Here is a 94,057-nt window from a genome sequence, read left to right on the forward strand (position 1 = left end):
GCTGCGATCTTTTGATCTTATTCCATGGTGGTCTTGACCATCGCCAGCTCTGGGTGGCTGACCAGTTTATCGATGTGCAAATCCGGGTCGTCGAACCAGACTTCGGTCAACACCCGGTAATGCTCCATGTCACGGCAGCGCATGCGCAGGCTGTAGTCGAACGCGCCGCTGATCAGGCGACATTCCAGCACCTGCGGGCAGGCGCGGACTTTGGCTTCGAAGGCCTTTTGCGCCGCGCGTCCGCTCTGGTTCGACAACGCCACCAGCACCAGCAATGACAAGCCCGGCGTCAGTTTCTTCTCATCGAGAATCGCACCATAGCCGCGAATGACCCCAAGCTGTTCCAGCTTGCGCACTCGTTCCAGACACGGCCTGGGGGTCAGGTGCACGCGCTCGGACAGCTTTTGATAGGTGATGCGCCCTTCGTGGCGCAACACTTCAATGATTGCCTGATCGATACGATCAAGCACGATCGACAGATCGCGGATATCCGCCATGTACGCCTTGCCTCACTTCAAACGACCCGATAGAAATTGCTGCAAACGTTCACTTTTCGGCCGGTCGAGTATCGTAGCATCACCCTGCTCCTCGACCCGCCCCTGATGCAAGAACAACACCTGGCTCGATACCTGCCGGGCAAAGCCCATTTCGTGGGTCACCATCAACATGGTCCGGCCCTCTTCGGCCAGCGCCTGAATCACCTTCAGCACTTCACCCACCAGTTCCGGATCGAGCGCTGAAGTGGGCTCGTCGAACAACAGGATTTCCGGTTCCACCGCCAGGGCCCGGGCGATCGCCACCCGTTGTTGCTGCCCGCCCGACAGAAACGCCGGGTACTGATCGGCCACCCGTTGCGGCAAGCCGACTTTGTCCAGATACGCCCGAGCGCTCTCCTCCGCGGCCTTGCGACTCATGCCCAGGACGCGACACGGCGCCAGCACGATGTTCTCCAGCACGGTCAGGTGACTCCACAGGTTGAAATGCTGGAACACCATCGCCAGTCGCGTGCGCAAACGCTGCAACTGCTTGGGGTTGGCGACACGCATGCCACCGACACCCTGGCGGGTGAGGACTCGCTCGCCATCCAGGGCAATGGCGCCTTCGTCCGCCCGTTCCAGAAAGTTGATGCAGCGCAGCATGGTGCTTTTTCCCGAACCGCTGGCGCCGATCATGCTCACCACGTCCCCTGCCCTCGCGTTCAACGAGACGCCCTTGAGTACTTCGTTGTCACCAAAACGTTTATACAGATTTTCAACGGTGAGTTTGTACATGCGAATACTCCTGCAGCGGCACACCTGTCGGCGCCGCTCTGGATAAAGAATGGAAGTCAGTGCGCCGGACCGAGGAAGCTCAGCCAGCGCTTCTCCGCCAGGCGGAACGCGCCGACCAGCCCGAACGACAGCACGAGGTACAGCAGGCCGGCGATACCAAAAGCCTGAAAGGTCATGAATGTCGCGGCGTTGGCGTCCCGGGCGATTTTCAGGATGTCCGGGATCGTTGCGGTGAACGCCACCGAAGTCGCGTGCAACATCAGGATCACTTCATTGCTGTAGTACGGCAGCGCGCGGCGCAGCGCCGAAGGCAGGATCAGTTGCAGATACAGGCGCCAGCCACTGAGACCATAGGCCTGCGCCGCTTCGATTTCACCGTAGGGAATGCTGCGGATCGCTCCGGCGAAAATTTCCACGGTGTAGGCGCAGGTGTTGAGGGTGAACGCCAGCAAGGTGCAATTCATCGCATCGCGAAAAAACGCTTCCAGCAATGGCTGTGAACGAACCACGGCAATGCCGTAGATGCCGCTGTAGCAAATCAACAACTGGATATACAACGGCGTGCCGCGAAAAATGTAGGTAAACAGCTGAACCGGCCAACGCAAGACGCCCCAGCGCGAGACGCGCAAGATCGCCAGGGGCAACGACAGGAAAAAGCCCATGGCAATGCTCGCCACCAGCAGCCACAGGGTCATGGCCAACCCGGTGAGGGTTTCGCCGTCGCTGAACAGAAAGGGTTTCCAGTATTCGGCAATCAACTCGATCATCGCGCCATCCCCCGTACACCCTGGTTGTAGCGCCGTTCCAGCACGCGCAAGACATAGTTCGAAGCGCTGGTGATCAGCAGGTAAAGCGCGGCGGCCAACAGCAGGAAATCAAGCATGTTGAAGGTGCTTTTGCCGGCCTCCTGCGCGACTTTGACCAGGTCCGACAAACCGATGATCGACACCAGCGCCGTGGCCTTGAGCAGCACCAGCCAGTTGTTGCCAAGGCTCGGCAAGGCGAAACGCATCATTTGCGGGAACACCACGAAACGAAAACGCTGCCAACGGCTCAGGCCAAAGCACGCGGCGGCTTCCTGCTGGCCGCGCGGCACACTGAGAATCGCCCCGCGAAAGGTCTCGGTGAAATACGCACCGTAGATAAAACCCAGGGTGATGATGCCGGCCACGAATGGATCGATTTCCATGTAGGGCCAGCCCATGGCCTCGGTCAGGGCGCTGAGCCAGCCTTGCAGGCTGTAGAAGATCAGCAGCATCAACACCAGGTCGGGCACGCCACGGATCAGTGTCGTGTAAAAAGTCGCCGGCAGATTCAACAGCTTCAGCGGCGACAGCTTGGCCGCCGCGCCGAGCAGTCCCAGCGCCATGCTCACCACAAGTGCGAGCGCCGACAGTTTGAGGGTGACCCAGGTGCCGTGCAGCAACAAAGGGCCATAGCCTTGCAGGGCCGAAAGATCGACCCCGATCAGATTCAGGAAGGAGTTCACGCCAGTCACCTGTCTTGAGGCGCCCCGGTCGCTGCAACACAGCGACCGGGGCGCAGGGATCAGTTGTTGTAGAGGTCCAGGTCACCGAAGTGTTTCTGCTGGATCTGCGCGTAGATGCCCTTGTCGTGCAGGGCCTTGATGGCGGCATTGAGCATGCCCTTGAGCTCTTCGTTGTCCTTGCGCACACCAATGGCGATTTCCGACGGCACCAACGGGTCGCTGATGCCTTCACTGTTTTGGAAGTCCGCCCCTTGTGGCGAGGTCAGGAAACTCATCTGCGCTTGCAGCTTGTCCTGGATCGACGCATCGAGACGGCCAAATACCAGGTCGGCATAGACCTGATCCTGATTCTGATAGGCCCGCAGTTTCACCCCGCCCGGCGCCAGTTTGGCCTTGGCGTAGGTTTCCTGAATCGTGCCCTGCATGTAACCGATGGTTTTGCCGCGCAGCGACTCCGCGGTCGGCAGCAGACCGGAATCCTTGCGGGTAACGATGGCGGTCGGTCCGGCGTACAGGCGATCGGTAAAGTCGATCTGTTTTCTGCGCGCGTCGGTCACGGTCATCGAAGATTCGATGGCATCGAACTTGCCGGCCTTGAGCCCCGGAATCAGCCCGTCGAAATCATTGCTGACCCACACGCAGGTGAGCTTCAGCTCGGCACAGATTGCATTGCCCAGATCCACGCCAAAACCCTGTACACCGCCATCGGCCGTGGTGGATTCAAAGGGTGGGTAGCTTGGGTTGACGCCAAATCGCAGCTCCTTCCATTCCTTGGCACTGGCGCCCGTGGTGCAGCACAGCAACGCGAGTGCCGGCAAAGTCAGCCATTTGATGTTCATGTTCTTGAGTCCCGGATTATTTGGATTTATCGCGATCCGGCGCCTGCGTCGGACCACACTTTTTGACAGGGGCAGAGAGTCTTTGCGGTCTTCACCGCAGCCGTTTTTGTTGTTGTTATCGACTGCAAGCAGCCAGTCGTCGCAGTTGCACGCCATCTCAAGCGGCGAACGACAAGTGCTTGAAACGGACCGCCAGAATGCCAATTGCCGGGAGTGTGCTGGTGTCGTAACCCCCTGTTCAAACAGCGTGCCTGTGCTGAACGAAGGGGTTTCACAGCCGATTCTGTCGTCTGCTGCAAGTGGCTGTTTCTCCGCTTGATGGGCGCGCTACAACCAATGCGATTGCCGTTGAGGCTGACTGATCCGCATAAGGATGAGCAGTAGCGGGTGCCTGGCCGATTCCGCTGTGCACGCTCTGTTTTTCGACTTCTCTGGCTGTATCCAGGGTCGGTATTGGCCGAAATCTTCTCGCCATTGCCTCGACAATAAGTGCGTTGCAACCAAACGGACCACCTCATCGCGAACGCGACAGGTCGTCCGGACCGGCACACTAAAAGACGCGCAAAGGAACCCCATATGACCCGTTACATTGACGTAAATGATCTGAGCCTCCTCGTCCGGGAAAAAGGCTTACCCAAATGCCTGATCGAAATGGCCGAATACATCCGTCAAGACTACGTACGCTGGCCGGATTTCGAAAAATGCGCGCGCCTGGCGAACCATTCACCCGAGGGCGTCATCGAGCTGATGCCCGTGTCTGATGCGGCGCTCTATGCCTTCAAGTATGTCAATGGACATCCGAAGAACACCCACAACGGCATGCTGACGGTCATGGCGTTCGGGGCACTGGGAGACGTTGATACCGGCAAGCCTGTGTTACTGAGTGAAATGACGCTGACGACCGCCATTCGCACCGCTGCCACCTCTGCGCTAGCGGCCCGCTACCTCGCCCGACCGGACAGTCGCCGAATGGCGCTGATCGGCAACGGCTCACAGAGCGAATTCCAGGCCCTGGCATTCCATACATTGCTCGGCATTACTGAAATCAGTCTCTACGACATCGATCCAGCGGCGACAGCGAAACTGGTCGCCAACCTGCGGGCCTACCCTGCCATACAGGTGACCGTTGCCAAAACCGTCGCGCAAGCGGTGCGTGGTGCCGACATCGTCACCACGGTCACGGCCGACAAGGCCTACGCAACCATTTTAACGCCAGAGATGATCGAGCCCGGGATGCACCTCAACGCCGTGGGCGGCGATTGCCCCGGCAAGACTGAACTGCACAGGGACATCGTGGAACGTGCGCGAGTCATGGTTGAGTACGAACCGCAAAGCCGAATTGAAGGAGAAATTCAGCAGATGCCCGCCGACTCTCCGGTTATCGAGTTCTGGAAAGTTGTCACTGGTCAGACCCCGGGTCGCCAGCATGCCGAGCAAGTCACCTTGTTCGACTCGGTCGGCTTCGCCATCGAGGATTACTCCGCCTTGCGCTATGTGCTGGATGTTGCAAAAACGCTCAACATTGGCAGCGATATTCAGCTGGTACCAGAGTTGCAGGATCCGAAGAACCTGTTTTCGCTGCTACAGCCTTCAGCAACTAACGATGTAAGGCTACGGGCTTAATACAGTACGACGCTTCAAAGCATTCACCTGGCGGCCCCTTAGGCTGCCAGGCGCAACCCTGAACAATCCCTCGGTCGTTTCAGCCTCTTCTACAGCGTCATCCGCTGCGCAAGCCGCCCGGTTCCACATAAACAAACGAGGCCTTTGCATAAGAATTCCATGGCTGTTCGCCCCATGCCTGATGGACCTGGCTGATGTCAGCTTCACGCCAGCACGGGGCCTTTCCTCATCCACTATGGAAGACTCGATATGCCACGTTTCATGCTCAGCACGCTGACGCTCGCCCTGGCCTTGACGGCAATGATGCCGGTGGTCAATGCCGCCCCTTTACTCGATCCAACACCTGAACATCCTCGCGCCGACAATCAATCTGGTCAGGCCAATACCTGGCTGGAGATTGATCAGGCCGCCTTCGAAGCAAACATCACCAGGCTTCAGCAACGGCTGGCGGGTAAAAGCCAGATGTGTGCCGTGATGAAAGCCGACGCTTATGGAAATGGCATTGGTCTACTGATCCCTTCCGCCATCCGGATGGGAATCACCTGTGTCGGCGTGGCGAGTAATGAGGAGGCGCGTGTTGCACGGGAAAAAGGCTTCAAGGGGCGCCTGATGCGTTTGCGCAGCGCTACTGTTGAAGAAGTCGAAAATGCACTGCGCTACAACATCGAAGAACTGGTCGGCAACCTGGAGGTTGCACGTCAGCTCAATGAACTGGCCACCCGAAAAGGAGTGAAGCTGCCGGTTCACCTGGCGCTGAATTCGGCCGGCATGAGCCGTAACGGTCTTGAAATGAGCACTGCTGAAGGGCAACAACAGGCGGTGGATCTGACCCGGCTGGATCACCTGAACATCGTCGCAATCATGACCCACTTCCCGGTCGAAGAACGAGAAGATGTGCTTCAAGGACTCGCCAAATTCAAGGAGCAGTCCGGCTGGCTGATCGAACACGCCAAACTGGACCGCAGTCGGATCACCCTGCACTGCGCCAATACCTTCACCACCCTTGAGGTGCCGGAAGGCTGGCTGGACATGGTTCGTCCAGGGGCTGCGCTCTATGGCTACCCAGTGGGTGGGCATAATGAATTTCAACGGGTGATGCAGTTCAAATCGCGGGTCGCGGCGGTCAACGCCTACCCGGCGGGCAGTACGATCAGCTACGACCGCACCTTTACCCTGAGCAAAGACTCGTTGATCGCCAACATCCCGGCCGGCTACTCCGACGGGTATCGACGAGCATTCTCCAACAAGGCTTCAGTGCTGATCCGCGGCCAACGCGCGCCGGTGATCGGCAAGGTCACCATGAACACCCTGATGGTTGACGTCAGTGGCATCAAGGGCGTGCAGGCGGGAGACGAAGTCGTGCTGTACGGCAAGCAAGGTGATGAAGAGATTACCCAAACAGAACTTGAGGCCATCAACGGCGCGTTGTTGGCCGACTTGTACACGATTTGGGGCAACTCTAATCCGAAAGTCTTGAGGTCCAGATAAGGGAGAAGAAAGAAGGTGCGCAGGCACCTTCCATACACAGTCGCCACATGGATTGGACCAGTAGAATTGCGAGGTCCATTTTTGCCCAAACGCTGAATAGTCGTTCTGCCCCTGTCCTCTCAATCCTTGCTCAACTTGGGAATCGCAATTCGACTACTGGTCTTGACCTCGCGCAAAGCCAGGCTGGACTGAATTGACGCAATTCCCACCTGACGCCTCAGCACCTGCTCGATAAAGTCACTGTAGCTATCAAGATCCTCTGCCAGCACTTGCAGCACGTAATCGGAATCACCGGTGATCTTGTGACAGGACAGCACTTCGGGCAGTTGCGCGATCACGGCTTCGAAGGCGTCCGGAGCGTGATCGGCGTGGGTGGAAAAACGGATGTGCACGAACGCCATGATGTCCAGTCCCAGCATGCGTCGATCGAGGTTGGCCTGATAGCCCTTGATGACACCCGCTTCCTCCATTCTTTTACGCCGTCGCCAGCAAGGTGTCAGGCTCAACGACAAGCGCTCGCTGAGCTCGGCGTTGGAAATGCTCGCATCTTCCTGCAACAACGTGAGTATCGCCAGGTCGGTCTCGTCGAGACTGATGCGTTTGGATGATTTTTTCTGCATTACGCCATTCCTGAGTAAAAACGCCCGAATAATCTGCAGAACCGAGAAAACAAAGCAAAGAAATCGCACCCCGGCCAGAACAGAATATTTGCACTGGTTAACAATAACGGATGCGCAGAATGTTTACAGTTTTCAGTGATTCTCACCGCCTGCACCACGGCACCGAATTGAAAGATGGCGTGCTCAAGCCGTCCTTCGAACAGCCCAGCCGAGCCGACACCGTCCATAGTCGAGTCAAGCAGGTCGGCCTTGGCCAGATCGTCGAACCGCGTGTGTTTGACCGCTCGTGTTACGTCAACGCACACAGCGAGCGCTACGTCAGCTTTCTGGAAAGCGCCTGGACAGAATGGTGTGCCACCGGACGTACTCATGATGCCCTGCCACTGGTATGGCCGGTGCGGGATCTGGCCAGCGAACAAGTGCCGACCTTCATCGACGGCAAGCTCGGTTTCTATGCCATGGACGCCGGTTCGCCCATTACCGCCACGACCTGGCAAGCGGTCAAAACCAGTGCCGATATCGCCCTCACCGGCCTCGCGCTGATCGATGAAGGCCACGACAGTGCTTTCGCCCTGTGCCGCCCGCCCGGCCATCACGCAGCGCGTGAGTACATGGGTGGCTACTGCTATCTGAACAACGCCGCCATTGCCGCACAGCAGGCCATTACCCAGGGCGCCCGGCGTGTAGCGGTACTGGACGTCGATTTTCATCACGGCAACGGCACGCAGAACATTTTCTACGGGCGCAGCGACGTCATGTTTGTCTCGCTGCACGGCGAACCTGCGGTGTCCTATCCGTACTACTCGGGCTACAGCCACGAAGTCGGCGCGGGGCACGGCGAAGGTTACAACCTGAACTATCCGCTGCCGAAGAACACCACCTGGGAAAGCTACCGCAACGCCCTGCTCCACGCCTGCAGGAAGCTCCAGCAGTTCGCCCCTGAAGTGCTGGTCATTTCACTGGGCGTCGACACGTTCAAGGACGACCCCATCAGCCACTTCCTGCTGGAAAGCGAAGACTTCATCGGCATCGGCGAGCTGATAGCGGGTGTGGGCTGCCCGACCCTGTTCGTGATGGAGGGCGGCTACATGGTCGATGAAATCGGCATCAATGCGGTCAACGTGCTGCATGGTTACGAGAGCAAGCGCGCCTGAGTCATCCCCTGCCCCACAACGTTGCCATTACTGAATCGGAGAATAACAACATGACTCTTTTTATAGACGTCGATCATGCCGCACGCTTGTTCGCCAGCGTGGGAATCCGTCGGGCAATCCGCGAGATGGCCGTCTACATCGAAGCTGACTATTCACGCTGGGCGCAGTTTGACAAGTCGCCGCGCACCGCCAATCACTCGGCCGACGGTGTGATCGAGTTGATGCCGACCGATGATGGCCAACAGTACTCGTTCAAATACGTCAATGGTCACCCGGACAACGGTCAAAGCAACTTGCTCACGGTCATGGCCTTCGGTGTCCTGGCCGATGTCCACAGTGGCTATCCAACCTTGCTCAGTGAACTGACGCTGACCACAGCAGTGCGCACCGCCGCTACCTCTGCCCTGGTCGCGAAGTCCCTGGCGCGCCCGGATGCAAGCATCATGGCAATCATCGGCAATGGCGCCCAGAGCGAATTTCAGGCCCTCGCCTTCCATGAAATGCTGTCCATCAAGGAACTGCGCATATTCGATATCGACCGTGACGCCTCGCTCAAGTTGAAACACAACCTGTCCGCATTCCCGGATATCGAGGTGATCCTGGCCAGTTCGGTGCAGGAAGCGGTCAAGGGCGCGCATATCGTCACCACCGTCACCGCAGACAAAGCCTACGCAACGATCCTGACGCCCGAGATGATCGAGCCCGGCATGCATATCAATGCCGTCGGCGGTGACTGCCCGGGGAAAACCGAACTGCACGCCGACATCCTGCGCAATGCCCGGGTCATCGTTGAGTTTGAACCTCAGACCCGGATTGAAGGCGATATTCAACAACTGGAGGCCGACTTTCCCGTCGTCGAGTTCTTCCGGATTGTTCTGGGCGAAGTACCGGGGCGCGAGAGCGACGCACAGGTCACCGTTTTCGATTCGGTGGGTTTTGCCCTGGAAGACTTTTCGTCACTGCGCTACGTGCACGACCTGGCGCGCGAGCATGCCATCGGCGAGCGCATCCACCTCGTGCCGACACCGTCCAACATAAAAAATCTCTACCAGTTGCTCGATCAGTCGCCGGCCATCGCACCTTCGCGGCTGCGCACAGTCCGCTGATAACCCAAAGGGGGTGCCCCTGTGCAAGTAGCCCGGAGGCTCGCCCCCTGCCCACCCTGCCACCCGCAAACCAGCACCGTCACTAGCCGTTGCATCCCAAACAAGAACCCTCGACACCCACTTTTCTGCCAAAACTCAAAAACATAAAATCAAGAGGTTTTGTAATGAAATCGATTCCGTCCGGGCTGCCTGAACAGCCCGCGCTGCAGCGCACCCTCAGCAACCGTCACATTCAGTTAATGGCCATGGGAGGCGCCATCGGGACAGGCCTGTTCATGGGCTCCGGGAAGATCATCGCCCTCTCCGGCACGTCGATCATCCTCATCTACATGATCATCGGCCTGTTCGTTTACTTCGTCATGCGCGCCATGGGCGAACTGTTGCTCTCCAACTTGAACTTCAAAAGCTTCGCGGACTTTGCCGGTGCCTACCTTGGTCCGCGAGCGGCGTTCTTCCTCGGCTGGTCATACTGGCTGAGCTGGAGCGTCGCGGTGGTGGGCGACGCCGTCGTGGTCGGCGGATTCTTTCAGTACTGGTTCCCCGATGTACCCGCCTGGATACCGGCCATCGGCATGCTACTGACGCTGTTCACCTTGAACGTGCTGACCGTCAGGCTTTTCGGTGAAGTGGAGTTCTGGTTCGCGATCATCAAGATTATTGCTGTCGTCACCCTGATCGGCGTCAGCATGGTGATGATTGCCAGTTCCTTTGTCTCACCCAATGGCGTCACTGCATCCCTGAACCACCTGCTGGATAAACAGGCAGCCTTCCCCAACGGCCTGTTAGGTTTCTTCGCCGGTTTCCAGATGGCAATCTTCTCATTTGCCGGCACCGAGCTGATCGGCACTGCCGCCGCCGAAACCCGTTCCCCCGAGAAGACCCTGCCTAAAGCCATCAACTCGATTCCGCTGAGAATCATCCTGTTTTATGTACTGGCGCTGGCCTGCATCATTGCAGTGACTTCCTGGCAACAGGTTTCGCCCAACAAGAGCCCCTTCGTCGAACTGTTTCTGGTTGCAGGGTTTCCCGCGGCAGCAGGTATCGTCAACTTTGTGGTGCTGACGTCTGCGGCCTCATCGGCCAACAGTGGCGTGTTTTCATCCAGCCGCATGCTGTTCGGGCTGGCCAGTCACGACAATGCGCCTGGGATTTTTCGACGGTTGTCGGGCAATAGCGTGCCGCTGCTGAGCCTGGCGTTCACCACACTGTTGATGCTGGTGGGTGTGCTGTTGCTGTTCATCGTTCCGCAAGTCATGACCGCGTTTACGATCGTCTCTACCGTGTCGGCGATCCTGGTGATTTTCACCTGGTCAACCATCCTTGCATCGTACATTGCCTATCGCAAAAGCCGTCCCGACTTGCATGCGCAATCGACCTACAAGATGCCTGGCGGCGTACCGATGGCCTGGTTCTCCCTGGCGTTCCTGGGCTTTGTTCTTTGCCTGCTGGCACTCAGACCTGACACCCGTATCGCTTTAATGGTCATGCCCGGGTGGTTCATCTGGTTGGCAATTGCCTACCGTTTGACCCATTCCAGGAAGCGCAAACTGTCTGCTGGTTCGGCAAGTCAATACAGTTGATGTTCAGCAGGCGCTGACGTGCCAGTGCAATGAAACGCTTTTGACCCAGGTGGCATTGGTGGAGCACCTGCAGTCAGAGAAATGCAAGCGCAGGCCGTCAAGTAACACTGACGGCCTGCTCTGCGGGAGCTTTAGGCAAGTCGTGCCTGCTCTCCGACGTCACAGCTCAAAATGATGTGAATCGCGCACCAGGTAATTGGCTGCTACGAAGACATGTACAACTAAAAAATTAGTTGCTCCGGTATCACGGTGCAGGATTGTGCAAAAAGCTCACAGGAACCGAATAACGTAAAAAACAGCGGCACCGTAGTCTGGACACAGGCAGAGAGAACACCTCGCCTGCAACCGGAACTCAGTGCAAAAACGTTGCCCTGACCTACCGGTACCAGACACTCAAATTACCGGAGTCATTGCCATGAAAACCTCAAAAAAAATCTTCGCTTTCGCGACCCTCACAGCGCTTAGCCTGAGCGTATTTGCGCTGGAAAGCACGACCGCCAGGCCGCCACTGAACGAAGCTCAACAATGCAAAGAGGCAATGCGACCCTTCGTTGCTCAGGATGGTTCTGATCGCACTCCAGGAATGCGCGTTGCCGAAGGCGGCTCGGATCGCACCCCTGGGATGCGTGTTGCTGAAGGCGGAGCTGATCGCACTCCAGGAATGCGTGTTGCTGAAGGCGGATCCGACCGCACACCAGGAATGCAACAAGTTGGCTAACTCAGAATCAAAACCGTCAAAAAGCCCGGCAATAGCTGGGCTTTTTGATATTTAATAAAGCTGTACTGCCGGAAAAACGCCCCGACTCTCGCCACGTGTGATCAACTCTTGAGGAGGTTCCCTTGATCCAGTCCGATGCCGAAATTACGCAACGTCGAACCGAGCTGGCGTCCATCATTCAGCGTTTTGCGCCCGAGTATGGTGTATTCGAGACGGCAGTGCCCCCGCTTCACTTCATCAGAAGTGATGCCCCTACAGATGCGATTCACACAATTCATAAACCAGGTCTGTGTATTGTCGTTCAAGGTCGTAAAGAGGTGCGACTGCATGATGAAGGCTACGTCTATGATCCGCTGAACTATCTCGTCGTTTCCGTGACGCTGCCTTTAGCGGGGCAAGTGATTCAAGCTTCTCCCGAGGAGCCATACCTATGCATCCGCCTGGATATTGATCCCTGCGAAATTACGCAGCTGATCGCCGACGCAAGTCCGATCGGCGTACCCAGTGGTGCGCAAAACCGAGGCCTTTTCCTCGACAAAATAGACACATCGTTACTCGATGCAATGCTCCGCCTCGTGAGACTGCTGGAAAGCCCGGAGGATATTCCCACCCTGGCGCCATTAGCCATTCGAGAAATATTCTATCGACTCTTGCGTGGCGAACAGGGCCAGAGGCTGCACGAGATTGCGATCGTCGACAGCCAGGCGCATCGCGTAACACGAGCAATTGAGTGGCTTAACGGAAACTACTCAAAACCCCTTCAAATCGATTCGCTAGCGAAACTCGTCAATCTGAGCACCTCGACGCTCCACCACAGGTTCAAATCCATAACGGCCATGAGCCCTCTGCAATATCAGAAGCAACTTCGTCTACACGAAGCGCGACGCCTCATGATCGCTGAAGGCCTTGACGTCGCAGCCGCTGGATTTCAAGTCGGATATGAAAGCCCATCGCAGTTCAGTCGCGAATATAGTCGTCAATTCGGCTCATCACCGACGCGAGATTTAGCAAAACTGCGGAGTTTTGCTTGATCGTTGGCGTGCAATCCACATGTTGCTGGCGCAGGCGTTGTTGAGTGCCGTTGCCAGCAAGCTGGGCGAGGCGTCCGTTTCAGCGTTGAAACATCGTGAAAGCCTGATCGACGAACTCAACGCTTCGCTGTAAGGCCGGGCCTGGAGGTCCGAGTACGATATGCACCGCTACAGCCGATTCAAATACCCCACGGCGGTGCAGGAACAAACCTTGATTCGATCCATTGTTTGAAGGCAACCACCACGGCCGTGGGGAATTTGGCCGATGGCCTGACCAGATAGACCCCACCGGCAGTGTCCAATTGCCAATCCGCAAGGACACGCAACAACCTTCCGGCCGCGATATCACGACTCATCAACCAGTCACCGGCCCCTAGTATTCCCGCATCAGCACGGGCGGCCGCCAGCAAGGATTCACTGTCATTGGCTGTCAGGTTGCCTTTCGGTGTAATCGTCTGAAGTTCGTTGCCGCGATGGAGTCGCCACTGCGGAAAAGACGCAAGGCCACTGAAGCGCAGGCAATTGTGCTTGATCAGATCCTGTGGCGTTTGGGGCATTCCGTGCTTTCGGATGTAAGCCGGCGAAGCGCAGAGAATCCGGCGATGGTCGCTCAGCTTTTTGGCGATCAATCGGCTGTCTTCCAACTCGCCGATCCGTATGGCAGCGTCAAAACCCTCATCAATGATGTCCACCAGACGCTCACTGTAATCTGCGAGGATCGAGACATGAGGATAAAGCTCGAGAAACTCCGGCAGCATCGGACCTAGCCAACGCCGTCCCATCGCTGCCGGTAATGCAAGGCGCAAAGTACCTCGAACTTCGCTGGCGCCCTTCGCCGCTTGCTGCTGCGCTTCATTCATCAGCTCGATGGCAGAGCGAAGGCGTTGCTCCAGTTGGGCACCGGCTTCAGTGATTCGCACCTGCCGGGTTGAGCGCTCCACGAGCCGAACGCCGAGGCGCTTTTCCATGGCGGCGAGTCGTTTCGAGACGACAGTCGGGTGTCGCTGTAATAGCCGACCCGCCCCGACAAACGAGCCTTGCGAGGCAACGGCCAGGAACGCAGCGATCTCGTCACTGGACTGACTGGTCAGAACATCAATATTCATGGCTTTAGAATGATCGCTCCCGATGAACGCCCCGACTCCAGGTCAGCATGTGCCAGCGCTGCGTCAGCCAGCGAGTAGCTTGCCCAGATCCGGGGCTTGATGATACCCGCACCTATGGCGGCCAACACATCCTGTGCGCGCTCCTGGTACTCAGAGGCACTCGCCGTATGGGCGGCCAACGAAGGACGTGTCAGGAACAGCGAGCCTTTGGCGTTGAGCGTGGACAGCTCCACGGCTGAAGGCGCCCCGGAGGAAGCGCCAAACGACACCATCAGCCCCCGTGGTCGCAGACAGTCCAGAGAAGCCTGGAAGGAAACGCGCCCTATGGGGTCATAGACAACGTCGACCTTTCTACCCTCGGTGAAACGAGCGACCTGCGATGCCAGGTTGTCAGCGTCAAACACCAGGACTTCATCGCAGCCCAACGCTTGAGCTTTTTCGACACTGGCCGGCTTTGATACGACGCCGATTACAGTCGCACCCAAGTGCTTGGCCCACGGCACCATGATTTCCCCCAGCCCACCCGCTACACCGTAGAGAAGTATGGTTGTGCCCTGCCCCACGGGATAGGTGGCCTTCAACAGGTACTGCGCAGTGATACCCTTGAACATGACGGCTGCAGCATCAGCAAACGACAATGCATCCGGAATCCTGACCAGCCGCTCAGCCGGAAAAAGCCGGGCCGAAGCATAGGAGCCAACAGGACCGGTGGCATAAGCGACGCGATCTCCAACTCGCACGTTGCTGACACCCGCACCCACAACGGCAACACGCCCAGCGCCCTCCAACCCCAGTCCGGATGGCAACGCAACGGACACCGCGCCCTTGCGTTGGGTCACGTCGAGGAAGTTGACCCCAATGGCTGCCTGCTCAAGCCAGACTTCGCCGGGTCCTGGCGATTGCTCGCTCAATGTCTCCAGGTTCAGTACTTCAGGATTGCCAAACTGGTTGAATCGAATCACAGAGACCATGGTCATTTCCCCTTCAATCGGAAGCTGCCTTCACACAAGTGCTGCCAGTGTGAGTACTGATCTCCTGACGAACAAGGTAGGTTGATTGCAGATCATTAATGCACAGGTTGCAGCAATAACGTCACAGATACTACGCGTTACTGCGAGGTGTCCGGTTTCATCAGACCGCTCTACCTTTTGCACCCGCCCCTACAGTGAATCACCTCTGCTATCTGCAATGCTCAAATCGCCCTTTCTTGCAGACTGCACGCCCCAGTGGAAGAACACGGATCGCAAGTCCTTGTTTACCGGCGTATTGGCTGGCCGATGCCCTTGGCACAGGAAATGCGATAGCTATCGGCACGCCTCAATGCCATACCCCGTTGAGGCTCAATTCCACGCTAGCTGAGGCAGCCAACATGAACGCGATTGACCTTCTGAAAGCCGATCATCAAACCGTGAAAGCCATTCTTGCTCAATTGAGCGAGTCGACTGATAAAGCGATCAAGAAACGCACTGACCTCTTGGACAAGCTGGAGATGGAGATTTCCATCCATACCAAACTGGAAGAAGAAATCCTCTATCCAGCCTTCAAGGCGGCAGGGACCAAGGAGCAGGACGTCATGTACTTCGAAGCGAAGGAAGAACATCGCACCGTCGACTCGCTGGTATTGCCGGATCTGAAGCAGACTGATCCGGGTACACCGGAATTTGCCGGGCGGGTGAAGGTCGTCAAAGAGCTGCTGGAGCACCACATTGAAGAGGAGGAAACCGAAATGTTTCCTCAGGCGAAAAAACTATTGGGAAAATCCAGGCTGGACGACCTCGGCGAGCAAATGGAAGCGATGAAAGCCAGTTGCAAAAAGCAATGGGCCGCAACCCATATGGCGGCCTGAGGCGTACCGGGTCGTAAAGTACGGTCTACAAAGAGATGGAGCGAACAATAAGCAACCTGTGGCGAGGGAGCTTGCTCCCGCTGGGGCGCGAAGCGGCCCCTCCTTTCCCTAAAGAGCAGGGGACTGCTGCGCAGTCCAGCGGGAGCAAGCTCCCTCGCCACGGATACAGTGGAGATCCTCAATGAACAATCGCCGTTCACTCCCCCCCTCACGGAACTTGCACGACAGCCACTGGAACGCGTTGCCTGTCACTGACCAGGCAAGCAACCAGCGCCGCCACGCCAATGGCAAACAGATAAAGGGCTTGCCGTCCCAAGTGCTCCATCAATGCGCCTGCCACCAATGGCCCGATGGTTGCGCCGATACCGAACGTCACCAATAACACCCCCGCCACCGATACACGCAGTTGGGGCTCCAGATTGTCATTGGCATGAACAACGCCCAATGGGTACAGGCAGAACTGCAGGAAACCTATCACGGCGCCCGCCAGCATGACCCAGCCCTGTCCCGGGGCCTGCAAAAAGGCCAACGGCAGGTAAGCGACACAAAGCAGAACGGCGGTCAGGCGAATCAGGCCTACGCGGGAAAAACGGTCCGACAGCTTGCCCAGCGGCAATTGCGCAAACAGTCCGGCCGCAATGCTCAGGGCCATGAACTGGCCAACCTGTGCGGGGGTGAAACCCGATTGCGCCGCGAAGATCGGGGTCAATCCATAGAAACAGCCATTGAGCAATCCCGACGCCAGGACAGTGCCCAACGACTGCGGCAGACGACGGACATAGCGCATGAAGCTGACCCGATCCTGGCTGATCGGGCTGGGCTGCATACCCCGGTGCATGGCCATCGGCACCAGGCCTATGGCAAAGGCGATGGCCACACCGGACAACACCAGGGTGTCGAGCCCATTGCCCAGGCCCAGCAGCAGTTGTCCCAGCATCATCCCCACGTAGCTGGCCACCATGTACAGCGACATGGCGCCGCCACGACGATCACCCGGCGCACAGTCGTTGAGCCAGCTTTCGATGACCATCAGTTGGCACATCATCGCTACACCGACCACGAACCTCAACGCCAACCATAGCGTCAGCGAGTCGCTCAATTGGTGACTCAGTACCGCCGTGACAATCACCCCCGCACTGACCACGAAGGCCCGCACATGCGAGATCCAGCCAATCAGCCAGTACCCGATCCGCCCTCCGAGCACCATTCCCAGCGCATTGGCCGCCATGAGCGCACCGCCCCAGAACTCTGCGACACCGGCAGCGTCCAGGCGCAAGGCCAGATACGTCATCAGCAGGCTGGAACCCAACTGCATCAGCAGAGCTGCAGCGTATATCGTTGAAAAAACCTTAGTGAGCGCAAACATGCTCAGTTTTCCCGATCAGACGAGGCCGTGACGTTGCTTCCAGTCACCGGGATGCACGACATAGCCAAACAGGGCGTGTCCGCCATAGATGAGCTCGGTACCTTCGGGTATCCAGAGCAATTGCCCTGGCGTTACCCGGTACAGTTCACCGTTCGCTCTCAGTTCGAAACAGCCTTCAATGACGAAAATGACCTCGTCATAAAGCAGCGTCCACGCGACCTCCGCGCCCTCCCACCGCGCAAAGCCAATCCCCAGATGAGGCGACACGTCATTGCTCAGGGCTCGGGCAACGCTGGCGCCCCCCGGGGGGCCACCGCGATGCACAAAGTCCAGGTCCCGGTGGTCGACCAGCATCACCGGCTTTCTGTCAGCAGGCGCCTGGTTCATAGTTCGCGCCTGCTGTTCCACGCCGCCCAGCGGATACGTGAACGCACGCCCAGCCCCAGGAACGGTTCCGGCGGATTGCGCGAAGGCATGCCTGTCACGGACTGGATGTCATCCAGACGCTGAGAATCGGCGCCCACCACTTTATCCGCCAGCAATGTCCCGGAGATGGTGCCCCATGCAGCACCAACCCCGTTGTCACAAGCCGTCGCGAAAACGCCATCGTCGAGCTTGCCGAAGAAGTTGGTGAAGTTGCGCGAGATCGCGTAGACCCCGCCCCAGGTGTGTGTGAAGGGAACATGGGCAAGTTGCGGATAACGGGCGTGAAAAGCCGCGCAATGATCCTCGCGGACTTTCAGGCGGATCGAATCATTGATGCTGCGCCCGTAGCGTGGAACGTGCTTGTAGGTATTGCGGATGATGAGACGACGATCCTGGGTCATCCTCACCGTGGTGCCGGCGTGGTCGGCCGGTGTCAGCCCCCAGTCGGCCTGAACGCCAACAGAGGCCATCTCAGCGTCGGTGAGCGGACGCGTCCAACTGGCAAACGTCATCACCGGCAGCAGCCGATTGCGCAAGTAACCAAACTCCTGGGTAAAGATGCTGGTACCCAGCAGCACTTTCGGCGTGCGGATCAAACCCTCTTTACCGACCAGGATCCAGTTCCCGCCGGCGTCCTTCTCCAGGCGCTGGATGGGTGATTCCTCAAGGACTTCAACGTTCTGTGGCAGTGACGCGCCCAGGCCGCGCACCAGTGCCGCCGGCTGCATGAGATAGCAACCGGGGGTGAAAATGGCGCGGCTGTAGTAGTCGGTCCCGAGTACGCCGGCCAGTTCCTGGCGTTCCACCCGGCGATAAGGCTCACCCAGGTCGGCCAGCAGTTTCTCGAAATGGTCGAGGTAGGCCAGGCCACGCTCGCCCACCGCCCCCTGGTACTTGCCGGCATGGGACCATTGACAATTGATGGCGTGGCGACCGATCAGGGTTTGCAGTTGATCGATGGCTGCGCGGTTAAGCCCCAGCAGGCGTTGCTTGTGCTGTGGGTCAGGATGCTCCAGGGCAAACTTGTGCGGCAGATCGATGACGAAACCGGAGTTACGCCCTGATGCCCCATAACCGACACGCTGGGCATCGACCAGGAGAATGCGCGACTGTGGCATGTGCTCAGCCAACCGGCGTGCAGCGGCGAGACCGGCGAAGCCGGCACCGATCACCACGTAATCGGCCTTTTGTTCACCGGTCAGGCGCTTGGCCGGACGCGGTTCGGGCAGTGCGGCGTACCAGCCACAACTGTGGTCATCATGAGGCAGGTTAACGATACTGTTCATTGGTCAATTCTCAAGCCACATGCTGTGGGGTGTCCTGGCAGTTCTGCAGCCAGGCATTGCGTTTTTGTTGGGCCTGCCGCCCGAGCAGGACGAAGCCGCGCAAGGCGCCATCGTTGTCGCGAAAGGCTGCGCTGAGTCCGTCCCCGGTCGCGTCGCAGTGCCATTGCCCGGCACAATCGACGGGTGGCGGGAGCAAACACAAAGGGGCCGCCGGTGTCTTCACCGTCACAGGCGCAAGTGGATAGCTCACTGGCGTCGGCTGCCCGGACAAAGTCCTGGCCAGGGCGCGTATGCCCTCATTGATCGGCGCGAGGTAAGGCAGCAGTTGCCCATTCACCTCGATGCAATCGCCCAAGGCATAGATACCGCTTTGCGAAGTCTGCAGGTGCGCATCCACCTTGATGCCTCGCCCGCACTCAAGGCCCGCGGCTTGCGCCAGCTCCACGTTAGGCCGCAGGCCGACTGCCGACACCACCAGATCCGCATCGAAGTGCTGACCATCGGCCAGTTCCAGCCGATAGCCGTTCGCGCCCTGTTCGATACGTTGCAAGGTCGTGCGCAAATGCCAATGCACGCCGAGACCTGACAACGCCTGTTGCAGTTGCAGGCCCGCCGGTTCCGGCAACAGGCGCTCCATCGGCCATTTGCCCAGACCGATGACCCGAACCTGATAGCCGCTGCTCGCCAGGTCGTTGGCGAACTCACAGCCAATCAAACCGTCCCCCAGCACCGCAACGCTGCGCACACCGTCGAGGCGCTCACGGAACGCGCGGTAATCCTGCAGGTTGTTGACGCTCAGCAATGCATCGGCACAACCTTCGATGGGCAGGCGCAGCGGCGAAGCCCCGCTGGCCAATACCAACTGGCCGTACTGCATCTCGCCCAGATTGGTATGAAGTCGTCGCGCGACAACGTCGATTCGCTCCACCCGGCAGTGGCTATGAATCCGGATGCCCAATCGCTGTTCCAGCGCCATCGGGCTTTCCGTCGCCATGGCCGCGGCGCTGCGACCTTGGGCCAGTGCGATGGACAACGCCGGCTTGGAATAGAGATGCCCACAGTCCTGGGTCAGTACCCGGACATCGAGTTGCGGGTTGGCCTTGCGCAGCGCCTGAGCCAGGCCGTAGCCGGCATGTCCGCTGCCGATGATGACCACTGGCTGGGCCGGTGAAACGTCAACCATGGCCTGCTTCACAACAACCGGGGCAACGGCCGCGACCTTGACCGGCTCGCTGATTTCGATCATCTCGAAATCGGACTTGCCGACCTTGCACTCGGGGCACAGCCAGTCTGGCGGCACATCTTCCCAGCGGGTCCCGGCAGCGATGCCGTCGTCGGGCCAACCCAGAGCTTCGTCATAAATCAGGCCACAGATAATGCAGAGCCACTTTTTCATGCTGATGCCTCCTCACTCGCCCGAGATGCGCACGGCCAGGTTCTTGGTCCTGACGTAGCTGTAGAGCGCTTCCTGGCCCTTCTCCCGACCGAAACCGGAGAGGCCTACGCCGCCAAACGGCGTTTCGATGCCGCCGGCGTACCACTCGTTGATGAACACCTGACCCGCACACAGTCGCCGCGCACAACGCAGGGCGCGATTGAGGTCTTGAGTGAACACACCGGCGACCAGGCCAAATTCAGTGCCATTGGCAATGCGAATGGCCTCCTCCTCGGTATCGAAGGCAATGACCGCCAGGACCGGGCCGAAGACTTCGGTCTGGGCAATATCCATGTGCGCGGTAACGTCTCGGAACACCGTCGGCGCCATGAAATGCCCCCGCAGCCCGCTGATCGCCTCACCGCCGGTGGCGACCACGGCCCCCTCCTCCTCGGCACGCCGGCAGATGGCCTCGATGCCCTGAAGCTGACTGGCGCAAATCACCGGCGTCAGGTCCGGATTGTCCTGGCCAAGGCCGATGCTCAGGCTCTCGGCCATCGCCACCACATCAGCGACCACCTCGTCATACAGCGAACGATGCACCAGCAGGCGCGACATCGCCGAGCACACCTGACCGGCATTGAAGAAGATGCCGTTGCGCACGCTGGCCAGCAGTTGCTCACGATCGGCATCGGGGAACACCAGCGCGGCAGACTTGCCACCCAGTTCCATGACGCTGGGAGTCGCGTGCTCGGCGGCGGCCCGCAGGATGCTCTGCCCCGTGGCGACAGAGCCGGTGAAGACAATCTGGTCGACCTCACGATGCCCGGCCATGTAAGCCCCCACTTCCCGGCCGCGGCCACAGATCAGATTGACCGCCCCCCGTGGCAAGCCCGCACGTTCGATGGCCTGCAACAGCACACACAGTCCCAGCGGCGAAATCTCCGGCGACTTGATCACCACCGCGTTACCGGCCGCCAGGGCCGGCGCCAGCGAACGGGCGCAGATGGACACCGGAAAATTCCACGGCACGATCTGCAGCGAAACACCCATCGGGTCGTAGACCGTGAAGTCCATGTAGCCGTTGCCCAGGGGAATGGATGTGCCTTCGATCTTGTCGGCCATGCCGGCGTAATACTCGAAGTAACGCGCGGCCTCGACGAATTCGTCACGGGCATCGCGCAGGCTCTTTCCATTTTCCTGACACAGGACCCACGCGCCCTCTTCAGTCACCGCGCGAATTTGCGCGGCGATTTCCAGCAGCCAGGTCACCCGTTGCGCAGGGCGCGCGCGGGTCAGCTCACCACTGTCGGCACAGCGTCGCGCCGCTTGCAGCGCGCGCTCTGCGTCGGCCACTCCAGCCTGGGCGATAGTGGCGACAGGTTCCGCCGTACCGGGGTTGTTGACGGTAATGTGCTGCTTACTGTCGGTCCAGGTGCCGTCGATGAAATTCAGCCAGTGCGGTTGGATCGCATGCATGCTCATCTCCTCACACGCTCTCGGCGCAATCGAGCAGCTGACGCGCCGCCCACTGGTGGAAGAAATGCGTCGGCAAATCCATTTCCGGGGAGAATGCACCACCGCCATAGCCGGGAGAGTGACGGCCCTTCTGCATGCCTTCGACAGAAGCGATGTCCTCGGCAAACACCACGCGCCAGGACTGCATCACAGCGTCACGCGCCGCTTCGAAACGGTCATCGAGGGCCTCGTCGCCGACGTAGAAAAGACGCAGGTGTTCGACGGTTTTTCCGGGGGCAATCGGCTCCAGCATCATGGCGAAAGCATGGTCGGCCTGAATGCCCAGCAAGACGTTGGGGAAGAACGCTACGTATTCTGCGGTGCGCAGGCGATCCCGTGGCCAGGACGGGAACATGGGCAAGTGAGTGCCGGCGACGTCGGACAGGTTATAGGCATGGCTGCCCTGGCCGGCGAACTGATCGAAGATGATGTTGTAGTGGTCTTCCAGGCGCGAATAGCTGTTCAGGCTCGGGTGCACCCATGGCAAGTGGTAAGCCTCGCAGTAGTTTTCCACCGCCAGTTTCCAGTTGCAGTTGACCTCGATGCTGACCGCACCACTGTTGGGCTCGCGGCGCAGCAGGTCCATGCCGTCGGTGCCGAGGAATTGGGTCCAGCGCTCGGTGAGCGGCGCGAGCTGGTCTTGCAGGTCCGGCGCGTCAGCCGACAGGTTGATGAACACCATGTCCATCCAGATCGCGCTGCGCAAGGCCTTCAGGCCATGCTTCTCGCAGGCGAAGCGCTCGTCCTTGTGCTGATTGATGCCGCCGACATGGGGCGTGCCTTTGAGGCCACCGTTCAGGTCGTAGGTCCAGGAGTGGTAGGGGCAACGAATCACGCCCTGCACTTCACCCGCCTGCTGCACCAGCTTCACGCCACGGTGACTGCACACGTTGTGGAACACCTGGACCAGGCCTTCGCGGTTACGCATCAGCAACAGGGGCAACCCCATGAAGTCCACCGGCTTGACGTAGCTGTTGCCCGGCAGGTCGCTGGCGAAACCGACGCACGCCCAGTTGCGACCGAGCACGTGATCGCGCTCCAGGTCGAAATAACGTTGCTCGGTATAAAACTCATTGGTCAGGCCATGGGCCTCGTGGATCGGAGCCAGGACAGTCTCAAGGGTGTGTGTCGGGATGAGGCGGGTCGCGGTCGTGGAAGTCATTATTGTTTTCTCTTGCTGGCACGAAAGGAAATGCACGGCAGGTCTGGCCTGCTGCATGACGGCGAGTTTCGGCAAGAAGAGGAAGCCTCGACAAACGATTTTTGTTGCACGCATTAATGACTATTGATCATTAATACGCTCGGCATGCTTTGCTGATACGGTTCAGTAAAGGATGGGGTTTTTAGCGTTTTGACGCGCTTCGGCATTAATGATCAAAAATCATATATTGATGAGGATAAATGGGTTGTCGGCGACCCGTGTCTCCACCATTTTGTTGCCACATCCCGAGCCTGCCTCGAGATCACCCTGAGGAGTTGATGACCGGCCGTTGGCATCCGCCAATGACCGCCCTTCCCCTCACCCGGCGAAACCCTCAACCCTTGAACAATAATAAAAGGGGAAAAAAATGCGTGCAGAATCGGGCCTTCTCAAAGGTCTCAACCCGAATGTAACCTTGGCTTCGATCACAACCGTGGTCCTGTTTGTGCTGTTCTGTGCGTTCATGAACGAGCAGGCGGCCAAAGCGTTTGAAACCGCGTCGACCTTCATCCTGACCAACTTCAAATGGTACTACCTGGCACTGCTGAGCGCTGTGCTGTGCCTGCTGCTGTACATTTCCGTCTGCCGGTTCGGCACCCTGAAACTGGGCGCCCACGACGACCAGCCGGAGTTCAGTTTTGGTTCCTGGATCGCCATGCTGTTCAGTGCGGGCATGGGCATCGGCCTGATTTTCTGGTCGGTCGCCGAACCCATGCTGCACTACGCCGACAACCCGTTCTCCAAGGGGCTGACGGATGAGGCCGCGAGCATGGCCATGCGTATCACCCTGTTCCACTGGGGCCTGCATCCATGGGCAATCTTCACCTTGATCGGCCTGAGCCTGGCGTACTTCGCCTATCGCAAGGGTCTGCCCCTGGCGCTTCGGTCCCTGCTCTACCCACTGATTGGTGACCGGATCTACGGCTGGATCGGGCATGTCGTGGATATCATGGGCGTGGCGATTACCGCCTTCGGCGTGTCCCAATCCCTCGGCCTGGGCGTTGCGCAAATCAACACCGGCCTGCACCAGGTGTTTGGCGTGCCGGTCAGTATCGGCCTGCAGCTTTCGATCATCCTGGTGGTCACGATCATCGCCTCCATCTCACTCCTGGCAGGCCTGTCCAAGGGAATGAAACGGATTTCGACACTCAACATGTACATGTCGATCCTGTTGATGCTGATTGTCCTGGTGATCGGGCCGACCCGTTACATCCTTAACCTCATGTTCGAATCCACCGGGGACTATGTGCAGAACCTGGTCGGTTTGAGCCTTTGGATGGACACGCAGAAAGACACCCAATGGCAAAACTGGTGGACCGCCTTCTATTGGCCATGGTGGATGACCTGGGGGCCATTCGTGGGGCTGTTCATCGCACGGATTTCCAAGGGGCGGACCATTCGCGAGCTCATCGTCGGTGCTTTGGTGGTGCCTACCCTGGTCACCATCCTGTGGATGTCCGTCTTCGGTGGCGCCGCGTTGAAGAGCGAGCAAACCGAACGCCAGCAGTTCCAGAAAGCAGCGACAAGCACCGAGCAGGTGCAGGAACAGGCCACCTTCGAAGGCGGCACGATTCTGCTGGCGACCAAGAAGGAACCCACGGCGGCCATGTTTACCCTGCTCGGAAAACTGGACGGTCCCGTGATCGGTGGCGCGCTCTCCATCTTCGTTTGCCTGCTGCTCGCCGTGCACTTCGTGACCACGGCCGATGCAGGAACCCAGGTCCTCTGTACGCTGAACGCGATGGGAAGCACCAATCCACCCAACTGGATCAGGTTGCTCTGGTGTGTGCTGGAAGGTGGTGTCGCGGCGGGACTGCTGCTGGCGGGAGGGCTCAAGGCCATTCAGATGGCGAGTATCGCCGCAGGCCTGCCCATTGCAATCCTGATGATGGTCATGAGCTACACACTGATTCGCAGCCTGCGGGCGGAACCCTTCAGCGACCTGCCCCACTTGCCTCCCGCTCGCCTGCCCATTCCGGAGCACGCCCGGGAAGCGCTCTCGCAACGTGGCGGCCCCTTGCCGGACGGTCCCGGGGAATCCTTGCTGACCGCCAGAAAAGCCGGCTGAAACCAGCGCTGTGGCCTGTGGAGACAGGTCACAGAGACTACTGAATGAAAAACGCCGCCAGCCAACCGCTGACGGCGTTTTTCTTTTTCTGGACCTTGCCTTATCCCTGGACGGAAGGAAGTCCCATCAGCCAGTCGCGAAACAGCTTCACGCTGTGTCGTGGGCCGCGGGTACTGAGAGGTTCCAGCAAACAAAACTGGGCGTCTGTCTGCAGCACCAGATCGTTTGGTCGAACCAGCGCGCCCGTGCCCAGTGGCTCGTCGACCAGATTATTCCAGGCCAGAGCCACACCCTGCCCGCTGATCGCCGACTGGATCAGCATGCTGTAGCTATTGATGTTGATCCGGTGTTTCGGGGCAACGGGAGCACGCTCCAGGCGCTTGAACCATTCCTGCCAGCCGATCCAGTCCCGCTGGGAATCCTCAAGCCATAGCCAGGTGCAGGAAGTCAGCCCTTCAATCGAAGACAGTTGGGGATGCTTGGCCAGGTACGACGGACTGCACACCATGAAAATCTCTTCCGAGAACAGCGGCGTAACGTCCAGGCCTTTCGGTGAGGCACTGCAGTAATACATCGCCAGATCGCAATCGAGCTTGGCGTAGTCCTTCACATGATCGATCGCAATGATCCGTAGATCGATCTCTTCATGCTGGCGTTGAAACTCGGCAACCTTGGGTAAAAGCCAGAGCGATGCCATGGCCGTGCTGGTGGCAACGGTCACCTGCTGATCCCCGCGCCATTGCCGGATTTCCCCCGTAGACCGAGCCAGACTCTGCAGACAGTCGCGAACCGTCTCGTGGTACTGGGCACCGGTCGGTGTGAGGTTGATGGTACGGGTTGTCCTTTCGAACAATGTCTTGCCCAGATAATCCTCCAGCAACCGAACCTGCCGACTGATCGCGCCCTGCGTGACATTCAGCTCTTTGGCAGCGAACGTAAAACTCAAGTGGCGGGCTGCAGCCTCAAAGGCAATCAAGCTGTTGAGGGGCGGAAGAGGCTGAATTTTCAAGGCGTTTACACCCACATATTCTTGTTTTTACCGAATCGCCATTCTAGTGATTCGCACGCGGTCAGGCGCAGGTTTTATGCGTAGCCCGCTATATTTATGCCGTGTTTTTTCGCTTCGTAGAGGTCGGGGGGGATTTGTACCTTCGATTGAGCAAAGACGACCCAAGGGGCACATGACATGCACAGCTTGTTTTATGCAACAGCCCAGTTGACCAGAGTGCGCGTACGCCCTGTTGATTGGCTGGAGCCCCCTCGTGCTGCACAGGCATCCCCCCTCGAACGCCAGGCAGGCATTTGCGGAGGGCTTTTGCTTTTCGCGATGGGCGTTTCATTCTTGCTGTGGTTACTCGGCAGCTAGACCCGCCCCCGCAAAGCACAGCAAGCAATGGTTGCCCCATGACTGCCACGCTTTGCGGCGTGCCAGCTTAGTGCCCGTTTTTGATCATGTCCGCGGCCTTTTCGCCGATCATGATGCACACCGAGTTAGGGTTCCCCGAGATCAGCGTTGGCATGACCGATGCGTCGGCAACGCGCAACCCTTCCATACCATGCACCCGGAGATCCGGGCCCACTACCGAAAGCTCATCCACTCCCATGCGGCAAGTGCCGGATGGGTGCAGCGCGGCGTGCGCTTGTTCGTGACAGAATTTTTTCATCTCTTCCCGGGACCGGACCGCCACGTCCGGCACATGCCGCCTGGCAATGAAGGGTTTGAAGGCGGCCTGGGACATGATTTGCTCACCCACCAGGCAACCATCCACCAGGCTTTCAATATCGTAAGGGTCGGAGAAATAGTTAGGCACGATCCGCGGAGGTGACATCGGGTCGGCTGAATAGAGCTCGACATAGCCTCTGGACCGTGGACGTATCTGCCCCAGGTTCAGCGTGCATCCATTGCCACCGGGAACAGAGTCAACGCCCTCCTCGATGCCTGCACCCACCACCATGAAGTACTGGATATCGGGATGGGTTGCCGCCTTGTCACCCCACCAGAAGGCCCCGCCTTCGATCAGGTTTGACGCCGCCGGACCTTGTCTGAACAACGCGTATTGCAAACCGGCCATCATTTTCCAAAGCGGCTTCTTGTACTTGTCGTAGCTATGCGGGCCCGTCAGTTCATACACCAGAGACACTTCAATATGGTCCTGAAGGTTCTGGCCGACACCGGGCAAGTCTTTGATCACTTTGATGCCATGTTTATCCAACTGTGCGGCCGGACCAATACCGGACAACATCAACAGTCGCGGCGAGTTGATGGCGCCGGACGATAAAATGATTTCCTTGTCGGCGTGCATTACATGGCGCACGCCCTTTTCTATGTATTCAACACCAATGGCTTTGCTGCCTTGCGTCAAGATACGGATGACGCGACACCCCGTCTTCACCGTCAGGTTCTTGCGCGATTTGGCGGGTGCCAGGTACGCCACTGCGGCACTGCTGCGAAAGCCGTTTTTGGCGGTGATTTGATACAGCCCGCACCCCTCGGGCTTGCCCGAATTGAAATCTTCGTTGTACGGCAATCCGTGCTGCTGGCAAGCGCGAAGCCATACTTTGGTCAATGGATGGACATTGATCGGATCGGAAACGCCCAGCGGCCCGCCAACGCCGTGGGCCTCATTGCAGAAGCGCTCGTTGTCTTCGGCCTTTTTGAAGTATGGGAGTACATCATTGTAGGACCAGCCGGTGGCGCCCTGCTCCGCCCAACCATCGTAGTCGGCCGGAACACCGCGGATGTAGATCATCGCATTGACCGAACTTCCGCCGCCCAGCACGCTGGCCTGGACCATCGTCGGTGTCTCGGTCCGGCGTTGATCTTCGGTAGGCTCCCATGCATAGCGTTTGAGCAGCGGACCTTGCGCAGTCTTGTAGTAGGCGCCGGGAATATGGATATAGGGGTTGCGATCGCGAGGCCCCTCTTCGAAAAGGACGACGGATGCTGTTGCGTCTTCGCTCAGCCTCGAAGCCACGGTGCAACCTGTCGATCCGCCTCCGATTACGATAAAATCCACCATTACGACCTCAGATCTTTTTAGTATTGAGAACAAGGCTGCCGGGAGCAGTGGCAACCAATAGAGACTGGCAAGCGTTGACTTGCCCCTGCTCAATGACGAGCAGGCCGAAATCAAACTTGAAAAAGTATTTTTGGATCTTGTCGAAAAAGTTGTTTATCGACCCACAAGCCGGGTCAATAGTGACTTCAACTCTTTGGCGACTTCGTAGCTGTTCTGTTGTTGCTGCTTCTTGCAAAACAACTCACAACTCCACCAGCCCTGGTACCCGGTTGCCTTCACTGCGGCCGTCCACTCGGCAAGGTTCAAGACCCCGCTTCCCGTCGGCACATCCCTGAGGATTGCTTCGTTCGCAATGCCACCTTCGAACGGCAGCGAATCACAAACATGCACGCCATAGATCACGTCTTTGTTCATCCTGGCAATGTCTTGCGGCTTCACGCCGGAGGTAAAGCAATGCCAGTAGTCGATGACCATCTTGACGTTATCGCGCTCGGTGCGATCAATCAGCTGAAGTTGATGGTCCAGGCTGTTCAAGGGGGTCCAGGACAGCGCTTCAAGATAAAGAAGCACGTCATACTGCTTTGCCAGGTCAGCCAGCAAGGCGAGGTTCCTGGCGGTCAAGTCATACTGAGTCGCTTCATCAAAACCCAGCAAACCGGAGTAATACGTGCTCTTGCCATGATGCTGAAAATCGATCACGGCCTGAACATTGATTGGCCCGGTGAGCACCTGCACACCTTTTGCACCTGCCAGGTTGGCCAATTGGAAAAGTCGCTCAGCCTCTTTCAGCAAGTCATCGCGTTCGGCTCCCTGGCGCTCGATATCCCTCAGGTAACCAATGCCTGTGACAGGCACGTCCTTGAGCAGGCTTTTCAGTTCCGCTTCGGTGTAACCGGCCTGCAGCCAGGCTTCCAGTTTTGCGCTGTTGATCTCCAGCGCATCGAAACCCACGGTCTTTGCGATGTCGATATCCATCGCCAGGGTCGAGTGCTTTGCAACTGTGGAATGCAGGGCCAGGATATTGTTTTGGGTTTGCATATGACGCTCCTACCGTTGTCATTCATTGTAGAGCGATCGGATTCAGGTAGAGATTTCGCAGCCACGCTAAATGCGGCGCAAACTGACGCAGTCAATGCGTCAGGTTCCGATTGTCGACCACTCAAGTGTTTGAAAGCCGGTTGGCCAAGGCCGATACCGCCAAGGCAGCGGTGTCCAGTCGCTCCTGAGGCAAGGCCCCACACGCGACGGCTGCGACAATCGCACGAGCAATCTGCGCAACCTCGGGCATCGCCTTTGCCGATATCAGCAGCAGATCGGCCCCTGCATTCAGCGCCGCAACCGCCACGTCGCCGAGCGATAACGAGCCGATGATGGAGCGGTGGTCCAGGTCAATAGTCATGACCAGCCCCTTGAACCCCAGCTCACGTCGCAGCAACCCGATCAGTTGGGGGGAAATGGATGCGGCCATCGCAGGCTCGCAGGCAGCAAAAATCGCCGGCCCCATCATGACCGCGTCCGCGCCGGCATCCACGCCGGCCTGGAACGGTGACCAGTACGCACGGAGTTGATCCAGTGACTCAGTCACGACCGCCACCTCCGTCGCCGGAGGGTGCAACAAGACCGGATGCCCCGGAAAGTGCTTCAAGGTACTCCCCACCCCGGCCCGTCGCACACCCCGGACATACGCCTCGACCATGTTGGCAGCCTGGTCCGCATCATCGGACAGCGTGCGCCCCTGCAACCAGACATTGGTGCCGCCCAAGACATCGGCAGTCGGCGATAACAGCAGGTTCACCCCGGCATCTCGCACGGCCGTTGCCACCTGAAAACACGCTTGTTCCAGATCTGCGAGCACCATGCTCCTGGCCAGATGCGGCTCAGGAAGTGCCGGCGCCACGCCTTGTAAACGGTGAACGGCGGAGATGTCGGCATCCGCCGCCAGAATCAATGGCCCGCCCATTTGCCTGGCGGCTGCGGTGAAGCGTTGCCATTGTTCCAGGGTTTCCGATTGCAGGCGGCTGGCACTCATTTTCCCGCTGCCGTACTCCTGCGCCGTCTCGCCAAAGAGCAGGCTGCGACCGCCGCCGTCAAGAAACCTGCGTACGTCGTCACTCATGTCCAGATCAAGCAACACTGGAAACAGCACGCTCAATGCGTTGCTTTCATTTGCACTCATGACTTGTCCTGGCTCGAAGCGTTCTGGTCGGTGGTTGCATTGGCCAACGCCCGAACCTTGACCGCGGCTGCCAATAGCGCCCGGCGGTCGAGTACACCCTCATGGACGGCCGCAACAATCGCGTCGGCGATGGCATCAAGGCCGGATTCACTCGACACCAGCAATAGATGCGCGCCTGCCGACAGTGACGCAACAGCTGTGTCGGTAATCGAATGTCCCCGGAGGATGGACACCGCATCGAGGTCATCGGAAATGATCAAGCCATCGAAACCAAGAGTGTCACGCAAAATACCGATGACTGTTGACGAGGTGGAGGCCGAATGTTCCGGGTCGAGCGCCGGAAACACCGCGGGGCCCGGCATCACCGCTTTGACACCGGTAGCAATGACTTCCTTGAAGACCTCAAGGTTGTCATGCAGCAACTCCAGTGGTCCGGGAACCGTGGCTTGGGCAATCGCCGGGTCCTCTTCAGTGACGTAATGGCCAGGAAAATGTTTGGCCGTCGCAATCACGCCGGCCCGTTGAACCCCGCGGATAAAGGCACAGGAAACCCGGCTGACCTCGACCGGGTCGGCGCCCAGGTGTCGATTGAGTAGCCATGGATTGGCGCCGGTCACCACGTCGACAATCGGTGCCAGAAACAGGTTGACCCCCAGGCTTCGTGCCGCCTGGGCCATCTCGAAGCATCGCTGTTCGATATCCTGCGAGCTCAGCGTCTTGAGCTGCTCTCTCGACGCAATGGCAGGAACCAATTGATGAAGGCGTTCGATGCCGCCGAGTTCCTGGTCCACCGCAATCAGTACCGGCGCCCCAGCCAATGACGCCGCTTGCCGCGCGATGTTGACGAAATCTGCGGGGGTTTCCGCACTCTTTCGCACCTCGCTCATGGCTCTGCCCACGTACTCCTCCCGTGTCTCCCCCAGCAAAAGCGAAACGCCACCTCGGCTCAGGTAACGACGGACGTTGTCGTCCAGGTGCAAATCCCCGAACGCGGGAAGCAGTACCGAATATGCAGCTCTATAGAGTTCGTCAGACATCGATTTTCCTCGGTTCCGTGGTGTTGAGCGGAGCGCTTGTTTTCAGAAAGTGTGCAGGTGTCAGTTGTGTGGAAAAGGCACCCAGGCGCGCCGTCGGCTGGACTCGACGCACGCCAGTGACAGGCCGACGCCACGTACGCCTTCATGGATGTCGGGTAGCGGGATGCTGGTCGCGGTGCGCCAACCTGCGCCGGCATCGAGTGCCTCGGCGAAGTCGGCGTAGAGAACGGCAAGTGCTTCCAGGTAACCCTCGGTATTGCCGGCGGGCAAACTGCTGAAGTTCAGCGTCTGGGCGGCATTGTCGCCCTGGCCTCGGCGGTGGATTCGCTCTGCGCCGTCAATTGGCGCAAACCGGAGTGTTTCCGGAGTCTCCTGGCACCATTCGATCGACGCCTTGCTGCCGATGATCTTGAAGCGCAGACCATTACGGTGGCCGGGTGCCGCAAAACTGGCCCACAGCAAACCGTCCACGCCGCCTTCATACTCCAGCTGCACCACACAGGTATCGTCCAATCCCCAGCCGGGTACGACCGTGGTCAACTTGGCATTCAGGCTTGTGCAGCGACGCCCGCACAGAAACTCAAGCATGTTGAAGGCATGTGTGCCGATATCCCCGACGACACCGGTCGGGCCGGCCTTCTCTGGATCACCGCGCCAGGCAAGGCTTTTGCTCAACGTCGAGACACCCGGCGCCAACCACTCCAGCAGATACTCGACATACATGAAGCGAATGTCGCCAAGCTCCCCGGCCTGTATACGGCTGCGGGCATCCCTGACCATGGGATAGCCTTGATAGGTATAGGTCAGCGCAAAAAACGTATCGTGCTGATCGGCAATACTCGCCAATTCAATGGCTTGCTGGATGCTGTTGACCAACGGTTTGTCGCAAATGACCGGGATACCCGCCCGCAAAAACAACCGGCAAGGTTCAAAGTGCAGGTGGTTGGGCGTGACGATGACGACCGCCTCTATGGGAACGGGTCGACGTGACTCGGCAGCGGCCATGTCCTCGAATGACAGGTACGTCCGCTCCGGCTGCAGGCCAAGTGCCTCGCCCGCCTCCCGGCATTTTTCGGCATCCGAGGAGAAGGCACCGGCAACGATCTCGAAGCGATTGCAAAGACGCATGGCCGCCCGGTGATAGCTGGCGAAGTAAGCGCCCTGCCCGCCGCCAACCATGCCCACCTTGAATCGCCTTTGCCCTGGAATGTCGCCGGTTAACCTTGCCATCGCTTAAAGACTCCAATAATTGACACTGACTTTGCGAATGCGCGGAGTGAAGTATCGATGGCGAACTTTCTTTGCACCATTTCGCACACTATCGATACATGACGCGGACTGAAGCACTCGCCATTGCACAGGCAAGCCGGGGTTTTGTTTGTCATCTGGAGTGCCCTTTCAAAGCCGACGGCCAATATCTGTTACCGAGGGCCGGGTGAAGTGTTACTTATCGGGCTTGCGCGTACCCAATGGTGGTTCTGACACATCATCCTGACACCCAGAGGTGCGGCTTTTCCCGCCGGCCAGTACAGGGACACGCCGCCAAGCGCTTACAATCTGACGCATTGACTGATATTGACGGGTTGAACTTAAATACCCTGAGCGGGCATGGAACATGCTTAATTAAATCGCTGATAATTCAAGTATTTAAGCTGGCACGAAGTTATACGGACGATTATTTCAATAACTGATTTATAACCTATATAACCTGCTGCTCTTAACCCCAGGCCTACATCGAGATAAAAAATGCCCAGCCGAGGAGATTCGCCCCCCATGTCGTTAAGTTCTGCCACCTCGCACCCTGAGCGACAACAGGTTCGCAGCGACTTGCAAGCCAACGTGCAAAAGAACCTGAGTACGCTGGTCGAGTCTTGCCGCTCGGTTGCAGACATGTGCCGCAAAGTTGATGTCAATCGCCAGCAGTTCAACAAGTACCTGGTGGGCCAGCACGTACCCTCACAGAAAATCCTGCAGAAGATCGGCCGGTATTTCATGATGGAGGCCGAAGACCTTTTCCGGCCGCCCGCCGAGTTCAAGAAATTTTATGAGGGCTACGAAAACGAACTACCGACAGACTTGCGGGCCTCGGCGCAATTCAATCATTTCCTGCCCCTGGCGAAGCAGTCGGCGGATCTGCTTGAAGACTATCTGGGCGTCTATTACCGGTACCACAACTCGTCCATCTATAAAGGCCGCATCCTGCGTTCGGTCACCTGCCTGTACCGGGCCGACTCGATGGTCCAGTACGTCACCGTAGAACGCTTCCCCTTGCTCGATGGCAGCGGAAAGATCGGCTACTCGTTCACTTATCACGGTTTCTGCCTGCTGCTGGGTGATCGCCTGTTCATGGTCGATTTCGAGGGCAAGCAACGTAACGAAATGACGTTTTCGATTCTCACGCCGCAGCATCGCCGGCCGATCCGCTTTCTCTACGGATTGGTCACCGGGGTGGCGTCGTCTTCTTTCCGCCAGCCCTTCTCTACCCGAATGGCCTTGGGGCTGGTGGACAAAGGCAAGATCCGTAAACACCACCTGCGCAATGCAACCGCTGTGCTTCCCAGCGATCAGTCATTACCGCTGGAAGTGCGCGAATACATGACGGGCGATAACGCCACTATCGTCTGGGGCGGTCAGGATTAAGACGGTTGAAAGGCGGTCCCGTCGATGTGCCCGTCGATGATCGGCGGGGCGTCGACAGCGGCGCAGGATGGCGTGACTACACTCATGAAGGTTTAATCAGATTTCACGCGAACTGCGCGCAGTAATAATTTCCACCAACGAAGGCCCCTTGCTGTTCAGTGCCTTGATGAAGGCTGGATTGAGTTGCGAAGCATGCTCGACTCTCCACGCTTCAAGACCAAAGTTTCTGGCGATGCCCGCGAAGTCAGGCGAGTAAGGCTTGCCGTCCGGCAAATTGAATTCCCCGGCCCGATGCTGCCCCGCAAGCGAAACCTGCACATCGCTCAACGACTCAGGCCCGCTGTTGTTGAACACCAGAAACACCACGGGAAGACTGTGCATCACGCACACCGCCATCTCCTGCATCGACTGCAAAAAATCCCCGTCACTTACGGCACACACCACTTGACGTGCCGGCATGGCGAGCTTCGCGCCAATGGCTGCCGGAACTGCCCAACCCACCGCACCGACGCCAGCGGTGCAAAAATGACCTCGGTGCTGATAATCCGGAAACATCTCGCCGACTATTTCCTGGAGACTCTGCGTCCCGACCATCAGAATCGCATCCTCTTCCAGGCCCGATCTCAACTCCGCCATAGGTCGGTGAACCATCAGAGGCGGGATGTCGCTGGCGCTGTTCGCTCGCAAGGTCGCAGGTGACAAACTGGCGTCAACCGAGGCGCTCTGAACAGCCGCCGGAATGTCCAGGCTTACAGGGCCGATGCGACCACTGAACATCGTGTCGAAGGACTGACGCAGGGTCTGTGGCAATTGTTCAATCGCCGAAACCCGCACATGCTCTTTTGTGATGCCAGTGGCGGCGAATTCAGGCCGGTCATCGCCGCGATCGGGGTTCCCCCCACTGATCACCAGCATGGCCGAGCGATCCACCAAAGCAACCGCGATCCCGCCCAAGGCTTTCGAAAGACCCAACGGAGCCGGCAGGAGAACAGCCATCGGACGACCGCAGGCACGAAAGTAGCCGTCGGCAAGATGGACTGCACTTTGCTCCTGTATGACATGAATGAACGGGATGTCGGAGCCAGTGTTCAGCAATGCTTCCACCAAGGCCCACGAACCATCACCCGGCATGCCGGCAACATAGTCGACACCGTTCGCTTTCAGCGCTTTCGCAACAATCTGACCACCCGTGAGCTTCACAGAAAAACTCCCATCGAATAGACGCTGGCGCAAGGGCGGATGCACCTTGCGTCGTCTCAAGACCTTCATCGGAGTATTCCCCTGGAACAAACACCGCTCAATTTCGCACCCCCCGCAAAAGAGACGCACATTGACGCAGGTGAATGCCGCCCATCCCCCGCTTTGGCGGGACTATCGTTATCAGTAGCCTGCTGCGCCGATTAGGTCACTTTGATGCGTCAGAGTGCGTCGCTTTTAAAGGGGCTGCGAAATTGAGTGCCCTGCTCGCCAGGCCAATACTCGATCCATGAAAACAACAAGCCGAGCCTATCAAGCGCTGGGCGTGCCACGTGAAGGCTTCACCTTGATATCCAGGGAAAGTGGCGCGCTACCAGCCAAGGAAGAGTCGATCGGACCAGTGGAGGCCAACTGCGCAATGCCCTGTTTACCAGGCAGCACCGCGCCACAACCTCCCCAGCTGCATGGAAACAATGCTGGCCATAACTCTGCCGATTTACATGACCGCATGCATAGGGACGTGTCCGGCTAAACCCGCCGCGCCCACGCCAATGCAGGTCGCCAATTGTTAGCAAACAACCACCCTAGGCAGGAACTCAAAATGAAAAAAGAAAGAGAGACGGGTTATGGATCAACTGGCATCAAGCTGGATTCGATCAGCCTGAACCGGCGCACCTTTATGCTGGGGGCTGCTGCATCTGCCGCGGGGTTGTACATCAGTTCGTTCGTACCCAGTGCATTTGCCGCGTCCTCCGGCCATTTGGAGATTCTTGGGTGGGAAGGTGAAACCGGTGATGCGGAGCTGGCCGAATGGCGCAAACAACGTGGCATTACCGTACGTTCCAGCTATGCCAGCAACCAGGACGACATCACCGCGCGGCTGGCCGGCTCCGACCCCGTCCAGCTTGACCTGACCATGTACGCACTGGGCTACGAGACCATCTATCAGGAAATGGGCCTGCTCAAGGCGATCGATACCTCGAAGATCCCCAACTACTCCGCCGAAAATACCGTCCCGCTTTTCTATAAAGGCAGCCGCTGGTACTGGGATGGCAAACAATGGGGCATCCCGCTGTTGTGGGGCATGAACACCATCGTCTACAACCCTAAGAACGTGAAGAAACCCACCGAGTACAAAGACCTGCTCGACCCGAAATTGAAGGGCCGGCTGACCTTTGTCGATGACGGCACTTCCAACTGGTCACTCATCGCGATCATTGCCGGTTACGGGGACAAGTTCCCTAACCTGACCCGCGCCGAATTCGACGACGCCTTCGAAAAACTCAAACCGTATCGTGATCAATGCCGAGTCTTTGCTGCCTCCTCGGGCGATGCGGTTTCGCTGTTGGTCTCGGGCGAAGTCGACGCGGTATTTTCGGCGTCGGCCAACACCCCAAGCGAGACCAAGAAGCGCGGCGTAGTCACAGAACTATCAGTGCCCAAGGAAGGTGCTGCCCTATGGTGTGACGCCCTGTTCATACCCAAGACCGCCAAGGACGTACCGCTCGCGCTGGAGTTCATCAACAAGACGCTCGAGGCCGATACCCAGGCGAAAATGGCAACCACGATGTTCTCTGGCGTGGTCAACAGCAAGGCTGTGCCGCTACTCCCCGAAGAGCTGAGAAACACCTTCGACTACGCGAACCTGGACAGCTTTTTCGAGAAGTCGAAGCTCTACGGCCAGCCGCCCCTGAGCTCCGACAAGTACGTGACCTATGCTGAATGGATCGATCAGTGGGCGAACTTCAAAGGCTCGTTCTAACCACCTCGGCTATCCGGTGAGGTGAAAGAACGGCTTGAGTGTGTACGAGAGAGCGGGTGCTTGCGGGCACTCACTCCTCTGCTCGTTATCGAAACAAAAAGCAAAGGCACAATAATCATGAACGTAGTCAACAACAGCGAGCCCATCCTCCTCGATGACAGGGATTCAAAGGCTGGCAAACACGTGAAAATCGACAAGAAAACCCTCAGCGGGTATTTGCTGGCGTCGCCTCCGCTGTTCTTCCTGGTGGTGTTCTTCCTCATTCCGTCGCTGCTGCTCCTGGTCGCGAGTTTCTGGACCTCCAAGACCTTCAGCATGGAACCTGCGGCAACCCTGGCCAACTACGCCAAGGCATTGAGTGCCACCGGGTTCTACGACTCGTTATGGATCGCCTTGCAGAATGGCTTCTGGACCGCGGTGCTGTCGACGGTCATCAGCGCCCCGGTCGCCTACTACATTGTTTACCGCACACGCTCCAATGCCGTGCTGTACCTGGCCCTGGTCTCCTGGTTCTCCAGCTACCTGGTGCGGGTTTACGCCTGGCGCTCGATCCTGGGCACCAACGGTGTGATCAATTCCACGCTGATGCACATGGGGCTGATCGATCAGCCGCTGGAATGGCTGGTCTTCAGCAAGTTCGCAGTGGTGTTGACCCTGGTGCACATTATGCTGCCCTTCACCCTGCTGCTACTGGTGTCGGGTTTGCGCGATATCAAGAGGGACTATCTGGAAGCTGCTGCGGATCTGGGTGCCGGCGGCGCCACCATCCTGTGGCGGGTGATCGTGCCGATGGCCCACAAGAGCATCGTCAGCTCGTTCATGTTCACCTTCGTCCTTGCCGCCAGCGACTACGTCACGCCCCAGCTCTTGGGCGGCCGAGACGCCATGACCACAGGCCTGGTGATCGCCAATCAGTTTCGCTCGGTCGGTAACTGGCCACTGGGGGCTGCGATGGCGTACTTGCTGCTGCTGGTTTTCATGCTGGTCTATGCGCTGTTGCTGGGAGTGTTGCGGGCTGCAAACCTGGCACCCGGCAAGCGTTACCACGACTGATGACCGCCCATAAAAAAGGTAACTCGCCATGATCAGGCTCTTCACTTACGTCTACATGCTGTTTCTTTATGCGCCCATCGCGATCATCGCGCTGTTCAGCTTTCATTCGTCGGCCTCGCTGTCATTCCCGTTCGAGGGCTTCTCGACCCAATGGTACGAGGCGCTGTTCAGCAGTTCGGACTTCATGACGGCTTTGACCAACAGCGCAATCGTCGCCGCGGGCTCGGCCATTCTGACCACCTTGCTGGGAACGTTCTCGGCCCTGGCGCTGATGCGCATGAAGGGCCGGTTCAAATCCGTCTTTGCCTTCATGAACTTCGCCCCCATCGCCTTGCCCGGTTTATTCCTGGGAATTGCACTGGTGATTTTCTTCTCGCTGATTGGCCTGCCACGATCACTGCTGACGGTGATCATCGGCCATACATTGTTCACCTTTCCATTCTTCGTCGAGTCCGTACGTTCACGTCTTGAGTACTTCGATCTGTCGTTCGAAGAAGCTGCACGTGACTTGGGCGCGTCACCGCTCAAGGCGTTCTGGCTGGTGACGCTGCCCATTATCGGCCCGACGATTGCGGGTGCGGCGATCCTGGCGATTGCCCTCTCCCTGGACGAATTCCTGATCACCGTATTCGTCACCGGCAGCGACACCACGTTGCCACTCATGATTCTTTCGATGATGCGCCGCGCCGTCAGCCCAACCATCAATGCCGCCTCGGTGTTCATGCTGGTCGTGACCATTGCCATCATTGTCATTGCCGGCCTGGTCATGACCCTGCGCCGTCGTCGTCTCGAACTTGAACGTGCAGAAACTGCAGAGTAATCGCCATGACCAACAGTATCGAACTGACCGGAATATCCAAGAGCTACGGCAATCTGACTGCCCTGGGCAAAGTCGACCTGACCGTAAAGCGCAACGAAATCCTGACTTTGCTGGGTCCCAGTGGCTGTGGCAAAACCACACTGATGCGCATCATCGCGGGCTTCGAAGAGCCGACCACCGGCAAAGTCGTGATCGACGGCAAGGACTCCACGGCGCTGGCGCCGGAACATCGCCCCGTCAACATGGTGTTTCAGAAGTACGCCCTGTTCCCGCATCTCGATGTCTTCGACAACGTGGCTTTCGGGTTGCGTCTGAAAAAGAAACCGCGGGACGAAATCAAGCGCGAAGTGACCAAGGCACTGGAGCTGGTGCAACTGGAAAACTTCAAGAATCGCTGGATCTCCGAGCTCAGTGGCGGCCAGGCACAACGCGTCGCCCTGGCTCGAGCCCTGGTCAACCGCCCCGCCGTGCTGTTGCTCGACGAGCCGCTGGCGGCACTGGACCTGAAGATTCGCCACCACATGCTCAACGAGATCAAACGGATCCACGAAGAGACCTCGACCACTTTCGTTTACGTCACCCATGACCAGGACGAAGCGATGATCCTCTCCGACCGGGTGGTGCTGCTGAACAAGGGTGGCATCGAGCAGATCGGTGGACCACAAGAGATGTACTGGTCGCCGCGCACGTTGTTCGCCGCGAAATTTTTCGGCGACACCAATATCGTCAACGGCACCTATGGACTGGGTGATACCAGCAGTGGTTATGTCGAGCTACCGTTCGGACGCTACGCACACACGGCCAAGAACAGCCTGAGTGCCGGACCGGTCAATGTCTCGATCCGTCCCGAAACCATCGGCCTTGAGCCTGCACTGGGCAACCCGCTGGCCAACGGGGCCTTTGCCGGGAAAGTCAAAGACACGTCGTTTATCGGCAACCGGGTCATTTACCGTGTCGCCGTAGCCGGCGGTACCCTCGACCTCAAATGCCAGCAGTTGCCCACCCCCGGCAGCCTCACGCTGCCGCCCGGGGCGGATGTCGCCCTGACCTGTAAACCGGACAGTTTCGTGGTGATACCTGCCTGAACAGCTTTCGGTTGAACGACGATCCCTGCGGCATTTCGCGCAGGGTCTGACAGTAGCCTCAACGCTGGATCAGCTCTTCACCAAGAGCCTGATCCGGCGTTTTTTTTGACCTGCACGGTGAACAATAATGGTCCAATATATCGTGGTCGGGGGTGGGTCAGCCGGATGCGTCATTGCCGCGCGCCTGAGCGAAGATACCCAAGCGTCAGTCGTGCTGCTGGAAGAAGGGCCGAGGGACACCCATCCGTTTATCCATCTCCCGGTGGGATTCTATAAAACCAGCCAGGGAAATCTGGTTGAACGCTACCCCTGGGAGCCCCCAGCCGGTTATATCGGCGCGCCGAATCCGACCATGGTGCAAGCCCGGGTGCTCGGCGGTGGGAGTTCAGTCAACGCCATGGTGTACTTGCGCGGGCAACCTGCCGACTACGACAGTTGGGCCGATGGCGGTGCCCGGGGTTGGGCCTACAAGGACGTACTACCGTTTTTCAAGAAATGCGAAAGCAATGACCGCTTCAGCAACGACGCCCATGGCACCGATGGCCCGCTCGGTGTCTGCGATCAACGATTTACCCATCCTTTGACCAAACTCTGGCTACAGGCCTGCCAGCAGGCAGGGTTGGCCTACAATGCCGATTTCAACTCCGGTGTGCAGGACGGTTGCGGGTTGTATCAAATCAATGCCCGCAACGGCTTGCGATCGAGCACCTCGGTCGCCTATTTGAAGCCGGCGCGCCGGCGCCCCAATCTGACGGTGAGAACCCACTGCCGGGTCTTGCGAATCCTGGTCGAGAACGGTCGCGCCACGGGCGTTGAGTACCTTGAGAAAAACCGTCGCCATGTCTTGAGGGCCGATCGTGAAGTGATTGTCAGTGCCGGGGCAATCAACACGCCAAAGTTGTTGATGCTGTCGGGTATCGGGCCGGCCAGTCACCTGCACGACAAAGGCGTCAAGGTAATCCATGACCTGCCAGGGGTCGGGCAGAATCTGCAGGACCACATCGAAGTGTCGCTGATCAATGAATTGCGTCGCCCATTGAGCTACGACAAGTACAAAAAACCTCACTGGAAGATCGCCGCCGGCTTGCAGTACGCATTGTTTCGGCAAGGCCCGGTAACCTCCAACGTGGTCGAAGGTGGCGCGTTCTGGCGTACTTCCCTGGCCGAAAATCGTGCGGACGCCCAGTACTGTTTCATGGCCGGGGCTGGGGTCGAGGACGGTGTAGGTTCCGTCCCTGGTGGCAACGGATGCACCTTGAATGTGTGTCAGACCCGCCCCCGTTCAAGCGGTTTCCTGCAACTGCACAGCGCAGATCCCATGGACTTGCCCCGCATCGAGCCCAACTACCTGACCGACCCGCTCGATGTGGAGTGCATGGCCCAGGCCACCGAGTTTGGTCGGCACATCATGTCCCAGGCCGCATTGGCCGGCCACATTCAGCGCGAGCATGTGCCCGCAGAACCGTTACGCACAGGTGATGACTATCGGCGATTCGTGCGCCGACACGCCCACGCTGCACTGCATCCGGTAGGCACCTGCAAGATGGGTACGGACGCCATGGCGGTGGTGAACAACGATCTGCGTGTACACGGGATCGATGGTCTGCGGATCGCCGACAACTCCATCGCGCCGAGCTTGTGCTCCAGCAACACCAATGCACTGGCAATCATGATCGGCGAAAAAGCGGCCGATCACATTCAGCGTGCTGATCAGTCTCTGTAGGAGCCCGGGCGCGATGGCGTCACCTTCGACGCCATCGCGCCCACCCTCTTGCCCGTGGGTCAGACCCGGAAGTTGTTCATCAGCACTTGCTGCTGGTTGGCAAAATCGTTCAGGGACTGGCTGATACGCGCCGATCGATCCGCGTGTTCCACCAAGGTGCCCGTTACATCCCTGATGGCCGAAATGTTACGGGTCACCTCTTCGGATACCGCACTTTGCTCTTCGGCAGCACTGGCGATTTGCAGGCTCATATCGCTGATAGTCTCGATGCAGCGACTGACATGGATCAGTGCGTGTACAGCCTCAAGCGCTTGCGCTGCACTGGTGTCGGCCTGGCGGTGCTGGCTCTGCATGGCGTTGACCACGTCGCGTGTTCCGCTCTGCAAACTTTCGATGACACCCTGAATCTCACTCACGGAGTCTTGGGTACGCTGGGCCAGATGACGAACCTCATCAGCGACTACCGCAAACCCCCTTCCCGTTTCCCCTGCTCTGGCTGCTTCAATCGCCGCATTCAACGCCAGCAAATTGGTTTGCTGGGCAATCGTGCGGATTACATCGAGGACGCTACCGACTTTCTCACTGCTGTCGCCAAGTTCGCGGACCGCCACCATTGCGCCGCTCATATGTGTCGCAAGCGAGTGGATGGACTGTGCAGCAGTCTCGATGGTGCCTTTGCAGGAGCGGGCAGCGACATCGCCATCGCACGCGGCAGTCGCCGCCATGGATGCATGTCGGGCCACTTCCTGCGAGGTCGCACTCATCTCGTGAGCGGCGCTCGCCACTTGCTCGACCTCTCGCAGCTGTTGTTGCATGCCGCAGCTGGTGCGCATTGCAATCGAAGACGCCTGGTCAGCCGTGGACCGGGTGTCCATTACGCTCTGACTGACCTGCGCGATAATCGGCTGCAGTTTATCGAGGAATCGATTGAACCAACCCGCCAGCACGCCCATTTCATCCCGTCGCTCAACGCTGAGTCGCCGGGTCAGATCGCCCTCGCCATTGGCGATGTTTTCCAGCATTTCGGATACGCGTCGAATAGGTCGGGTGATACTCGCCGCCAGTAAGCCCATCAGCAACGTACCGACCAGAGTGACGCCAATCCCTGCGATCACCTGCACGGTTACCGACTGCTGATTTGATTGATCCAGAACCTGCTGCAACGTCGCCACGGAGGCCATCAACGTGGCACGCGGCACTTCAATAACTGTCATCCAGTGGTTGGAATTGGGTATAGGGGAAAACGGAACAACGAGCATGATGCTCGGGTTGCCAGGTTCGTCTATGGCGAGGGTTTCGCCAGTTTTCGCCCCTTCGAGCATCTCGGCGGCCTGACTCGGATAGACGTCCTTGATGGACTTCCCCAACGATGCGAGGTCGCCACTTCGCCCCATGATGACGCCGGCGGCACTGACGAAGGTGAGTTTTCCTTGCCCCTCGAACAGTGAAGCACTGGCTTTCTGCGCGATGTTTTGCAGGCTACTCAACGCCAGGTCGATACTGACCACGCCGATGAACTTTCCACCGTCCATCAGAGGTATCGCAATGCTGGAGGTCAGTGTCGGCGCACCATTCAACAGGAAGGAATAGGGCTCGATCAAACAGGACTTGCGGGTTTTCTTCGGGCAATTCCACCAGGCCTTTCCCGGATCACCGTCATCCTGCATTTCCTTTTCTTCAAGGACGAAGTTCTGCATGGAGGAGACATACACCGCAAAACGACCCTTGGCATTGCCGGTGAACTCGGCTGCCTTGATGCTGATCGAGTCGGCGCCATCGAGCGCATTGGGCTCAAATGAGAGGCCTACGCCGAGTATCTCCGGTGTGGTTGCCACCTGCGCCCGAATCAGTCGATACAGATCACCCCGCAGTTGCCCGGCAGCCCATCCATTTTGTCGGGCCTGCCGGCGCATCATGACGACCTGGGTGGCCAGGGAGCGGGCAAACATCATGCTGCTGAAGAACCGCTGCTCAATCCCATTGGCCTGCAGGTGCCCTGTCGCCTCAAGGTACTGCATGGATGCCAGTGACAACGAGTTCGTGCCGGATTCCCTGACCACCGTCGACGTGTCGCGCATCTGCTGAATGGAAAAGCCCACCAGGCAGAGCACCATGACAAACAGGCAACTCCCGGCGGCCAGTGTTATTTTTGTTTTGATCGACAAGGTTCCCATCGCATCGCCTCACTAAAATTCAGCCTGGAACAACAAGTTTTTTTGTGGCAACTAAAAAAAAAGCCCCCCAATCGGGGAGCCTGAAAACACTTGGAAAAGCGGTAAGAGTGACCAGCAGTACCGAGAAACGACCCTTTCTCCCGCTACCCGCTTGCCAAGTGCTGCAACTAACCAGGCGGCCTGGTGAGATCCGCCGGTTCGATGTTCAAAAAAGAGCGCTGTCACGCCGACAAACGTTGCGCTCTATAAACGGGAGAAATCAGACAGCCTGCTTGTAACGGCGAATGCGGATATCCGCCTGTTCCTTGTGCCCGGCAAAACCTTCCATGCCGCACAGGCGGGAGCAGTACTCGCCGACCAGCACAGAGGCTTCATCAGTCAGGACACGCTGATAGGTGCAGGTCTTGATGAACTTGCCAACCCACAGGCCGCCGGTGTAACGCGCAGTCCCGGTGGTCGGCAATGTGTGGTTGGTGCCGATCACCTTGTCGCCGTAAGAGACATTGGTGCGCTGCCCGAGGAACAGCGCGCCGTAGTTGGTCATATGCTCCAGGAAGTACAACGGGTCTCGGGTCATGACCTGGACGTGTTCGGAGGCAATGCGGTCGGCTTCCTGGACCAGTTCATCCACGGTGTCGCACAGGATGATCTCGCCATAGTCACGCCAGGCGACGGAGGCGACGGGTGCGGTCGACAGAATGGCCAGCTGGCGCTCGATTTCCGCCGGCAGGGTTTCTGCCAGTTCGGCGCTGTTGGTCAAAAACACCGCTGGCGAGTTGACGCCGTGTTCGGCCTGGCCCAGCAAGTCTGCGGCAATGATTTCTACGTCGGAACTGTCATCGGCTATCACCAGTGTTTCGGTCGGGCCGGCAATCAAGTCGATGCCGATTTTGCCGAACAGCTGGCGCTTGGCTTCGGCGACAAATGCGTTGCCAGGCCCGACGATCATATCGACCGGCTTGAAGTCATCGGTCCCCAACGCCAGGGCAGCAATGGCCTGAACGCCGCCGACACAATAGATTTCATCGGCGCCGGCGAGGTACATGGCCGTCACGATGGCCGGATGAGGCTTGCCGTCGAATGGCGGCGCGGCTGCAACCACACGCTTCACGCCGGCGACTTTAGCCGTCAGGACACTCATGTGTGCCGATGCCAGCAACGGATATTTGCCTCCGGGAATGTAGCAGCCCACCGAGTTCACCGGAATGTTGCGATGCCCAAGGATCACACCCGGGAGGGTTTCGACTTCGACATCGTGCATCGAGGCTTTCTGTACCTCGGCAAACCGACGGACCTGTGCCTGCGCAAACTTGATGTCGCTGATTTCCTGTTCCGAAAGACTGGCAACGCACGCGGCAATTTCTTCGTCGGTCAGGCGGAAGGTCGCAGGCTCCCACTTATCAAATTTCTTCGAATACTCCCGAACGGCTGCATCGCCGTTCTTGGCGACATTGGCAATGATCTGCTCGACCGTATCGCGCACTTGCAAAGCGATTTCGGCTTGGGCTTCGACGGGCTTACTTTTTTTCAGATAACGAATCATCAATATGCTCCAGGTGGTTCTTGATGCACGCAACATGCACTCAGCATTGGCAAACATCTTTTCTCACCCCCCTGCTCCGGGCAATTTCGCAGCCGCCTTATTGCTGACGCGATCTGACGCAGCACAGACGCAAAGTTGAAGCACTCCTGACAGCCCCGCCCCTCTGCCACGGGCAATCACACTTATTCGTATAACCTTTTATTCTCAAAAACGACGTGTACAAAACTGTTCTGCAGCCTGTAGCAATGCACGCTGTCTAGACGCCACTCCTATTCTACTGGGTCATTTCATTAAAAATCCGATCAAGGCATTGACAGTACGGTTTTGAGTGATAGCTTAAATAAGCGGTTATACGTATAACCTAACAATCACACCCAACCTAAGAGGTGACCAACCGTGAGTCGAGTCTTGTATCTATACGGTGGCTGGCCCGGCCATTTCCCCTATGAAATAGCCGGATGGGCCCGGACCGTTTTCCAGGAGCTGGATTTCAACGTTGAAGAGTCGACAGACATCTTCACATTGGACAGGGATTTGACCGGTTATGACCTGATCGTGATCGGCTGGAACAACGCGGTCACCACTGAAACGCTGACCGCCTCGCAGGAAAATCGCCTGCTCGAAGCGATCGAAAGCGGCACCGGCCTGGTGGGTTGGCACGGTGCGGGGGCGGCCTTTCGCGCAAGCCTCAAGTACCACTGGGTACTGGGTGGTTCCTTTCTCGAGCATCCGATGGGCGAAGGCTTTCCCCATCCGTACCAGGTCAACGTCATCGACCGCACCCACGAAGTCACTCAAGGCGTCGAGGATTTCGAGGTGCGTTCCGAGCAGTACTACATGCAGGTCGACCCGAACATCCATGTGCTCGCCGAAACCACCTTCGACGGCAACCCGTTCCCGTGGATCAAGGGCCATCGCAGCCCGGTTGCCTGGGTTCGCCAGTGGGGCCAGGGGCGCGTGTTCTATCACTCGATCGGACACGACACCAGCAACCTCGCCGACCCGAATATCCGCCGCCTGACCAAGCAGGGCCTGAACTGGGCAACGCGCGGGCGTGCTGAAAGTCAAGGCAAAAACACTGCATCCACCCCGCTTTCATCAACCCAAGGAGTCCTGTCATGAGCAAATTGACCGGCAGCCAGATCGTGGCACAAACCCTGAAAAACTACGGCGTCGAGTATGTCGCCGGTATTCCCGGCCACGGCATCTGGACACTTACCGACGCCTTCCTCGAAGAAGACTCGAAACTCAAGTTCATCCAGGTCTTCCACGAACAGAGCGCCGTGCATCTGGCAGATGGTTACTACCGCGTGGCCGGAAAACCGATGGCTGCGGTCACCTCCATCGGCGCCGGGGCCGCCAACACCGTGATCGGCATGGCCACCGCGTTCACCGACTCCACCAGCCTGATGCTGATCACTGGCGGGCCACCCACGCACATGCGTGGCCACGGTCTGCTGCAGGAGCTGGAACGCTACACCGACAACGACTTCCCTAAAATCGCCGAAGCCGTGACCAAGCGGCACTGGGTCGCGACGCGCGTTGAAGAGTTGCCGTTCATGATGCATCGGGCCTGGAGCTCGATGGTCACCGGTCGCCCAGGTCCGGTCCATCTGGAAATCCCGATGGACGTCCAGGCCGAGGCCGCCGAAGTGACCCTCCACGCCCTGGAAGAGCGTACGCCGATCGGCAAATGCTTCCCGGATCCGGCGGCCACTGCTCGCGCCGTTGAAGAATTGCAATCCTGCAAGCGCCCGGTGCTGGTCATCGGTGGCGGTGTCATCACGGGTGAAGCCAGCGCCGAAGTGCTCGCCTTGGCCGAGACCTGGAAAATTCCGGTGGTCACCACCTGGAACGGCAAAAGCGGCTTCCCGGAAGACCACCCCTTGTTCGCCGGCAGCGTCGGCCAGACCGGCACGATGTGCGGCAACAAAGTAGCCTCGACGGCCGATGTGATCATCGCCGTAGGTTGCCGTTTCACCGACTGGTCGTCGTCCAGTTATGCCAAGGGCGTGACCTTCGCCATTCCGCCGTCGAAGTTGATCCACATCGACATCGACCCGCACGAAATCGGCAAGAACTACCCCGTTACGGTCGGAATCTGTGCCGACGCCAAGCACGCGCTGGCCCATATCGTTGAGGGTCTGAAAGGCCAGACTGTCGATCGCGAAGAGTACCTCAGCGATCTGCGCGGCTATCAGGACGAATGGGAAACCAAGCTCGCCGGTCGTCGTGACTCCGACCGCTTCCCGTTCACCTCGCAACGTCCATTGGGCGCGCTGCGCAAGATTTTCCCGCGGGACACCATCGTGGTGGTCGGCTCCGGCAACACCCAGGGCGCGGTCAAGCAGACCTTCCCGGTCTACACCCCTCGCACCCACCTGACCTCCGGCGGGTTCTCCTCCATGGGTTGGGCCGTGCCTGCCGCCATCGGTGCCAAACTGGCTGCGCCGAACCAGCCGGTGGTCTGCATTCTGGGCGACGGTGACTTCCTGATGACGTCGCAGGAAATTGCGATCTGCGTGACCAACAATATTCCGGTCGTGTTCATGATCCAGAACAACGCCGGGTACATGTCGATTCGCGGTGGCCAGCGCAAGCAAACCAGCCGCCATATCGGCACCGAGTTCAACCATCCGGACGGCACGCCCTATAGCCCGGACTTCAAAGCGGTGGGCGAAGCCTTTGGCCTGAAGTCCTATCGTGTGGAGCGCCCGGAAGACCTCGAGCCGATCCTGCAGGAAGCCCTGGACTTGAACGCGCCGGTGTTGATCGAAATCCCGACTGACCGCGACGCGGCTGGCCCTTGGGTACCGGGTTGGTGGGACTTCCCGATTCCCGAGTACATCACTGACGAACGTCAGGACGAGTACTGGGAAATCCGGAACTCCGAACAACACCTATAAGAACTGGAGCGGCTCAAATGAGTGATGCATTGATTTCGCATCATGCAGAGCTGAATCCACAATCGGGGGCGTCGCGCGAACCGCGCGCCCTCGACGTGGTGACACCTGATGCTGATGGCAATATCAATTGTGATGTGGTGATTATCGGCTCGGGCATGGGTGGTTCGACCTTTGCCCATGCGCTGCGAGATAGCGGGCTGGACGTTGTGATCGTCGAGCGCGGTGATTTTCTGCCACGAGAAATACAGAACTGGAGCACCGAATCGGTCTTCGGGCAAGGCCGTTATCGCAATGCCGAGCAATGGCTGGACGAGTCAAACCAACCCTTTTCGCCCGGCGTATTTTATTACGTCGGCGGAAACACCAAATTCTATGGCGCGATGCTGCCGCGGTTTCGCGAAGAAGACTTTGCCGAAATCCAGCACGCCGAAGGCGTCTCTCCGGCCTGGCCGATCAGCTATGCGGATCTGGAACCCTGGTACGCCGAGGCGGAAAAACTCTACCGGGTACATGGCCAGGCAGGCGTCGATCCCAGCGAGCCCTGGCGCTCAGGCCCCTACCCACAACCTGCGCTCAAACATGACCCTGCCCTGGCTTCCCTGGAGCAGAGCATGCGCCGGTCCGGGCTCAAGCCTTTCGTGATGCCTGCGGCCGTGGACTATGGCAATGGCGGTGGCTGCGTACTGTGCTCAACGTGCGACGGTTACCCTTGCCTGCTGGATGCCAAGGCTGACGCCGAGGTTTGCGCATTAAGGCCGGCCTTGCGCAGTGCAACCGTCAGGCTGTTGACCCGCACCACGATCCAGCAACTGAAAACTGCAGCAGACGGGCGGACAGTCACTCAAGCCCACGGCCTGATCGATGGTCGCGCAGTGACGCTGCGTGCCAAGCGCTTCGTGCTGGCCTGCGGGGCGGTAAACAGCGCCGCGCTGTTGCTCAAGTCGGCAAACGAACAGCACCCCGAAGGCCTGGGCAACAGTTCAGGGCAAGTGGGTCGCAACTACATGGTGCACAACAGCACGTTCATGCTGGCGATCGACCCTCGACGCAAAAACAAGGTGATCTTCCAGAAGACCCTGGCCATCAACGACTGGTACAGCGCCGGTGCGAACAACTCGTTCCCCTTGGGTAACGTGCAGATGCTGGGAAAAATCCGCGAACCCATGATCACCTCCATGCGTCCGTGGCTGCCGAAGTTCGCCTCGCGCTACATCACCGATCACAGCGTCGACCTGTACCTGACATCGGAGGACCTGCCAACCCGGGAAAACCGGGTCACGTATGACGCGCAACGCGGTGCGATCAAGGTCCATTGGAAACCCAATAACCTGAAAGCCCATGAAGGCCTGGTGACCAGGACCAGCCAGGTCATGCGGGCGGCAGGCTACCCGCTGATCCTGAAAGCACGCATGGGCATTGCCACCAACTCGCATCAATGCGGTACGGCAGTCATGGGCAAGGACCCGGCGTCGAGCGTGCTGGACCTCAATTGCAAGATGCATGACCTGGACAATGTCTGGGTGGTCGACAGTTCTTTCTTCCCGTCATCGGCCGCGGTCAATCCGGCGCTCACCATCGCCGCCAACGCCCTGCGGGTCGCGGCGAACTTCAAGCAACTGGCGCAATGAATGGCATGACATGAAGCCAAAGGCTGCGGTCGCGCTGGGTCACCGCAGCCTTGTTCATCGATTGGCGTTAAACGTCCTGCACCTTGAGCGTCGAACTGCGCACGATCAATTTGGTGGCGAATATCTTCTGTTCAGGTTCCAGCGGAGTATCGGCTGGTGCATTCAACTGCTCGGTCAAAAGCCTTGCCGCGTAGACACCTTTCTCGACGATGGGTTGGCCAATGGTGGTCAGGCCCAGTTGCACCGCCTCGGGAATATCGTCGAAGCCAATCACCGAAAGGGTTTGTGGAACCTCGCGATTGAGCGCGTGGGCGGTTTTCATGCAAGCGATCGCCATGACGTCCGAACAAGCCACCACCGCCGTGACGTCGCTGGACGTCAGCAAGGTAAAGGCAGCGGTTTGCCCGGACGTCGAGTCAAGCCCGCCGGCCTCTATGATGCTCAAATCCTCGAATGCCAGGCCGGCTGCACTTGCCTCTTCCACGTAGCCGGTCAGCCGCTCCCTGACGATACGCTCACTTGCACTCTTGAACCGGTGCCGGTCGATGGGGCCGCGGTATCCGTCCGGGTTAAGACGGTCAATGATGACCCCTATCTTGCGATGGCCCAGATCCAGCAAGTGACGCATCTGCGCACGTGCGGCACCCCGGTCATCAATCCCGACAAAAAAAGAACCTTCCACCAACGGCGAATCGATCACCACAAACGGAATGTTCTGTTTCACCACGGCCAGCACGGCCGGGTGGTCATCGGGCAGGGTCGAGATAATCAAGCCATCGACCAACCCGCGCAGCGCAAGGCTGCCGTGATTCGCTGCCGGTGTCCGGCCGACAAACCGGTTGTTGTTGAGCGGGAACAACGTCAGCGCGACGTTCTCCAGTTCCCCTACCTCGCTGATCCCTCGCAGCAGGGCAACAGTGCAAGGGTCGGCGAACGCCAGGGACAACTTGTCCATCATCATCAACCCGATCGCCCCGATCTTGCCTGATCGAAGGCTACGCCCAAGCACATTGGGTCCCGGGTAACCCAGTGACGCCGCTACGGCAAGGATATGCTCACGCTGGGCCTCGGACAGTTTGGATGGGCGATTGTAAGCGTAAGACACCGCGGGCTGGGACACCCCCGCCGCCAGTGCTACATCTTTCATTGAAACGGATGCCATCGCTTGCTTCCCAACCTTTTTGAAACCTCGTGAGAGGTCAGTGAAAAAAAACGCCATGCACTCAGTGTAACCGTTGAGGTGAAACCTTCGGAACCAGTCGAGTGGCACTGAAAATGATCGCGATCATCAACGCGGCAACAGCGAGCAACGCCAAGGGCAGGCTGCTTGCATGGGCGACGAAGCCAATGGCTGCCGGCCCCATCAAAATGCCGAGGTAGCCCAGACTGGTCGCGGCGGCAATGGCCAGCTCACCAGGCATCGTCTTTTGGGCACCTGCCAGCGACAGGTAAACCGGAGCGATGTTGGCCAGACCTGTGCCAATCACCGCAAACCCCACGAGGTTCAACAGCCAGTCATTCGCCAACACCACCATCGCGAATCCCAACATGACCACGAGCCCGCCGCCAATGAGCACCACCCGTGGCCCCAGTTTCAGCAGTATCCGGTCACCGTTCAATCGGCCCAGCGCCATCATCACCGCAAACATTGCGTAACCCAGCCCGGCCAGGGAATGCTGGACGCCTCGCTCGTCAGCCAGGAACACCGCGCTCCAGTCGAGAATCGCGCCCTCCGCAAGGAAGGCGAACAGACAAAGCATACCCAGCAGTAAAACCTTTCGGGTAGGCCTGACAAATATCGGGCTGCCTTCGTCACCGCTGCGCCCCAACAACTGTCGGCCATGCGTCAGGACGAAGGCAACCAGGGACGCCATGACCGCACTGCTTGCCATCAACGGCGTGGCGCCCAGCCACAACAAGGCGGTGATACCGGCAGCACTGACAATTGCGCCGAGGCTGAACAGCCCATGGAAGCCGGACATCAGTGAGCGTCCCGTCGCGCGTTCCACCATCACGCCCTGAACATTCATCGTCACGTCGACCGACCCGCACCCTGCCCCGAAAACGGTCAGGGCGAACATCAAACCGGCAAAGGAATGAGTCGTCGCCAACAAGGGCAAGGTCAGCAACACCAGCGCAATACCCACGTGCATCGTAAAACGACACCCCCTGCGCGCATTGAGAATCCCCGCCAGCGGCATCATCACCAGCGAACCCAAGCCAAGGCACAGCAACAGCAGCCCCAGGGCCGCGTCGTCGATCCCCGCTCGCGTGCGGGCATAAGGTACCAACGGAGCCCAGGCGCCCATGCATAACCCCGACAACAGGAACGTCGATCGATAGGCCAGCATATGAGGTGTAGCGCACGGCAGTAGCAATTCCTGAGATGACACGGAAACCCCTGTGCTCGGATCAATTTGAGTTATACGTATAACCCATAATAACCCGTTCGGCCACAGGATCCGTTCAAAACCAACAGCCTCGTCACACATAACCACATGCTATACGTCGCCTGAATTGAGAATAGCCACGAAAAAGTTGACATCGATCTTGCCACCAATGTTATTTTTGAACGGAGTTATACGTATAACTCCTGCTCTACTCAGCTTTTGCATGAACACCCAACAAAAACAACAGGGACAATGCAGCGTGATGAATAACGTTCAAAAAACACCGATCCCCAAACGCATCCGCAAGGCGCGTATCGCGACGTTCCTCGGATTCATGATGATCGGCGCCATGATGTACATCTGGTCAACCGGGGTGAGTGTCTTCAGGACGCAACTGGGCTTTACCGGTGAACTGGGTGATGCGAACTTCGGCCTGATCGCACTCGGGGTCGGCGTCGGCTCAGCGGCGGGAGCGCTGCTGGTAGGCCGCCTGCTGGACACCTTCGGTGCTAAACCGGTAATCACCGTGTGCGCCCTCGCCTACCCCCTGTCCATTATCCCGCTGGGTTTCGTCAGCGGTTTCTGGTTTGCGATGTGTTTTGGCGTTGTACTGGGCTTGCTGCGCGGCGCCTTGGATACCGCGTTGAATGCCCATGGCGTTCAAGTTGAGCGGTTTTACCAGCGCTCGATCATGTCCGGCTTCCATGCGTTCTATTCGCTGGGTGGTTTTCTGCTCGGGATGGCGTGCAGTTGGCTGACGGGTTTCTACACCGACAGCGTAAAAGTGCCATTTACCGTGCTGGGCATCGCCATGCTGATTGTCGGCTGTATTTTCAGCCGGTGGCTGCTGGGCAAGCATGACGTTCCCGACGCATCATCCGGCGCCTGGCAAACAGACGCTCAGTCCGCTGATGAAATCGGCAAGGGTCCATCGACCAGAACGCTACTGGTGATGATTGCACTCGGCGCTCTGCTGCTGGGCAGCATGATGGGTGAAAACGCGATTGCCGACTGGGGCCAGGAGTACATTCGCCGCGAGTTCTCAACATCGACTTCCACCGCGGGCATGGCGGTGTCGATATTCGTCGGTGCGGCTTTCATCGGGCGCCTGTTCGGCGACCGTCTGGCGGCGACCTTTGGTAACGCTCAAGTGGTTTTCGCATGCGGGACGGTCTGTGTCCTCGGCATGACCCTCACCATCGTCGGCGGCACGGCCGTTACCGGCATCCTCGGCTTCGCTCTGTTCGGCCTCGGACTTTCGTGCATCGCGCCACTGATGATTTCCGCCGCCGGACGCCGGGACCCGCAACATGCAGGCCGCAACATCGGCATCGTCAATTGCATTGGCTTCTCGGGCATGCTCGTGGGACCCGCCGCCATCACTGTGATCGTCAGCCATTTCGGTCTGGATTCGCTGATGTTTTTCCCGTTGATCATGCTGGGCCTGCTAGCCACATTTGGACCACTGCTGATGAGAGCGCCAAAAATCGACAAGCGCGTAAAACAGTCCGTCGTCAACAACACCAGCGCCTAGATCATCGGCGAACTGCTCGCGATACGCAGTGCCAGGCCTTCATAGGCATCGAGGGTGATGGTGAATTCGCCCTCGACCCGTTCGTTGATGGATCAATCTCGTCAGCGTTTGCGAGTCGATGCGTGGCTGGGGGTATGGGAGGTACTGTTAATGCACATGGCCCAAGAACTCGCGCAAAAAATGTAGTGCATAGGTATAGGGGGTATGCCTATCATGCGCAAAGCATAGGTAGAGGGGGTATCCATCCAATGGGCCATATCGCAGCAAACAAAGACGATCTTCTCAAGCGTGTAAAACGCATCGCCGGACAAATCCAGGCCGTTGAGCGCGCATTGGAATCGGATCTCGATTGCGCCAGGACACTGCACCTTGTGGCCGCCACTCGCGGCGCCATCAACGGCTTGATGGAAGAAATCATCGAGGACCACGCGCGTGAACATGTCGCGAACCCTGCGTTGAGCGAAGCAGAGCGCAACAAGGGCGTCGAAGAGTTGCTTGAAGCCATTCGCCGTTACTCCAAGTGAACGCATCCAGGTAGACATTATGAGCAGCCCCCACATCAACTACAGGCACGACCACGTGTTCCTTGGCCCGGCGCACGACGAAAATGCCAGGCGCACGCTTTGGGTAGTGGCATTGACCCTTGTGATGATGGTTGGCGAGATCACCGCCGGGTACATCACGAGCTCGATGGCGCTACTGGCCGATGGCTTTCACATGGCAACCCATGCCGGCGCATTGGGCATCGCGGCGGCCGCTTACGGATTCGCAAAGCGCCATGCCTACAGCCAGCGCTACAGTTTCGGTACCGGAAAGGTTGGAGACTTGGGCGGGTTCGCCTCGGCGCTGATCCTCGGCATGGTCGCCCTGGGCATTGGCGTCGAGTCTGTCATGCGCCTCTTGCAGCCAACAGAGGTTCAGTTCGGCACCGCGACGCTCATTGCGATTGCCGGCTTGATCGTCAACGTCGTCAGTGCGCTGCTGCTGGGACACGGACACAGTCATGGACACGATCATGAGGATCACGGCCATGCCCACGCCCATCACGGCAACGACAACAACCTGAAATCCGCCTACGTCCACGTCATCGCAGACGCGCTGACTTCGGTTCTGGCCATTGTTGCACTGCTCGCTGGCCGGTATCTGGGCTGGGTATGGCTGGACCCGGTGATCGGCATCGTCGGCGCCATCGTCATCGCGCGTTGGGCCTGGACCTTGATGGGGGTCACCGCTGGTGTGCTGCTCGATCAGACCGATGCGCACGTTGCCGAGGAAATACGCGAACTAGTCGAGAAACCGGGGGATGCCACCATCACGGACTTGCACGTGTGGCGAGTCGGGCCGCAAGCTCATGCGGCCATCGTCAGCGTCCTTGGCGAAGCCACGGCGAGCGCCGACAGCATTCGTGAACGTCTCAAGCCGGTGCACGAGGTCAGCCACCTGACGGTCGAGTTTCGACCGGCCTGATCCCGCACCTCCCCACTCTTGTCTCCAAAGGAACCCCTGATGCCACCAGGCAAACGTGAACTGGCGCGGATCGAACGCCGGTTGATCACCACGCTCACCGATGCGTGCGAAACAGCAAAAGGTGAAATCAAAGGCTTTACCTGGCTCACCCACACCGCTGACCTGAATGCATTGGCTGAAACCCTGAAGGTCATCTGGGTGTTCGAAACCCTGGCTGACAGGAAACTCGCCCAGGTTGACGCGAAGGCGCGCATCCTTGAGTTGACGGCCATCGCGCTGCGTGAGGCCAATATCGACCTGACCCCTTCAGACCGCAATGTCCGCTTCGACTCTGAGCAAGAGTGCCAACGTACTCACGGTGGCGACTGGAAACGTCGCCTGGCTCAATCACGGGTGGCCAAAGGTGACTGACAATGGCTAAGGAAATCGAAAACCCGTGCATTGCCGTTTGCCAGCTCAGTGGTGATCTGTGTGTCAGTTGCGGGCGAAGCAAGGAAGACATCAGAAAGTGGAAACGCATGAAGCGGCCTGAAAAAATGGCCGCTGTGCAACGGGCGAATGTGCGCTTGAAAGGGCTCAGGAAAGCACAGGGTTAATCACTTCCTCACCATTCAACAGTCGATGCAAGCGGTAACCAGACGCACACTTCGAATCCGTCCCGTCGACCTGTTGCAGGTGAGATCAATTTCATTCTCGCGTTGACCCCCAGCACAATGGTTTTGGCAATCGCCAACCCCAGCCCTGACCCGCTGATTTCACTGTTTCCCCGCACAAAGCGCTCGGTGAGCCTCTGCAACACAGGCTCAGGCACCGGCGGGCCACCATTGACCACCCGCAGCAGCGCCTGGTCCGTGAGGCTGACTTCGACCGGTTGATCCGCGGTGCCATACTTGAGCGCATTCTCGATCAGGTTGCGCAACAGGATTGCAAAAGCGTCCGGATCAATCGTCGAGTACAGGCTCGTCTGGGTTGGCAGGTGCAACTCGATTCGGTGCCCACCGCTGTGGTTCCATTCATCGACCACATGCGCCAACAACGGAATGAGATCCTGGGGCCTTTCGGACAACAGCCCACCCCCCTCGGCCTTGGCCAGTTGCATGAGTTTTTCCGAGAGCCGCGTCAGTTCGCGCAACGCGTTTTCAATTTTAGCTGCGCGTAACCGCAACGGGCCTTCGGGCGCTTCGTGACGCAAACGCTGGATCTGCGCCAGGGTCGCGGCCAGTGGTGTGCGCAGTTCATGGGCGCTGTTGGCGGTAAAGCTGCGCTCGGTCTCCAAGGCCTTGCGCAAACGCTCCAGCAGGTGGTTGACCGCTTCGGCCAACGGATTGATTTCGGCCGGCAGGCGGGCCACCTGGATCGGCGACAGATCCCCCACGCCCCGAGCCTCCACTGCACGGCGATAGGCCAATACACTGCGCAGGCTGATGCGCACAAACATCCAGGTGCCAAACAGGCTGATGGGAATCAACGCCAATAACGGCAACAACAAGGCAAGCAACGCTTCGCGTGCCGCTTCACGGCGATGCTCAAGCGGTTCGGCAATTTCGATAAACACCGTTTGACGCAGCGCGCTGGCGGCGTACAGGCGGTATTTTTTAGTGGTTGAAAAGCCTTCGGCCGGTTGTTGGTTGAAGATCTTCGGGTTGGCGTCGTGGGACTGCATCAGGATTTGGCCCTTGGCATCGCGCACCAGATACGTCAGGTATTCCTTGTGCATTTTCAGGGTGGCGACATGCTGTGCCTCACGGGGATTTTCCCGATTGCTGATTTCCAGCACCGCCAGGGGCAGGATGCGCTGCGCGGTCTCCTCCAGCGCACTGTCGAACGCCTCGTTCAATTCATGTTGCACCACCAGCCAGGCACCGACGGTTGCCGCCAGCCACAGTAAGGTCGTGCCCAAGGTCAATCCCAGGCCGAGACGTTTTTGCAGGCTTGACGACGGCTTCATGCGCACACCAACCGGTAGCCCATGCCCCGCACGGTTTCTATCAGGTCGCGCCCGAGCTTTTTACGCAGACGGCTGATATAGACTTCGATGGTATTGCTCTCGATTTCGGCGCCGAAGGCATATAGCCGCTCTTCCAGCTGCGACTTGGACAGCAGCGCGCTGGGGCGCTGCACAAATGCCTCGAACAGCGCCCATTCGCGCGCCGTGAGGTCCACCGTCGCGCCAGCCCGCTGCACTGTGCGTGCACTCATGTCGACCTGCAGATCACCGAGCTTGATCTGTGGATTGGGATTGCCGCTGTAACGCCGGGCCACCGCCGCCACACGGGCCGAGAGCTCAAACAGGTCGAACGGTTTGACCAGGTAGTCGTCGGCACCGGCGTTGAGGCCAGCGATACGATCGGAAATCTGATCCTGGGCAGTCAGGATAATCACCGGGGTCACGTCCCCTGCCGAGCGTTGCTGACGCAAAAAATCCAGCCCGCGACCGTCCGGGAGCATCAGATCCAGCAGGATCAGGTCGTAAGGCGTGGTGCGTACGCTGTTGCGCGCATGGTCCAGGCGCTGCACCCAATCGACCGCGTGGCCGTCATCGGCGATCTGCTCGCGCACCGCCTCCCCCAAGCCTGGTGCGTCCTCGACCAATAAAACCCGCATCTGGCCCCTCCTGTGATGGTTGTCGTGCAGCACCTTAATCGCCTTACCTGACGTGAATCTGAAGATTCAGCTGGTTGTCAGGAATGCACCTTAGGGTATGCCTCAGACGCCGACCTCGACGGGAGACAGATCATGAAATCAGTTTTTATTGCCAATGCCACGCTGTTGAGCCTGCTGCTCAGCGGTTACGCCCTGGCCGATGACGACTGCAGCGACCCGGTGAGCGACTGGCAACCGCGCGACACCTTGCGTCAGCAGGTAGAGCGACAGTATGGCTGGAGCGTGCAGCGCATCAAGGTCGACGACGGTTGTTATGAGCTCAAGGGGTTGGACCGCAAAGGCAATGCCATCGAAGCCAGCTATTCACCGGCATCACTGCGCCTGCACACACTCGAGATCCATTTCCGGGACGACGGCGATGCCAGGGATTACCTCGGCAGCCCGCTCACCGAATGACACCCCGCCTGTCGATGAGTTTTTCCTGCGCTTCAGGTTGCTGTCAGCAAGCAAGTCCAGGCTCTCGACCTAACGATCAAAAGGACACCGCCATGAAAAAGATCATCACAGCAACTTGCCTCGCAGGGGCCATTGCCCTGCCGGGACTGGCCCAGGCCCGTGAGGTGACCTTGACCACACAGCTCAAGGACTACGGCGGCAATGATGCCTATCTGGCGATCTACGTCACCGACGCCAATGGCCAATACCAGAAAACCCTCTGGGTGGCCGGCAAGAAGGCCAAATATTACAAACACCTGGGCGACTGGGTTCGTGGCAGCGGGATGAACCCGAGCGAGTTTGACGGCGTCAGCGGCGCCAGTGTCGGCAGTGGGCGCACGCTCAAAGTCAGCGTCGAACTGGCAGACACCCTGATTGATGCCGGGTATCAGATCCGTATCGACAGCGCCGTCGAGGACAAACGTGACGCCCGCGCCGATGTCAGCGTGCCCCTGACGTCCAAGGGCGCAGGCAAGCCGGCAACCGGCAGTACCTACGTCGACTCCTTTACTTACGATTTGTAGCACCCGCCAATTCTGGAGGCTGAACATGCTTCGTCAGTTCCATTCCCTGCCTGGCCTGATCGCCGCCCTGTTGGTCATGCTGTTGGCCATCAGCGGCGCGATCCTGTCTGTCGACCCGGCCCTGGAACGCCTGCACAGCACGCCCTCGCCTGCCGGACAACTCAACGTCGGCCAACTGGCCGGGCGCGTAGCCAACCACTTTCCGGGCGTGGAGCAGATCCAGCGCACGGCGTCCGGCACGCTGATCGTTTACTACAACCAGAACGGCCAGGCCGGGGCGGAAAAGGTCGACCCACTGACCGGCGAAGGCCTCGTACCTTACGAGCCATCCGCGTTCTCACGTTGGGTGAAAGACCTGCACCGCTCGCTGTTCCTTGGCACGCCGGGCCATGGCGTGTCAGGTGTCGGTGCGCTGTTCATGCTGATGCTGTCGGTGTCCGGTGCGCTATTGCTGGCCCGGCGCCTGGGCGGCTGGCGCAACCTGCTGCAGCCACTGCGGGGCACCTTCAGTCAGCGCTGGCATGCCGAAGTCGGGCGACTGGCACTGCTCGGGCTGCTGCTGTCGGCATTGAGCGGGCTCTACATGTCCGCCACCACTTTTGGTTTTATCGCCGACGGCAGTCAAAGTGAACCGGCCTTCCCCGCCCGTGTCAGCGCCGGCCCGGCCTTGCCGGTGGCGAACCTGCAAGCCTTGCAGGCCACCGACCTGAATGACTTGCGCGAACTGGTCTTCCCCAGTCCCGGCAACCCGAGGGACGTGTTTTCCCTGCGCACGGTGCAGGGCGACGGCTACGTGGATCAGGCCAGCGGCGCCTTGCTGTCCTATCAAGCTCACGACTCGATGCACAACCTCTACCAATTGATCTATCAGCTGCACACCGGCGAAGGTCTCTGGTGGCTGGGCCTGCCGCTCGGGCTCTGCGCCCTCTGCGTACCCTTGATGAGCGTGACCGGCATTCTATTGTGGTGGCGACGTCGCAAGGCTGGCCCGAACATCCGCCACAACAGCCCGGCCCACCGCGCCGACAGCTTGATTCTGGTGGGCAGCGAAAACAACAGCACCTGGGGTTTTGCCAAAACCTTGCACGACGCCTTGCACCAGAGTGGCCACCAGGTGCACAGCGCGGCGATGAATGAATGGAGCGGCGATTACCGCAATGCCCAACGGGTGTTCATCCTCACCGCGACCCACGGTGACGGCGATGCACCGGCCTCGGCTTCGCGGTTCCTGGCGCGGCTGGCCAAAACCGGCCTCAAGCCTGGCCTGCCCTATGCAGTGCTGGGCATGGGCGACCGCCAGTTCGCGCAGTTCTGCCAGTATGCCCATCAGGTGCAGGACGCGATGTTGCAGGCCGGTGGCTCGCCCTTGCTGGGGCTGGAAACCGTCAACCGCCAGTCACCTCAGGAGTTTGCGCGCTGGGGCCACGCGCTCGGCGAAGTGTTGGGTCAGGATCTGGTGCTGGTTCACACCCCGCAGCCGCCGCGCAAGCATCAATTGCAGCTGACAGAGCGGATTGCCTATGGCGAACAGGTGAATGCGCCGACCCACGTACTGCGCTTCAAAGCCTGCGGCGAGCTACCGGGCTTTCTGGTCGGTGACCTGGTCGGAATTCTGCCCCCGGGCAGCCCGATCCCGCGTTTCTACTCGCTGGCCAGCGGTTCCCAGGACGGTGTGCTGGAGATCTGTGTGCGTAAACACAACGGTGGCATGTGCTCGGAATTCCTTCATGGCCTGACCATCGGCGCGCATATCGAAGCTTTCATCCAGCCCAACCCGCAATTTCGGCCGGCATCGGGCACGCACCCGGTAATCCTGATCGGTGCCGGCACCGGCATCGGTCCTCTGGCCGGGTTTATTCGCAACAACAAGGCCCGACACCCAATGCACCTGTATTGGGGCGGGCGTAACCCGGCCTCGGACTTTCTCTATGAACCGGAGCTCAACCAATACTTGTCGGACCGACGCCTGACGGCACTGCGCGCCGCCTTCTCTCAGGTTCAGGACCGTTGCTACGTGCAAGACCGACTGGTCGGCGATGCCCTGGCCTTGCGCCGGTTGATTGAAAAAGGTGCCCAGGTGCTGGTTTGTGGCAGTCGCGAAATGGCCAAGGGCGTGATGCAGGCCCTCGATGAAGTGTTGGCGCCTCTGAACCTGAGTGTGCTGACCCTCAAGGCACAAGGACGCTACCGTGAAGACATCTACTGAGTTGCAACGCTACAGCCTGAACGGCGAAACCATGGGTACCCGCTACACCGCCCTGTTTTATGCCGAAACCGGGATCGATACCGACGAAATTGGCCATCGCCTGGCGCGTGCCGTAACCCGGGTGGACCAGCAAATGTCCACCTGGAAACCCGACTCGGACCTCAACCGCCTCAATGCCGCCCCCGAGCAGGAATGGGTGCCCGTGCCCAAGGAACTGGCCACGGTACTGTCAGCAGCACTGCGCGTCAGTCAGCAATCCGGCGGCGCCTTCGACATTGCTGTCGGCGACCTGGTTAACGCCTGGGGGTTCGGCCCCGGGGAGCAAAGGGTCACGGAGCAGGCGATCGGCTCGATTGCGCCGCGCCCCCGACTGTCAGCCAGCGCCGCATTGGTGGTTGAGCCCCAACGCAATCAGGTGCGCAAGCGCGCGCCGTTGAACCTTGATTTGAGTGGCATCGCCAAAGGTTTTGGCGTGGATGAACTGGCCCGCTGCCTGGACGGTTTGGGCATCGACCGTTACCTGGTCGGCATCGATGGCGAGATGCGCGCCCGGGGCGTCAAACCTGACGGCCAGTGCTGGGCCGTGGCCCTGGAAAAGCCCAACCGGGGCGTGCGTGAAGTCATGGGCGTGATGGAGCTTGGCGATGCCGCAATCGCCACCTCCGGGGACTATCGACACTGGATTGATGTGGCCGGTCAGTCCTATGCTCATACCATGAACCCGGCCACCGGCACGCCGCTGTGCAACCCGCTCGCCGCCGTCACCGTGGTGGCAGCCTCGTGCATGCTCGCCGATGCCTGGGCCACGGCGTTAATGGTGCTGGGCGAAACCGAGGGCCCACGTCTGGCTCAAGAACGCGGGATGGACGCGCTGTTCGTGCTGCGCGAGGGTACACAGTTCAAAGAAATATCCATTGTCGGCGGCCGGTTGCAGGCGCAGATTGAAACCCGCTGACGCCGTTTGCCGGCCCGTGTCCGATGTGAACCGCCTAATGACAGTGAGTCCCGTTAAACAATGAAATTCATGCACAGGCACACCGAGGCACACCGAAGCGATCGTATCGGCTGGCTGCGCGCCGCCGTCCTTGGGGCCAACGACGGCATTGTCTCTACCGCCAGCCTGCTGATCGGCGTCGCGGCCGCCAACGCCAGCCACGCCACGTTGCTGGTTACCGGTATGGCAGGGCTGATGGCCGGTGCCATGTCCATGGCCGCTGGCGAATACATTTCCGTGCACTCCCAGGCCGATACCGAGCGGGCCGATCTGTCCCGGGAACGGGCAGAACTGGCGAGCGACCCGAAAGCCGAGCACATCGAGCTTGCCAACATCTACATGCATCGCGGCGTATCACCCGAACTGGCGCATCAAGTGGCCGATCAATTGATGGCCCATGACGCACTGGGCTCTCATGCCCGGGACGAGTTGGGCATCAGCGCCACCCTCACCGCCAAACCCTTGCAGGCCGCCCTGGCCTCCGCCGCCAGTTTCGTGGTGGGCGCTGCGTTGCCTCTGGCCGTGACTTTTTTCGCCCCGGCGCACAGCGTCGGGCCCTGGATATCGGCCATGTCATTAGTGTTTCTCGGGACATTGGGCGCCATTGCCGCCAAGGCTGGCGGGGCCAACGTCATGACCGGCGCCTGGCGGGTAACATTCTGGGGGGCCCTGGCCATGGGGATTACGGCACTGGTGGGGCACGTGTTTGGCGCAGTGGTCTAGCGGGCGACTGCGTTGACCTCAGAGTTTGATTGCGCGCTTTGATCAAGCGCGCAGTTTCAAGGTTTTCTTTTGCAGTGCGACTCGGGCGCACCGTATCCCCACGTGATTGTCGTCTCGGCCTGATGCTCCCAAAGGGTCTCATTGCGCCCAAGGTATTTAATGCCACTGCCGCCTGGCTGCTGGTACATCAGCGATACGCTATCGCCACGCTCGGCGATCAATGTCGGCGGATCGGTGTTGAAGAACATGGCCGTGACCTCGTTAGCCGGGTTGCCGTCGCACTCGTAGTAAACCGGCCCTGTGCCCGCTACCAGTCGGTACCGTGCCTGCAACTCGGCGATGCGGCGCTGGTATTCCATGCGTACGCAGGCACCCGCGTCATCGCTCTTCCAGCAGTCATCGCGCCCCTTGATCCATCCACGTTGCTCTGCTTTCAGCGTGGGAGGATGCTCGTTGCCGGCCTTGATACGCGCACTGGCATAAACCTGCGACAGCTGGCGATCGAGCGCGGACAAGTCCTTGTCCTCACAGATCATCGCCTCGATACCGCCGGGCTCCACCTTGGCGCAATCGTAAGAAGGGCCAGGTGTCACATTGACCGTCAGGGGTTTTCCGGCGTCGCTCCCGGTCGCCTGCATCGCCTTGGTCTGCTGATCAATGTACGTGCACCACTTTTCGGAGTTTCGTTCAGGGACGTTTGCCCTACCGCGAACCCCGGCTTTGAATTCGATCACCGATTTCCATTCGTCGGAGCCAATATCAGGCCCGTGCCCTTGCGCATCGGCAGTTTGCAGTCTCTTTTCGATCGCTTGGTACCAGGCGTCAGAGCATAGGGTTTGCGCCTGGGCAAATCCTGTAGCGCCGACAAAAAGCAAGGCAAGATACTGGGTCATGTGCAGTCCTTTTTGATCCGGGCCGTCGTCAAACAACGGCATAAGCCGACATCCGTCGGGTCGACCACTACGGGCTTGTTATAATCAGCAAGGACGAACAGAAACCGGACAGCATGCCGACACTTGAATACCTGACCGCCAGCGCTGGAATGAAGCACTCAATGAAGCCTCCAGGGTTATAAAAGGACTTATCGCAGAATGTGGCCATATCTTGCTCCGACCCTTCTGGCGTGTCTCCTCCAATTGCTGGCAGCGAGTGCCAACGCCGCACAGCAGACGCATGAAACGCTGACAATCATGGTAGAAGATGCCGCCGCACCCTGGTCAAACCGCGACGGTACAGGGTACGCCAACGACGTGGTCCTCGCCGCCTTCAAAGAGATGGCCGTGGAGGCCAGGTTAAAAGTAGTGCCCTATTCACGCTGCAAGTATATGGTGCTCAACGGCCAGGTCGCCGCGTGCTTCAACATGAGCTGGCAACCCGAATTCCAGGGCAGGATCAAACTGGCGGCGCGACCGATATTCAAGGTCAGTAACGATGTTTTTGAATCCATCAAGACCCCCTTGCCGAAGCCCCCGGACGGTCAATGTATTTTGCCGCCCGGCACCGTCGTCGGCATCACCAGAGATTACGAATACTCAACCCAGGTCATGGCACTCCAGACCTCGGGGGTCGTGTTCGAGAATTCCCTCTCAGACTTGACGAGCCTCCAGAAACTCGCTGCTCGACGCTTTCAGGCAGCCGTGATCATGAGCAACGACCTCGAGGTCCGAAACCGAAAGGCTCAGCAGTCAGGGACAGAAGATACCGTGCGCTTCGCCTTCAATTGCGGACTGGTGAACTCGACGATAGGTTTTAGCCTGTCCCATCCAGACGGATTGCGAGCACTGGAAGTGTATGACGAAGGCTATCGACGCATCGAGGCCAACGGTGTGCTCAAGAAGCTTCACCAGCGCTGGTTTCCTGAGCAGTGAATCGCCCAGGGTTTCACTGTAGGAGCCAGCCTGCTGGCGATGGATTCAAGTACGCCGCGTTCATCCAGTTCACCCGCGTTATCGTTAACGCCCGTCGCGGGCAAGCCAGCGCCTACAAGTGACCTCCAGGTCTGACCACTACAAACCTTCATTGAAACGGAACGAAGCGCCATAAGCCGACGCCGGCAAATGGTTCGAACCGTCACCCCGTAACCGCGAGCGAAAGGTACCGCTTTGCGGTTGGGTGCGGTAGAGCCCGCGTTTCTGCAATTCAGGGATCACCAGTTCTACGAAATCCTCAAGGCTGCCCGGGCTGATCAGCGGATTGATCATGTAACCGCTGGTACCGGAAATTCTGGCGTGTTCCTCAATGCGCTCGGCCACCTGTTGAGGGGTGCCCACGAGAATAAGATCACTGCCTCGGGTGACGTTGGCAAAACGCTGTTTGACGTCGCCTGCCGTCAACGGTTTGCCACTGCCATCGGGATGCATCACATAGGAGGTCATGCCCTCGGTGTGGGTGGAAAGCGCCTCACTGTCGGCATAGCGGCCGATATCAATGCCGGTGTCGCCCGCGTAACTGACCAGTTGCGCCTGCAAGTGATAGTTGCTTTGCAGTTCGTCGTATTTGCGCTGAGCCTCAATCTCGGTTTTCGCGGTGACGATACGCAGCACTGTCAGGGACTTCACATCATCACGCTGACGGCCACGTGCTTGGGCCTTGGCCCAGATTTCCTCGAGCCCCTGGCGAATTTCCTGCGGGTTGGACTTGGCAATGAAGATCAATTCGGCGTGCTTGGCGGCGAACTCACGACCGCGCCCCGACCAGCCCGCCTGAATCAACAAAGGCGTCCGTTGTGGCGACGGGGACGTCAAATGCGGCCCGGCCACCCGGTAATGCTCACCCACATGATTGATCGGCCGCACACGCTCGCCCCGAGCGTAGAGCTGGCGCGCCTTGTCCGCGACCACGGCGTCGTCGGCCCAACTGCCCTCCCAGAGTTTGTAGACCACATCAAGAAACTCTTCGGCACGTTCATAGCGGTCATCGTGCTTGATCATCTGCTCCAGGCCGAAGTTCCGGGCGGCGCTGGACAGGTATGAGGTGACGATGTTCCAGCCGACCCGGCCGTTGGTGAGGTGATCCAGCGTGCTGAAGCGACGGGCATGGGTGAAGGGATGTTCGTAGCTGGTGGTCACGGTAACGCCAAAGGCCAGGTTTTCCGTAGCGGCGGCCAATGCCGGAATGATCATCAGCGGATCGTTCGCCGGGGCTTCCACCGCCCACTTCATCGCCGCATCGGCGTTGCCACCAAATACATCGTAGAAGCCCAGCACATCACCAAAAAACAGCATGTCGAGGTGAGCCTGATCGGCAATGCGCGCCAGGTTCGACCAATAGCCCAGAGAATTGATCGCCAGTCGTTCGTCAGCGGGATGGGTCCAAAGGCTTGGCGCGCCGCCACAGCCCACACTGGCTTGCTCATAGAGCGCAAACAAAAGAGGTTTTGGATCGGACATCGTGGTTCCTATAGATAAAGTCATTAAACGCGGCGGTTCACCGCTGATTCTTGAAACCTTTGCCGTAGTGGCGCTCAAGGCGGTGCTGTATCAATTCCAGCCCGATGGACAGCAACCAATAGATGACCGCTGCGGTGGTGAGCATTTCGATGTAGCGATAGGAAGAGCGGCCATAGGACTGCGCCAGAAACATGACCTCCCACACCCCCATCACCGAAATCAGCGATGAGTCCTTGAGCATTGAAATGAACTGGCTGGTTGTCGGCGGAATGATCGTGCGCATGGCTTGCGGCAAGATGATGTGCACAAAGGTCGCCTTCGGCCCAAGACCCAGCGCCTTCGCCGCTTCGCGCTGCCCGGGTGCTACCGCCAGGATGCCGGCGCGAAAGATCTCGCTCAGATAGGCACCATAGTTAAGCGAAAGCGCAATGATCCCCGCGCTGATTGCCCCGGGTACAACGCCCAACTGCGGCAAGCCCAGATAGATCAGCAGGATCTGGATCAGCAGCGGTGTACCGCGAAAAAAAGACGCATAGAAACTGGCAATGCCGAATGCCACTGCGCTGCGTGACAGGCGCGCCAGCGCCGTCACAAAACCAAGGAGCAATGAAAGCCAGATCGAACAGAAACATAGGAACAACGTCAGCGCGGCGCCTTGCAGGAAACCGTTTGGCCCAAGGTGCAGGCCAACCAGATTGGGCCATTTCTCCAGGATGATCGAAAACTTCAAATCGAAGCTCATGAAGAACAGGACGCACATTCCAGACAACGCCGCCCACGTCAAATACAGGCGAGTGCGAAATCCAAACAATTGGCTAAAGCGGCGCGTCTCGATTACAGGGGCGGCAGTGGCCTTGGCCGGGTGTGGGTTGAGGGCTGTCATTGGCTGATGTCGGCACCGATCCACTTCTGCGAAATCTTGCTCAGCGTACCGTCAGTCTTGAGTTGAGTAATGACCTCGGTGACTTTGGCATTCCATTGCGGGTCGCCCTTTTCAATGGCCACGACGTTCGGTTCGGCATACAGCGTATCGCCGGCTATCTTGAAGCGCGGATCCTGGGCAATCCGCTCGCGAGCGGTGATGAGGTTGGTGACCATGGCATCCAGACGAACGCCTGTGCCCAGCGCCAGGTCCTGGAAGGCCACCGTTTCATTGTCATAAGGGGCCACCTGGACATTATTGAATGGATAGTTCAACGGCTTGTCCTCGGCGCCCTCGATCACCAGATCCTTGTTCAAGTAGGCTTCGTAAGTCGACGCGCTGATCACACCGACTTTTTTGCCGGACAAGTCTTTGCCCGCCGTGATGTCTTTGTCCTTGGCATTCACCACGATGACGGCCGGCGACTGGTAATACTCGACCGGAAAATCAAACACCTCGGCCCGAGCCTTGCTCGGGGTCATCGAGCAGACGCAGATGTCATAGCGCCCACTCCAGCGGCCGGCGGCAATCACATCCCAGGACGGTGTTTCCAACTTGAGTTTGACCCCGAGGCGTTGCGCAACAGCCTTGGCAACATCCACGTCAAACCCGTCGAGTTGGTTCTGCTCATTGAGAAACGAGAACGGCGGATAACTTTCCATCAGGACGCCGGTCAGCTCGCCTTTTTGTGTCACGCGATCCAGGGTCGCACCCGCGAAAGCCGTTGAGCAGGTAGCGAGCAACGCCAGGCCAAAGGGTAGAAGCGCCATAGTTTTCAAAGACAAATGCTCCAATCAATTCAAAAAAACCTGAATAGATTAAAACGCACTATAAAACGCATTTGTACTATCTTTATGGAATATAAGGCTCGCTTCAGGCTATATCGAATCAATGGCCGGAACGTTCACGGGACAGACCTCTATTATGTTATACAGTAACCATTCATGATCTGTCGGTGGCTACTGGCAGAGCTCTCCACTCCCTGCCTGCGACTTTCGATGACAAACTTCAATCAGATTCCGCCCGCCACGAGCGTAAGCCAACGCCTGCTATCCATCGATGCCCTCAGGGGATTGGTGATCCTGTTGATGCTGCTGGATCACGTGCGCGAGACGTTCTTGCTACACCGCCAGGTAGCCGACCCGATGGTCATCGACACCACCGAACCGGCGCTGTTTTTCAGCCGGACCCTCGCCCATTTGTGTGCACCAGTGTTCGTTCTTCTCACCGGACTGTCCGCCTATCTGTACGGCGAAAAGCACCAGGGCAAGAAAGCTGTGTCGATGTTCCTGTTCAAGCGTGGTCTGTTCCTGGTTCTGCTGGAGTTCACCCTGGTGAATTTCGCCTGGACATTCCAGTTCCCGCCCAATGTGATCTACCTGCAGGTGATCTGGGCGATCGGCCTGAGCATGACGGCCCTCGCTGCACTGGTCTGGCTGCCTCGGCCGCTCCTGTGTGTTCTGGGCCTGGTCATCGTCGCCGGGCACAACCTGCTCGATTCTCTGCACTTCCCGGTCGGTTCAGCGATGCACCTGCCCTGGGCAATCTTGCATGATCGCGGCTGGATCGATTTCTCCGACAGCTTGCGCCTGCGCACTTCCTATCCCCTGCTGCCGTGGATCGGTGTCATCGCCCTGGGTTACTGCGTCGGCCCCTGGTTCGCACGCTCAGCCTCGGCCACCGTGCGTCAGCGCCATCTGTTGTTGGCCGGGGCCAGCGCATTGACCGGTTTCATCGCACTGCGCCTGGTCAACGGTTATGGCGAGGCACATTGGGTGCACTATGAAAGCGCCACACAAACCCTCATGAGTTTCTTCAACATCACAAAGTACCCGCCTTCCCTGCTGTTCCTCTCGCTGACGCTAGGGGTGAGCCTGTTGCTGCTGCCTGGCTTTGAGCGGGCTCGGCAACGCAAGTGGATCAGCACTCTGGCGGTATTTGGCGCGGCGCCGATGTTCTTCTACCTGCTCCATCTTTACGCGCTGAAAATACTGTATCTGACCCACGTGGCGTTGTTCGGTTTGAATCAGGGCAACTACTTCGGTTTCGACAGCATTTGGGCGGTGTGGCTGACGGCAGCGCTCTTGGCTACAACACTGTTCCTACCTGTACGCTGGTTTGCCGCATTGAAGGCTCGTCGTCGTGATATTGGCTGGCTCAAATATTTCTGATCGGGGTAAAGGTTCGTCGCGGGCGACTGGTAACAGCGCGTAGACAGCGACTCGCTATCAGGCGACCCGCTCCAGTGCATCCAGCAAGCCCGCGTACTCCAGCGAGAGCCTGTGGCGCGGGGCCAGATGCACGATGGGGACAGACACTTCGTGAGACTCACGCATCTTGACGGAACTGCTGAGATAAACCGGCAGCACTGGCAAGCCTTCGGCCAGCAGCTCATTGACGAGACTCTGGTGAAAACCGGTGTGCCCGGTGAACTGGTTCACCACCACCCCTTCCACTTCAAGCGACTCATTGTGATCGAGTCGCAATTCCTCCACTTGAGCGATGACCCGGTACATCGCCTGGCGAGAAAAGCTGTCGCAATCGAATGGAATCAGCACCCGGTCTGCCGCCACCAAAGCGCTGAAGGTGTAGAAGTTCAGCGAAGGCGGCGTATCGATATAGATGCGCTCGTAATCCTCGGACAGTTCAACCAGCAACTTGCGCAGCTTGTTGATCTTGAACTTGCTCTCGAGTCTTGACTGCAGGTCTGCCAGATCCGGACTCGCCGTCACCAAGTGGAGGTTGTTGTAATGGGTCTCGGTGATGGACACCCGATGGCGCCTGCCTTCGAAACCGCCGGACAGCGTCTGCTTGAAGAAATCGGCGATGCCGGCAGGAATACGCTCGTTGCTCAGCCCGGTGAGGTAGTGAGTCGAGTTTGCCTGGGGGTCAAGATCAACCAGCAGCGTTCGGTACCCTTCGGCTGCACTCACAGCGGCAAGATTGCAGGCGATGCTGGATTTTCCAACGCCGCCTTTTTGATTGAATACGACACGACGCATGAGGCTTGCTCATCCATGAAAAGGCCAAAGGCCATCTGTAGTAAATGTAAGCAGTCATGTCAATTCTATGACTGCAATATTACAGTTTCACGACAGGGATTGCCTGAAGGCGCGGACTAGAGCATTCCACACCCATTCACGACTTGAATCGTACTGGCGACTATTCTGAAGCCAAGTCTGATTTCAACCGTGCGACGTCAGGTCCGAAGCACTACTTGGCCCTTTGGGAAACCGATATGACAAATCCGCAAGACAAACCCGACTCCGACGAGGGTTTAGCTCAGATGCTTATAGGGAAAGGTCCCTGCACCTATCTATTGCTGCTCTTGCTGGGATTGATCCTGCTGTTTCCCTTTCTTGAGGAAGGTCTGTTTGCTCGTACGTTGCTTGGCATTCTGTTTTCAATCGTGCTGCTCGTGGGTGCTTTCGTCACCAGGCAGACTCGGCGGGGGTTCATCCTCAAGCTGGGTCTGGCGTTGCTTGGGGTTGGTCTTCAATGGACGGCGTTGTGGGCTCAGAGTATCGCGATTCTCAACCTTGCCGGGATAGCTTATACGGCGTCTCTTGCCGTCTCGTTCAGCGGAGTGCTTCGCTATATTCTGAAGCGCGGGCCAATTTCTGCCGACAAGCTGCATGGCGCGCTTGCGGGTTACATCATGCTGGCCTTCGTCTGGTCCTTCGTTTATGCCTTGGTCGAAGTATCCATCGCTGATTCATTTGGCCCTGGCCACCTCGACTTCACACAGCCTGGCACGTTCTTCAAACTGATTTATTTCAGCTTCACGACGCTCACAACCACCGGTTACGGTGATTTTATCCCGATGACCAACCATGCCCGCTCACTGGTGATGGTCGAAGAATTTTCAGGCGTTTTTTACGTGGGTGTCGTGATTGCGCGGTTTGCCGGTCTTTATCCATCGAATCAGGACAAGTGACGTCTGTTGAAGCTGGCAACTGAACCTGACGGACGCTGCCAAGCCCCGCTACCGACCTTGCCCGGTAAAAGAACCGAATGCATCAGGCTTTTTCGTCTAACGTGAATTGATGCGTTTGCATGATCTATTTCCCTGAAAATGGAGTTCGACGATGAAAACTATCGCTTCCTGGCTGTCGGTTACGTTTCTTGGGCTGGTGCTCGGCGGCTGTTCCGCGGTCGGCGCCGGGAGCGGAGGCGCTGGCGAGACGCAGATCCGTTCGGGGAAAATCGAGCAGATTTCCCTCACCCAGATGCAGACCAATCACGATAGCGGCGTCGGCGCCATATTGGGCGGTATTGGCGGTTTAGCCTTGGGAAGCCTGGTCGGCAAGGGCACCGGGCGGGATGTGGCGATGGTTGCCGGTGCCCTCGCCGGCGGGGTAGGTGGCAACTACGTCGAAAAGAAAAAGTATGATCAGCCCGTGGAGGCTCAGCAGATCATCGTTCGGACCCACAGCGGCGTACTGGTTCAGGTGACCCAGCCAATCAATCCGGCGCTGACAAAAGGCCTGAACGTTTATGTCGAGGGCAGCGGTAACGAAGCGCGGGTAGTTCCGCAAAGTTAGTGCCGCAAAGTTAGTGGCAGCAGCGTTAGCACAGCAGACAGGCCCGTCAGAATGCCGCTCGACCCGCCCGCGATGAAAGTCGGTGTCATCTCCGACACCCACGGCCTGCTCCGCCCCGAAGCCATCGCCGCCCTGCTGGGCTGCGATGGCATCATTCACGCCGGCGACATCGGCAGCGCGCACATCCTCGACCAATTGGCGGCCATTGCACCGGTGCACGGGGTGCGTGGCAACAACGACCTGGACGCGCCCTGGGCGCGCGAGCTGCCCGACTGTCTGCGCCTGGACCTCAACGGCTGGAAGGTCCTGCTGGTGCATGACATCGCCGACCTTGCAATCCATCCAGATGAGCGTATCGACCTGGTGATCACCGGCCACTCCCATAAACCAGGCATCGAATGGCGCGGCGAACGCCTGTTCCTGAATCCGGGCAGCGCCGGGCGTCGACGCTTCAAGTTGCCGGTCACCCTGGCACTGCTGGACCTGTCTGCACAGTCCATCGAACCTCGACTGGTATCACTGCTCGACTGATCCATCTTCCAGGCACCGCTCTCCCTTCGCGTTACAAATACCATAAAGGAATATTAAAATAATTATTAATTCCTTTGAAGAATATATGCAATCTCCTATAACTGTCCGAAATGGAACAGCTCGCAAGTGTTTCCAGGCAAACAGCGATTCAACAAAAATTGCCTGACAGCAACACACCAACCAAAAAAATCAAATAAATCCCTTTGGTTTCATAGAGATAAAAACTGGTTCGGTTCTTGCTGAGCACTGCCACCGACTCTGTTTGTAGAGCGACAGCACAGGAATTGAACATGACTGCCCCCTTGAACGTAATCGCTGTATCCGGTGGTGCCTACCGCCCTTCTCGCACCCAGGTGCTCAGCCAGGCCATTCTCGACGAATTCGCAAGCCGTCTGAATATGGTGGGCCGGGTCATCGAACTGGCCGACCTCGCCCGCGACGTGGGCGGTGCCCTCAGCCGTAAAGAGTTGCCCGCCGAGGTCGAGGCGCAACTGCAAGCCATCGAAAACGCCGACCTGTTGATTGTCGCTTCGCCGGTCTATCGCGGTTCCTATCCGGGCCAGCTCAAGCACCTGTTTGACCTGATCGACCAGGACGCCCTGATCGACACGCCGGTGCTGCTCGCCGCTACCGGTGGCAGCCCTCGTCACGCGCTGGTGATCGATCACCAACTACGGCCACTGTTCAGTTTCTTCCAGTCGCTGACCCTGCCGCTGGGCGTGTACGCCAGCGAATCCGACTTCCGCGATTACCGCATCGACTGCGATCTGCTGCAGGCGCGCATCGGCCTGGCCGTAGAACGCGCCCTGCCCTTTTTCAACACCCACCAACGCCTGCGCCAGAGCGCCTGAGGAGCCCGTCGATGAATGTTTTCTGGTTCCTGCCGACCCACGGTGACGGCCACTTCCTTGGCACCAGCCAGGGCGCGCGCCCGGTGACCCTCAACTACCTCAAGCAGATCGCCCAGGCGGCGGATTGCCTGGGTTACTACGGGGTGCTGATTCCTACCGGGCGTTCCTGCGAAGACTCCTGGGTCATCGCATCGGCGCTGACGCCGCTGACCGAACGCCTGCGCTATCTGGTGGCGATTCGTCCGGGGATCATCTCGCCGACGGTATCGGCACGCATGGCCGCTACCCTTGACCGATTATCCGGCGGACGCTTGCTGATCAATGTGGTGACCGGGGGTGATCCGGATGAAAACCGTGGCGATGGCATCCACTTGAGCCATGCCGAGCGTTACGAAGTCACCGATGAATTCCTGCAGATCTGGCGCCGCGTACTGCAAGGCGAGTCCGTGGATTTCCATGGCAAGCACTTCCAGGTGGAAAACGCCAAGGCCCTCTATCCACCGGTTCAGAAGCCCTACCCGCCCTTGTATTTCGGCGGTTCTTCGGATGCGGCCCATGACCTGGCGGCCGAGCAGCTGGATGTTTACCTGACGTGGGGTGAGCCGCCGGCTGCGGTGGCGCAAAAGATCGCCGATGTCCGCGCCCGGGCAGCCCGGTATGGGCGGACCGTGAAGTTCGGTATCCGTCTGCATGTGATCGTGCGCGAGACTGCAGACCAAGCCTGGCAGGCCGCCGACCGACTGATCGAGCACATATCCGACGAGACCATTGCCGCGGCGCAAACCTCATTCGCACGCTTCGACTCCGAAGGCCAGCGGCGCATGGCCGCGCTGCATGACGGTCGCCGGGACAACCTGGAAATCTCCCCCAACCTGTGGGCCGGCGTCGGTCTGGTACGCGGTGGCGCAGGCACGGCACTGGTCGGCGATCCACAACAGGTGGCTGCACGGATCAAGGAATACGCCGACCTGGGCATCGAAAGCTTCATTTTTTCCGGTTATCCACATCTCGAAGAAGCCTATCGCTTTGCCGAACTGGTCTTCCCGTTGCTGCCCGAACCCTATGCCAGTCTGGCAGGTCGGGGCGTGACCAACCTCACCGGCCCCTTTGGCGAAATGATCGCCAACGATGTCTTGCCACGGACACACACACCATGAGCCTGACGTTAGCGACCTGCCTGGCAGGCACAACACAACAATCGAGGAATTGCGCGTGAGCACCCAACTACAGACTGCCGTCCTGAGCCCCTTGCAGACCGCGCGCAAATTGGCCGCCACCTTTGCCGAAACGGCCGCTGAACGGGACGAGCACGGCGGCACGCCAAAAGCCGAGCGCGACGCCCTTCGTCACAGCGGCTTGCTGGCCCTGAGCATTCCGACCCAGTTCGGTGGCCTGGGGGCCGACTGGAGCGAGACGCTCGGCGTGGTCCGCGAGTTTGCCAAGGTCGACAGTTCGATCGCCCACGTCTTCGGCTTCCAGCACCTGATGCTGGCTACCGTGCGACTGTTCTCGCGGCCCGAGCAGTGGCAGCCCTGGTTTGAACAGACCGCCCGCAACAACTGGTTCTGGGGCAATGCACTCAACCCGCTCGACACCCGCACAGTGGTGAAGAAGTTCGATGGCTGGCGTGAGTTTTCCGGCAAGAAAAGTTTCTGCTCCGGTGCCAGCGACTCGGAAATGCTGATTGCTTCAGCGGTCGACGAAAGCGCCGGCGGCAAGTTGCTGATCGCCGCCATTCCCAGTGGCCGTACCGGCATTACCCTGCATGGCGACTGGGACAACATGGGCCAGCGCCAGACCGACAGCGGCAGCGCAACCTTCGAGCGGGTGCGGGTGGAAGAGTCGGAGCTGCTGCTTGATCCGGGTCCCTTGAGCACCCCCTTTGCCTGCCTGCGCCCACTGATCGCCCAACTGCACTTTGCCCACATTTTCCTTGGCATCGCCGAGGGGGCTTTCGAGGAAGCCCGTCATTACACGCTCAAGGAGGGACGCCCGTGGTTCACCTCCAAGGTCCGCCATGTCAGCGAAGACCCCTACATCCTGCGCCACTACGGCGAGTTCTGGTTGGGCCTGGAAAGCACACGCGTACTGGTTGAACGCGCCGCGGCACAGCTCGACGAAGCCTGGCGCAAGGGACACAACCTGGGTAGCGAGGAGCGTGCGCAACTGGCGCTGTCGATCGCCTGCGCCAAGGTGACGGCGACCCGTACCGGCCTCGACCTGTGCACCCGTTTGTTTGAAGTCACCGGGGCGCGCGCGACTCACGCCTCGCTGCGGTTCGACCGTTACTGGCGCAACCTGCGTACCCAGACGCTGCATGACCCGGTGGACTACAAAATTCACGAGCTGGGTGACTGGGCGCTGAACCAGAACCGCCCTGTTCCCACTTTCTACTCATAAGCGAGGGAGCCCCATGCAACTGCTGACTCTGCCCCCATCCCCGTCGCTGGCCACGTCGATCCGCGCCACCGCCCAGGTTTTCGAAGACCCCAAGTCGCAGGCCCTGCTCGCCCATTTGCAACAGGTCGCGCCCAGCGAGGCCAGCGTCCTGATCATCGGTGAAACCGGCACCGGCAAGGAGTTGGTCGCACGCCATATCCATAACCTCAGCCGGCGCAGTCAGGGGCCCTTTGTGGCGGTCAACTGCGGCGCCTTCTCCGAATCACTGGTCGAGGCCGAACTGTTCGGCCATGAGAAAGGCGCCTTCACCGGCGCCATCAGCGCCAAGCCGGGCTGGTTCGAAGAGGCCAATGGCGGCACCTTGTTCCTCGACGAAATCGGCGATCTGCCGATGCCCATCCAGGTCAAGCTGCTGCGTGTGCTGCAGGAGCGTGAGGTGGTGCGACTGGGCTCGCGCAAGAGCATTGCGATCAACGTCCGGGTGTTGGCCGCCACCAATGTGCAGTTGGAAAAAGCGATCAACGCCGGACATTTCCGCGAAGACCTCTACTACCGCCTCAACGTGGTCAGCCTGCACTTGCATCCGCTGCGTGACCGCCCCGGCGACATTCTGCCGCTGGCCCGCCACTTCATCCGCACCTACAGCGAACGCCTGGGATACGGACAGATTGCCCTCAGTGCCGACGCCGAACGCAAGCTGGCCGACTATGGCTGGCCCGGCAACATTCGCGAACTGGAAAACGTCATCCACCACACCTTGCTGATCTGCCGGGACGGTCTCGTGCGGCAGGAGGATCTGCGCCTGTCGCATTTGCGTATCGAGCGCCCGGCGGAAAAAACCAGTCCCTCTGAAGAGTCAGCCCAGGCGCTCCTGCAGCGCGCGTTCAAACGGTTATTCGAAGAACACCAGGGCGCGCTGTACGAGCAGGTCGAGGACAGTTTGTTGCGCGCCGCCTATCAGTTCTGCCATCACAATCAGGTACATACCGCCAGCCTGCTCGGACTCTCGCGCAACGTGACCCGGGCGCGCCTGATCGCCATCGGCGAGCTGGTGGTCAACAAGCGTCGTGCCGTCGATGACTCGCCAGACCATCGGGTGATCCAGCTATCGATATGATTGGCCGGGCAATCGCGAGTGATTTCACCTGGCTACCGATCCTCGCGGGTGTGCCACAGGCGCAGCACATAGAGAGTGGAATCCACTATTTCGTAACGCAGCTCATAATGGCCGATCTGAATTCGGCGCACATCCCTTGGCTCGAACTCTTCCAGGCGTTCGCCAATACGTGGATTGCTCTGCAGCGTGATCGGTATCGCCGTGATTTGCTGCACTGTTCGTGCCGCGGCAGGCTGATTCACCGACGCCAGAAGCTCGTACAGTCGGGTAATGTCGGAAAGCGCCTTGCTTGTCCACTTCAACTCCATCAGCGCGGTACCGGCAACGGCGTGTCGGTGCTGAGGCTATCCGCCCAGGCCTGAACAGCCTGGTGGTCAATCACGCGGCCAGCGTCAACATCGGCGAGGGCCTCGCGGGTCAGGCGACTACGCTCTTCTTCCTGGTCTATCCAGGCGTATAGAGCCTGTTTGACGATCCAGTTTTTGGAGCGCTCCAGACGCTCTGCCATCAAATCGACTTTTTGGGCCAATTGCTCAGGGACGTGAGCCGTGACAGATCGGGTTTTCGTGGTGGTTACCATGATGGAGTTACTCCTGATCGGTACTCGATTCAAAGTTAATCATAGTAAATAATACTACACCATCGATATGATTGCCCGGCAGTGCCGCCGCCCAAAACCGACTCAGGCGCCGACCCGCTCGACCCGCTCGACCCGATCGGCGATCTGTCGTGCCTGTTGCAGCAATGCGTCCACTGCGCCACTGGCGGCTTCCACCCGCACCCGCAGTCGCCCCAGCGCACGGCCCTGGATGCGCTCGATACCCCCTTGCACCAGGTGCGTGCGGCCACCGAACAGCGCGGCGATGGCCGACAACTCCGGTTCGTGACCACTGGCACCAGTGAAGTGCAGGTCGAGCAGTATCGCGGCTGAAGCCTGTGCTGACGGCACGTCATGCCCGGCCGACTGCAGTGTGCCGAGCAAGGCACGGGTGACATCGTGTTGCGGGTCACCGAACACTTGCCAGACGTCGCCTTGCTCGACCACCCGGCCTTGCTCCAGGACCACCACGCGGTCACAGAGGTCGCGGATCACCTCCATCTCGTGGGTGATCAGCACGATGGTCAGCCCCAGGCGCCGATTGATGTCGCGCAGCAATGCGAGAATCGCCTGGCTGCTCTGCGGATCAAGTGCCGAGGTCGCTTCGTCACACAGCAACAGATCCGGCTGCAACACCAGCGCCCGGGCAATGCCGACCCGCTGCTTTTGCCCGCCGGAGAGCTGCGCCGGGTACGCATCACGCTTGTCCTGCAGCCCCACCAGCTGCAACAGCTTGTCGACTCGGCGCTCGCGCTCGGCACGTCCGATGCCCGCCAGCCGCAGCGGCAGGCCGACGTTGTCGCCGACGGTTCGGGAGGCCATCAGGTTGAAGTGCTGGAAGATCATCCCGGTGCGCTGACGCAAGCCGGCCAGGCGTGCACGATCGAAACCGACGATGTCCTCACCCTCGATCAATACCTGGCCGCTGCTCGGTTGTTCCAGACGGTTGAGCGAGCGCAGCAGCGAGGATTTGCCAGCGCCGCTGCGACCGATGATGCCGAACACCTCACCGCGGCGGATGTCTAGGTTGATGTCGTGCAGCGCTTGCACGCTCTGCTGCCCGACCCGGTAATGCTTGCCCAGGCCCACCAGCCGTATATGCACGGCGGCAGCCAGGGCCTGTGGATTGAAACTCACCATGAACGAAAGTCCTGCACAAACAAAAGTGACCATGCCCCGTGGCGAGGGAGCTTGTCGGATCGCCGCACCGTCCCGTTGGACTGCGTAGCAGTCCCATCTTTTGGGGCCGCTTCGCGCCCCAGCGGGACGGTGCGGCGATCCGACAAGCTCCCTCGCCACAGAAGAGTGTTCGTCTTGGCTACCGGTCAGAAGCCGGGAGCGATCTGGCCCTTGTAGCGGGTCAGGATGAAATCGCGCACTTGCGGCGAGTTCAGGGCCTTGGCCAGCTTCTGGATACCCGGATCATTGATGTTGTCCGGACGGGCGACCAGGAACTCGACGTACAGGTCCTTGCCCTTCTCGACGATCAACGCGCTGTTGGTGTCGATACCGGCCTCCAGTGCGTAGTTGGCAAAGACGAACGCCAGGTCCACCTGGCTGACCGCACGGGCCAGCAAGGCGCCTTCCAGTTCACGGATCTTCAGTTTGTGCGGGTTCTCGACGATGTCGTGTTGCGTCGCCAGGGTATTGCTCGGGTCCTTGAGCTTGATCAGCCCCGCTTCGTGCAACAGCACAAGGGCGCGCCCGGTGTTCACCGGATCGTTGGGAATGGCGACACTGGCGCCTTCGGGCAGATCGGCGAGTTTTTTGATCCGGGTCGAATAGGCGCCGAACGGCTCGATGTGCACGCCCACTACCGGTACCAGATCGGTGTGCCGGGTCTTGTTGAAGTCATCGAGGAACGGCCGGTACTGGTAGTAGTTGGCGTCGAGGTTTTTCTCGGACAGTTGCAGGTTGGGCTGGATGAAGTCGCTGAAGACCTTGATGTCCAGATCAACCCCCTCCTTGGCCAGCACCGGTTTGACGAATTCCAGTATCTCCGCGTGGGGCACCGGGGTGGCGCCCACCACCAGTTTTTCGTTGGCGTGGGCGCTCAGGGATAAAACGGCAGCGAGGGCGGCCAGGGTCTTTTTCATGCTCATGACTCCAGAATGATCGGAAAGTGGCCGTCGTGAGGTGGACGTAGGGCCTGCAGCAACGGTACCCGGCTGCTGCGTTCGGGTAAGGCAGGCGCTTAGCGCCGTGTGTAATGCCGGACCAGGCGGTCGCCGCTCATCTGCAACGCCTGCACCAGCAGGATCAGCAGCAGCACGGTGACCACCATCACATCGGTCTGGAAACGCTGGTAACCGAAACGGATGGCCAGGTCCCCGAGGCCACCGCCGCCCACCACGCCGGCCATGGCGGTGTAGTCCACCAGCACGATGGCGGTGACCGTGACCGCGGCGATCAGCCCGGTCCGGGCTTCTGGCAGCAAGGTATGCAGGATGATTTGCCGGGTGCTGGCGCCCATGGACTGCACGGCTTCAACCAGACCGCGGTCGACTTCGCGCAAGGCACTTTCCACCAGCCGGGCGAAGAACGGCGTGCAGCCGACCACCAAGGGCGGGATGGCGCCGCGCACGCCCAGCGAGGTGCCTGTGACCAGGGTGGTCACCGGGATCAGCACGATCAACAGAATGATGAACGGCATCGAGCGCAGCACGTTGGCCACCACCGACAACAGCCGGTACAGGCGCGGCGATTCGAGCAACTGGCGCTGGCCCGTCAGGTACAACAGCACGCCGAGCGGCAACCCGAGCAACACGGTGCAGGCCAATGCCGCACCGAGCATGCTCGAGGTGTCCAGGCAAGCCTCGGCCACCTCGCCCCAATTGACATGAGCGAACCACTCGTTCATCGCCGCTCTCCCACGCGCAAGGCCGCCGCCGGGTGTGGCGTCGCCAGGCGATCGCCCTGGCCGAAGAGCTTGTGGCGCAGGGTGCCGTCCTCGTACTCGCGCTTGAACAGACCCCGTGCCTGCAACTCCGGCACGAGCAGATCGACCACCGCCTCAAAGGTCTCCGGCGCGACCACGCTGGCCAGGTTGAAGCCGTCGACATCGGTTTGCTCGACCCACTCCTGGAGTTGATCGGCCACGGTTTTCGCCGAACCCACCAGTACCGGGCCATCGCCACCGATGGCGCAGTAATCGGCAATCTCTGCGGTGGTCCAGGTCCGATTCGGGTCGGCGCGGGTAAACGCCTCTACGGCCGACTGGATGGCATCGCTGGGCACTTCACGCAGAATCTGGTCGGGCCTGTACTCGCCGAAATCGATGCCGGTCCAACCCGACATCAAGGTCAGGGCGCCGCTGGCACTGGCGTATTCGCGGTACTCGCGCAAGCGCTCCAGGGCTTCGGCGTCCGTCGCGGCGACGATCACCGTGAGCTGTTCGAACACCAGCACCTGATCGGCCTCGCGACCGGCCGCTTGAACCTCCGCACGCAATTGTGCGACCTGTTGTTTGAGCACCACCTTGCTCGGCGCGGCCACAAACACGCACTCGGCATTCGCTGCTGCGAAGACCCGGCCGCGACTGGAGGCGCCGGCCTGGTAGATCACCGGCGTGCGCTGTGGCGAGGGCTCGCTGAGGTGGAAGCCGGGCACACTGAAAAACTCGCCCTGATGAGCGATGCCGTGCACCTTGCGCGGATCGACGTAAACCCCGCTGGCACGGTCGGCCTGCACCGCGCCCTCTTCCCAGCTGGCTTCCCAGAGTTTGTAGCACACCTGCAGATACTCCTCGGCCAGCGCATAACGCTGATCGTGGGACAACTGCCGCTCCTGGCCGAGGTTTCGTGCGCCACTGCTCAGGTACGAGGTGACGATGTTCCAGCCCGCCCGACCCGACGTCAGGTGATCGAGGGTCGACATGCGCCGGGCGAACGGAAACGGATGCTCGAACGACACCGACGCGGTGACGCCAAAACCAAGGTGACGAGTCGCCGCGGCCATTGCCGGCACCAGTTGCAACGGATCGTTGACCGGCACTTGCGCCGCGCTGCGCAGCGCCTCGTCGGCACTGCCCTGGTAGACGTCATAGACGCCGAGCACATCGGCGATGAACAGGCCGTCGATCTTGCCGCGCTCCAGAGTTTTCGCCAGCTCGATCCAGTAGTGAATGTTGGTGTAGCGTGTGGACTGATCACGGGGGTGGCGCCACTGGCCGGGCGACAAGTGCCCGACGGTATTCATGCTGAAGGCGTTGAGACGAATTTGCTTGGGCATCTGCGCGTCCTCAGGACCAGTCATGGCGAGGCGGCTTGATGCCGTTGAGCAACCAGTTGCCCACGACGTGGTACTTCCAGCGCACAGGGTCGTGCAGGGTATGGACCCGCGCGTTACGCCAATGGCGGTCGAGGTTGTGCTTGCGCAACGTCGAGCGGGTGCCGCCCAGTTCAAACAGCTTGTTGCTGGCCTCGATGGCGATTTCGGTGGTCAACACCTTGGCCCTGGCCACGGCCAGCGATGCCTGCGCAACCGACTGTTCATCGGGCGCCGAGCGGGCCTGGTCGAGCACCAAGCCCGCACGTTCGAGCAGCGCCTCGGCGGCTTCCAGACGGATGTCCAGTGCGCCGACCTGAATGATGGTCAACGGGTCTTCACTGGCCTTTTCCACCCCGGCATCGATCCATGGCCGCGCCTGCTCGCGGACAAAGCTGATGGTGTCACGCAGCGCAGCACGGGCAATGCCCGCATCGATGGCCGCCGTGGTGATCTGCGCAAAGGGGCCGGCCAGGGTCGGGCGTTCGTAGGAGCGGTAAGTCGGGAACAGGTTGAAGGCCGGCACCCACAGCCCCTCGACCAGCACGGTGCCGCTGGACGTGGTGCGCTGGCCGATGCTGTCCCAGTCGTCCACCACATTCAAACCCTCGGTGTGGCGCGGCACGAAGGCCAGTTGTGCACGGTCTTCGCTGTCCAGGGCCAATACGCCCAGCCAATGGGCATAAAGCGATCCGGTGCAATAACCCTTGCGCCCGTCGATGCGATAGCCCTCGCCGTCTGCGACCAGGCGGGTACGGATGTCCTGCACGTTCTTGCCGCCGGTTTCCGACAGCGCATTGGCGAAACGGTTTCCCGCCAAGGCCAGGTCGAAGAAGAACTGCTTCTGGTCGTGGCGACCCTGCAGGCGGATGTCTTCCAACAGGCAGTAATGGTTCTGCGGTATCTGGCCAAGGGATGGATCGGCCGCCGAGACAATCGCGATGACCTGGGCCAGGGTCGCATAAGACACCTCGGCGCCACCGTACTGCCGAGGCACCGTAATGCCCCAGAGCCCGCTGTTGGAAAAAGCATCGACCACCTCGGCCGGTACCTGGCGCGTCTGATCGCGCTTGGAGGCGCCGACCTGCAACAGCGCGGCGATTTCATGGGCAATGCGTATGGCTTCGGCGTCATCACGGATCACATGGGCCGAAGGTGGATTGATCGGGTAGGCGGCTGCAACTGACATGGATTCCTCACTCTAACGGTGGCTCCGCCAACGGCCGCACAGTCCTGCAAATGACTGTCGGTACGGAGCCTTACCCAGATGGAGCATGATCCATGCCATGATATTTAAACGTTAAATATCAACACCTTACAAATTAAAGCGAAGCGTGAAATCGCCAGCCGGACAGTTGTTGTTGAAGTACTGTTGATTATTCAACACCGGCCAGGGCATTCCCGGTTACTGCGATTCACCGCAGCAGAGCGCTAACGGTTGCGCTTGTGTCGTGCCTGTTCCTCTTCGGCCAATGCCTGACGAACGAGGGCCCGCGCTGCCCAGCTGGCGGTGTCGAGTGATTCTTCGACGCTCGCGCGACTGATATCGCGCACGGCGATCAAGGCCTCGGTGCCCATGACGATCGACAGCGCCTGTTTCAGTCGTTTGCGCGCGCGGGGTGGGAGCACGTCCTTGAGCGAGTCGACGATCGGCTCGATGTAGCTCATGCGTCGACCCGGCCGCAGCGGCGTCTGGGGAGACGGGTTTTCCAGCCACACCGTCATGAACGATCGCTCCATCACGTGCAGGCCGATCTCGTCGTCGATCAGGACTTTGTTCAACGCCTGTGCCGCCTGGCCAATGCCCTTCACCGGATCGTCCCCCGGGCGCCAGATCTGCTCCAGTGGCTTGATGTCGCGCTCGGCGGCCGTCTCGCTGATCAGCGCTTCAGGTGAGGGAAAGTAGCGATAGGCGGTGGCGCGAGACACCATTGCGCGCTCAGCCACTTGCGCGACAGTCGGGTTGTGGCCCTCGTCGCGCAAGGCGATGGCGGCATCGATCAGCGCTTGCCGCGTTCTGAGCTTCTGGTTGGATCGGCCCTGGGAATCGCCGTCGCGGACAGACGGGCTTGACTTGGGAATCGGCATGGAATAAATGATACTCCGTCTTATCGTGAGACACGCGTCTCATAATAAAGGCGTGGCACAGGATATGCCACTGCCCTGTGTGCCGAACAACCAGCGCGCCGGGCTCAACGATTTCATATCAGGATTTCAGCAACTGAGCGCGCCCCCGGGCGCATGAGGTGAATGCGATGAATCACAATCCCCGTTCGCGGACCTGGTTTCGGCTGGCGGCCATCTACTTTGCCATTGGCGTGGCGCTGGGTGTCGCGATGGGCGCGTCCGGCGACCATTCGCTCTACGCAGTACATGCCCATATCAATCTGTTGGGGTGGGTGTCGATGGCCCTGTTCGGTGTCATCGGCACGCTGCACCCGTCCATCACCGGAGGGCGAGCGGCGGCCGCACAGTTCTGGATGTACAACCTGAGCGTGCCGGTGATGCTGGGTGCACTGCTGCTGCGCCTCAAGGGCTTTGCGACGGTCGAGCCATTGATTGCCATTGCCTCCCTGCTCATCGGCTGCAGCGTGCTGTTGTTCGTGTGGCTGGTGTTCTCGCGCATCGGGGCAACGGCCGAGAGTTTGAGCAACACGACACTTGAATCGCGCCTGTCATAGTCGCGGCTATTGGGCGGCCTATCGGTGTGGGGGGGGCAACCCCCGCACCGATGTCTGCCACTGACCGCCATGGGCCATCGATTCACGACTCGTCGGCAACCACCCTGACCCTGTGGCAGTCGGCCGGCCCAAGCTTCTGACCGCTGGATGAGCGAACTTCAATCGGCATCAGGGTCTGGCCGCGCTCATTGTCCAGCAGCACAGAACGCGTCTCTTCGCGCTTGAACAGGAAACGTTCACCCCACTGCCGCAGGCTGACCACCACCGGAAAGATCTCCCGCCCTTTGTCCGTAAGGGCGTACTCCTTGTAGGCGCTACCGTCTGATGCGGGTTGAACGTCGAACACACCGACCTCAACCAGGGTTTTCAAGCGTGATGCCAGAATGTTCTTGGCCACGCCCAGGCTTTTCTGAAATTCGCTGAATCGGCGAATGCCGTCGAATGCGTCGCGGATGATCATCAGCGACCATCGATCCCCAATGGCCTCCAGTGTTCTGGCTACCGGGCATTCGCTGCTGTGGGATGAAGTGTCTTCGACCATCGTATTGACCTTCCGGATTAAGGATTGCCGGGCCTGCCGTGCAATCCCGAGCAAAGTGGTTGCAATTTAAAACCTGATTCGATAACAATTCAATCCAGTTTTCAATTGAAACCAGTTTAGCGCCACGGAGGCTCCTGTGACAGCCGATGCCGATTCAGCCACCCGCCCTTTCACCCAGCAGGCTTCGGGCCGGCCCCATACGGATAATGGAGAAAGCCCCCGCACAGACAGCGCTGCCGGGCTGTCTGCGTCGCTTACGCTGCTGTTTTCCGTCACCTGCGCGCTGGCAGTCGCCAACGTGTATTTCGCTCAACCCCTGCTCGATTCAATGGCTCAGAGCCTGGGGGTTGCCTCATCGATGATCGGGGTCGTGGTGACGGCTACCCAGGTCGGTTACGCGCTGGGGTTGCTGTTCATCGTCCCGCTGGGCGACTTGCTCAACCGCAAGGGGTTGATCCTGACGCAAGTGCTGCTGTCTGCGGTTGCACTGGCGGGAGTCGGTGCAGCGCAGCAATGGCTGGCCCTGTTGGGCGCCATGGTCATCGTGGGGTTGCTGGCGGTGATGGTTCAAGTGCTGGTGGCCTATGCCGCGGTGCTGGCAACGCCGTTACAACGGGGCCAGGCCGTGGGCACCGTCACCAGCGGCATTGTCCTGGGCATTCTCCTGGCGCGGTTTACCTCCGGGTTGATCGCTGATCTGGCCGGCTGGCGCGCCGTGTATTTCGTTTCTTCAGGATTGATGCTGGTCCTCGCGGCGGTATTCTGGAAAGTGCTTCCTGCCACTGAGCCTCCACGCAACCGAGACACCTACCCGGCACTCATCCGTTCGATGTTCAGGCTGTTCATGACCGAACCGGTCTTGCGCATCCGGGGTCTGCTGGCCTTGCTGATCTTTGCCGCGTTTTCGGTGTTGTGGACATCCATGGTGCTGCCACTGAGCGCGCCTCCGCTGTCGCTGTCACACACGGCCATCGGCCTGTTCGGCCTGGCCGGCGTCGCCGGTGCCCTTGCTGCCAGAAGAGCCGGTCGCTGGGCCGATCAGGGGCTGGGGCAGCGCGTGACCGGCATTTCGCTGGTGATCCTGACGCTGTCCTGGTTGCCCAGCGCGTTTGCGCCGACGTCACTGATCGCGCTGGTGTGCGCAGTGGTCCTGCTCGACTTCGCGGTGCAAGCCGTACACGTCACCAACCAGAGCCTCATTTTTGCCGCACGCCCCGACGCCCAAAGCCGCATGGTGGGCGCCTACATGTGCTTTTACTCGGTGGGCAGCGCACTGGGGGCCGCGGCCGCGACCCAGGTGTATGCGCGATGGGGCTGGACAGCCGTCAGCCTGCTGGGTGCCTCGATCAGTGCGACGGCACTGGTGCTGTGGTTTCTCACCTCTCATTCCACAACGACCGATCGAGGAAGATCCGCATGAAAACCCAACACCTCCTCTTGCTCGCCATTTCGATTACAGCCATGGGGGCATGAGTTTCTCGGTGATCAAACTTATCGTCTGCGCCAACCGGGGCTGAGTCGGGACGGCTTCAGTCAGCCCCTTTGCGCACCGCCCGCCTGACCTCGGCCTGTATGGCATAAGCCGGTGCCTCCACCGCATTGAAGTCATGGGTATAGCGCTGGGCAAATCCCTGCACACCCCATTCCTGATACTGCTGCACATGTTTAAGCTCGTGAGCCCAGAGCGCGACGTCCTGCTCTGCGGATTGAGGGTCGCGGAAGAGGATGATGTCAACCAGCGTCACGGCACCGACATCGGGGTTCTGCAGCATCGCAGTGGCGGCGCTGAACTGGCCGTTGTCGCTGATTTTGTAGCGCGCGGCATCGAGGACGCCGGGGTCGTACCAGGGCAACAGTTGCTCACGAATGTGCGCAGGAATGGGTTGGGTACCGGCGATGGCCGCTTCATTACGGGCCTGGCTCAGCCACAACGCGAGGGCCGGCGTCGCGATCTGGTAAACGTCTTCGGGCACCACGTCCGGCAGGCAGATGCAGCCGTCCAGGCACACCTGTCTCTCGCCAGCCGGGCAGTCGCTGGTCTGGGCCGGCACTTCAAGCGCCAGGCAAAGAACAATCAGCGCCACCAGGGGCGTGGTGATGGACGGCATTTGGTGCTCCATGCAGCGGACAGTGGTGAACCGTCTCCGGGTCAGGCATTGACCTGGAGTTCATGCAGAAGAAAACCCAATGATTCCGGAGCTGCGCAATGACTTTTTTCCGAGCGTTGTTCATCCCATGGCATCGCGTCATCGGTGCAGAAATCTCCAATGCATTCCATGTTCAGCTCGGCGTCGAGCAGTCCGAGCGGAATCCAGAAATAGGGTGTTTCGCGAAGTACATTAGGCACGGTCGAGCCACATCGCGAGCAAAAGTCATTTCTGTACCCGCTGGGTTTGCGCCAACCGGTGATCGCCTCTTGCCCTTCTTCCCATCGAAAGTCGCGAGCATTGACCAGTGTGGCGAGATTATGGCCGACCCCGGTTTGCTTGCGGCACAACGTGCAATGGCAGCGATAGAAAAATCGTGGTTCTACCACCAGAGAAAAGCGTACAGCCCCGCAAAGACATTGCCCTGATGCCATGAGTCCCTCCTTGAAAAATGTTCATCCGTATTGGCTTGCGCCATGATATCCGCTTGATCCCTGGCGACCGAGCAGTTCACTCGCCAACAGCGCTTTCAACGCCATCGGCTTGGCAAAGTGATAACCCTGGGCCTGTCCTGCCCCCATTTCACGCAGCAGTTCCAGTGTCGCCTCATCCTCGACGCCTTCGGCCACCACACTCAGGTCCAGCGACTCGGCCATCCGCACGATGGCCCGGACGATCGCGCGACTGCGGGAACTGGTGGTCAGTTCAAGGATGAACGACTTGTCGATTTTCAAACCGCTGAAACGGTACTGATGCACATAGCTCAGGGAAGAAAACCCTGCGCCGAAGTCATCGAGCACCACCGACATGCCGTTGTCGGCCAGTTGCTGCATGGTCTGTCGGGCAATCGCCGGCTCGGCAACCAGCGCCCCTTCGGTCAACTCCAGGCAGATCCGCGACGGCGACACCTGGTGCTGTGCCAACAGTTCCAGCACCTCACTGGCGAAGCCGGGGCGCGTCATGCTGTAGCTGGAACAGTTGACGTGCACCGCAGGCCAATTGGCGTGCTCGGGCTGTGCGAGGATCGCGGCAATGCTGGTCAGCATGTACAGGTCCAGTCGACCGATCAGGCGCAAGCCTTCGACATCCGGCAGGAACTCGCCTGGCGCGATCACCCGGCCGCCCGGCTGATGCCAACGGATCAGCGCTTCCAGGGCCAGCAGCTCGCCGGTTTCGACGCTGACGATCGGCTGGAAATACGGCAGCAGTTCGTCAGTACGCTTGAGCGCGTTGCGCAAGGCCCCTTCCCGCTCGACCTGGTCCGAGACTTCACGGCGCACTTCCTGGTTGAACACCGCGTAGCTGTCGCGGCCGGCACTCTTGACCCGGTACATCGCCGCATCGGCATCGCGCAGCAAGTCGGCGGGTTCGTGATGGAACTGACTGTCGGCGCTGACGATACCGATGCTGCAGGACGAAAAAACCTCATAGCCGTTGATGAAAAACGGCAGGTCGAACGCCACCAGGATCCGTTCGGCGATTTCGATCATCACGTCCAGCGGGGCCTCGGGCGCCAGTACCGAAAACTCATCGCCCCCCAGGCGTGCCAGCATGTCGGTCTCGCGCAGACAACCGCGCAAACGCTGGGCCGCCTGCATCAACAGCAGGTCGCCAAAGTGGTGGCCGAAGCTGTCGTTGACCATCTTGAAGCGGTCCAGATCGATGAACATCACCGCCAGGTGCCCGCCTTCGCGGCCGAACCGCGACCAGGCCAGATTGAGGCGCTGTTGCAGGTAGGTGCGATTGGGCAGCCCGGTCAGCGCATCGTGAGCGTTTTCGTGCTGCAACTTGGCATTGGCGTGATCGAGTTCGCGGGTGCGGCTCTGCACCCGGGCTTCGAGTTTGAGGTTGGCGGCATGGATCGCTTCAGCGGCCGTGCGTCGCGACAGCGCCGTGTCGATGTGCCGCGACACGAACGTCAGCAGTTCCTGGTCACGCTGGGTATAGCGTACCTTCGAGGTATAGCTTTGCACCGCCAGCACGCCACGCACCGCCTCGTCTTCGAACAAGGGAATGCCCAGCCAGGAGTAAGAGCGTACCGACTCATGGGCAATTTCGATTTCACCCTGCGCGTGCAATCGTTCGGCCTCGGCAACGTCGATCAGGCAAGGTCGGCGCTGACGGATCACATACTCGGTCAGGCCCCTGCGCCCTCGCCGTGCCGGCGGGCAGGTCGTCTGCCGTTCATCCACGTAATAGGGAAAAGTCACCTCGCCGGTGGTGTCGTCGAACAGCGCAATGTAGAAGTTCTGCGCGAAAAGCAGGTCACCGACGATGCCATGCAGGGTCTTGAACAGCTCGGCCATGTCACCGGGCTGGCTGGACAGTTCGGCAATCTGGAACAGCGCGCTCTGCAGATGTTCGGCGCGTTCCCGCTCCGCCACTTCCTGGCGCAATGCATCGTTGAGTGCGGACAGTTCCAGGGTGCGACGTATCACCGTTTCTTCCAGGTCCTCACGGTGCAGGATCCGGTCCAGCGCCATGGCCACGTGACGGGCGACCACCAGAAACAATGCGCGGTCTTCTGCGCTGTAGATTCGCGAAACGTCGTAGACCTGCATCGCCAGCATGCCAAACACGTCATCCGAGGCGTTTTTCAACGGTGCGCCCATCCAGAACTCGGGACGATCACCCACACAGTGGAAACGGTTTTGTGCCTGGGCCTCGAGAATGCCGGCGGCGTCGATCAGCAATGGCTGGCCACTGGTCAACACCTGCCCGGTCAACGACAGGCGCGAAGGGTCAAGGTATTCATAGTTTTCCGATTCCAGGGCATCGACGTCGATGATGTCGACGTAATACGGGTAATCGATCTTGCCAGTGTGCGGGTTATACAGCGCGAGATAGAAGTTCTCGGCGTCGATCAGGCTGGCCAGCAGCCGGTGAACCCCCACCAGGAACACAGAGCGATCACGGGTCGAACTGGCCAGATAGGTGATTTCATAGAGCACACGCTGGGTGATCTGCGCACGGGCCAGGGTATTGGTCTGTAGCTCGATGCCCAGGCGCTGGGCAAAGTCCGCGAGCGCAGGTTCAGCAGCTTGATTGACGGGTGCGAGCAGCCAACCCAGCTCACTTTCGCCTCTGCCGGTCGGCCAACGGTGCAAGTTCGAAGTCCGGCAAAAGGCTTCAAACGCCTCATTGGCAATGCTCGAAGGCCATTGCACCCGTGGATCGCCTTGCCCGACCCAATGCATCTGTTCGCCGGCGCGGTAGAACACCCAGGCTGTGCTGTGGGCCCAGTGGCGCGCTGAGTCCAGCACGTGCTCGATCGAGTCGTCATTGCCGGCGTAGACCTTGCCGACAGTATCCGGGCTCTTTACGGGTTGCAGCTCGGCCACTTCGCAATGGCTCGAATGCCGCCGGGAGTCGGTCAATGTACGAAAACTCATCAGGGCTCCCTGAGCCAAAACTGGCGAAACTCACTGACTGATTGCTAGCAATATGCCATCTATCATCTTATTTATAGCTTATAGCGTTTTTTTCAATGATTTGTTCACTTTAGTGCCGGGTATGAGACGGGCTGCAATTTATTCGCTGCGTATTGCCCGGGCCAGCGCCTCCAGGATGATGGGTTCCATCGTCCTCTATGACGCGAGAACCGCAGTGGCGGCAAGCGGCGCAGACAAAGAAACACCACTCGGTGGCAGGCCGCGTTTTCACACGATCTGCCACCGAGTGGCGTTTTAGCGATGCTGTCTATGGATTGTCTCAGCCATCGGACACAGGCTCTGACTAACCCCTGCATTTCAATGTGACGTATCAGTCGTCATTGTCATCGCGATCACGGTAGCGACGGTGTTCACGATCATAGCCACGACGATCATCGTCACGGTCATAACCCTGATCATCGTCCCCTCTCCAGTCGTAACCACGTCGATGATCATGATCGTGATACCGCCCGTACCGTTCTCCGTCATCCCAATGCGGGCCGCAGCCTCCCAACAACACGGCGCTGGAAATGGCCAAGATCAAGATTACTGCGCGATTCATGAAAACGTCCTGAATGTCGGGATTATGGAAGGGTCACGGCTGCTCGAAACGTTTATCCGGGCAGTGTTCAGCCATGGCTATGACCATTCGGTAACTCAATGATTCCGTTGGGAAATACAAACAAGTGACGGTCACTCCCAGCGACCACGCCATCGAATGCCCGCCGAGACCTACCGGACGTGTCATCAATAGCCAAGGGGCTGTCGTCGAATGAAAAGCGCCCCTGACACGGGAGTTATCTAATGGCAGTACTGAAAAGGTCTCTGGCGACGAGTCGACGTAAGCGACGCTGCGCCTGAGTCACGAGTTGCCTGGAACACCAGGCAGGAGAACAACAATATGAAATTCGTGAAAACTCTTCTGGCTACCGTACCCTTCATGGCGCTGGCCATCGATGCCCAAGCCTATGTATCGAGCCAGGAAGCCGCCCGACTGGGCAGCAGCCTGACGTGGGTGGGTGCCGAAAAGGCCGGTAATGCCGACGGCTCCATTCCGCCCTACAACGGTGGCCTGACCACCGCCCCACCCGGTTTCAAGAACGGCGACAGCATGCGCCCGGACCCTTTTGCCGGCGAAAAACCGCTGCTGGTAATCAACGGCAAGAACGTCGACTCGTACAAAGGCATGCTAACGGCCACCACCGTAGCATTGGCCAGACGCTACCCCGGCTTTCGCATCGACGTGTATCCGACCCACCGCACGGCATCGCTGCCCCAGGCGGTACTGGACAACAGCCGCAGGAATGCCACCCATGCCAAGTCCCTCAACGGCGGGATTGCCATCGACAATGTGATGCCCGGAGTGCCGTTCCCGATCCCGCAATCAGGCGCCGAGGCGATGTGGAACTTCCTGCTGCGCTACCAGGGCGTCAACATCCATTCCAAGTACGACTCCTGGACGGTCGACACGGCCGGCGTACCGAGCCTGACGGTCACCGGCGAGGCATTCGTCTCCTTCCCCATCTACGAGAACATGTCCAAGCCGTTCAACAGCTCGGACATTTATTATCAGTTGAAACTGTCCTATACCGGGCCTGCGCGCCGAGCCGGCGAGTCGATCATGCTCAAGAACGCCACCAATCCAACGGAGTTTCCCGGTCGCGCCTGGCAGTACATGCCGGCCCAGCGCCGGGTCAAGCAGATTTCGATCCTGGCCTACGACACCCCCAACCCCGGTACTGCCCGTGCGCTCGAGCTGTATGACTGGACGCTGGTCGGCAAGCAGGAAATGATCGTGCCCTACAACACCTACAAGCTCACCTACGCTCGCGACGCCAAATCCCTGACCACGCCGAATTTCATTGCCCCGGATTTCGTTCGCTGGGAAAAGCACCGGGTCTACGTCGTGGAGGGCAACCTCAAGCCCGGCGCCAGGCACATCTACCAGAAGCGTCGCTTTTACCTGGATGAAGACACCTGGGCCGCAGTGGCCTCTGATCAATACGACACCCGTGGCCAGTTGTATCGTGGCTCCTTCGCTTTCTTCAGCCAGAGCTATGACCAGCAAGTCCCGGATGCCACGCCCTTCATGACGTACGACCTGTCCAAAGGCACCTACAACATCAATGGCGTGGTCGGCCCTCATGGCGGCATCCGCTACATCGAGCCGCTATCGACGGCGCAGTGGGTGCCGGAGTCCATGGCGGGCGCCGGTATTCGCTGAGTTCGTGGTGGCAGAGCCCCCTGATTGGAAAAAGGGGGCGTGAGCTGCGCAGATCAGCTCTCGCTGGCAACAACCGGGTCTTGAGCCGCCTCGGCAGCCAGCTTCAATCGGTCAGCCTTGCTGATGTACTTATCCTTGCTTTTCGGTGCCAGTTTGGCACTTGCCTTTTTGGCGTTAGCCTTTAACAACTGATTTATTTTCTTGCGACGATTCATGTTGTTCTGCTCAACGGGTAGTTCTTGAATGATATCAGCTTAAACATTCAGGCCGGGCTGCCATATCCCCCATAACTGGGGTCCTTCACCCACCCTTCCGGGTAATTACCACCAAATGGGAGGAATATCCCCCGGTTCTGCTGCCGGCTACCCAGTCAACAACTTGTTCATTTACCTGAATTTTTTCTTTTGCCAGGATGATGGCTCATTAGTTGCACTCCCCCACTTGTGCCCACAACAGCGGTCGTCCCGGACATGGAGACGACGGGACATCAGGCGAGGGGTCATAAAATGAAAAGCGCGACACCACAATGCAATTCCTTCGACCGGCTGCGCAGATCAAGCCTGCCTTGTGCGATGCTCCTTTCCCTGGCCACGGCAGACGCTGCGCCACTGGACGATGTCAGCCCGCCACCGCCGACCGACCCCTCAGCCTATACCAACCCGCCGGCTGACCCCCAGGCCGCGCTGGATGCCATTCTGACCATGCCCCCCACCAACGAGGGCGCCATCGCCCTGCCCAACGGTGTGTATGGCGACCGGTACACGCCACGGGCCGAGAACGTGCTGCCGCCAGCACTGCAGACATCGTTCAAGATCCCCACCAACGGCAAGCCCAGTCCGCTGTTCGGGGCGCAGCCGTACACTCAGCAACTGCTGTTGTTCGAAGAATTCGGCACGGAAAAACTCGACCCGACACTGCCAGCACCGCCCCTGACGTTCCCGCCTCCGACCGTCGGCCCGGCGCCCGTGCAGGACCCGAACAGCATCGCCCGCAGCGGCCCTTCGGCCGCGGCGCTCGAAGCCTTCATGCGCCAGCCCGGGCTGTACCCGTTTCCGTCACAGTATTCCAACGCGCTGGACCGCAACCCGTGGCAAGCGCAGATAGAAGCCTTCCTCAATCGCCATCCGGTCGGCTCGCCGGCCGAAGGTCGTCCGCCAGGAAAAGGCTGGTCCCATCAGCGCTGGAACGAGTTCTACCCACAGGTCGCCTTCAAGACCGCTCAAGCGGGCGCCAAGCTCAACGGCGGCATGCGCGACCGCCGCCAGTTGCACAACTATGCCGTTGGTGAGTTCGGGCCGGGCGGCCTCTACAACCAGACCTCGGACACCCCGGTCATCGCGGGCACCACCAAAGGCATCGACACGCGTTTTCACCCCAACATGCCGATTCAGAACCACAAGGCGCTCTGGACCTTCGACGGCACCTTTCCGCCAAAACTGTTGATGGTGCGCTACGGCCAACCGGTGCTGATGCGACACTACAACGCCCTGCCCATCGACCCCTCGGCGAACATGGGTTTTGGCTTGCACACCCTCAGCACCCACGAACACAACGGCCACTCCCCGGCCGAAAGCGACGGCTATGCCAATGCGTTTTTCTTTCC

Annotated in this window: 86 protein-coding genes and 3 pseudogenes; 41 read left to right on the forward strand and 48 right to left on the reverse strand. The window is 59.3% G+C overall.

From position 1 onward, the window contains the following. Nucleotides 1-17: 17 nt before the first annotated feature. Genes PMI26_RS15185 through PMI26_RS15165 form a run of 5 tightly spaced genes read right to left on the reverse strand, consistent with a single transcriptional unit; the run spans nt 18 to nt 3,599 of the window. Nucleotides 18-497: an Lrp/AsnC family transcriptional regulator gene (locus tag PMI26_RS15185; RefSeq protein WP_007974731.1), complete on the reverse strand. Its 480-nt coding sequence runs from the start codon at nt 495-497 to the stop codon at nt 18-20. A gap of 12 nt (nt 498-509) precedes the next feature. Further along, nucleotides 510-1,271 carry an ABC transporter ATP-binding protein gene (locus PMI26_RS15180; RefSeq protein WP_007974732.1) on the reverse strand — a complete coding sequence of 254 codons (762 nt, stop codon included), beginning with the start codon at nt 1,269-1,271 and terminating at the stop codon, nt 510-512. 56 nt (nt 1,272-1,327) lie between these two features. Beyond that, nucleotides 1,328-2,038 carry an ABC transporter permease gene (locus tag PMI26_RS15175; RefSeq protein ID WP_007974733.1) on the reverse strand — a complete coding sequence of 237 codons (711 nt, stop codon included), beginning with the start codon at nt 2,036-2,038 and terminating at the stop codon, nt 1,328-1,330. Further along, entirely contained in the window at nt 2,035-2,760 is a 726-nt protein-coding gene (locus PMI26_RS15170; RefSeq protein ID WP_007974734.1) for an ABC transporter permease, read from the reverse strand. Before PMI26_RS15170 ends, PMI26_RS15175 begins: the two co-directional genes overlap by 4 nt. Before the next feature lie 59 nt (nt 2,761-2,819). Continuing rightward, nucleotides 2,820-3,599 carry a transporter substrate-binding domain-containing protein gene (locus PMI26_RS15165; protein ID WP_033047868.1) on the reverse strand — a complete coding sequence of 260 codons (780 nt, stop codon included), beginning with the start codon at nt 3,597-3,599 and terminating at the stop codon, nt 2,820-2,822. 576 nt (nt 3,600-4,175) lie between these two features. Between PMI26_RS15165 and PMI26_RS15160 the strand changes: the two genes are divergently transcribed. Both PMI26_RS15160 and alr read left to right on the forward strand, forming a co-directional pair. Next, nucleotides 4,176-5,222 (forward strand): ornithine cyclodeaminase, encoded by a 1,047-nt coding sequence (locus tag PMI26_RS15160; protein ID WP_007974737.1) that lies wholly within the window; start codon nt 4,176-4,178, stop codon nt 5,220-5,222. A 249-nt stretch (nt 5,223-5,471) separates the two neighbouring features. Then, nucleotides 5,472-6,710, forward strand: coding sequence for an alanine racemase (gene alr, locus PMI26_RS15155; protein WP_007974739.1), 1,239 nt, complete (start codon nt 5,472-5,474; stop codon nt 6,708-6,710). A gap of 119 nt (nt 6,711-6,829) precedes the next feature. Here the strand turns inward: alr and PMI26_RS15150 are convergent, their stop codons facing one another. After that, nucleotides 6,830-7,330, reverse strand: coding sequence for an Lrp/AsnC family transcriptional regulator (locus PMI26_RS15150; RefSeq protein ID WP_007974741.1), 501 nt, complete (start codon nt 7,328-7,330; stop codon nt 6,830-6,832). Between the two features lie 119 nt (nt 7,331-7,449). Between PMI26_RS15150 and PMI26_RS15145 the strand changes: the two genes are divergently transcribed. The 5 genes from PMI26_RS15145 to PMI26_RS15130 all read left to right on the forward strand — a co-directional run bounded on the left by PMI26_RS15145 (nt 7,450) and on the right by PMI26_RS15130 (nt 12,919). Continuing rightward, the gene (locus PMI26_RS15145) at nt 7,450-8,484 is read left to right on the forward strand and encodes a histone deacetylase family protein (protein WP_007974744.1); all 1,035 of its coding nucleotides are present in this window, start codon (nt 7,450-7,452) and stop codon (nt 8,482-8,484) included. A 50-nt stretch (nt 8,485-8,534) separates the two neighbouring features. Beyond that, complete coding sequence (locus PMI26_RS15140) at nt 8,535-9,590, forward strand: ornithine cyclodeaminase (RefSeq protein ID WP_007974747.1); 1,056 nt, start codon at nt 8,535-8,537, stop codon at nt 9,588-9,590. A 164-nt stretch (nt 9,591-9,754) separates the two neighbouring features. Further along, nucleotides 9,755-11,170, forward strand: coding sequence for an amino acid permease (locus PMI26_RS15135; RefSeq protein ID WP_007974749.1), 1,416 nt, complete (start codon nt 9,755-9,757; stop codon nt 11,168-11,170). Between the two features lie 415 nt (nt 11,171-11,585). Beyond that, entirely contained in the window at nt 11,586-11,888 is a 303-nt protein-coding gene (locus PMI26_RS31410) for a hypothetical protein (protein WP_081500972.1), read from the forward strand. 122 nt (nt 11,889-12,010) lie between these two features. Beyond that, complete coding sequence (locus PMI26_RS15130) at nt 12,011-12,919, forward strand: AraC family transcriptional regulator (protein WP_007974751.1); 909 nt, start codon at nt 12,011-12,013, stop codon at nt 12,917-12,919. A 179-nt stretch (nt 12,920-13,098) separates the two neighbouring features. On the opposite strand, the gene PMI26_RS15125 is transcribed toward PMI26_RS15130, so the two are convergent. Both PMI26_RS15125 and PMI26_RS15120 read right to left on the reverse strand, forming a co-directional pair. Continuing rightward, nucleotides 13,099-14,025 carry a LysR family transcriptional regulator gene (locus tag PMI26_RS15125; protein WP_007974752.1) on the reverse strand — a complete coding sequence of 309 codons (927 nt, stop codon included), beginning with the start codon at nt 14,023-14,025 and terminating at the stop codon, nt 13,099-13,101. Continuing rightward, on the reverse strand, nt 14,022-14,996 hold the full coding sequence (locus PMI26_RS15120; protein ID WP_007974754.1) for a quinone oxidoreductase family protein: 975 nt from the start codon (nt 14,994-14,996) through the stop codon (nt 14,022-14,024). The genes PMI26_RS15125 and PMI26_RS15120 overlap by 4 nt, the downstream gene beginning before the upstream one ends. Before the next feature lie 398 nt (nt 14,997-15,394). On the opposite strand from PMI26_RS15120, the gene PMI26_RS15115 reads away from it, so the two are divergent. Further along, nucleotides 15,395-15,871: a hemerythrin domain-containing protein gene (locus PMI26_RS15115; RefSeq protein ID WP_007974756.1), complete on the forward strand. Its 477-nt coding sequence runs from the start codon at nt 15,395-15,397 to the stop codon at nt 15,869-15,871. Nucleotides 15,872-16,079: 208 nt separating this feature from the next. On the opposite strand, the gene PMI26_RS15110 is transcribed toward PMI26_RS15115, so the two are convergent. The 7 genes and pseudogenes from PMI26_RS15110 to PMI26_RS15085 all read right to left on the reverse strand — a co-directional run bounded on the left by PMI26_RS15110 (nt 16,080) and on the right by PMI26_RS15085 (nt 23,004). After that, the gene (locus tag PMI26_RS15110; RefSeq protein WP_007974758.1) at nt 16,080-17,237 is read right to left on the reverse strand and encodes an MFS transporter; all 1,158 of its coding nucleotides are present in this window, start codon (nt 17,235-17,237) and stop codon (nt 16,080-16,082) included. A 15-nt stretch (nt 17,238-17,252) separates the two neighbouring features. Further along, a complete protein-coding gene (locus PMI26_RS15105) occupies nt 17,253-17,624 on the reverse strand; it encodes an ethanolamine utilization protein EutQ (protein ID WP_007974760.1) in 372 nt (123 codons plus the stop codon). Continuing rightward, a complete protein-coding gene (locus PMI26_RS15100) occupies nt 17,621-18,949 on the reverse strand; it encodes an NAD(P)/FAD-dependent oxidoreductase (protein WP_007974762.1) in 1,329 nt (442 codons plus the stop codon). The genes PMI26_RS15105 and PMI26_RS15100 overlap by 4 nt, the downstream gene beginning before the upstream one ends. Before the next feature lie 10 nt (nt 18,950-18,959). Next, a complete protein-coding gene (locus PMI26_RS15095) occupies nt 18,960-20,195 on the reverse strand; it encodes an FAD-dependent oxidoreductase (RefSeq protein ID WP_338009685.1) in 1,236 nt (411 codons plus the stop codon). Next, nucleotides 20,184-20,345 (reverse strand): annotated as a pseudogene (locus tag PMI26_RS31890) (rubredoxin); the annotation flags it as partial. The pseudogene PMI26_RS31890 and the gene PMI26_RS15095, both read right to left, overlap by 12 nt. Before the next feature lie 12 nt (nt 20,346-20,357). Beyond that, nucleotides 20,358-21,803 carry an aldehyde dehydrogenase family protein gene (locus PMI26_RS15090; RefSeq protein WP_007974765.1) on the reverse strand — a complete coding sequence of 482 codons (1,446 nt, stop codon included), beginning with the start codon at nt 21,801-21,803 and terminating at the stop codon, nt 20,358-20,360. A 10-nt stretch (nt 21,804-21,813) separates the two neighbouring features. Further along, the gene (locus tag PMI26_RS15085) at nt 21,814-23,004 is read right to left on the reverse strand and encodes an aromatic ring-hydroxylating oxygenase subunit alpha (RefSeq protein ID WP_033047872.1); all 1,191 of its coding nucleotides are present in this window, start codon (nt 23,002-23,004) and stop codon (nt 21,814-21,816) included. Between the two features lie 406 nt (nt 23,005-23,410). On the opposite strand from PMI26_RS15085, the gene PMI26_RS15080 reads away from it, so the two are divergent. Then, complete coding sequence (locus PMI26_RS15080; RefSeq protein ID WP_007974769.1) at nt 23,411-25,111, forward strand: BCCT family transporter; 1,701 nt, start codon at nt 23,411-23,413, stop codon at nt 25,109-25,111. 100 nt (nt 25,112-25,211) lie between these two features. Here PMI26_RS15080 and PMI26_RS15075 read toward each other — a convergent pair whose 3' ends face one another. The 6 genes from PMI26_RS15075 to PMI26_RS15050 all read right to left on the reverse strand — a co-directional run bounded on the left by PMI26_RS15075 (nt 25,212) and on the right by PMI26_RS15050 (nt 32,574). After that, nucleotides 25,212-26,120, reverse strand: a complete 909-nt coding sequence (locus PMI26_RS15075) for a LysR substrate-binding domain-containing protein (RefSeq protein ID WP_033047874.1) — start codon at nt 26,118-26,120, stop codon at nt 25,212-25,214. A gap of 424 nt (nt 26,121-26,544) precedes the next feature. Continuing rightward, complete coding sequence (locus PMI26_RS15070; protein ID WP_007974772.1) at nt 26,545-28,131, reverse strand: GMC family oxidoreductase; 1,587 nt, start codon at nt 28,129-28,131, stop codon at nt 26,545-26,547. Nucleotides 28,132-28,284: 153 nt separating this feature from the next. Then, nucleotides 28,285-29,169, reverse strand: coding sequence for a sugar phosphate isomerase/epimerase family protein (locus PMI26_RS15065; RefSeq protein ID WP_007974774.1), 885 nt, complete (start codon nt 29,167-29,169; stop codon nt 28,285-28,287). 121 nt (nt 29,170-29,290) lie between these two features. Further along, nucleotides 29,291-30,307, reverse strand: a complete 1,017-nt coding sequence (locus PMI26_RS15060; RefSeq protein ID WP_007974776.1) for a glycoside hydrolase family 3 N-terminal domain-containing protein — start codon at nt 30,305-30,307, stop codon at nt 29,291-29,293. Next, complete coding sequence (locus tag PMI26_RS15055) at nt 30,304-31,344, reverse strand: glycoside hydrolase family 3 N-terminal domain-containing protein (protein ID WP_007974778.1); 1,041 nt, start codon at nt 31,342-31,344, stop codon at nt 30,304-30,306. Before PMI26_RS15055 ends, PMI26_RS15060 begins: the two co-directional genes overlap by 4 nt. A gap of 60 nt (nt 31,345-31,404) precedes the next feature. After that, nucleotides 31,405-32,574 (reverse strand): Gfo/Idh/MocA family protein, encoded by a 1,170-nt coding sequence (locus PMI26_RS15050; RefSeq protein WP_007974780.1) that lies wholly within the window; start codon nt 32,572-32,574, stop codon nt 31,405-31,407. 543 nt (nt 32,575-33,117) lie between these two features. On the opposite strand from PMI26_RS15050, the gene PMI26_RS15045 reads away from it, so the two are divergent. Beyond that, nucleotides 33,118-33,984, forward strand: a complete 867-nt coding sequence (locus PMI26_RS15045) for a helix-turn-helix transcriptional regulator (protein ID WP_007974782.1) — start codon at nt 33,118-33,120, stop codon at nt 33,982-33,984. A gap of 96 nt (nt 33,985-34,080) precedes the next feature. Here the strand turns inward: PMI26_RS15045 and PMI26_RS15040 are convergent, their stop codons facing one another. After that, nucleotides 34,081-35,253, reverse strand: coding sequence for a thiamine pyrophosphate-dependent enzyme (locus PMI26_RS15040; protein WP_238540815.1), 1,173 nt, complete (start codon nt 35,251-35,253; stop codon nt 34,081-34,083). Nucleotides 35,254-35,782: 529 nt separating this feature from the next. On the opposite strand from PMI26_RS15040, the gene PMI26_RS15035 reads away from it, so the two are divergent. The 5 genes from PMI26_RS15035 (at nt 35,783) to PMI26_RS15015 (ending at nt 41,624) form a co-directional block, all read left to right on the forward strand. Further along, nucleotides 35,783-36,943 carry an ABC transporter substrate-binding protein gene (locus PMI26_RS15035; RefSeq protein ID WP_007974786.1) on the forward strand — a complete coding sequence of 387 codons (1,161 nt, stop codon included), beginning with the start codon at nt 35,783-35,785 and terminating at the stop codon, nt 36,941-36,943. Nucleotides 36,944-37,060: 117 nt separating this feature from the next. Beyond that, a complete protein-coding gene (locus tag PMI26_RS15030) occupies nt 37,061-37,996 on the forward strand; it encodes an ABC transporter permease (RefSeq protein WP_007974788.1) in 936 nt (311 codons plus the stop codon). A gap of 28 nt (nt 37,997-38,024) precedes the next feature. Next, nucleotides 38,025-38,816 carry an ABC transporter permease gene (locus tag PMI26_RS15025; RefSeq protein ID WP_007974790.1) on the forward strand — a complete coding sequence of 264 codons (792 nt, stop codon included), beginning with the start codon at nt 38,025-38,027 and terminating at the stop codon, nt 38,814-38,816. Nucleotides 38,817-38,821: 5 nt separating this feature from the next. Further along, a complete protein-coding gene (locus PMI26_RS15020) occupies nt 38,822-39,901 on the forward strand; it encodes an ABC transporter ATP-binding protein (protein ID WP_007974792.1) in 1,080 nt (359 codons plus the stop codon). Nucleotides 39,902-40,028: 127 nt separating this feature from the next. Continuing rightward, nucleotides 40,029-41,624 carry a GMC family oxidoreductase gene (locus tag PMI26_RS15015; RefSeq protein WP_007974795.1) on the forward strand — a complete coding sequence of 532 codons (1,596 nt, stop codon included), beginning with the start codon at nt 40,029-40,031 and terminating at the stop codon, nt 41,622-41,624. A gap of 59 nt (nt 41,625-41,683) precedes the next feature. On the opposite strand, the gene PMI26_RS32360 is transcribed toward PMI26_RS15015, so the two are convergent. The 3 genes and pseudogenes from PMI26_RS32360 to hisD all read right to left on the reverse strand — a co-directional run bounded on the left by PMI26_RS32360 (nt 41,684) and on the right by hisD (nt 45,341). Beyond that, complete coding sequence (locus PMI26_RS32360) at nt 41,684-42,499, reverse strand: methyl-accepting chemotaxis protein (protein WP_443200845.1); 816 nt, start codon at nt 42,497-42,499, stop codon at nt 41,684-41,686. Between the two features lie 42 nt (nt 42,500-42,541). Continuing rightward, a pseudogene (locus PMI26_RS32365) lies at nt 42,542-43,798 on the reverse strand (PDC sensor domain-containing protein); the annotation flags it as partial. Between the two features lie 259 nt (nt 43,799-44,057). Beyond that, nucleotides 44,058-45,341 (reverse strand): histidinol dehydrogenase, encoded by a 1,284-nt coding sequence (gene hisD, locus PMI26_RS15005; protein WP_007974800.1) that lies wholly within the window; start codon nt 45,339-45,341, stop codon nt 44,058-44,060. Nucleotides 45,342-45,737: 396 nt separating this feature from the next. On the opposite strand from hisD, the gene PMI26_RS15000 reads away from it, so the two are divergent. The 3 genes from PMI26_RS15000 to PMI26_RS14990 are packed head-to-tail and all read left to right on the forward strand — an operon-like array spanning nt 45,738 to nt 49,875. Then, nucleotides 45,738-46,463, forward strand: coding sequence for a ThuA domain-containing protein (locus PMI26_RS15000; protein ID WP_007974802.1), 726 nt, complete (start codon nt 45,738-45,740; stop codon nt 46,461-46,463). Next, the gene (locus PMI26_RS14995) at nt 46,460-48,247 is read left to right on the forward strand and encodes a thiamine pyrophosphate-binding protein (protein WP_007974804.1); all 1,788 of its coding nucleotides are present in this window, start codon (nt 46,460-46,462) and stop codon (nt 48,245-48,247) included. The genes PMI26_RS15000 and PMI26_RS14995 overlap by 4 nt, the downstream gene beginning before the upstream one ends. A gap of 17 nt (nt 48,248-48,264) precedes the next feature. Then, on the forward strand, nt 48,265-49,875 hold the full coding sequence (locus PMI26_RS14990; protein ID WP_007974805.1) for an FAD-dependent oxidoreductase: 1,611 nt from the start codon (nt 48,265-48,267) through the stop codon (nt 49,873-49,875). A gap of 67 nt (nt 49,876-49,942) precedes the next feature. Here the strand turns inward: PMI26_RS14990 and PMI26_RS14985 are convergent, their stop codons facing one another. Both PMI26_RS14985 and PMI26_RS14980 read right to left on the reverse strand, forming a co-directional pair. Continuing rightward, entirely contained in the window at nt 49,943-51,037 is a 1,095-nt protein-coding gene (locus PMI26_RS14985) for a LacI family DNA-binding transcriptional regulator (protein WP_007974806.1), read from the reverse strand. A 61-nt stretch (nt 51,038-51,098) separates the two neighbouring features. Next, nucleotides 51,099-52,226: an MFS transporter gene (locus tag PMI26_RS14980; RefSeq protein ID WP_050549209.1), complete on the reverse strand. Its 1,128-nt coding sequence runs from the start codon at nt 52,224-52,226 to the stop codon at nt 51,099-51,101. A 301-nt stretch (nt 52,227-52,527) separates the two neighbouring features. Between PMI26_RS14980 and PMI26_RS14975 the strand changes: the two genes are divergently transcribed. The 5 genes from PMI26_RS14975 (at nt 52,528) to PMI26_RS14955 (ending at nt 55,862) form a co-directional block, all read left to right on the forward strand. Next, nucleotides 52,528-53,799, forward strand: a complete 1,272-nt coding sequence (locus PMI26_RS14975) for an MFS transporter (protein WP_007974808.1) — start codon at nt 52,528-52,530, stop codon at nt 53,797-53,799. A gap of 248 nt (nt 53,800-54,047) precedes the next feature. Continuing rightward, nucleotides 54,048-54,323 carry a metal/formaldehyde-sensitive transcriptional repressor gene (locus PMI26_RS14970; RefSeq protein WP_007974809.1) on the forward strand — a complete coding sequence of 92 codons (276 nt, stop codon included), beginning with the start codon at nt 54,048-54,050 and terminating at the stop codon, nt 54,321-54,323. Nucleotides 54,324-54,342: 19 nt separating this feature from the next. After that, nucleotides 54,343-55,266: a CDF family Co(II)/Ni(II) efflux transporter DmeF gene (gene dmeF, locus PMI26_RS14965; protein WP_007974810.1), complete on the forward strand. Its 924-nt coding sequence runs from the start codon at nt 54,343-54,345 to the stop codon at nt 55,264-55,266. Between the two features lie 39 nt (nt 55,267-55,305). Then, a complete protein-coding gene (locus PMI26_RS14960; protein WP_007974811.1) occupies nt 55,306-55,677 on the forward strand; it encodes a hypothetical protein in 372 nt (123 codons plus the stop codon). Nucleotides 55,678-55,679: 2 nt separating this feature from the next. After that, the gene (locus tag PMI26_RS14955; RefSeq protein ID WP_007974813.1) at nt 55,680-55,862 is read left to right on the forward strand and encodes a DUF1289 domain-containing protein; all 183 of its coding nucleotides are present in this window, start codon (nt 55,680-55,682) and stop codon (nt 55,860-55,862) included. Nucleotides 55,863-55,870: 8 nt separating this feature from the next. Here the strand turns inward: PMI26_RS14955 and PMI26_RS14950 are convergent, their stop codons facing one another. Beyond that, complete coding sequence (locus PMI26_RS14950; protein ID WP_007974815.1) at nt 55,871-57,214, reverse strand: sensor histidine kinase; 1,344 nt, start codon at nt 57,212-57,214, stop codon at nt 55,871-55,873. Further along, a complete protein-coding gene (locus PMI26_RS14945; protein ID WP_007974816.1) occupies nt 57,211-57,870 on the reverse strand; it encodes a response regulator transcription factor in 660 nt (219 codons plus the stop codon). The genes PMI26_RS14950 and PMI26_RS14945 overlap by 4 nt, the downstream gene beginning before the upstream one ends. 132 nt (nt 57,871-58,002) lie before the next feature. Here PMI26_RS14945 and PMI26_RS14940 point away from each other — a divergent pair, with 132 nt between their 5' ends. The 5 genes from PMI26_RS14940 to PMI26_RS14920 all read left to right on the forward strand — a co-directional run bounded on the left by PMI26_RS14940 (nt 58,003) and on the right by PMI26_RS14920 (nt 62,812). After that, the gene (locus PMI26_RS14940; protein WP_007974818.1) at nt 58,003-58,326 is read left to right on the forward strand and encodes a PepSY domain-containing protein; all 324 of its coding nucleotides are present in this window, start codon (nt 58,003-58,005) and stop codon (nt 58,324-58,326) included. Between the two features lie 92 nt (nt 58,327-58,418). Beyond that, entirely contained in the window at nt 58,419-58,889 is a 471-nt protein-coding gene (locus PMI26_RS14935; protein WP_007974819.1) for a DUF2271 domain-containing protein, read from the forward strand. Between the two features lie 25 nt (nt 58,890-58,914). Beyond that, a complete protein-coding gene (locus tag PMI26_RS14930; RefSeq protein ID WP_007974821.1) occupies nt 58,915-61,095 on the forward strand; it encodes a PepSY domain-containing protein in 2,181 nt (726 codons plus the stop codon). Continuing rightward, entirely contained in the window at nt 61,079-62,050 is a 972-nt protein-coding gene (locus PMI26_RS14925) for an FAD:protein FMN transferase (protein ID WP_007974822.1), read from the forward strand. The genes PMI26_RS14930 and PMI26_RS14925 overlap by 17 nt, the downstream gene beginning before the upstream one ends. Before the next feature lie 60 nt (nt 62,051-62,110). Beyond that, nucleotides 62,111-62,812, forward strand: a complete 702-nt coding sequence (locus PMI26_RS14920; protein ID WP_007974824.1) for a VIT1/CCC1 transporter family protein — start codon at nt 62,111-62,113, stop codon at nt 62,810-62,812. Nucleotides 62,813-62,868: 56 nt separating this feature from the next. Here the strand turns inward: PMI26_RS14920 and PMI26_RS14915 are convergent, their stop codons facing one another. Continuing rightward, a complete protein-coding gene (locus tag PMI26_RS14915) occupies nt 62,869-63,747 on the reverse strand; it encodes an MliC family protein (RefSeq protein WP_007974825.1) in 879 nt (292 codons plus the stop codon). Between the two features lie 156 nt (nt 63,748-63,903). On the opposite strand from PMI26_RS14915, the gene PMI26_RS14910 reads away from it, so the two are divergent. Continuing rightward, nucleotides 63,904-64,680, forward strand: coding sequence for a substrate-binding periplasmic protein (locus PMI26_RS14910; protein WP_007974826.1), 777 nt, complete (start codon nt 63,904-63,906; stop codon nt 64,678-64,680). A gap of 138 nt (nt 64,681-64,818) precedes the next feature. Here PMI26_RS14910 and PMI26_RS14905 read toward each other — a convergent pair whose 3' ends face one another. Genes PMI26_RS14905 through PMI26_RS14895 form a run of 3 tightly spaced genes read right to left on the reverse strand, consistent with a single transcriptional unit; the run spans nt 64,819 to nt 67,893 of the window. Continuing rightward, nucleotides 64,819-66,201 carry an LLM class flavin-dependent oxidoreductase gene (locus PMI26_RS14905; RefSeq protein WP_007974827.1) on the reverse strand — a complete coding sequence of 461 codons (1,383 nt, stop codon included), beginning with the start codon at nt 66,199-66,201 and terminating at the stop codon, nt 64,819-64,821. A 37-nt stretch (nt 66,202-66,238) separates the two neighbouring features. Then, entirely contained in the window at nt 66,239-67,084 is an 846-nt protein-coding gene (locus tag PMI26_RS14900) for an amino acid ABC transporter permease (protein WP_007974828.1), read from the reverse strand. After that, nucleotides 67,081-67,893, reverse strand: a complete 813-nt coding sequence (locus tag PMI26_RS14895; RefSeq protein WP_086776972.1) for an ABC transporter substrate-binding protein — start codon at nt 67,891-67,893, stop codon at nt 67,081-67,083. The genes PMI26_RS14900 and PMI26_RS14895 overlap by 4 nt, the downstream gene beginning before the upstream one ends. Before the next feature lie 228 nt (nt 67,894-68,121). Between PMI26_RS14895 and PMI26_RS14890 the strand changes: the two genes are divergently transcribed. Further along, on the forward strand, nt 68,122-69,294 hold the full coding sequence (locus tag PMI26_RS14890; protein WP_033047876.1) for a DUF1624 domain-containing protein: 1,173 nt from the start codon (nt 68,122-68,124) through the stop codon (nt 69,292-69,294). Nucleotides 69,295-69,351: 57 nt separating this feature from the next. Here the strand turns inward: PMI26_RS14890 and PMI26_RS14885 are convergent, their stop codons facing one another. Then, entirely contained in the window at nt 69,352-70,125 is a 774-nt protein-coding gene (locus tag PMI26_RS14885) for a ParA family protein (protein WP_007974831.1), read from the reverse strand. Between the two features lie 236 nt (nt 70,126-70,361). On the opposite strand from PMI26_RS14885, the gene PMI26_RS14880 reads away from it, so the two are divergent. From PMI26_RS14880 to PMI26_RS14850, 7 genes are all read left to right on the forward strand, one after another. Then, complete coding sequence (locus PMI26_RS14880; protein ID WP_007974832.1) at nt 70,362-71,060, forward strand: potassium channel family protein; 699 nt, start codon at nt 70,362-70,364, stop codon at nt 71,058-71,060. Between the two features lie 151 nt (nt 71,061-71,211). Continuing rightward, on the forward strand, nt 71,212-71,667 hold the full coding sequence (locus tag PMI26_RS14875; RefSeq protein WP_007974833.1) for a glycine zipper 2TM domain-containing protein: 456 nt from the start codon (nt 71,212-71,214) through the stop codon (nt 71,665-71,667). A 72-nt stretch (nt 71,668-71,739) separates the two neighbouring features. Beyond that, the gene (locus PMI26_RS14870; protein WP_033047888.1) at nt 71,740-72,198 is read left to right on the forward strand and encodes a metallophosphoesterase family protein; all 459 of its coding nucleotides are present in this window, start codon (nt 71,740-71,742) and stop codon (nt 72,196-72,198) included. Between the two features lie 290 nt (nt 72,199-72,488). After that, a complete protein-coding gene (gene msuE, locus PMI26_RS14865) occupies nt 72,489-73,049 on the forward strand; it encodes an FMN reductase (protein WP_007974836.1) in 561 nt (186 codons plus the stop codon). Between the two features lie 11 nt (nt 73,050-73,060). Next, nucleotides 73,061-74,206, forward strand: coding sequence for an FMNH2-dependent alkanesulfonate monooxygenase (gene ssuD / locus PMI26_RS14860; protein ID WP_007974838.1), 1,146 nt, complete (start codon nt 73,061-73,063; stop codon nt 74,204-74,206). A 55-nt stretch (nt 74,207-74,261) separates the two neighbouring features. Then, nucleotides 74,262-75,449 carry an acyl-CoA dehydrogenase family protein gene (locus PMI26_RS14855; protein ID WP_007974841.1) on the forward strand — a complete coding sequence of 396 codons (1,188 nt, stop codon included), beginning with the start codon at nt 74,262-74,264 and terminating at the stop codon, nt 75,447-75,449. Between the two features lie 13 nt (nt 75,450-75,462). Continuing rightward, the gene (locus PMI26_RS14850) at nt 75,463-76,566 is read left to right on the forward strand and encodes a sigma-54 interaction domain-containing protein (protein ID WP_007974843.1); all 1,104 of its coding nucleotides are present in this window, start codon (nt 75,463-75,465) and stop codon (nt 76,564-76,566) included. Nucleotides 76,567-76,598: 32 nt separating this feature from the next. Here the strand turns inward: PMI26_RS14850 and PMI26_RS14845 are convergent, their stop codons facing one another. The 8 genes from PMI26_RS14845 to PMI26_RS14810 form a co-directional block, all read right to left on the reverse strand. Next, entirely contained in the window at nt 76,599-76,874 is a 276-nt protein-coding gene (locus tag PMI26_RS14845) for a type II toxin-antitoxin system RelE/ParE family toxin (protein ID WP_007974845.1), read from the reverse strand. Continuing rightward, nucleotides 76,874-77,146 carry a CopG family ribbon-helix-helix protein gene (locus PMI26_RS14840; protein WP_007974846.1) on the reverse strand — a complete coding sequence of 91 codons (273 nt, stop codon included), beginning with the start codon at nt 77,144-77,146 and terminating at the stop codon, nt 76,874-76,876. Before PMI26_RS14840 ends, PMI26_RS14845 begins: the two co-directional genes overlap by 1 nt. 102 nt (nt 77,147-77,248) lie before the next feature. Continuing rightward, nucleotides 77,249-78,304: a methionine ABC transporter ATP-binding protein gene (locus PMI26_RS14835; RefSeq protein WP_007974848.1), complete on the reverse strand. Its 1,056-nt coding sequence runs from the start codon at nt 78,302-78,304 to the stop codon at nt 77,249-77,251. Nucleotides 78,305-78,489: 185 nt separating this feature from the next. After that, complete coding sequence (locus PMI26_RS14830; RefSeq protein ID WP_007974850.1) at nt 78,490-79,260, reverse strand: MetQ/NlpA family ABC transporter substrate-binding protein; 771 nt, start codon at nt 79,258-79,260, stop codon at nt 78,490-78,492. 98 nt (nt 79,261-79,358) lie between these two features. Further along, complete coding sequence (locus tag PMI26_RS14825) at nt 79,359-80,024, reverse strand: methionine ABC transporter permease (RefSeq protein WP_007974852.1); 666 nt, start codon at nt 80,022-80,024, stop codon at nt 79,359-79,361. Continuing rightward, complete coding sequence (locus tag PMI26_RS14820) at nt 80,021-81,394, reverse strand: LLM class flavin-dependent oxidoreductase (RefSeq protein WP_007974854.1); 1,374 nt, start codon at nt 81,392-81,394, stop codon at nt 80,021-80,023. The genes PMI26_RS14825 and PMI26_RS14820 overlap by 4 nt, the downstream gene beginning before the upstream one ends. A 10-nt stretch (nt 81,395-81,404) precedes the next feature. Next, on the reverse strand, nt 81,405-82,619 hold the full coding sequence (locus tag PMI26_RS14815; RefSeq protein WP_007974856.1) for an SfnB family sulfur acquisition oxidoreductase: 1,215 nt from the start codon (nt 82,617-82,619) through the stop codon (nt 81,405-81,407). A 242-nt stretch (nt 82,620-82,861) separates the two neighbouring features. Further along, nucleotides 82,862-83,518 carry a TetR/AcrR family transcriptional regulator gene (locus tag PMI26_RS14810; RefSeq protein WP_007974858.1) on the reverse strand — a complete coding sequence of 219 codons (657 nt, stop codon included), beginning with the start codon at nt 83,516-83,518 and terminating at the stop codon, nt 82,862-82,864. Between the two features lie 167 nt (nt 83,519-83,685). Here PMI26_RS14810 and PMI26_RS14805 point away from each other — a divergent pair, with 167 nt between their 5' ends. Beyond that, nucleotides 83,686-84,111, forward strand: coding sequence for a hypothetical protein (locus tag PMI26_RS14805; RefSeq protein ID WP_007974860.1), 426 nt, complete (start codon nt 83,686-83,688; stop codon nt 84,109-84,111). An 82-nt stretch (nt 84,112-84,193) separates the two neighbouring features. On the opposite strand, the gene PMI26_RS14800 is transcribed toward PMI26_RS14805, so the two are convergent. After that, complete coding sequence (locus tag PMI26_RS14800; protein ID WP_007974861.1) at nt 84,194-84,652, reverse strand: winged helix-turn-helix transcriptional regulator; 459 nt, start codon at nt 84,650-84,652, stop codon at nt 84,194-84,196. A gap of 136 nt (nt 84,653-84,788) precedes the next feature. Between PMI26_RS14800 and PMI26_RS14795 the strand changes: the two genes are divergently transcribed. Further along, nucleotides 84,789-86,072 carry an MFS transporter gene (locus PMI26_RS14795; RefSeq protein ID WP_007974864.1) on the forward strand — a complete coding sequence of 428 codons (1,284 nt, stop codon included), beginning with the start codon at nt 84,789-84,791 and terminating at the stop codon, nt 86,070-86,072. 109 nt (nt 86,073-86,181) lie between these two features. Here PMI26_RS14795 and PMI26_RS14790 read toward each other — a convergent pair whose 3' ends face one another. From PMI26_RS14790 to PMI26_RS31895, 4 genes are all read right to left on the reverse strand, one after another. Continuing rightward, nucleotides 86,182-86,760 carry an eCIS core domain-containing protein gene (locus PMI26_RS14790; RefSeq protein WP_007974866.1) on the reverse strand — a complete coding sequence of 193 codons (579 nt, stop codon included), beginning with the start codon at nt 86,758-86,760 and terminating at the stop codon, nt 86,182-86,184. A 41-nt stretch (nt 86,761-86,801) separates the two neighbouring features. After that, nucleotides 86,802-87,233, reverse strand: coding sequence for a GFA family protein (locus PMI26_RS30650; RefSeq protein ID WP_007974868.1), 432 nt, complete (start codon nt 87,231-87,233; stop codon nt 86,802-86,804). Nucleotides 87,234-87,254: 21 nt separating this feature from the next. Next, nucleotides 87,255-90,191 (reverse strand): sensor domain-containing phosphodiesterase, encoded by a 2,937-nt coding sequence (locus tag PMI26_RS14785; RefSeq protein WP_007974869.1) that lies wholly within the window; start codon nt 90,189-90,191, stop codon nt 87,255-87,257. 370 nt (nt 90,192-90,561) lie between these two features. Next, a complete protein-coding gene (locus PMI26_RS31895) occupies nt 90,562-90,792 on the reverse strand; it encodes a hypothetical protein (protein WP_007974872.1) in 231 nt (76 codons plus the stop codon). Nucleotides 90,793-91,131: 339 nt separating this feature from the next. Here PMI26_RS31895 and PMI26_RS14780 point away from each other — a divergent pair, with 339 nt between their 5' ends. After that, the gene (locus tag PMI26_RS14780) at nt 91,132-92,454 is read left to right on the forward strand and encodes a DUF1329 domain-containing protein (protein WP_007974874.1); all 1,323 of its coding nucleotides are present in this window, start codon (nt 91,132-91,134) and stop codon (nt 92,452-92,454) included. Nucleotides 92,455-92,507: 53 nt separating this feature from the next. On the opposite strand, the gene PMI26_RS30660 is transcribed toward PMI26_RS14780, so the two are convergent. After that, nucleotides 92,508-92,669, reverse strand: a complete 162-nt coding sequence (locus PMI26_RS30660) for a DUF2986 domain-containing protein (RefSeq protein ID WP_007974875.1) — start codon at nt 92,667-92,669, stop codon at nt 92,508-92,510. A gap of 357 nt (nt 92,670-93,026) precedes the next feature. Between PMI26_RS30660 and PMI26_RS14775 the strand changes: the two are divergent. Then, nucleotides 93,027-94,057: pseudogene (locus PMI26_RS14775) on the forward strand (copper oxidase); the annotation flags it as partial.

The sequence above is a fragment of the Pseudomonas sp. GM33 genome, assembly GCF_000282295.1.
Lineage (GTDB): Bacteria > Pseudomonadota > Gammaproteobacteria > Pseudomonadales > Pseudomonadaceae > Aquipseudomonas > Aquipseudomonas laurylsulfatiphila.

Coding starts and splice junctions, on each gene's coding strand:
- PMI26_RS15185 (WP_007974731.1), bottom strand. CDS start 497: ATGGCGGATATCCGCGATCTGTCGATCGTGCTTGATCGTATCGATCAG.
- PMI26_RS15180 (WP_007974732.1), bottom strand. CDS start 1,271: ATGTACAAACTCACCGTTGAAAATCTGTATAAACGTTTTGGTGACAAC.
- PMI26_RS15175 (WP_007974733.1), bottom strand. CDS start 2,038: ATGATCGAGTTGATTGCCGAATACTGGAAACCCTTTCTGTTCAGCGAC.
- PMI26_RS15165 (WP_033047868.1), bottom strand. CDS start 3,599: ATGAACATCAAATGGCTGACTTTGCCGGCACTCGCGTTGCTGTGCTGC.
- PMI26_RS15160 (WP_007974737.1), top strand. CDS start 4,176: ATGACCCGTTACATTGACGTAAATGATCTGAGCCTCCTCGTCCGGGAA.
- alr (WP_007974739.1), top strand. CDS start 5,472: ATGCCACGTTTCATGCTCAGCACGCTGACGCTCGCCCTGGCCTTGACG.
- PMI26_RS15150 (WP_007974741.1), bottom strand. CDS start 7,330: ATGCAGAAAAAATCATCCAAACGCATCAGTCTCGACGAGACCGACCTG.
- PMI26_RS15145 (WP_007974744.1), top strand. CDS start 7,450: ATGTTTACAGTTTTCAGTGATTCTCACCGCCTGCACCACGGCACCGAA.
- PMI26_RS15140 (WP_007974747.1), top strand. CDS start 8,535: ATGACTCTTTTTATAGACGTCGATCATGCCGCACGCTTGTTCGCCAGC.
- PMI26_RS15135 (WP_007974749.1), top strand. CDS start 9,755: ATGAAATCGATTCCGTCCGGGCTGCCTGAACAGCCCGCGCTGCAGCGC.
- PMI26_RS31410 (WP_081500972.1), top strand. CDS start 11,586: ATGAAAACCTCAAAAAAAATCTTCGCTTTCGCGACCCTCACAGCGCTT.
- PMI26_RS15125 (WP_007974752.1), bottom strand. CDS start 14,025: ATGAATATTGATGTTCTGACCAGTCAGTCCAGTGACGAGATCGCTGCG.
- PMI26_RS15120 (WP_007974754.1), bottom strand. CDS start 14,996: ATGGTCTCTGTGATTCGATTCAACCAGTTTGGCAATCCTGAAGTACTG.
- PMI26_RS15115 (WP_007974756.1), top strand. CDS start 15,395: ATGAACGCGATTGACCTTCTGAAAGCCGATCATCAAACCGTGAAAGCC.
- PMI26_RS15110 (WP_007974758.1), bottom strand. CDS start 17,237: ATGTTTGCGCTCACTAAGGTTTTTTCAACGATATACGCTGCAGCTCTG.
- PMI26_RS15105 (WP_007974760.1), bottom strand. CDS start 17,624: ATGAACCAGGCGCCTGCTGACAGAAAGCCGGTGATGCTGGTCGACCAC.
- PMI26_RS15100 (WP_007974762.1), bottom strand. CDS start 18,949: ATGAACAGTATCGTTAACCTGCCTCATGATGACCACAGTTGTGGCTGG.
- PMI26_RS15095 (WP_338009685.1), bottom strand. CDS start 20,195: ATGATCGAAATCAGCGAGCCGGTCAAGGTCGCGGCCGTTGCCCCGGTT.
- PMI26_RS15090 (WP_007974765.1), bottom strand. CDS start 21,803: ATGCATGCGATCCAACCGCACTGGCTGAATTTCATCGACGGCACCTGG.
- PMI26_RS15085 (WP_033047872.1), bottom strand. CDS start 23,004: ATGACTTCCACGACCGCGACCCGCCTCATCCCGACACACACCCTTGAG.
- PMI26_RS15080 (WP_007974769.1), top strand. CDS start 23,411: ATGCGTGCAGAATCGGGCCTTCTCAAAGGTCTCAACCCGAATGTAACC.
- PMI26_RS15070 (WP_007974772.1), bottom strand. CDS start 28,131: ATGGTGGATTTTATCGTAATCGGAGGCGGATCGACAGGTTGCACCGTG.
- PMI26_RS15065 (WP_007974774.1), bottom strand. CDS start 29,169: ATGCAAACCCAAAACAATATCCTGGCCCTGCATTCCACAGTTGCAAAG.
- PMI26_RS15060 (WP_007974776.1), bottom strand. CDS start 30,307: ATGAGTGCAAATGAAAGCAACGCATTGAGCGTGCTGTTTCCAGTGTTG.
- PMI26_RS15055 (WP_007974778.1), bottom strand. CDS start 31,344: ATGTCTGACGAACTCTATAGAGCTGCATATTCGGTACTGCTTCCCGCG.
- PMI26_RS15050 (WP_007974780.1), bottom strand. CDS start 32,574: ATGGCAAGGTTAACCGGCGACATTCCAGGGCAAAGGCGATTCAAGGTG.
- PMI26_RS15045 (WP_007974782.1), top strand. CDS start 33,118: ATGTCGTTAAGTTCTGCCACCTCGCACCCTGAGCGACAACAGGTTCGC.
- PMI26_RS15040 (WP_238540815.1), bottom strand. CDS start 35,253: ATGAAGGTCTTGAGACGACGCAAGGTGCATCCGCCCTTGCGCCAGCGT.
- PMI26_RS15035 (WP_007974786.1), top strand. CDS start 35,783: ATGAAAAAAGAAAGAGAGACGGGTTATGGATCAACTGGCATCAAGCTG.
- PMI26_RS15030 (WP_007974788.1), top strand. CDS start 37,061: ATGAACGTAGTCAACAACAGCGAGCCCATCCTCCTCGATGACAGGGAT.
- PMI26_RS15025 (WP_007974790.1), top strand. CDS start 38,025: ATGATCAGGCTCTTCACTTACGTCTACATGCTGTTTCTTTATGCGCCC.
- PMI26_RS15020 (WP_007974792.1), top strand. CDS start 38,822: ATGACCAACAGTATCGAACTGACCGGAATATCCAAGAGCTACGGCAAT.
- PMI26_RS15015 (WP_007974795.1), top strand. CDS start 40,029: ATGGTCCAATATATCGTGGTCGGGGGTGGGTCAGCCGGATGCGTCATT.
- PMI26_RS32360 (WP_443200845.1), bottom strand. CDS start 42,499: ATGGACACCCGGTCCACGGCTGACCAGGCGTCTTCGATTGCAATGCGC.
- hisD (WP_007974800.1), bottom strand. CDS start 45,341: ATGATTCGTTATCTGAAAAAAAGTAAGCCCGTCGAAGCCCAAGCCGAA.
- PMI26_RS14995 (WP_007974804.1), top strand. CDS start 46,460: ATGAGCAAATTGACCGGCAGCCAGATCGTGGCACAAACCCTGAAAAAC.
- PMI26_RS14990 (WP_007974805.1), top strand. CDS start 48,265: ATGAGTGATGCATTGATTTCGCATCATGCAGAGCTGAATCCACAATCG.
- PMI26_RS14985 (WP_007974806.1), bottom strand. CDS start 51,037: ATGGCATCCGTTTCAATGAAAGATGTAGCACTGGCGGCGGGGGTGTCC.
- PMI26_RS14980 (WP_050549209.1), bottom strand. CDS start 52,226: ATGCTGGCCTATCGATCGACGTTCCTGTTGTCGGGGTTATGCATGGGC.
- PMI26_RS14975 (WP_007974808.1), top strand. CDS start 52,528: ATGAATAACGTTCAAAAAACACCGATCCCCAAACGCATCCGCAAGGCG.
- PMI26_RS14970 (WP_007974809.1), top strand. CDS start 54,048: ATGGGCCATATCGCAGCAAACAAAGACGATCTTCTCAAGCGTGTAAAA.
- dmeF (WP_007974810.1), top strand. CDS start 54,343: ATGAGCAGCCCCCACATCAACTACAGGCACGACCACGTGTTCCTTGGC.
- PMI26_RS14960 (WP_007974811.1), top strand. CDS start 55,306: ATGCCACCAGGCAAACGTGAACTGGCGCGGATCGAACGCCGGTTGATC.
- PMI26_RS14955 (WP_007974813.1), top strand. CDS start 55,680: ATGGCTAAGGAAATCGAAAACCCGTGCATTGCCGTTTGCCAGCTCAGT.
- PMI26_RS14950 (WP_007974815.1), bottom strand. CDS start 57,214: ATGAAGCCGTCGTCAAGCCTGCAAAAACGTCTCGGCCTGGGATTGACC.
- PMI26_RS14945 (WP_007974816.1), bottom strand. CDS start 57,870: ATGCGGGTTTTATTGGTCGAGGACGCACCAGGCTTGGGGGAGGCGGTG.
- PMI26_RS14940 (WP_007974818.1), top strand. CDS start 58,003: ATGAAATCAGTTTTTATTGCCAATGCCACGCTGTTGAGCCTGCTGCTC.
- PMI26_RS14935 (WP_007974819.1), top strand. CDS start 58,419: ATGAAAAAGATCATCACAGCAACTTGCCTCGCAGGGGCCATTGCCCTG.
- PMI26_RS14930 (WP_007974821.1), top strand. CDS start 58,915: ATGCTTCGTCAGTTCCATTCCCTGCCTGGCCTGATCGCCGCCCTGTTG.
- PMI26_RS14920 (WP_007974824.1), top strand. CDS start 62,111: ATGAAATTCATGCACAGGCACACCGAGGCACACCGAAGCGATCGTATC.
- PMI26_RS14915 (WP_007974825.1), bottom strand. CDS start 63,747: ATGCCGTTGTTTGACGACGGCCCGGATCAAAAAGGACTGCACATGACC.
- PMI26_RS14910 (WP_007974826.1), top strand. CDS start 63,904: ATGTGGCCATATCTTGCTCCGACCCTTCTGGCGTGTCTCCTCCAATTG.
- PMI26_RS14905 (WP_007974827.1), bottom strand. CDS start 66,201: ATGTCCGATCCAAAACCTCTTTTGTTTGCGCTCTATGAGCAAGCCAGT.
- PMI26_RS14900 (WP_007974828.1), bottom strand. CDS start 67,084: ATGACAGCCCTCAACCCACACCCGGCCAAGGCCACTGCCGCCCCTGTA.
- PMI26_RS14895 (WP_086776972.1), bottom strand. CDS start 67,893: ATGGCGCTTCTACCCTTTGGCCTGGCGTTGCTCGCTACCTGCTCAACG.
- PMI26_RS14890 (WP_033047876.1), top strand. CDS start 68,122: ATGACAAACTTCAATCAGATTCCGCCCGCCACGAGCGTAAGCCAACGC.
- PMI26_RS14885 (WP_007974831.1), bottom strand. CDS start 70,125: ATGCGTCGTGTCGTATTCAATCAAAAAGGCGGCGTTGGAAAATCCAGC.
- PMI26_RS14880 (WP_007974832.1), top strand. CDS start 70,362: ATGACAAATCCGCAAGACAAACCCGACTCCGACGAGGGTTTAGCTCAG.
- PMI26_RS14875 (WP_007974833.1), top strand. CDS start 71,212: ATGAAAACTATCGCTTCCTGGCTGTCGGTTACGTTTCTTGGGCTGGTG.
- PMI26_RS14870 (WP_033047888.1), top strand. CDS start 71,740: ATGAAAGTCGGTGTCATCTCCGACACCCACGGCCTGCTCCGCCCCGAA.
- msuE (WP_007974836.1), top strand. CDS start 72,489: ATGACTGCCCCCTTGAACGTAATCGCTGTATCCGGTGGTGCCTACCGC.
- ssuD (WP_007974838.1), top strand. CDS start 73,061: ATGAATGTTTTCTGGTTCCTGCCGACCCACGGTGACGGCCACTTCCTT.
- PMI26_RS14850 (WP_007974843.1), top strand. CDS start 75,463: ATGCAACTGCTGACTCTGCCCCCATCCCCGTCGCTGGCCACGTCGATC.
- PMI26_RS14845 (WP_007974845.1), bottom strand. CDS start 76,874: ATGGAGTTGAAGTGGACAAGCAAGGCGCTTTCCGACATTACCCGACTG.
- PMI26_RS14840 (WP_007974846.1), bottom strand. CDS start 77,146: ATGGTAACCACCACGAAAACCCGATCTGTCACGGCTCACGTCCCTGAG.
- PMI26_RS14835 (WP_007974848.1), bottom strand. CDS start 78,304: ATGGTGAGTTTCAATCCACAGGCCCTGGCTGCCGCCGTGCATATACGG.
- PMI26_RS14830 (WP_007974850.1), bottom strand. CDS start 79,260: ATGAAAAAGACCCTGGCCGCCCTCGCTGCCGTTTTATCCCTGAGCGCC.
- PMI26_RS14825 (WP_007974852.1), bottom strand. CDS start 80,024: ATGAACGAGTGGTTCGCTCATGTCAATTGGGGCGAGGTGGCCGAGGCT.
- PMI26_RS14820 (WP_007974854.1), bottom strand. CDS start 81,394: ATGCCCAAGCAAATTCGTCTCAACGCCTTCAGCATGAATACCGTCGGG.
- PMI26_RS14815 (WP_007974856.1), bottom strand. CDS start 82,619: ATGTCAGTTGCAGCCGCCTACCCGATCAATCCACCTTCGGCCCATGTG.
- PMI26_RS14810 (WP_007974858.1), bottom strand. CDS start 83,518: ATGCCGATTCCCAAGTCAAGCCCGTCTGTCCGCGACGGCGATTCCCAG.
- PMI26_RS14805 (WP_007974860.1), top strand. CDS start 83,686: ATGAATCACAATCCCCGTTCGCGGACCTGGTTTCGGCTGGCGGCCATC.
- PMI26_RS14800 (WP_007974861.1), bottom strand. CDS start 84,652: ATGGTCGAAGACACTTCATCCCACAGCAGCGAATGCCCGGTAGCCAGA.
- PMI26_RS14790 (WP_007974866.1), bottom strand. CDS start 86,760: ATGCCGTCCATCACCACGCCCCTGGTGGCGCTGATTGTTCTTTGCCTG.
- PMI26_RS30650 (WP_007974868.1), bottom strand. CDS start 87,233: ATGGCATCAGGGCAATGTCTTTGCGGGGCTGTACGCTTTTCTCTGGTG.
- PMI26_RS14785 (WP_007974869.1), bottom strand. CDS start 90,191: ATGAGTTTTCGTACATTGACCGACTCCCGGCGGCATTCGAGCCATTGC.
- PMI26_RS31895 (WP_007974872.1), bottom strand. CDS start 90,792: ATGAATCGCGCAGTAATCTTGATCTTGGCCATTTCCAGCGCCGTGTTG.
- PMI26_RS14780 (WP_007974874.1), top strand. CDS start 91,132: ATGAAATTCGTGAAAACTCTTCTGGCTACCGTACCCTTCATGGCGCTG.
- PMI26_RS30660 (WP_007974875.1), bottom strand. CDS start 92,669: ATGAATCGTCGCAAGAAAATAAATCAGTTGTTAAAGGCTAACGCCAAA.